Raw genomic sequence first — 99,778 nt, 5'->3', positions numbered from 1 at the left:
GGCGGAAGCCGTGACCAAGGCCAAACTCTGCGGCAAGGTCGCGGTCGTCGGCCTCGCCACGCCCAACGCGATGAAGCCGTATGTCAACGCGGACTGCGTCAAGTCGGTCGTGCTGTGGAATCCGGTCGATCTCGGCTATGCCGCGACCTATGTGATGCGTGCCGTGGTTGACGGCAGCCTGAAGCCGGGCGCGACCTCGGTCGAGGCGGGCAAGCTCGGCAAGCTGAACGTGGTCAATGGCAGCGAGATCCTGCTTGGTTCGCCCTTCATCTTCACCAAGCAGAACATCAAGGACTTCGATTTCTGATCCAGGTGCGCGCCCGGCCGTGCAACGTGGCCGGGCGACACCATCAGTCCTTTTGCCGTGAGCTTGACGATGAGCCAGACGGTCGCAGTCCTCGACATCGGCAAGACCAATGTAAAGCTTGCCCTGTTCGACCACGGCCGGCTCCTCTGGGAAAAGTCGGCGCCCAATCTCGTCTTGTCCGGACCGCCATATCCGCACGAAGACGTCGAGAGCGCGTGGACCTTTTTCCTCGATGCGCTTCGCGAGGCTGCACGCACACATCGGATCAGTGCTATCGTTCCGACCGCGCATGGCGCAGCCGGAGCCTTGATCGGCGAGAGCGACCTCGCAGCTCCAGTCATGGATTACGAATTCACCGGAATAGACGCGATCGAGCCCGACTATGCCGGTTTGCGGCCGTCTTTTTCGGAAACCCTGTCGCCGAAATTGCCAGGCGGCCTCAATCTCGGTCGGCAGCTTGCCTATCAGAAGTGGCGTTGTCCGGACCTCTATGCCAACGCGAAGCATTTCGTTGGCTATCCACAATATTGGACCTGGCGCCTGAGCGGCATCGCCGTCTCTGAAGTCACCAGCATTGGCGCGCACACGGATCTCTGGGCGCCGCGGCAGGGACAGGTCTCGGGCCTTGTCAAAGCTCTCGGCGTCGACCACTTGCTGCCGCCGCTACGCCGCGCCTTCGACCCGCTCGGTCCGGTCAAGCCTGACATCGCCGCTGGATGCGGGCTCGCACCCGAAACGCCGGTCTATTGCGGCATCCACGATTCCAACGCTTCCCTTCTGCCCTACCTCGTCTCGCGCCAGGCGCCGTTCACCGTGCTGTCGACCGGCACATGGGTGATCCTGATGAGCGTGGGCCTCTCGCTCGACAAGCTCGATCCTCGCGACGACACGCTCGCCAATGTCGACGTCCTGGGCCGCCCGATCGCCTGCGGACGCTTCATGGGTGGACGCGAATACGCTACAATCGCGGGCGGCGGCGGCAACGCGGACATCGACGCGCTCGAGCGCGTCATCGCCTCGGGCGCGATGGCTCTGCCCTGTTTCTCCGGTCAGGGGGGACCTTATGCGACGACCGAGGGCGTGGTCCGCGGCGAAGTCGCCGCGCGAGATCGGGCCGCACTTGCGACGCTCTATTGCGCGCTGGTCAGCGATCTGATGCTCACGCGCATGGGAGCAACCATCGGTGATCTCATCGTCGAAGGAACCTTCGCGCGCAATCTATCCTTCTGCAGGACGCTGGGCGCGTTACGACCCACGCAGCGCGTCTTTGCAGCGGAAGACGCCGCAGGCACGGCACGCGGCGCCGCAATGCTCGCGCAATGGCCCCCTTCTTACCGTATCGCGGAGCCGGGCCTCGTCGACTCGATCCCGATCGTCGGCCTTGACGCTTATCGCAAGAGCTGGACGGCAGCAGTCGAGAGGATTCCTGGTCACGCATGACCAAACGGCCACGTGCGGTTCCTCGGCGAGGCGCATGGATGGGTGTTTTGCCCGCCGACCGACACAAGGTCTTAGGGCCCATCAATCGAACCAAAACCGCCTAACGGCGTTATCCTCGGCACCGCCGGGTGACAACCGGACGCAACAGGGAACGATGGACGTGGTGCTCATTTTTCCGGTTTCTGCCCACGACATCAACGTATCGGTACGCGCTGACATCTAACCTGTTCCCGGCGCGTGCAGCCTTTCGCCGCGCGCCAGCTCGATTGCTACTGTTTCCCGTGCCTGGTTCGGCCATCTTGCGCCGCGCCACTCACAGCTCTTCGAGGCGACGCCAGCCATGCAGCACGCGGCGCTCGTGCGAGGTGAACGCGAAGAAGCAACCGCCGCCGGCGAGTTGGTCGTGGACGCGATCAATCGCCAAACCGGAGCAGTAGCAGTACAAGAGAGTACCAACGCCACCGTGGCCCACGAGAAGCACGTCGCCCGGCGTGTTGCGGGCCAGCACATGCTCGACCTCGCCGACGATGCGCCGCTGGGCGTCAAGCGCTCGTTCCCAGCCGCGAATGCTGATGTGGGGTTGCCCGAAGAACTGATTGGCCACTATCTCGAACTCGTCGGGGACGAGGAAGCCTGTGGCCGACCGGTCGTTCTCGTGCATCGCCTCGCGCACCTCGACGTCGATCCCCAACTTTGCCGCAATGATCTCAGCGGTCTCGATCGCCTTCCGCTCTCCACTAGAGATGATTTGCGTGGTACCCGACAGCAGCCCCGTGGCCGGCACGGCTTCCGTGCGCGCTCTGCCAATTTCACTTAGGCCCCAACGGGGCACCGGAATTGCCGGATCGATAGTCACCTGAGGATGGGTCAGGTAGCGTACGACATCAGTCATGGCTGAGCCGTCGCACCCTTGCAGCTGCTTGCAGTCGGCATCCCATCGCCTCCCTCAACGCGTTCCTGTGGCAACACGCAGGCCGGAGGCGTCGAAGATGTGGACATCGGGGCTCGCGGCAACGAGTGTCACCGTCTCGCCCGGCGCCGGTGTCTGCCGGCCACGGACCTCCGCAACGAACATCCTGCCGTCGACGCGACGCAGATAGGCGAACGACGCCTCGCCAAGCCGCTCGACCAGTTCGACGATGCCTTCGGCGGCGAAGGCACCGGCCTCGCCTCGGACAAGATGCTCAGGACGGACACCGACGGTCAGCGTGTCGCCGACGCTCAGCGATGCCGCCGCTACGTCGAGGCCACGAAACGCGGCGCCGGTCACGCGCGCACGTCCACCCTCGATGCTTTCGACCTTGGCTTCGAAGAAGTTCATCGCAGGCGAGCCGATGAAGCCGGCAACGAACAGGTTGGCCGGCTCATAATAGAGGTCGAGTGGTTTGCCGACCTGCTCGATGCGGCCTTTGTTCATCACCACGATGCGATCAGCAAGCGTCATCGCCTCGACCTGATCGTGTGTGACATAGACGATCGTCGATTTCAGCAACCGGTGCAGATTCGCGATCTCAACGCGGGTCGAGACACGCAGCGCTGCGTCGAGATTGGAGAGCGGCTCGTCGAACAGGAACACTTCGGGTTCGCGCACGATCGCGCGACCGATCGCGACACGCTGACGCTGGCCGCCGGAGAGATCGCGCGGATAGCGCTCGAGCAGCTCCTCGAGCCGCAGCATGCGAGCCGCTTCCGCGACGCGCCGCTCGCGCTCGGTCGGCGGCACGCCGGTGAACTTCAATCCGAACGTCATGTTCTTGCGCACGTTCATGTGCGGATAGAGTGCGTAGGACTGGAACACCATGGCGATACCGCGCTCGGCAGGCGCGAGCGTATTGACGAGCTTGCCGGCGATATGGATGTCCCCACCCGACGCGCCATCGAGCCCTGCGATCATCCGCAGCAATGTCGACTTCCCGCAGCCTGAAGGACCAACGAGCACGACGAATTCGCCGTCCTCGATGCTCAGATTGACGTCGTTGAGCACCGTGGTCGCGCCATAGCGCTTGTTGAGTTGCTCGATGCGCAGATTGGCCATTCTGACAACCTATTTGACAGCGCCGGAGGTGAGGCCTGCGATGAGCTGGCGCGAGAGGATGACGTAGATCACGACGACCGGCAGGATCGCCATCGACAGTGCGGCGAGCACGGAATTCCAGTCGGTAATGTACTGGCCGAGAAACTGCTGCACGCCGAGCGTCACGGTATGGGTCGAATCGCTCGAGGTCAGGATCAATGGGAACCAGAGGTCGTTCCAGATCGGCACGATGGTGAAGACGGCGACCGTCGCAATCGCCGGGCGCAGCAGCGGGGCGACCACCTCGAAGAAGATGCGGATTTCCGGCACGCCGTCGCAGCGCGCGGCATCGCGCAAATCCTTGGGGATCTGCTGGATGAACTCGCTCAAGATGAAGATCGACATCGGCAGGCCCTGCGCGACATAGACCAGGACCAGGGCCGTCAGCGTATCGTTGAGGCCCGCGGACCGCATCATGTTCAGGATTGCGACCGAGCCGAGCCGGATCGGCACCATGATGCCAATCGACAGGAACAGCGCCAAGACCGTCGAACCGCGGAAGCGATACTCGGTCAGCGCCCAGGCCGCCATCGCCCCGAACAGCAGGACCAGCGCCATGCTGACGAGAGTGACGATCAGCGAATTGGAATAGTATAAAAGGATATGTGACGACCGGAACACCTTCTCATAGCCGATCAGGCTGAAGGTTGAGGTATCGGGCGGCGCCAGCGGGCTGCCGAAGATGGCGCTGCGCACCTTGAACGAATTCATCACGACGAGCAGGATCGGACCTACCGCCAGAAGGCTGTAGGCGATCAGGACGAGATGGACGCTGATGCTCCTTGCGCGCTGCTCCGTCGTCATGCCTCCCCCCTCAGAAAGCGTAACGGCGAATGCGCCGCTGCACGAGGAAGAGATAGAGGCAGAGACCGAGAAGGATGATGAAGAACATCACGGTTGCGACTGCGGCGCCCATTGTCGGATTGCCGAGCTGCAGCTGATTGCCGAAGAAAGTGCGGTAGAAAAACGTACCGAGGATGTCGGTGGCGAAATTCGGCCCCGCAAGCGCGCCCTTGACCGAGTAGATCAGATCGAAGGCGTTGAAGTTGGCGACAAAGGTCAGGACCGAGACCAGGCTGATCGTCGGCAGCACGAGCGGCAGCTTGATGTGGAAGAAGATGCGCAACTGCCCCAGCCCGTCGACGCGTGCCGCGTCGATCAGCTCTTCGGGGATGTTGAGCAACGCGGCATAGATCAACATCATCGGGATGCCGACGAATTGCCAGACCGAAATGAGGGACAGCGTGACGAGCGCGCTCGATTCGAGGCCAAGCCAGGGAGCAAACAGCGAGCCCAACCCAACGGCCTTTAGGGCGCCGGAGGCGACGCCCCAGAGGGGCGAAAGAATCAGGTTCCAGGAGAAGCCGACGATGACAACGGACAGCATCGTCGGAAGAAACATCACGGTCCGATAAAAACCCTTGAGCCTCACGCGCGGCAGGCTGAGCAATCCCGCGAGTGCAATACCGACGGGATTCTGCACGCACATGTGCACGGTGAAGAAGATCAGATTGTTTCCGAGCGCATTCCAGAACGGCTTCGACCAGAGCGCATCGCCGAGCAGCGTTTGGAAATTGGCGAGGCCTACGAAAGACCGGGCCCCGGACGGATCGCTCGTATAGGTCGAGAGCGCCATCGTCGCGACGAGCGGGTAGATCGAAAACAGGGAGTAGATCACGACCGCAGGCCCGAGAAAGAACAGCAGAAGGCCCGCGAGCTTTGCGCGAGGCATCTGAGCGGTGACGGGCGAGAGTGATTCAGGCATGACCGGAGAGAGCAAACCTACCGTGCGTTATCGTCGCTGTCCGCTTGCGGCTCATGCCATCTCTTGGCGGAGCGTGCAGCAACTGTGGACCAGGAAAAGTCCCTCTCCCCGCGAAAGCGGAGAGAGGGAGACAGATATCACTTGGCAGGCTTGTACCACTTGTCGAGACCGTCCTGGAGCTGCTTGCCGGCGGCTTCCGGCGTCAGCTTGCCGTTGACCACCTGCGCAGACACGTTCCAGAGCTCGTTTTCGAGATTCGGCGTACCGCGTGACAAGATCTGATACGAATTGCGGATCGTCGACTTGCAGCTCTGTCGCCATCCGACCATCGTCGCAGCAACGTCGTCTTCGACCTTCACCGGCGTCTTGCCCAGCGGGAAGAAGCCGGGAAGCGCGTTGGCATAGATCGTTGCGAATTCCGGCGTCGTCAGCCATTCCAGGAATTTCTTGGCATCCTCCTTGTTCTTCGAGGCTGCATTGATGCCCATCGCGATGTCGGTGTGATCGGAGATATAGCAATCCGTCGTGCCGGCCGGCTGCGGCGGCGGGAATGCACCCATGGCGAATTTGGCCTGGCCGCGGAACGTCGAGATATCCCACGAGCCGGCCGCATAGATCGCGCCCTTGCCGAGCGAGAACAGGTTCTGACTGTCGGCGTAGGTCTGTGCCTGGAAGCCCGATCCGAGATACGGTGCCCAGGCTGCGATCTCCTTGAAGGCCGCAACGTATTGCGGATCAGTGAGCTTCTCCTTGCCGGAGATCAAATTGGCCCGGCCGACTTCGCCCTTCCAATAGTCCGGCCCGACGTTCTGGAAGCCCATGGTTGCGGCTTCCCACTGGTCGGCCGTACCCATCACCAGCGGGACATAGGTTCCGTCCTTCTTGAATTTCTCGAGCACAGCGTGGAATTCGTCCAGCGTCTTCGGCTCGGTCACGCCGAGTTTGGCGAACGCTTCCTTGTTGTAGATGAATCCTGCGATGACGGAGGCGATCGGAACACAGAAGGTGGTCTTGCCGTCGTCGGTTTGCCACGCGGCCTTCGCGACATCGGAGAAATTCTCCATGCCCTTGATGCCGTCGACCGCGTCGAGCTGATGCTTCTGATAGAGCGCGAGCGAGGCGTCGAACGGACGGCAGGTGATGAGGTCGCCGGCGGTCCCGCCATCGAGCCGCGCGTTGAGGGCGGCGTTGTATTCCTTGGGCGCCGAGGGCGCGAATTCGATCTTGATGTCGGGATAGTGCTTGTTGAAAGCGGGAATGATCTTGGAGTTCCAGATGTCGGCGTCGTCGTTGCGCCAGCTCTCGATCTTCAATGAGCCTGCCTGGGCCGACGCCAGCCCCGCGAGCAACGCCAACGCGGCAGCCTCAGCTCCCAATGCGGCCTTGATTGTCCGTCTCATGCTACGCTCCCTTGTTCGGGCCTTCGCCCTTGATTCCGTTGATCCTCGCGCGGCGCAGCGCTTCGTCGATGCGACCTTGCGCAGCTGCGAGCCAGTTGACGGCGTCCTTCATGCTGGAGACACCGCAGGCAATCAGCACCGCTGGCTTCACATCGCCGCCAGCCTCACGCAACGCCGATGCCGCCTTGGCATCGCTGACACCAGCAATCGTTGCCACGATCCCTTGCGCCCGCTCGCGCAACTTCGCGTTATCCGCCTTCAGATTGACCATCAGCCCTTGGTGGATGTGGCCGAGTTCGAGGCCCATCAATGATGAGAGCATGCCCAGCGCGGCCTTTTGCGCGGCTCCGGCGGCGAGCCGCGTCGAGCCGCGCAGGGCCTCCTCCCCGCTTTCGAGCAGGATCGAGGCGTCGGCGCCAATGAGCAACGGCGAGGCCGGACGGTGCGCGATGCCGATCACGAAGGCGCCGCGACGACGCGCCTCTGCAACTGCGGCGACTGTGAACGGCGTCGAGCCGCTCGCCGATACAGCGATCATGGCGTCGCCGGAAAGATCACCAAGCCCGGCTATTGAACGCTCACCGGCTGCAGCATCGTCCTCCGCCGCGCTATCAATGCGAAATGGCTCGACGGCTCCGCCGGGCAAGACAATCGCGATGCGGCCCTGGTCAAGGCCGAACGTACCGGGAAGCTCGGCAGCATCTTCGGCGGCCGCAAGACCCGAAGACCCCGCACCGACATAGACCAGACGTCCGCCGGATCGCCAAATGGTGGCGAGCCGAAGTGCAGCCGTACGGATATCAGTCGAGACAGCTGCGACCGATGCAATGGCGCGTCGATAGGAGACGAGCATCGCGTCCGCAAACATCGCCTCATCGGTTGTCACGATGCCGACGGTGTCGCTGCACCTCTCTCCCGTGTTCAAGCTCGGCAGTACCGACATCGTGAATACCAATGGTAGATACCTCTTGTATTTGTTTTAGCCACGTGACATACCACTTGTCTAGAGGCGTTAAGAATTTTTTTAGGAGGCCCCTTGGCGACAGCCAGGTTCTTTCTGGGAGTAGACGGCGGCGCCACCCGTTGCCGCGCGAGACTGCGGGATGCGTCCGGCCGCGAGCTCGGGCGCGCCCTGGGGCCGGCTTCGAACATCTATCTCGATTTCGACGAAGCGATGCGGGTCGTGCGCGAAACCATCGAATCCGCAATCACTGCCGGCGCGCCACGGCAGGAGATCGCCCTCGGCCTCAGCCTTGCCGGTCTTTCGGACGACAATGAAGCGGAGCGTGTCTCTGCCGCCCTGCCCGGCTTCGCGCAAATCGTCGCCGTCAATGATGCGGTGGCTGCCTGCGTGGGAGCCAACGGCGTCGGCGACGGCGGCCTGATCATCGCGGGCACGGGCTCGGCGGGAATCGCTCGCGTCGGAGGGCGAACGACCATCATTGGCGGACGCGGCTTCTGGCTGGGCGACGACGGATCCGCCGCACGCGTTGGCGAATCGGCACTGCGCGCGACGCTGCGTGCGATCGACGGCCTCGAACCGATGAGCGGGTTAGCCCAGGCGCTCGGTCGACATTTCGATGACGATCCGTTGCGGATGAGCCGCTGGGCAGCGGAGGCCAGACCCAGAGACTATGGCTCCTTCGCGCCCCAGATCCTCGACGTCGCAAGGTCCGGAGATATGCGCGCGCGCGAAATCGTCGGGGAAGCAGCCTGTGCGATAGCGGCGCTCGCGAACGCGCTGAACGCGCTCGGCGCCGAGCGCATCGCGCTGGCGGGCGGCTTCGGCGAGCCTTTGCGCCCATTCTTGCCGCCCGACGTGGCCAAGCGCCTCGCCCAACCGCGGCGCGACGCTGTCGACGGCGCGATCCTTCTCGCCGGCGGAACGCTCGCGGAGGACGCGGCATGACCATGACGGTCGAAACGGCGCCGGGCCAAAAGCTCTATCGTGCCGTGGTCGATGCGCTCAGGCGCGAAATCGAAACCGGACGCTTCGCGGAAACGCAGCTGCTTCCGGCCGAGCGCGTGTTGTGCGAGCTACTCGAAGTGTCGCGCACCACGCTGCGAAAGGCGATCGCTGACCTGATCGCCGAGGGCGTGCTGTTTCACCGCCACGGCGCAGGCACCTTCATCCATCGCGCGACGCCGCGCGTCGAGCAGCCCTCCTCGCGCCTGACGAGTTTCACCGAGGACATGCGGCTGCGCGGATTGGAGGCGAGCTCGCGCGAGCTCGAACGCGGCGTATTCCTGCCGACGCCCGAAGAGGCGATGATGCTTGGCGTACGACCGAACGACCGCGTGTTCCGGCTCGGACGCCTTCGCCTGGCCGATGGTTCGCCCATGGCAATCGAACGCGCTGCCGTGCCGATACGCTTTCTTCCCGAGCAGGATTCGGTCGGCGACTCGCTCTACGAGGCGCTCTCCGCAAGGGGCTTCAGGCCGACCCGGGGCCTGCAGCGTTTGCGTGCGACCCTTCTCGATCATGTCGATGCCGAGCTGCTTGGCGTCGCGCCTGATAGCCCGGCGCTCTACATCCAGCGCATCGCCTACCTCGCCGACGGAGCCTGCGTCGAGTTCACGAAATCCTGGTACCGCGCCGACGCCTATGATTTCGTCTCCGAGCTCACGCTGTCGCCCCCGGCCCGAAAGCCGCACCGATGACGACACAGATGTTTCAGGAGATCGGCGAGGCAGGCGAAGCGGCTGCGCGCCAGCTTGGTCGGAATGCTGATCGGCTTGTCGAACTCGGAGCGCGCCTGCGTGCCCTCGATCCGCCGCTCGTCGCGACGATCGGCCGAGGCTCGTCGGATTGCTGCGCGCTCTATCTGAAGTATCTCGTCGAGATTCTTTCGGGAGTGCCTTGCGCCTCGATCGGCCCCTCGATTGCGACGCTTTATCGGACGCCGATGCGGCTCGCAGGCAGCGTTTCCGTCGCGATCTCGCAATCGGGGCGCAGCCCGGACATCGTGGAAATGCAGCGTGCCGCACGAAACGGCGGTGCGCTCGCCCTCGCATTGGTCAACGACGTAACCTCGCCACTGGCGCAGGAAGCCGAAATCCTGCTGCCGCTCTGCGCCGGCACCGAACGTTCCGTCGCCGCGACTAAATCGATGGTGGCCGGCCTCGTCGCAGGCGCAAGCCTCGTCGCGGCCTGGCGCGAGGATCGGCAGCTCGCAGACGCCCTCGCCAGCCTCCCGGACGTCCTGCGCGCCCAGACCGCGCCGCCGCCTGCGACGATGCTGGAGAGACTGGTCAATGCCCGTAGCGCTTTCGTGCTCGGCCGCGGGGCGACGCTGGCGATCGCCGCGGAAGCTGCACTCAAGCTCAAGGAAACCTGCGCGATTCATGCCGAAGCCTATTCCGCGGCAGAGGTGCTGCACGGCCCTGCCGAGCTTGTCGTCCCGGGCTTTCCCGTCATCGCCTTCCTGCCCTCCGACCCGGCGCGCGAGGGCATGCTGCCGACGCTCACGGCGCTGGCCGACGCCGGCGCAACGGTGATCGCAATCGAAGCAGGCGGCGACGATGCGGCGGATCGTCTCGCGACGGCGCGAGTCGAGGCGCCCCTGTTGGAGCCCGTCGTCATGATCCTCCGCTTCTACCGGCTCGCCGAGGCGCTCGCGCTCCGGCTTGGGCGCGATCCCGACCGCCCGCGCAATCTGCGCAAGGTAACGGAGACCGTCTGATGATCGTTCTGACCGGCGCGCGGATCTTCGACGGAGAACGTTTTCTCGATGACCACGCGGTTGTCGTCGAATGCGCGCGCATTGCCGCAATCGTTCCTCACTCAGAGAGGCCTGACGGCGAAGTGCGGGATCTCGGCGGCGGCCTGCTTGCGCCCGGCTACGTCGACGTTCAGGTCAATGGCGGCGGCGGCGTCCTGTTCAACGAGGACCCGACGCCCGAAGGCATCGCCCGCATTGCGGCCGCGCACCGGAACCACGGGACCACAGGGCTGCTGCCGACCCTGGTGACCGACGCGCCGCAGGCGATGACCGCTGCGATCGCGGCGACGCGCGAGGCGCGGCGCCGGACCCCTGCCACACTCGGCATTCACCTGGAAGGACCCTTCCTGGATCCGCGCCGCAAGGGTGCGCACGAACTCAGCTACATCCGCGACCTTGGACGCGACGACGTCGCGACGATTGCAAAAGCGGATTGTGGCGCGATGATGTTGACGCTCGCGCCTAACAGGGTGGCGACCGAGAGCATCGCCGAGCTCGCGCAGCATGGCGTGCTCGTCTCGCTGGGTCACTCCGATGCGAGCTACGAGGAAGCGCGCAGGGCCGTGGAAGCTGGCGCGCGCGCGTTCACCCATTTGTTCAACGCGATGAGCGCGCCGACGGGGCGCGAGCCAGGAATGGTCGGTGCCGCGCTCGATCTCGACGAGGCGTTCGTCGGCCTCATCGCTGACGGCCATCACGTCCACCCGGCGAACTTGCGCGTCGCGCTGGCCGCCAAGCGGCGCGATCGTTTCATGCTGATTACGGACGCGATGCCGCCAGCAGCCGGTGGCCCCGATCATTTCGATCTTCAAGGCCGCCGCGTGACGTCAATCGACGGCTGCCTGCGGCTCGACGACGGGACCCTCGCCGGCTCGGTCCTGACCATGGATGAGGCGGTGCGCTACGCCGTCAACGTCGTCAGGCTTCCGCTCGCCGATGCCCTCTCAATGGCATCACACGTTCCGGCGACGTTTCTCCGGCGCGACCGTGAACTCGGCCGGATCGCGCCGGGCTATCTCGCCAGCCTCGTGCATCTCGACGACGAGCTGCGCGTGCTGGAAACCTGGATCGAGGGCCAGTCAGCCCCCCACTCCTGACGAGGGACACGATCGAGCCATGTCCTCCCATTCCATGTCGCCTCAACGGAATGTTCGTGTTCTCGTGGTCGGCCTCGGCACCATGGGGACCAGCCATGCCCGTGCCTACAAATCGGTCGAGGGATATGAGCTCGTCGGTCTTTGTACCTCACGCGCCGCCGAGCGTGACGATCTCGAACGCGAGTTTCCCGCAACTCCGCGCTTCGAAAGCTTCGAGGAGGCGCTCACGCGTTTGCGTCCCGATGCCGTCGCGATCTCCACCTATACCGAGCATCACGCCGCCATGGCGCTACAGGCATTCGCGGCTGGCGCGCATGTCTTCTGCGAAAAACCGCTGGCCGATACGCTCGATGCCGCACAGCAGGTCGTTAGCGCTGCCCGCGCGGCCGGAAAGGCGCTGCTGGTCGGCTATATCCTACGCGTGCATCCCGCATGGTCGCGGTTCGTCGAAATCGGGCGAACGCTCGGGAAACCGCTCGTGATGCGCATGAACCTCAACCAACAGTCTGCGGGCTCCTTCTGGGAGGTGCACAAGAGACTGATGCGGTCGACTTCGCCGATCGTCGATTGCGGCGTCCACTACGTCGACATCATGTGCCAGGTGACGCGAGCGCGTCCCGTCGCGGTCCATGCGGTCGGGGCACGACTGACGAGCGAGATCGCGCCGGCCATGTACAACTACGGCCATCTTCACATCATGTTCGACGACGGCTCGGTCGGTTGGTACGAGGTCGGCTGGGGTCCGATGATGAGTGAGACCGCTCATTTCGTAAAGGACATGATCGGCCGAACGGCAGCGTGTCGATCGTCGCGAAAGAGAGTAGCGATGCGGACGCGCGTTCGGCGGACCATGACACTCACACGCGGACCAACGCGCTTCGCATCCATCACGCGGCACGCGACACCGAAGGCCGGTTTTCTCAGCCTGACGAGCTGGTCTCGACGGCAGACGAACCCGACCATCAAGAGCTCTGCGAGCGCGAGCAGCGGCTGTTCTTGAGCGCGGTCCGTGGCGAGATCGATCTGTCCGAGCATCACGAGGACGCGATCAACTCACTCCGCATCGTCTTTGCCGCCGACGTGAGCGTTCGAACGGGTGAAGTCGTACGCCTGTAGATCCCTTCAGCCGTCAATGATGGCAACCGCCCGCGTCCAGCCAGCGGATGCTCGCTCGATCTTCACCGGAAAGCATGACACCATGAAGCCGGTCGAGGGCAGAAGCTCGAGATTGTGCAGCTTTTCGAGGTGGCAATAGCCGATGTGGCGTCCGGCCTTGTGGCCCTCCCAGATCAAGCTGGCATCCCTGGTCTCGGCATATTTCTTCGCGGTGTAGACGAAGGGCGCGTCCCAGCTCCAGCCGTCGATCCCGGTCAGCTGCACGCCGCGTTCCAGCAGATACATGGTCGCCTCATAGCCCATGCCGCAGCCTGAGGTCACGTAGTCCTGCCGACCATATTTGGCACCGGCGCTGGTATTGACGACGACGATCTCGAGCGGCGACAGCGTATGCCCGATCCGCTTCAATTCGGCTTCGACATCGCCGGCAGTCGCCACATATCCATCCGGCAAATGGCGGAAGTCGAGCTTCACGCCGGGCTGGAAGCACCATTCCAGCGGCACCTCGTCGATCGTCCACGCACGCTCACCGCGGTTCATCGTGGGATGGAAGTGCCAGGGCGCATCGAGATGGGTGCCGTTATGGGTGGAAAGGTTGACCATTTCCACCGCCCAGCCCTGACCGTCGGGCAGGTCTTCCGCCTTCAGCCCATCGAAGAACTGCAGCATGCGCGGCAGGCCTTGTTGATGATCGATGTACTGGATGGTCGGATGGTTGCCCGGAGGATCGGCAGGCACGTCGTTTTGCAGCGGCACCGAAATATCGATCAGCCTGCGCGCCATGGTGTTTCCTCATTTTTCTGTCCGTTGCGAGCTCAAGCGTCCCGCCGCTCGACCCTGCATCAGCGCGGGACGACGGCCGTCGCTTCGATCTCGACGCGCGCGGACCGCTCGACGAGACGCACGACTTGCACCAGCGCCATGCTGGGGTAATGGGTGCCGATGACCTCGCGGTAGACTTTGCCGAGTGCTTTCAGGTTCGACACATATTCGTCCATGTCCACGACGTACCAGGTCAGGCGTACGAGATGGTCCGGCCGACCATTCCCCTCTGCAAGGATCGCGACGATGTTTTCGAGCGTCTGGCGGACCTGCGCAACGAGCCCTTCGGCGAACCGCCCGGCGACGTCCCAGCCAACCACGCCACCCGTCACGATCAGTCGGCCTTCGGCCATGACGCCGTTCGCATAGCCCTTCGGCTGCGGCCAGCCACTTGGCTGAAGCACTTGCAGACCACTCGCTGCGGGGACTTCCTGCTTTCTGATCGCACTCATGCGGAGCTCTCTATCCTCTCAGCGCGGCTTCAACAGCTCGCGGGCCACAATCAGTTTCTGGACTTCGGTCGCGCCCTCGTAGATGCGCAGCGCACGGATTTCGCGGTACAGACCTTCGACGACCTCTCCTTTGCGCACGCCGCGGCCGCCGAACATCTGCACGGCGCGGTCGATGACGCGCTGCGCCGTCTCGGTGGCGGTCAGCTTCGCCATCGCCGCTTCGCGCGTCGTCGGAAGCTTCTGGACGTCGCGGCGCCAGGCCGCACGGTAGGTCAGCAGCGCGGCGGCATCGGTGTCGGTCGCCATGTCGCCGAGCGCGGCCTGGGTCAGCTGGAGATCTCCCAAGGTCGCGCCGAACATATGTCGGCTGCGCGCATGAAACAGCGCCTCGTCGAGCGCCCGCCGTGCGAAGCCGAGTGCCGCGGCCGCGACCGAAGCGCGGAAGATATCCAGCGTCTGCATCGCGAGCTTGAACCCGCCGCCCGGCGCGCCGAGGCGACGGTTCGCCGGGATCCGGCAATTGGAAAAGCGCAACGTCGCCAAAGGATGCGGCGCGATGACGTCGATGCGCTCGGCGATGCCGAAGCCGGGATCATCGGGATAAACGACGAAGGCCGAGATGCCGCGAGCACCCGGCGCCTCGCCGGTCCGCACAAACAGCGTGTAGACGTCGGCAATGCCGCCGTTGGAGATCCAGGTCTTCTCGCCGTCGATGACGTAGTCGTCGCCATCGGCGCGCGCAGTGCAGGACATCGCTGCGACGTCCGATCCCGCCTCCTTCTCGGATAGCGCGAAGGCCGCGAGCCATTCGCCGGAGCGAACTTTTGGCAGCACGGCCTTGCGCAGCTCCGCTGAGCCGCCGAGCGCAATCGCGCCGGAGCCGAGCCCTTGCATCGCGAAGGCGAAATCGGCAAGGCCGTCGGCATAGGCGAGCGACTCGCGTGAGAGGCAGATCGAACGGGAATCGATCGAAGTCGCATCGCCGTCGGGCGCGGCAACCGCGCAATCGAGCAATCCCGCCTTGCCCATCGCACGCACGAGCATGCGGCAGGCCCCATCGACATCGTCGTGGTCGACCTTGTCGAGGGCGCCCGACTGCACGAAGCTGTCAAGCTTCTCGCCGATCGTGTGGTGGCGCTGGTCGAAGAACGGCCAGTCCAGCCAGTCGCGCCTGATGACCTTCGCAACGGAGCTCATCTGTCATCTCCTCCGTTCACTGGGCGGCCACTGCTGCGGCGCGCGCCAGATTGGTTTCGTACTGTCCCTTGGCGGACAGATATTGCTTCGGCCAGCTGACCGCCGTGATGCCGATACGCGCGGCTTCGTGCAGCGTCCAGGCCGGGTCGGCCAGATGCGGCCGCGCAATGGCGCAGAGATCGGCGCGGCCGGCCGCGAGGATCGAATTGGCATGATCGGCCTCGGAGATCGCGCCAACGGCGATCGTCTCGATGCCGACTTCGTTGCGGATCAGGTCGGCGAAGGGCGTCTGGAACAGGCGTCCATAGATCGGCCGCTCTTCCTTCCAGACCTGCCCGGACGAGCAATCGATCACGTCCGCCCCTGCCTCCTTGAACATCGCGGCGAAGATCGCCGCGTCGGCCGGCGTGTTGCCGCCGTCGGCCCAGTCATGACAGGACAGGCGCACCGACATCGGCAGATCGGACGGCCATACCGCGCGCATGGCCGTGAATATCTCCAGCGGAAAACGCGCGCGGTTCTCGTGGCTGCCGCCATATTCGTCCGTGCGCCGGTTGGTCAGCGGCGACAGAAAGCTCGACAGCAGGTAGCCGTGGGCGCAATGCAGTTCGAGCCACTCGACACCGGCTGCCGCCGCACGGCGGGTTGCCGCAATAAAGTCGTCGCGCACGCGATCCATGTCGCGGCGGTCCATCGCCCGCGGCAACTGGCTGTGGGGCAGATACGGCAAGGCCGACGCGGAGATCAGCTGCCAGTCCCCGGATTCGAGCGGTTGATCGATTCCCTCCCAGGGCACCCTGGTCGCGCCCTTGCGTCCGGCATGGCCAAGCTGAATCCCGACCTTGGCATGTCCGACGCTATGGACCAGTCCGACCAGGCGGCGCCATTGTTCGGTCTGCGCATCGTTCCAGAGCCCGAGGCAGCCGGGCGTGATCCGCGCATCCGGCGAGACGCAGGTCATCTCGGCAAAGATCAGCCCGGCACCGCCCATGGCGCGCGCGCCGAGATGAGCGATATGGAAATCGTTGATGAGCCCGTCCTGCGCCGAATACATCGCCATCGGCGAGACCATGATACGGTTCGCGAGCGAAAGGCCGCGGACGCGGTGCGGCGTCAGCATTGGCGGCGGCGCCCGTTCGCCGCTCTTGACCGGAATCCCCGAACGTTCGGCGAACCAGCGCTCAAAGCCTTCCAGCCAGGTGCGATCACGCAGGCGAAGGTTTTCGTGGCTGATGCGCTGCGAGCGCGTCAGCATCGAATAGAAGAATTGCGGCGGCTCGAGCGTATCGGCATAGCGCCGGCCGACGACCTCGAACCACTCCATGGCGTTGCGCGCGGCGTTCTGGATGCGTGCAACATCGACACGGCGCACCTCCTCATAGGCCTCCAGCACGGTCGGGATACCGTCGCGGCCGTGACCATGGCGGTCGAACTGATTGGCGAGCTCGATGGCGTCGTCGAGCGCAAGCTTGGTGCCCGAGCCGATGGCGAAATGCGCGGTGTGCGCAGCATCCCCCATCAGCACGACATGCGAATTGCCGTTGAAGACGCTCCATTTGCCGCAGATCAGGCGGCTGAAATTCAGCCAGGCCGAGCCGCGCAGATGGCGGGCGTTGGTCAAAAGCTTCGCGCCGTCGAGCGTCTCGGCGAAGATCTTCTCGCAAAAATCAATCGACGCCTGCTGATCGAGTTCGCCAAGCCCGTGGGCGTTGTAGGCTTCTTCCGTCGTCTCGACGATGAATGTCGAGGTTTCCGCGTCGAACTTGTAGATGTGCGCCTGGAACCAGCCGTGCTCGGTCCGCTGGAAATCGAACGTGAAAGCGTCGAACGCCTTCTTGGTGCCGAGCCAGATGAAGCGGTTCGGCCGGATCACCATGTCGGGCTGGAATTGCTCGGCATAGCGAGCACGAATTCTGGAATTGACGCCGTCGCAGGCGACGATCAGATCGGCATCGGGAAACTCGAGATCGGATTCGACCTCGCGCTCGAAGACGAGCTCGACACCCAGCGCCTCGCAACGCCTCTGCAGAATGTTGAGCAGGTGCTTGCGGCCGATGCCAATGAAGCCATGGCCACTCGTGCGCTGGCGCGTCCCCTTGAAGACGAGCTCGATGTCGTCCCAATGGTTGAAGGCATCCTCGATCTCGGCGGCGCTCTCGGGGTCGGCCACCCGCATCGCCGACATCATGGCATCGGAGAACACCACCCCCCAGCCGAACGTATCGTAGGGTTTGTTGCGTTCGACGACCGTGATGACATGCTCAGGATGTCGACGCTTCATCAGCAGGCCCAGATAGAGGCCGGCCGGGCCGCCGCCGATACAGACTATGCGCATGATCCCTCGCTTTCGCGCGTCGCGCCGTGTTCGAGCTCTCGCTCAAATTATTTTAAGCCTAAAGTATTTCGTCGGCTCGTACATTGTCAAGGCGGTTCTGCAAGGGCCCTGGGCGACGGCTCGAGGCTGCGGCACGGATCCTGAGTCCGGTGCAAATTGGCGCCATGGCGCCGCCGATTCCGGGTCGCCCGGGCTAAGCCTTGAATTTACTTTTGGCACGAACTATCTTGCCCTTGTCCATGAGAGCTGCGTCAGCTTTCAAAAGGCCACGAAGCCCGGGAGACCAGATTGGCACTCGCGAAGGAGCCTACGCCTGTTTCGGCCAAGAACGGGACGGATCAGGAAGCCGAGTACAGGGCTCAAACGCGAGTTTGGCTCCGGCTGCTCGCCTGCACGACCCTGATCGAGGGCGAACTGCGGCGCCGGTTTCGCGAAGAGTTCGATTTCACGATGCCGCGCTTCGATGTTCTCGCTCAGCTCGACCGCGAGCCGAGCGGGCTTGTGCTGGGAGAGCTGCCCAAGCGCCTGATGGTCTCGGCCGGGAACCTGACTCCGATCGTGGACCGGCTGGTCGCGGATGGATACATCACGCGCACGCCGTCGAACCTCGACCGCCGCGTGCAGATTGTCTGCATGACGGTCGAAGGCCGCAAGACCTTCAGGCGAATGGCCAAGAGCCACGGCGCCTGGCTTGCCGAGTTGCTGGCCGATTTCCCGGCGGACCGGTTCGACGGATTGATCGGCGAGCTCGACGAACTCAAGGGCGCCGTCAAGGACGCGCTGCAGAAGGCTTGAATACGGGCCTCGGGCGGTAACGCTCTATCCTCGGATCTAGACTAGCGTCGCACCTTTACGCCTGCTGCCTCGCGATCCCATGTATCCGTGGTGACGCCCGCCTCACGCAGCACGCCCTTCTTGATCTTGCCATTTTCCGTCAGCGGCATCTGGCTCAGAATGCGCACATAGCGTGGGATGGCGAAGTAGGCGATGCGGCCTTCGCAGTGCCTGACAATGTCGATGGGCTGCAGCGATTGGCCAGCTTCCAGCAGGATCGCGGCCGCGACCTCGTCCTCGCCCAATTCCGACGGAAGCGGGTAGATCGCACAAGCCGCGACCGCGGGATGGGATTGGATGGTCTGCTCGACCTCCCACGAGGATACGTTCTCACCACGCCTGCGGATCGAATCCTTCATGCGATCGATGAAGCGATAGTGCCCGTCGGAATCACGAACGACCCGATCGCCCGAGTGGAACCACAGATTGCGCCAGGTCTCGACGGTCTTCTCCGGCATGCCGAAATAGCCCGTGGCGAAGGCAAAGGGCTCTCTTGCCCGAAGCACGAGCTCGCCGGCCTCTCCATCGGGAAGCGCTGAATCGTCCTCGTCAACGATCCGCGCCTCGATCCCGTCGGCCAGATAGCCCATCGTCCCCGGACGATCCGACGGGATCGTGCCAGCGAACGCGAAGTTGGTCTCGGTCGATCCGTAGCCGTCGAGCAGCGGTACCCCAAACCGCTGCAGGAACGGATCGTGGATTTGCGGCGGCACGCCCCCGCCGAGCGCAACGCGGAGGCGATGCGTCTTGTCGTTCGGCGCCTTCGGCTGCGCCAGAAGCATCGATGCCATCGCGCCAAGCAGATAGCCGACGGTCGCATTGTGTCGCTGCGCGGCGGCCCAGAAGCCTGAGGCGGAGAATTTCGGCTCCAGCACGTAGGTGCAGCCGTTCAGCAGCGCCTGATAGAACGCGTTCAGCGCGTTGGTGTGGAACAGGGGCAGTGTCGTGAACAGCACATCGCCTTCGCGGATGCCAAGCGCCCGCGCCGAATAGATGCCCCACCAGAACAGTTGCGCCTGCGGACAGCACACCCCCTTCGCGGGCCCCGTGGTGCCTGACGTGTAGAGGATCGCAACGGTGTCGCCAGGACGCACCGCGCCCGGCTCGGCCGAAGCCCTGAGCGCCGGCAACGGCACCGCGGATAGCCTGGCATCAAATGCCTCGCCGGCAGCTCTGATGGTCCAGATTCGCGGCGGCAGCTCGACACCGGCCTCCACACTCTCGATCGCGTCAGCGAACTGGGCCTCAACGACAAGAAGCGCCGAACGCGAGTTGCGGAAGATGTGGGAGAGCTGGAAACCGCGCAGCGCGGTGTTGATCGGGACCGCGATGGCGCCAAGCCAGGCACAACCCAGATAGACCTGCAAGAACTCCGGACGGTTCGAGCACATCAGCGCGACCCGATCGCCCGGCTTGATGCCGGCATCGACGAGCTTCCGCGCCGACGCGGCGGCGATGTCAGCGGTTTGCGCAAAGGTCCAGCGCGTCTCGCCCGCGACCAGCAGGACCTTGTCGCCATAGCGCTCGGCCTGCCGCATCAGGGTGGTGGACAGGATCCGGTCGGTCGGTGGAAACAGCTCGACCGCGCGCGCCCACGCCGGCGGCACGTGCTCCCGACCGACCGCCTCGCTGATCTTCGCCGGCGCGTCGTTCTCCGTCACGATCATGCTCCTGCCTCAGGGCAACAGCTTGTATTTACCGTCCTCGATCTGGACCATGATGCGCGAGCGGTCGTCGACGCCATGCCGATCCGCCGGCGTATAGGTGTAAACGCCCTGGGTCCCGACAACGTCCTTGGTGGTAAACAGCGCCTGGCGAAAGGCGATACGAAATTCCGGCGATCCGGGCTTGGCACCCGATGCCATCGCGCGCTTGGCGGCGTCGGCGAGCACCAACCAGCCATCGAAGGAATAGGACGAGAATGAATCCGTCGGCGCTTCGCCGTTCGCCTTCTCGAAGGCCGCACGGAAATCCAGCGCTACCTTCTGGATCGGATTGCTGGCCGGAAGCTGCTCCGCGGCGGTCACAGGTCCGGTCGGGCAGATGATGCCGTTGGCCGCCTTGCCGGCGAGACGGAGGAAGTCGGCGCTGATCATGCCGTGATTGCCGTAGAGCGGCCCTTTGTAGCCGCGTTCGGACAACGCGATCACCGGCAACGCACCGGGCGTTCCCGTTCCTCCCAGCATGATCGCATCGGGATGCGCGGCGACGACGCGCAGCACCTGCGCCGTGACCGACGAATCCGAACGCGCGTAGCGCTCATTGGCAATGATCTTGATGTCGGCAGTCTTCGCACTTTGCTCGAGCGAGTTGTACATGAGGTCGCCGAACGCATCGGAGAACCCGATGAAGGCAACGGTCTTCAGACCTTTCGCTTTCATGTTGTCAACGATCCCCTGCACCAGCAGCGGCGTCGGTTGGGGCGTCTGGACGACCCATGGGCCGCCATCACCAGGCGGCACCGGCGCGATCGGTGACACCGCGATCATCGGGACCTTCATCTCAATCGCCGCCGTCGCCATCGCGAGCGTCTGGGGGGCGCCGGACGTACCGATCAGGACATCGACTTTCTCCTGCTCGACGAGCTTGCGCGCATTACGGGCCGATGCGGTCGGATCAGAGCCATCATCCAGCTGGATGACCCGAACCTTCTCTCCACCGATCTCACCGAGATAGGCCTGGCCCGCCGCAATCCCCTTCGCATTTGGAATCCCAATCGAGGACACCGGCCCGCTGAGGCCGGTGACGAATCCGACGAGGATCTCGGCCCGCGCAATCTGCGGGGCGGCAAGCAGCAATGCGGCGGAGACCAGCAGGCTCTTAGTTGCGTTCATGGCACCTGTCTTTCGTGGGAATTTCTTGTTCTGATTGGCAAGTGCCGCGATGGGCTCAAGTCGATCCAACCAGCGCGATGACGCGAAGCGGACTTCCGGAGCCGTTCTTGATCTTCAGCGGCGAAGCCACGATGACGGCGCCGGTGGCTGGCAACTGATCCAGGTTGCACAGGCATTGCAGGCCATAGCGGCCCGCGCCGTGCAGGAAGTGATGCGCCGGATAAGGCGGATCGAAATGCCCGGCCTGCCCGGCATCGGTTCCGATGGTCTCGGTGCCAAACCCGATGACGCCGCGCTCCTCCACCAGCCATTTCATCACAGCCGGATTCGGACCCGGCGTATGTGCGCCATCATCCCTCAGGTTCGCGTAGTCGCGCCAACCCTTCTTCGACCAATCGGTGCGCAACAGAACCCAGTGACGATCGGGGATCCGTCCATGCTTCGTCTCCCACGCTTCGACGTCAGGCACGGTCAGGACGAAGTCCGGATCCTGCGCGGCCTGAGCGGAGCAGTCGATGACGCAGGCCGGAGCGATCATGTCCTTCGACGGCATCGTGTCGACGGCGTTGTTTGGCAGATCCTTGCCGGTGAACCAGTGGATCGGCGCGTCGAAATGCGTGCCGGTGTGCTCGCCGAAGGTGACATTGTTCCAGTACCAGGCCGGGCCGCGACCATCATATCGCGAGATTTCCTGGATACGGACCGGCGCGGCCTGGCCGAACTCGGGCGGCAGCACAATGACCGGAAAATCCGGACTGAGCGTAAAGGTCAGGTCGACGACGCGCACCGCGCCGGAAGAAATCGCACTCGCCAGCTCCAGCAGATTCTTGCTTTGCATCGTCACGTCCTCCAGCTTGGTTGAATTCCTGATCTCACCTGTCGAGCTCGCGCTCCAGGGCTTTCGGATTGGCCGCGAGACGCTGCCGGATCTCTTCGGCGACATCTCCGACATACATCTCTTCCAGCCCACCCTTGAGCCCCGACACGATCGCCTGCGCGATCGCGCGCGGCGCGACCTTCGGCGGCGGCACGGTCTGGAACCATTCGGTGTCGACGGGCCCGGTGAACAGGTTCATGACCCTGACGCCACCGGGCCGCAGCTCCGCGCGAAGGGAGTGCGAGAGCGAGAGGCAGGCTGCCTGCGAAGCCGAATAGGCGCCAAAGGCAGGCCAGTTCGCCAGCGCATAGACCGAAAGGATATTGACCCACGCGGCACTGCTATTGATGCCGTCGGCACCCCGCATTCGCATGGCAGGGCCAAAAGCCTGCGCGAGGTTAATGAAGCCGAGATAAGCCTGGTCGATCTCATCGCGCGCGATGCTGGTCCCCCTGCGGTCGAGCAGGCCACCCGGCCGGACATATTCCGTGGTGTTGACCAGGATATCGACCTTGCCGCCGATGTCGGCGGCAAGATCAGCCACCACTTTTTCGTCTGCCGCATCGAGGGTCACGATCTCGATTCCATCCTGACCGCGCAGCAGATTTTCGCCGGCGAACGGCCGCCATGGTTCGGCGACGCCGACAAACACCGTCTTGGCGCCTGCGGCTCTCAGGGCAACGGCGGCCTCCTGGCCGATCACGCTACGACCATTGGTCACGAGTACGCGCCGGAATTTCGGATCGGCCGTCATCTCCCGCCACTGCTTGTCGTCCGCCATGTTCGCAGTCTCCCCCTCGGGATGGGCAAAGGCCACCGCCTGGCCGCTCTTGTCGAGTTGCAACGACATGCGGACGGCCGCGCCCTCCACACAGTCGGCATGAAGATGTGCGACAATGGTCGGACCGCAATCCATCTTGACAAGGCCAATCCGCCACGGCGCGCGTTCGCGAAAATAGACATCGCTCGGCACGCGTGCCGTCGTCTCGGCGAGCAGCATGCCCCGGCGCGGCGCCTCGACGAAGGTCAGGCCGTCAAAAAGACAGGACGGACACGCCTCCCGTGCCGGATAGGCAAAACAGCCGCAGGCCTCGCAGCGTTGCAGCACGAAGCGGCCTTCGGCGGCTGCCCGCGTGAACCCGTGCGACGTCCTGCTTCGCGGTCGCGGCGGCAAAGCAGGCAGCCGCGTTCGCAGCAGCGGGTTCTTTCGTCGGGGTGGCTTGATCGGATCAATCATCGCGAAGGCCCTGCGAAAATCGCTGCGCCCGAGGCGAGACCGCGGTCATAGTTGATCATACCGAATCCCGAGGCCAGAGCGAGGCTCGCATTCCCGACCTGTGTGGGGCCTGCCGTGCCCAGAACCTGCCGCAGCCCTTCGACGAGACCGAGATAGGCGCCGGCCGCACCGGCCTGCCCCACCGAGAGCTGCCCACCCGAGGTGTTGTGCGGGAAGTCGCCGTCGATTGTGAGATCGTGTTGGCGCACGAACGCGGCCCCCTCGCCTTTCCTGCAGAAGCCGAGATCTTCGAACTGCATCATGGTGATGACCGGATAATCGTCATAGGTCTGCACGACATCGAGATCGTCAGGCTTCACGCCGGCCATCGCGTAAAGTTCACCCACGTCCATCGCCCAGCCGCCGCGCACCTGCATCGGATCGTCGGCGAAGGCATTGTGTCGCTCGATCGTCGACAGCAGCCGCACCGCGGGCAACGCCAGCGATGTCGCAGTCTCCTCGCGCATCACGAGGAACGCTTCAGCGCCGGCACATGGCATCACGCAATCGAACAGATGAATGGGATCTGAGATCGGCCGGGCCGCCAGATACTGCTCCATCGTCAGCGGTGTCTTCATCAAGGCATGCGGATTGCACAAGGCATTGGTCCGCTGGGCGACAGCGATTCTGCCGACATCCTCACGCGTGACTCCAAACGTCCGCATGTAGTTGCGAGCTATCAGCGCAAAACTCGAATTCGCCCCACCCGCACCGTAAGGATAGACGGCATCCTGGTTGAAGCGTGAGAAGTTCTCGAGGGTCAGCCTGAACGAATCGACGTGATTGGTGTCGCCGGCGATGCACGCCACGATGTCGGCGTCGCGCGCCTGAACCGCGCGTGCCGCCTTGCGCAGGCCTGCGATGGCGCTGGCGCCGCCGAGCGGGATCGTGTCGAGCCAGCGGACGCACAGGCCGAAATGCTGCGTCAATCCGACGCCGCTGTCGGTCCCCATGGTGAAGCTGGAGACGCACATGCCGTCGATGTCGGACGCCTTGATGCCGGCCTGCGCAACGAGTGCGCTCAAGGCGCGGCCGATCCACCACTGCGCGCTCTCGATGGAGTAGCGCACATAGGGAATCGTGACGGGTGCCGCGATTACCACCCCGTCATAAGGTGCGCGCAGGGAATTGGTCACCGACCGCCCTCGTTCATCCGCGTCAGACCACCGTCAGCTTTACGGCAATATTGCCGCGGGTTGCGTTCGAATAGGGGCAGCGCTCATGCGCGCCGGCAACGACCTCTTCCGCCACCGCTTTCTCGACGCCGGGCAGATCGACCTTCAGCTCGACAGCGAGCGCATATCCGACCGACACCGGTCCCATCGCAACCTTCGCAGTCACAGATGGCTCGGCCGAGGGCACCACCTTCCGCGTGCGCGCGACGAGCTTGACTGCACCGAGAAAGCAGGCGGCATAGCCGGCAGCAAAAAGCTGCTCGGGATTGGTGCCTTCACCACCGGGGCCACCGAGCGATTTCGGCACCGACAGCGATACCGACAGCAGACCGTCGGCGCTGGCGGCCTTGCCATCCCGCCCCCCGGTCGCCGTCACCTCGGTCTCGTACAGGATCTTTTCGGGAGTCATCATGATGCGCTCTCCAGGATTAACGGTTGTTACGGGCCAGCAGTGCGCGGAAATCGCTGCGCGCTTGGGCGCTGGCACGCTTGAAGCTCGGCCCACGGCTCGGCTCGGTGCCATTGAGCCTGCGAAGCTGCACCCACATCTCGGCACTCTTCAGCGCGACGGCCGCGCAGTTGACCACGGGCGCGTGGCCAACCTTCAAGCCATGTTCCTTCCCGATCAGAAGCCCAGGCAGCACGCCGGCCGGGATCACGACATCGGCGCCGCGCTCGACCAGCGGAAGGGCGCAGGCGACAAAATCGCTGATCATGCGCGCTTGCGCTTCAGCATCTCCGGCGAACGCATCAGCGAAATCTGCCGGCTTGCAGCCGAGTCCGGTGACATGGACGACGCGATCGCCGAGGCCGTAACGCTCGGCCTGCTCATAGTGCCAGATCTCGAAGACGGGATCGAGCGTCACAAGGCCGAGACGCCGGCCGAGCTGTGAGGCCGCCAGCAACGTTGCCTCGCCGGTCCCGATCACGGGAATGTCGAGCGCCGAACGCAGCTCGTAGAGGCCGGGATCCTGGAAATGCCCCATGACGAAGGCATCGAAGCCGTCCTCCTCGGCCACGATGCCGTTGTCGATCGCCTGGACTGCGCAGCGCAGTTCCGCAAGCCGGCCGAACTCGCGATCCGGCGGACTGATCCCCTCGACGTGAACCGTGGTGCCAGGTGCAGCGATGCTGTTGAGGTATTCCGACAGCCGCGCCATGTAGGGCGCGTTCACGCTCGCATCAACGAAGCTCTGCCAAAAGATGCGCATCGTCCTTCTCCTCAAGCGTTGATCGGAGGATCGGTCGTCGGCTGCCGATGAATATATTTCAATCATAAACTAATTCAGGCGTCAAATGCCGGCAGGGGCGACCGAGAAGCTCGCCGCCAGGACATGGCGCGCACCGTTTTTTTGCTCGGCCGGCCAGCCAAGAAACGCCGCACACTGAGGAAATTGTATGCAACAACATTTTTTCTGACACCCCCGTGACACGTGTTGACGGCGCCACCGGCAATACTTTAGGCTTTAAGTAATTCCTCGCCGGCCAGGGACCGGCGGCCATGACAATGATGTTGCAGGGCACCGATTTTGAGAGACTCGATCGTGTGGACAGTCGCCGGGCTCCAACAGCCGGCCATGGCAGCAGCATCGCCGGCGGCGTATCGCGGCCGCACCGACGAGCTTTGTTCGCTCCGCAAAAGGCCCATTTGCATTCGCCGGTGGGTTCGACGTTCGCGCGGCAAGCAACATCATGACTGCTGAGCGCCCAGCCAGCAAACTCTCTTCGGTCGCGCCCGGCTTTTGGCGCCGCAGCAATGCTTTCAATCGGTTGGTTCGTCGTTCGGGGTCCCCGCGCGGCGGCATCACGGCATTCCTATCCAGCATCAACGGAGGAGAACGCATATGCGCAAGACTCTGACCTTCCTTGCACTCGCGGTCGGCGTCGTTGCCGCCCCGGCTGCGCGGGCCGACATCGTGATCGGCTTCGTCACCTCGCTCAGCGGAAACGGCTCGTCGATCGGCATCCCCTACGGGCGCGGCATCAACGCCGCGTATGAATACAAGAAGACCATCAATGGCGAGACCATCCGCCTGATCCAGCTCGACGACGGCTCCGATCCGTCGGCCGCGACGCGCAATGCGCGCAAGCTGGTGGAAGAAGAGAAGGTCGATCTCCTGATCGGCACGGCGACGGCACCCTCGACCATCGCGATGGCGGCGGTCGCGAGCGAATTGAAGGTGCCGATGATCGCGGTCTCCCCGATCGGCAAGCTGCCTGATGCACCCGAGCAGTGGGTGGTGTCGGTGCCGCAGCCGGCCTCCCTCCTCGTCAAGATCGTCGCCGATCGCATGAAGCGCGATGGCATGAAGAACATCGGCTATATCGGCTTCTCCGACGCATGGGGCGACCTTGTCTACAACGGCGCCAAGGCCGCCGAAGCCGCCGGCGAGATTAAGATCCAGAGCAACGAGCGCTATGCCCGCACCGACACCTCGGTCACCGCGCAGATCCTCAAGGTCCTGGCCGCGCGGCCGGACGCCGTACTGGACGGCGGCTCGGGAACCCAAGGCGCGCTGCCTCTCCTCAGCCTCGCCGACCGCGGCTTCAAGGGAAACACCTACGGCACAGTGGCGTTGGTCAATCCTGATTTCGTCAATGTCGGCGGCAAGGCGGCCGACGGCATCCAGGTTTCCGCAGGTCCTGTGATCGTCGCCGAGCAGCTGCCCGACGAGCACTTCGCCAAGAAGATCGCGCTGGATTTCCGCACCGTCTACCAGAAGGTCCATAACGTCCCGACCACCGATGGCTTCTCCGCCTACTCCTTCGACGCCTGGCTGATCTTCGCCAACGCTGCGGAGCGCGCGCTGAAGACCGCGAAGCCCGGAACGGTGGAGTTCCGCGCGGCACTGCGAGACGCGATCCTCAGCACCAAGGAGCTACCGGGCGTGCACGCCGTCTATAATTTCAAGCCGGGTTCCGTGACCGGCGTCGACGAGCGTTCGCTCGTCGTGGTGCGCCTGACCGGCGGCGCCTGGAAGTACGCGCCTTAAGTCCGAAGCGGCAGGCCACCAGAACAAGGGGACGGCGTTCTCAATGACGAGCGACATCGCAGCTATCCTTGCGATCGACGGGATCGCCACCGGCGCAGTCTATGCGCTGGTGGCGATCGGGACCGTCCTCATCTTCACGGTGACACGGGTCATCTTCATTCCCTTTGGCGACATCGCCGCTTTCACGGCGCTGACGCTGGCCGCACTCGACGCCAAGCGCTTTCCAGGCACGGGCGCGCTGGTCGTCATCCTCGCGGGCCTCGCAACCCTGATCGAAATCGTCTCGCTGGTGCGCGCCCGCGAGTTCCGGCTGCTTCCGCGCGCACTCTTCTTCTATCTCGCGCTGCCGCTCGCCGTGGTCGGCCTCGCCTGGCTGACGATGCGGGCCGAGCCGCCGCTCGCTGTCAGGCTGGTGCTCGCCTTGATGCTGATCACGCCGATCGCCCCGCTGCTCGACCGGATCGTCTTCCGGCCCATCGCGGACGGAACGGTGCTGTTGCTGCTGACCGTCTCCGTCGCGCTGCATTTCGCGCTGGTCGGCCTCGGCCTGCTTTTCTTCGGCCCCGAAGGTGTCCGAACCGAACCGCTGACCTCGTTCTCGACCGAGTTCGCCGGCGTGCTGATCTCGGGCCAGACCATGCTGATCGTGATCGCAGCGCTCGTCTTCTCCGGCCTGCTCTATCTCTTCTTCGACTTCACGCTGGTCGGCAAATCGCTGCGCGCGACCGCCGTCAACCGGACCGGCTCGCGCCTGATGGGTATCCGCCCCGCCCGCGCCGGCACCATCGCTTATCTGCTGGGCTCGCTGATGGCCGGCGTCTCCGGCATCCTGATCGCGCCCGTCAACACCGTGTTCTATGATTCCGGCTTCCTGATCGGCCTCAAGGCTTTTGTCGGCGCGATCGTCGGCGGCATGACCAGCTATCCAGGCGCTGCGATCGGCGCCGTCGGTGTCGGCATCCTCGAAAGCTTCGCCTCCTTCCAGAGCAGCGCGTTGAAGGATGTCATCGTGTTCTCGCTGCTGATCCCGATCCTGATCTGGCGATCGCTCGCCTCGCTGCATTCCGAGGAGGAGATCGAGGAATGAGGCGCCTTCACGTTCAGCTCGTGGCAGTGGCAGCGGTGGTGTGCCTGGCGCTCGCGCCGCTCGTCCTCAGCCCGTTCAGCATCACGCTGATGAACTATATCGGCATCTATTCGCTGGTCGCGATCGGCCTTGCTCTGCTCACCGGCGTCGGCGGCATCGTGTCGTTTGGACAGGCGGCGTTCGTCGGCATCGCGGCCTATGCCACCGCCTGGGTCTCCGCGCTGAACGGATATTCGCCGTGGCTCGGCCTCGTGTTCGGCGTGGTGCTGACCTGCTGCGTCGCCGCCATCCTCGGCGTCGTCACTTTGCGGCTGCAGGGCCATTTCCTGTCGCTCTCGACCGTCGCCTGGGGTCTCGCGATCGGCTTCCTGTTCGGCAATGTCGACGGGCTCGGCCGCTTCAACGGCATCTCCTCGATCCCGCCGATCAGCATCGGATCGCTTGCGCTCGCGACCAGCTCTCAGATCTACTTCCTGATCTGGGGCATCGTCGCCATGGTGCTCTTCCTCGGCTACAATCTGCTGGACTCCCGGCTCGGCCGCGCCATGCGCGCGCTGCGCGGCGGCAACATCCTGGTCGAGAGCCTCGGCATCAACGCCTTCAAGATCAAGCTCGTCACCTTCGTGATCGCGGCGTTCCTCGCCTCGCTCTCGGGCTGGCTTTACGCCCATATGAGCCGCTTCATCAGCCCGGGCCCGTTCGATGCCGGCATGGGCATCGAATATCTGATGATGTCGATGGTCGGCGGCGCCGGCAGCCTGCTTGGCGGCGTCGTGGGCGCCGCCATCGTCACGCTGCTCAAGAACAGCGTGCAGGACTATCTGCCGCTGATCGCCAAGGGCGCCTCCGGCCAGCTCGAGATCGTCGCCTTCTCCGCCCTGTTCATCCTGTTCCTGCAATGGGCCCGCCAGGGCATCGTGCCGTTCGTTGCGCGCTATTTGCCGAAGATCAAACGCGAGCGGCCGCCACCTGCGCCGCCGCTGCCCCGCCGCCCGCAGCCGACGCCGGGCGAGCTGCTTCTGAAGGTCGACGGCGCAGAGCGCCGGTTCGGCGGTCTCGTCGCCGTCAACAATGTCAGCTTCGAAGTCCGCTCCGGCGAGATCCTGGCCGTGATCGGCCCGAACGGCGCCGGCAAGAGCACGATGTTCAACTGCCTGACCGGCGCGCTTCGCGTCAACAAGGGCGAGATCGTCTTTGCCGGACGCCCCATCACGCGCGAGCCGCAATCCCGCATCGCCAGAGGCGGAATCGCCAGGACGTTCCAGCATGTGAAGCTGCGGCCGCGCATGAGCCTGCTGGAAAACGTGATGCTCGGCACCTACGCCCGCACCAGCACTGGCCTGTTCGCCGGAGCCTTCCGCCTCAACCGGCGTGAGGAGGCCAGCACGCGGCACGAAGCCCTGATGCAGCTCGAACGCGTCGGGCTCGGCGACAAGCCGTTCGAGCTCGCCGGCAATCTGCCGCTCGGCAACCAGCGCATCCTGGAGATCGCGCGCGCGCTCGCCGCAGATCCGGCGCTGCTGGTGCTGGACGAGCCGGCGGCCGGTCTTCGCCGCCAGGAGAAGCTGCGGCTTGCGGAGCTGCTCCGCTCGCTGCGGTCGGACCACCTGACCATCCTGATCGTCGAGCACGACATGGAGTTCGTGATGTCGCTGGTCGACCGCATCGTGGTGCTCGATTTCGGCTCCAAGCTCTGCGAAGGCGCGCCCGCCGCGATCCGCAGCGACGAGCGGGTTCAAGAGGCCTATCTCGGAGGCGTCGCGTGAGCGAGATGTTTTCGATGCGAGACGTGACAATCTGCTACGACAATGTCGAAGCGGTCCGCAACGTCTCGCTGTCGGTGCAGGAAGGGCAGATCGTCACCGTGATCGGCCCGAACGGCGCCGGCAAGACCACGCTCTTGATGGCCGCCATCGGCCTGCTCGCCGCCCGCGGCCGGCTCGTCTTTCAGGGCAACGACATCGGCAGGATGTCGGTCGAGGATCGGGTCGAGCGCAGGCTGTGCCTCGTGCCGGAGAAGCGCGAGCTGTTCTCCGACATGTCGGTCGCCGACAATCTCCTGCTCGGCTCCTACAGCCTGCGCGATCGCTCGGGCGTGCAGAAGACGCTGGACGAGGTCTATAGCCGCTTCCCTCGCCTGAAGGAGCGGCAGCGCCAGGCCGCCGGCACCCTCTCCGGCGGCGAGCGCCAGATGCTCGCGCTCGGCCGCGCGCTGATGGCGAAGCCAAAACTGCTGATGCTGGACGAGCCGAGCCTCGGCCTTGCGCCGCTGATCGTGCGCGAGATCTTCCGCACCATCGCCTCGCTGCGCGATCTCGGCGTGTCGATCCTGCTGGTTGAGCAGAACGCCCGCGCCGCGCTGGAGACGGCCGATTACGGCTATGTGCTGGAGACCGGCGAGATCGTGCAGTCCGGCCCCGCCAAGGATCTCATCCACGACAAAAGGCTGATCACGGCCTATCTCGGCGGACACTGAGGGCCGCTGACCAAAAGTCAAAAACAACCCCATGCACAGTAGCCGGCGACAACGATGTCAATGGCTTGGTCGCCGATCTTGCTGATTTTCAGAAATTAGCTTGATGCGTCGGGCAAAACAGTGGCATAGTGCCATCATCGTCGTCCCTGGATGCCCATGGCTTCAACCCTCCCCGGACGTCCGACATCTCCGATATGAACCGCCAAACGCAGGCCACACCCTGACGCGGCTTCGACTTTGCACGACAGCCCGCGGAGCTGACGGCGGGTTCCTCGACGTTTGGCCGTTGAACCGAGCGCCCCATTCGGCTGCCGGTCGCAAACAATGTTCGTATCATTCAGGAATTCCGTCTGCCCAGAGACGGCTTTGGCTTGTACGGCAGCCCGCGGTTCAGCCTGAACGTCGACGGCAATGCCTTGCCGCTGGATGAAGATGAGGCCTTGCGTTGGCAGATCTTTCTGCACAAGGGGATCAGCAAGCTGAAGACCGCCCACGACAATTGGGAACGCTGGAGCATCCCAGCCGGTGAAACGGCGTCGCTTGCGCCAGGTTGACGCCAACCCTCGGATATTGCGCATCGCAACAAAGTTCGGCCGGCGTCGCTCAGGCCGCTGTGCGGGATGAGCTGCCCCTGACTTGAGCGCATCGTTGTGGCTTGCTATCGTGCAGCTGGAGGTCGGCAAAATTATTTCGGTCGTCCTCCGTTGGTAACTTAAGCCCTTTGCGGCCCCGCCTTCGGGCGCCTTTAGTACGCTGGGTGCGGTAACGTTCCCTCCGTTCTTCCCATTGACTCCGGAGGCGGGTCCTTTTTCCTGCCGGCTTGCAAGAGCTGATATCCATCTTCAGAACGAAGCCCGTCGGGCAAGACACTCGCAGTACCGCGCTATCGAAGAGTTTGGTTCAGCCCGCACGGACCGGCCGAACCCACGCGTTGAACCCAATTTCTTCAACGATCCGTCGACTCGAGACCTCCAAGAATTTCACGGGCACGCTTGATCGAAAACTCATGTGCCGCCCGGTTGAAGGACGGGCTTGCTCGCATCATGTAGCCGTGCAGGACGCCGGGAAAGACGTGCACTTCAACGTTGGCCGCGCACGCCGCCAGATCACGATACGCGTCCAGCACCTCGGCCGGCGCCCGGTTGTCCTTGTCGCCCCAGATGAGGCAGACCGGCTCGCGAATCCCGACAAGCTCGTGACGAAAGTCCAGCATCTCGGATCCGTGACAGCAGATGCCGGCAGCATAACCAAGCCGCTTTGGGCCAAGAATTGCGTACGGACCACCATAGCAAAACCCCATAACCGCCGCCCGGCCATTGAATTGCGGGATAGTGCCGAGGTGAATCAAGGTGTCGATCATATCGTCTTCGCCGGCCTTGATTTGCTCGAGGCGCGGCTGCGCGCGCTGGGCCGCGCGTGGGTCGTTACGCGAAAGCGGGCCGGCGATCGAGCGCCAGAACAGATCCGGCACCGCCACAACGAAGCCGTATGCGGCAAGTTCGTCGGCGATCGCGAGTATGTCCGCATCCACGCCATGAATAGCGGAAGCGAGCACAATTCCAGCACGCGGCTTGTGCAGCGCGGGCACGACCAGATAGCAATCGAACGCGCCGCCGTCTTTTGCGCAGATCTTGCTGAATGTCCCGAGCATGACGAATGCAACATGTCGTTCGAGGGATGGAGGCCAATGTCTGCTCTGGCCGCGAATCCACCGTACGGTGGCTGCGGCCATCTGAGACGACCGCGCTATTCCGGGTGGATGTTCGCCAGCCGCATCACCTTGGCCCACTTCTCGGTTTCAGCGGCCATGACAATGCCAAAATCCGAGGGCGAACCGCCCAGTCCCGCCGCATCGAGGCTGCGGAGGCGCATCTTGAAGCCGGAATCGGCCAGTGCAGCGTTGGCCTCGCTGTTGAGCTTCTGGATAATCTCGGTCGGCGTATTCCTTGGCGCGCCGATGCCGAACACCGAACTCGCCTCGTAACCGGGCACGAACTCACCGATGGCTGGCACATTCGGTAACGCATCGGATCGCGTCGCCGTCGTGATCCCGAGCGCGCGCAGCCTGCCGCTGCCGATATAGGCGATCGATGGCGCCAAATTCACGAAAACGACCTGCACCTGGCCGCCGAGCAGATCCGTGATCGCCGGCGCCACGCCTCGATAGGGCACATGCTGAAGATCGAGCCCGCCGGCTTCCTGCTTGAACAGCTCCGCGGCGATATGGGTGATCCCGCCCACGCCGCCCGAACCATAGGAGAGTCTCCCGGGATTGGCTTTGGCATAGGCGATGAACTCTGGAATTGTGCTGGCTGGAACCGATGGGTGCACCACCATCACCAAGGCGCCGCGGCTCACCCCCACGACTGGTGCGATATCGTGCAGGAAATTGAAATCGAGATTCCGATAGAGCGTGGCATTGATCGCATTGGGCGAACCGACAAGCAGGAGAGTGTAGCCATCCGGAGACGCGCGCACGACCGCCTCGGTGGCGATGTTGCTCCCTGCGCCGGGACGGTTCTCGACGATGAATTGCTGGCCAAGCCGCTCCGAACACCATTGCCCGACCAGACGCGCAAGGATGTCGTTCGGGCCGCCCGCGGCAAAGCCGACCATGATCCGGACTGGCCGCGACGGGTAAGCATCCGCTCGGGCAAGGCCCAGCAGCAAAGCTGGCGCAGCCACGCCAGCTGCAACGCGCAGGAAGTGACGTCGGGAAGGCGTCATCGGCTTTGCTCCATCGAACCCGCACTCTCGCGGGGACCTCCTCAACGGTTCGACGATAGTTGATGCTGCCATAAGCGCATAAGGCTAAAGTCTGATGGTGTCATCTCAGAACGGAAATGGGTGATTTCATGCAGATGAGCGATCGCATCGGAAAACGAATGAAGCTGCAGGACCTGCATGTGCTCATGGCGGTGGTGCAGGCCGGCAGTATGGGCAAGGCGGCGCTCATGCTCGATACGACCCAGCCAAATATCTCCAGATCGATCGCGGAGCTTGAACATGCGCTCGGCGTCCGCCTGCTGGATCGCCACCGGCGCGGAATCGAGCCGACCGAGTGCGGCCGCGCCCTGCTCGATTGTGGCGCTGCCGTTTTCGACGAACTACGCCGCGGCGTGAAGAGCATCGAATTCCTGGCCGATCCCACCGCGGGCGAGGTGCGGATTGGAAGCACGGCCTTTCTGGCGGCGAGTTTCGTTTCCGCTCTCATCGATCAGCTCTCCCGGCGGCATCCTCGGATCAGATTTGAGCTCATAACCGGCTACCCCGAAACACTGCACCGCGACCTGAACGAGCGCAAAGTCGATCTGCTGATCGTGCGGAGCAGCGGCCCGCTCACCAACGAGCGGCTGCATTTCGAACCTCTTTTTGAAGATAGCTATGTTGTCGCGGCGGGTGCCAAAAATCCCTGGGCGCGGCGGCGCAATATCCGGCTCTCCGATCTCGCGGCGGAGCGATGGGTCCTGCCACCCCGGGAGAGCGTGATCGGATCGATTCTTACGCAAGCTTTTCGCAACGGCGGGTTTGATTATCCACGCGCGACGGTGGTCACTGATTCCCCCCATATGCGGGTCAGCCTGCTGGAGACGGGGCGGTTCATCACGGTCTTCCCGGCTTCCGCACTCACATTCCTCACCAAGGGGTCGGCGCTCAAGGTCCTATCCGTCGCGCTGCCGCCGGCACGTCGACCAAACGGGATGGTCACCGTCAAGGATCGCGCCGTCACTCCAGTTGCGCAACTCGTCATCGACGGCGCCCGTGAGATCGCAAAGCAAATGGCCAAACGATGAAACGGTGAAACGCCTGATGTCTGCGGTGGACTGTAGTGGGCTTCAGCGGGGCTTCGAAGCCCCTGCCCTTCGTTGTGGCTTGCTATCGTGCGGTGGAGGTCGACAAACCTATGTTCAGCCTGCACGATACACTTCGCGCGGCTTTTTCTTTCCAAAGTCGGTACATGGGTCTATTGCGCCATCCGCAGACATTGTGCTTTCCGGGCTTAAGGAGGGCTTGTGGACCCGATGCGGACATTCGTCTGCGCCTGCCGGCCGCACTCAAGATTCAACGTGTTGCGCCTGCTTGATCGCTGTCTCGAGATTTTCGATTGTGAACGGCTTTTGAAGCACAAGTGCCTGTCGCTGCTGACCGAAGTCCCTGGTTGAGCCGTAGCCCGATGCGAAGATGAAAGGAATCTCCCGTGATGCGATCGCGTCGGCGATCGGAAAGCTCATAATACCATTCAAGTTCATGTCGATGATTGCAAAATCAAAGCTCGCAGACTGTGCCAGCTCCATCGCTTGGTCGATGTTTCCTGCCTCAGCCGCGATTTGGTGGCCCAGCGTCTCTACCATATCAGCGACCATCATCCGGATCATGACTTCGTCTTCAACCAGAAGGATCGAAAGGGTCATCTTACGGATCCTTCCGAAGTCACAGCCTCAGGCCCGCCTTTATCTAGGGCGGTCCTGACCGCTTGAGCCAGCTCGGCTGGCCGGAAGGGCTTACGCAGGAAGGGAGCAGACCCCATCGCAGACTCCAGTGCGGCCGAATCGGCGTAGCCGCTGACGAACAGCACGGGCAGCGAGGGTTGTACAACCCGGGCTGCCTTGACCACCTCGGCGCCGTTCGTGCCCGGCATCGAAAAATCGATGATCATCAACTGCGGATTCACCGACTTCTGAATTGCAAGCGCTGCCGCGCCATGATCTGCCTCGTGCACCGAGTATCCGATCTCGGACAGGAAGCTCGTCATGAGACCTCGGACGTCGTGATCGTCATCGACCACCAGGATTCGTTCGGCGTGGCCGCTCTCGGCCGCTCCAGACGACTCCGTATCGAAGCCCATGGCAGCGGCCGCCCGGCGAAGCAGCAGCCGAACTGAGGTGCCCTTGCCGACCTCGCTATTGATCTCGACGTCGCCGCCCATTTGCCGCACGAGCCCGTAAACCTGCGACAACCCAAGTCCCGTCCCCTTGCCCGGAGGCTTGGTCGTAAAAAACGGATCGAAGGCGCGCGCGATCACCTCCGGTGGCATGCCGGTCCCCGTGTCGGTTACTGACAACATCACCCTGCGTTCGTCGGCATCGTCGCAGGCGGTCGTAATCGTCAACGTTCCGCCGTCCGGCATCGCGTCGCGCGCGTTGATCGCCAGGTTGAGAATGCCAACCTCGAGCTGGTTACCGTCGGCGATCACGGACGGCGCAATTGGATCGAGATTGGTCTTGATGGTGACGTTGGCACCGAGCGACTGATTGAGCAGCTCAAATGACCCCTCGATCAGGCGATTGATGTCGACCGATTCCGTCGCCAGCTTCTGTGTCCGCGAGAATGCAAGGAGCTGCGCGGTCAGTTTCGAACCGCGTTCGGCCGCCTTGAAGGCGTTGTCCGCGAGCCGCGTGATACGTGGCTCCGTCGACCGCGACCGGATCATGTCAAGGTTGCCAACCACCGCGGTGAGTAGATTGTTGAAGTCGTGGGCCAAGCCACCCGTCAGCTGCCCGACCGCCTCCATCTTCTGGGCTTGCAGCAGTGCGGACTCGGCTTTTTTGCGTTGCGCGACTTCTTGGCGCAATTGTTGGTTGGCCTGCTCCAGTTCTTCGGTACGTGCCTGAACTTGCTTGTCCAGCGTGGCGTTGAGCGCGCGCAGGGCGTCCTCCGAGCGGCGGACACGCAGCAGCGCGTTGATCGCGGCGGCCAGCTCAAGCGGTTCGGCTGGTTGCACCAGGTAGGAATCGGCGCCGGCGTTGAGTCCGACGACGCGGTCGTCGGCCGTCGTAAACGTCGCCGACGTCTGAAGCACCATCACTTCCGGCCACTTTTTCTTGATGAAGGCACAGACCTCGAATCCGCTGATGTCAGGCAGCTGGACGTCAAGCAGGACAAGCGGGGGCCTGTGCTGCTCGACGAGGCGGAGCGCTTCCGCGCCGGACTTTGCTTCGATGACTGCAAAACCCGCGGCGTGGAGGTCGCGGGTTTTCACGTAGCGCTGCGATTCGAGGTCATCGACGTTCAGGACGATGATCTTTTCGTGCGCGCTCATGAGACCTCCTGAACGGCGTCGCGCAGGAACGACGAGACGCTTTCGCGGGAGATTGCGTTCTTGGAGATCAGCCGCACGCGCTCCGGTAAGCGAGACCTCAGCGAGTCGTCGATCGTCATGGACGTTGACACCACGACGGGGATAATGCTGGTGCGCTCGTCGCCGGCCAGCTGCTGAAGTACCGTGAAGCCGTCCACGGCCGGCATCTGGAGGTCGAGGATAATGACGTCGGGTTGCTTTTCGCGGGCGAGCCTCAGACCTTCTTCGCCGCCGTCCGCCTCCATGAATTCATAACGCGACTCGTTGCCGACAATTTGGCGCATCACATAGCGGAACGTCTCATCGTCGTCGATCAACAGCACGGATTTGCTGCCATCACCGGGAGCGCCAAGCATTTCACGATCAGGACTGCCGAGAAAGGCTGGGATGGTCAGCGAGAAAACCGAACCTTGTCCGAGACTACTTGCGACGGTGAGATCGCCGCCGAGCAGCCGCGCCAGCGACCGTGACAAGGGCAGGCCGAGGCCGGTGCCCTTGACCCTTCTCTGCAATTTGGTATCGACCTGCGAGAATTCCTCGAAGATGCGCTCGTGATGCTCGGGCGCAATCCCGATGCCGGTGTCGCGCACGGCGAAGATGATGCTTGCGCCATCTTCGCTCCGTCTTGCCGTGACTTGGACTTCGCCTTCCTCGGTGAACTTCAGCGCATTCGAGATCAGATTACGCAAGATCTGTGCGACTTTGGCTTCGTCGGTGTAGAGCGCCGGCAGGTCCTGCGACGGCTCGAACAGCAATTCCACGGACGCGCTGGTCAATAGCGGTTTCAACGCGCCCCGCAAGGCTCCGAACAGGCTGGTCACGGCGAAACGCACTGGCTTGACCTCGGCCTTGCCGGCCTCGACCTTGGCGAGGTCGAGCATGTCGTTGACGAGTTCAAGCAGGCTCTCCGCCGATCGCCTGATATAACCGACCTGGCGTTCCTGTTCGGCGGTGAGATCGCCGTCGATACGGTCGAGCAGGAGACGGGATAGCGCCAGCACGGAATTCAGCGGGGTCCTGAATTCGTGGCTCATGTTCGAGAGAAAGCGTGTCTTGAGCTCGCTCGCCTGCCGCAGCTGCTCGGCGCGGCCGTCGAGCTCGGCATACAGTGCCACAACGCCGCGATTGGTGTCACCGAGCTCTTGATTGAGCTCCTTGCTCTCTTCTTCGCGCCGCCGCAATTCCTCCAGACTCTGCATCAGCTCCCGATTTTGCTCCCGCAAGGCGCTCAAGGGATTGGACGAGGTTTCCTTCTTCAGGCTGGATGCGATCTCGGTCAGTTTGGCGCGCGGCCATGGTTCGAGCCGCGACGGCAGCCTGTGGCCCACTTCGACTGTGGTGCCCTTGCCCGGCTTCGAATCGATGCTGAACGTATCCATCAGCCGGCGTGCGCCGACCAAGCCGAGGCCCATGCCGCTTTGCGAGCGGTACTGCCCATCGAGTATGACCTGGAGATTTTCGATGCCGGGACCCTTGTCGCAGATGCGGACGACAAATCGTTGTGGTGCTGAACCCGCATCAAGAACGAATTCAGCGCGGCCGCCGCCGGCGTAACCATAGGCGTTGCGGGCGAGCTCGGAGACCGCGGTGGCAATCCGGGTCTGGTCCTGTCGATCGAATCCCAGGAGATCCGCGAGACGGTGGGCCCGCTGGCGCACCGCGACGACGTCGCTTTCATTCTCGATCGGCACCGTCACGATCGGCCACAGCTTGGAAGATACCGTCATGGTACAGTTACCACTTTGCCACGAGCACGGTCGCATCGTCACGATGCCGGGTGAAATCACGATAGAGGATTGCTGCTATCAGGGAAGGATGAAGCGCCGCAAGGTCGGGATACCGATCGGTGGTCCAGCTCGAGGCCAGCCCGTCCGAATAGAGAATGACGAGACCGCGCTCGAACGGATAGTCGAAGGCCTGGATCTTGCGGGCGTTGAAGCCGGCCGTACCGGGCATCGAGACCATTCGTTTGGTCTGTCCCCCGACAATACTCATGCCCGCGATGTTGCCGACTCCCGAGAAAGCGATCTTCTTGGTCGCGGGATCGAAGCGCGCGATCGAGACAGCAGCTCCACGCGTCGAGCGAAGCCCACTGTGGATATAATCCATCAGGTCGGGCACCGAGTGACCGCCGTACCGATGGAACAACCGCACGGCCTCTACCGAAGCTTCCGCGGCTTCGGGTCCGTGGCCCAGCCCGTCGGCCACGAGCAGCGTCCTGACGGTCCCATTGTCGGACACGGTCCACGCGTCTCCGCAAACATCTTCGCCGGCTTTGGGAAGGGACACGCCGCCCCAAGTCGAGATCGATGGCGGCTTCTCTGCCGCCAGCTTTCCAGGCGCGACGCGGGCAAGCACAGCGGTACCAAGCCCCGGCCACGAGCCGATGTCGACGAAGTGCGACTGCCTGACCACGGCGCCGAGCCCCCGGCCCGCAGTGCCGGCGGTCGAATACCCGTCCTCAAGACATGCCGCGACGTTGCTCATGCCGGCGCCCTTGTCCAGCGCGATGATTTCGATGCCCTGGCTTTCGTTGTCCTCATAGGTGCCAACGAGAATTTCCCCGCCGGAGCCGTGCTTGACGAGGTTGGTCGCAAGTTCGGTCGCGATCAGCGCGAGCTTGCCCTTGTCCGTGTCCGCGAAGCCTGCTTTTTGTGCCAGATCGGTTGCTGCTCGCCTTGCCTCCGCGACGCCGCTCTGATCGTTGACGCCGACGGATTTCATGATCATTTCCAACGCGCGATCATGACTTTGGTGCCTTCTCCGGGTTTCGATGCAATCGAAAAATCGTTGCAGAGCCGCTTCGCGCCGCCGAGGCCGAGGCCCATGCCCTTGCCCGATGTGAAGCCGTCCTTGAGGGCCTGCTCGATATCGACAATTCCGGGACCCTTGTCGTCGAAGGTGAGCCGCACGCCGCGGCGCCCCCCCTGTTCGACAAGCTCGACCGTGACCTCGCCGCCGCCGCCATAGTCCAGCGTGTTGCGCGCCAACTCGCTCGACGCCGTGATCACCTTGGTCTGGTCGACCAGGCTCAGTCCAACTTCGAGGGCATAGGCCCGCGTCAGTTGCCTGACCCGAACTACGTCATCGGAGGCCTTGATGTCGAGACGTTCAGTCTTCGTCGTCGGCATCGTCTGCTTCCGACTCCGCGAGGCGGCTGTGAATCAGGGCCATTCCGCGTTCGACATTGAGCGCGGTCTTGACCCCCGTCAGCGACAGGCCAAGCTCGACCAGTGTGATTGCGACCGCGGGTCGCATGCCCACGACGACCGTATCGGCATCCAGGATACGCGATACCGCGGCGATGTTGTCCAGCATGCGGCCCATGAAGCTGTCGACGATCTCCAGCGCCGAAATGTCGATCAGCACGCCGCGGGCAGTGTGCGCGACAATCTTCGCCGTCAGGTCTTCTTCCAGCGCGGTCGCGAGGCGATCGTGCATGTCGACTTGGATCGTGACGAGAAGCGTGTTCCCGAATTTAAGGATAGGAATGCGGTCCATCGTCACGCTTCCTGCCGGCCGATCTTCTTGTCGGGGACCGCGGCGCCGTCGATCCTCTTCGTCTTGACGACGGCTCGTCCGGTCTGCCGCAACGCGACCGCGAACGCGTCGGCCAACGATGATTTCGAGATGACGTTCAACTCGACGCCGAGATGCACCATGGTCTGGGCGATCTGCGGCCTAATTCCACTAATCAGGCAGTCGGCGCCCATCAGACGTGCGGCTGCGACCGTCTTCAGGAGATGCTGGGCCGTGAGCGTATCGACCATGGGGACGCCGGTGATGTCGATGATAGCGATCTCGGCTTCGACATCCACGATCGTTTGCAGTAGGTTTTCCATCACAACCTGCGTTCGCTGGCTGTCGAGAGTCCCGATCAGCGGCAGGGCGAGAATTCCGTCCCACAATTTGACAACCGGTGTGGACAGCTCGGCGATCTCGCGCTGCTGTCGGATGATGACCTCTTCGCGGCTTTTCTGAAAAATTTCGAGCGTGAACAGGCCGAGTTCGTCGAGCAGTACGGTTGTCGTCCAGATCGTCGACGCTATCTGCTCGCCGGACAGCGACTTGTCGCGGTTTAGCGCGTTGAACAGCGGCTGCTTCAGCGAAAAAACGAATGAAGCGGTCTCGCTTGGAGAAAAGCCCTGCGAGGCGCGTGAGCGCGACAGCTCGGCCAGCATAGCCTTAGCGGGCTCATAAGCTCCATTGCTGACGTCGCTGCCTCCCTGGGCCAGGGCATCGCGAAGCAGATGAAGGAAGTTTTTCGACTGCGACTGCAGCTCGCCTTCGGAAATGCGCCCAGTGTGAAGAGTGCCGGCCTTCTTCTGCAGTTCCAGCCATTCGGGCAGAATTGTAGCCTCGTTACGCGACACCAACGATGCGATGTCGCTTCCTGCCTGCCCAGCCATTGCCGTCTCCTTATGTTGCGCGCGGGTACGCCCACGCACCTAGCGCAGGCGGCTTTCGATGGCACATGCAGATGACTCTATCTCGCTGATATAGCTACCTTATTCGGTGATGCAGCGATCTGGAAAGATTTGCGAATGCCCCAATTCGATAGACCTTAATGCGCGAGGGAACCGAAGGTTCCAATTTGATCTCGCGGGTCTAGACAGCCGACCGCTGGTGAGGCCCCCGGGGGCCCAAGGTCTTGTTGGCGCTGGCTTGGCGGGGATGCGGGCGACAGCTTGAGTCTTCGCGCCCTTGCTTACGGGCAGGTTCCGTTGCCGAAGTAGGTCGCCTGCCGATACGTGTACTGCATGACTTGCATGGTCAGCTGAAAGCGTGGGTCGTCGCCATTCGTAATCGGGCATCGTCCGCCAGAGACGGCGGCCATTTCGTCATCGCGCAGCGGCGTGAAGTCAGTCTTGTCGTTCGTCGACATCGTGAGCCTCCTGTTGAGATGTGCGGCATCCTTATCGCGGATTCTATTGGTTCTACTGTGAGTAGCCTCACGCACGCTACTGCATCTCCGATAGCCCGTCGTCTCGTGATACATCCACCCGCCTTCGACGGTGCAAATCGGTCGATGGCCGTGCCGAGAGGTCCAGTCGCGCGCTGCAAGGGGAGCTCGACGAGCTACGGGTGTGGCCGCTGCCAACTCAGGTCGAGCCGGATCCTTCGGCTAGCCCTAGGCCTTCACGACCCACGTCAGCATCGGTGAATGCCTTGCTCCACTTCTCCACGACTTGGTAGGCATCTTCCTTTGGTCCCGCATGCGCCAGTGAGAGCGACGCGACTATGGCAATGGGAAGAAGGACGTCTACAGCCAATCGAGGTCAACTAGTCACCTAAAACAATTCCGGGCCCCGCTTTCCAAGCTTAGCCTCCCATGTAAGCAGGTTGGAAATCGCTACCAACAAAGCGATACCGAGCGCGCTGACCACGGCTTGCATCGGTAGCCGATCTGATACCTCGTTCAAAACAACAAACCCCACAAAAGAAGCGAGTACACTGAGGCAAAAGACCGGTAGGGAGTTCTCGCCGCAGCGGATGAGCGCCTTCTCCCAAGCCCCGGGTGGACGGTGCCCGTCCGGCGGCACGAAGCGCGTCAACAAAACGACAATCGCCAAAAAGTGGATGAGCCGCACTGGATCCAAATGACTCTTGTAGATCGGATAGAGCCAGTCTTCGACCATTCGCGGGATCAGCCACTTGAAAGCATCCAGACGCCAACTCAAGGCGACAATGAGGCCGAATAGAACATAAGCCGCGGCGAGTGGTATCGTGGCCCGGTGTCGCATCAAGCCGGCAAAACGCGTCGCACACGGGCCGGCGGAGCAAGCGCCGATGACAAACAAGATCTGCCATGCGAATGGATTGAAATAGAGTTCGCCGGTCGGCCAGGCAGGCATTTGCCAGCTATATAGCTGCACCATCAAGTAGAGCATGAATGATGCGGCGAGTGCGATGACTGCATTGCGGGCAATGAGCCACAGCACGATCGGAAATGCGAGATGCAGTATGACGAAAGTTGGCAAGATATCAGTGTTGACGGGAGCGTATTGAAGAGCCAGGAGGCGGATGAGAGCTGTCCCAGGGTCGTCGAAAAAGCGCCTTGTGTTGGTTTCGTCGAGATAGGACCCGCTCAGCCAAGCCAGCGCGAGATAGATGATGACCAGCAGCAGAAATGCAACGTAGATTTCGAAGCTACGTCGTAGACTGCGTGCGACAACGGTTGGCCAACCTCGACTTCGCAGCGTGCCGCCATATGAGACCATGCAGGTATAGCCCGACACGAACACGAATACTTCGGAGGCGTCGCTAAATCCGTAATTGCGAATGGTCAACCAGTCGAGAGCGTTGCCAGGGATGTGGTCGATGAAAACAAACCAGAGTGCCAGCCCGCGACAAGCGTCGAGCCGCAAGTCACGATCATCGCCGGATATCCGTGATCTCCCTGAAGCTTTTGTCAAAGCAATCTGCAACTTCGAATCTGCCACGCCGCGTGATTTCGCTGTCGAGGGAGCCGGTCCGCGCGCGTACGGAACAGAGCTATCGTTACATAGCGGCGATCTGGTAGGTCGAGTCTTGATCTAGAGCAAAGAGGCAGTCGCTCTAAGTCGTGCAGTATCTCAAGTACCGGGTTTTGCATTGTCCTCCCGGGGCTGAAGAGCCACCGCCTGCGGTCATTTAAGCAGGCGGTGTTTTTTATGGCCGGTAAGGCCGAACAGCCTCCGCTCGACCTGCTTGATTCATCTCAACAAATTGGACTGCGTTTAGGCATATTGTGTTCAAGAGGTTCCGACATGCAGCTACTCAATTCAGACAAGGACTATGGCGCTATTGCGCAGACCCTGCACTGGCTGACGGTCCTTCTTGTCATTCTTGTTTGGACGCTGGGCATTTTTGGCGATGTCTTGCCGAAGGGTGAATCCCGTCAGATCGGCCTTGCCGTCCATGTTGCGGCCGGACTTGCAATTCTCTTCCTGCTTGTGGCTCGTCTGATCTCGCGATCGGTCAATCCACCTCCTGTATCGGAAGCGACCGAATTTGGTAATTGGCTCGGGAAGTGGGGCGATCCTGCCGCCGTGATCGCGCACTACGCGCTTTACGCGCTGCTCGTCGCAGTGCCGGTCGCCGGGGTCGTCCTTCAGTTCGCGCGTGGTGATGCATTGCCATTGTTCGGTCTTGCCATCATTCCCTCACCGTGGCTCAAGGATGCGGCTTTTGCCCACAATGTGAAAGAAGTGCACGAAGTGCTCGCGCATGCGCTGGTGGTCATCGCAGCGTCCCACGCGATCGCCGCGCTCATTCATCATTGGGTATTCCGGGACCGCACCCTCATCCGGATGCTGCCGCACACCAAGGATTGAGACGGCCTAAGGAGGCCGCGGAGCGGTCGTCTCGAAGGACGAGGCGTGCGCGCCGGTCGCTCGAGAACCTCACATGCGATAGCCTTGCGGTCATGAGGGCGTTGCGAACAGGCGGAACGGCTGCTCGCAAGCTGCGAATGCCGTACCCTCGCCTCTCTAGCCCCCCGCCTTCACCACCCGTGTCAGCATCGGAAAATGCTTGTTGCCGCCCGCGAATGGCGGAAACTTCACGAAATCCGCGCGCATGCGTTTGATCACGTCGGAGGCAAGTGCGTGCGCGAGGGCTTGCGCGCTGTCGAACATCAGCTTGTTGCGCTGCATGTGCTCGACGCGGCGCGAGGGGAGCCGATCGACCCAGTCGATGCGGGTGTAGATCTCGATCTGGCGGACATCGGGGAAGGTCCGCATGATCGAGGGATGGTGCTCCAGATAGTGCAAATTCCAGGCGTTCATGTCCTCGGCCGGGCCGGGATAGTGGACGAGGTAGCTGCAGGTAACCGTCGTTCCCGCCGGATGCTCGGCGACATCGACGGGAAACGCGCGTGTCAGCATCGCCTGGTGCGTGACGTCGAGCCCGCTGAGGCCGGCGAGGCCAGCACCCGTCGCAAGGCTAGCCAGGATGCTGCCGCGGTCCATCGCCGCCTCACAGGCGAACAGGTCGGGAAAGCGCAGTTGAAGCGCAAAGGCGGGACCGGAGCCGTCGGCCTTGTAGGGATGATCGACCGACTGTTCGAGCGGCGTGAACAGCAAGGCCTCAATCAACCCCGGGATCGGTCCGACCAATTCCGCGACGGCAGCCACTTCATCAGGCCGAACGCGCCGTTCGCCTGTGGGATCGTAGAACGTCATGAACAGCGAGATCATGCCGGCGTTGCCCCCTCACCCGCGCTCACATGGGCCATGAGGGCACCTCTGATGTCGTCGGGCCATGGGATCGCATGATGATCGACCAGCGAGGTCGCGGCAAGGATCTGGCGCGCGCGCCACCGCATGCCGTTCGCGCCTGATATGGCATGGTCGAGATGGAGCGATGATCCGCCGACCTTGACGATGCGCAGATTGAACCTCAGGAGATCGCCGAACATGGATGGCCGCGAGAAGTCGCAGGCAAGATGAACCGTGGGCGTTCCGATCTTCCTGACGGTGATCAGCTCCGGCCATGGGAAACCGATGCCGGCCCAGAAATCCTCGACCACGCCATTGAGAATGTTCAGATAGGACGGGAAATAGGCGATCCCCGAGGGGTCGCAGTCTCCGAACCTGAGCTCGCGATCGAACGAGAAATCGGTCATCAGATCGCAACGACGGGGTGCCTGATGACACCGACGCCGTCGACCCCCGCCTCGACCACGTCGCCCGGCCACAACCATTCCTGCGGGCTCATGCCGGCGCCGACGCCTTCAGGCGTTCCTGTTGCGATGATGTCGCCCGGCTCGAGCGTCATGCCCGACGAAATGTCCGAGATCAGAACCGGAATGTCGAAGATCATGTATTTGGTGTTGGAGTCCTGCTTCATGACGCCGTTCTTGGTCAGCCAGAGCCGCAAGTTTTGCGGATCGGCAATCTCGTCCGCGGTGACGATGCAGGGGCCGAACGGCGCATAGGTGTCCATGCCCTTGGAGAAGATCCACTGCCCGGCGCGGCGATTGTCGCGCGCGGAGATGTCGATCATCACCGAATAGCCGAACACGTGGTCCATCGCCTTGTCAGTCGCGACGCGCGTCGCGGTCTTGCCGATGATGACGGCGAGTTCGACCTCCCAGTCGAGTTGCTGCGTCATCTTGGCATTGTGCTGGATCGCACCGCCCGGACCGATCACCGAGGTCGGCGGCTTGGAGAACACGACCGGCTGCTTCGGCAGGTCCTTATCTGTGTCGAGACTCTTGGCCGATTCCGCGACATGGGCGCGGTAGTTCAGCCCGATCCCGAAGATGTTTTTTCGGGGTCGCGGGATCGGGGCTTGCAGCTTCACGTCCTCGACCGCAACCGCGGAGCCGGCGGGAAAGCGACCGTTGGCCTCCTCCAGCGCATCCCTGAGCGCCGGCAGCAGCGTCACGCTGTTGTCGATGAACGACAGCATGTCGCTTGGCCATGTCACGCCGCTGGATGCACCGAGATGCTCGACATCGACGACCAGCCCGCCAGCGAGAGCTCCAAGACGGGCACCACTGTTGCCCAAGGTGTAGGTCACGAGACGCATGAAAGATTCTATCCGGCTGTTCGGGTTGAATTTGGCGAGGAGCCGTCAGGCCGCGACCGATTGGTAACCACCATTGTCGCCATAGGCCTCCTCGCGATAGAGCCCGAGACCTTCGATAACAGGGAGATCGTTGAAGCAGAACAGGCAGGCATCCTCGTTCGCCGAGGCATTGCCGTGCTCGTGCCAGGCCCAGGAGGGAACGCAGAAGATGTCGCGCTCCTCCCAGTCGAGCCGCTTGCCGCCGACGATCGAATAGCCGCGTCCTTTGGCGACCTGGTAGAGGAAGCTGCCGGTGTGGCGGTGCGATTTTGTTTTTTCGCCGGGCCGCAGCAATTGCATGCTGGCGCCGATGGTCTGCATCACGTGTCCGCCGGTGATCGGATTGACATAGTTCATGAGGGTGCCGTCGTAGGGGGAGCCTTCGGTCGCGGCTGCGTATTTCAGCAAGGACTCGTAGGTCGGCTCCCACTCATATTTGAACATGGGGGAATAGCCCTTCGCCCATTTCGAGCCGGCCGGACGCAGACCGGGATTGCCCCAGGTCTTGGTCATGTCGTCCACGGGATAGCTTGATGGCTCCTGCTGGATCTTTGGATGCACGACGAAGAAATTGGCCTCCAGCGCGTTGACCAGCGGAATGTCGAGGCCATCCTGCCAGATGCAGACCGAGCCGCTGGCTTCAACGCCGTGCTCGTGCCAGGTGCCGTTCGGCGTCAGCACGAAATCCCGCGCGCCAAGCGTCATCTTGTGACCATCGACGACGGTGTAGGCGCCTGATCCTTCCATGATGAAGCGCAGGGCTGAAGCCGAGTGGGCGTGCGCCGTTGCGACCTCGCCGGGGTGCATCACCTGCAATCCCGAATAGAGCCAGCCCACCGCGGCCGACACGTCGCGGCGGCCTGGATTGTTGAGGTAGATCACCCGCCGGCCTGCCTTCTCCGGCGAGACCAGCTCGACCGAGCGCAGCACGTGCTCGCGCAAATCCTTGTAGCGCCAGAGCACGGGGACGGAGGCAGATTGCGGCGCCCACGGCTCGATCTTGTTGGCCACCGTCCAGAGCGCACCGGCCTCGTATTTTTCGAGATCCTTGTAATAAGCCTTGAGCTCGGGGGTATCCTCGACATTGGCCCGGCCGATCACGTTCTCGCGCATGCTGTCCTCCAAGTCGTGTGTCGTCGTTTGCTCAGGCCATGATGAAATGCGGCCGCTTTCTCACCGTCATGGCCGGGCTAGTCCCGGCCATCCACGATCTTTCCCGCAGCACGAAGAACGTGGATGCCCGGGCCTTCGCCTCGCCGAAGCGGCTTCGGCCCCGCAGGCGGGACAAGCCCGGGCATGACGAGTTTGTGGTGAGACCATTCCCAATAACCATTTCCATCATTCCGATCTCAACGGGATCGGCACAAAACCCTGCTCCACCGCATCGCCCTCCCCATCCGCCAAACCCAACGGCGCCTGCGGCCGGCGATTGACCCTCAAATCAAAGACGTCGAACCTGTTGTAGTGCCCGACAATGTCATGCATCTGCTTCGGCTGGATGCAGCGCTCGAGGTCGATGTCGGCGTAGACGATGCCCTCCTCGTCGATCAGGGGCGCGCCGACCACGCGGCCATCGGGGCCGATGATGCCGGAGAAGGCGCTCGACTTGCGCTGCAGGCGCGCCCGTGCATCGGGGACGATGGTCTCCATCGCCGCGATGATCTCCTCCGACACGGTCGAGCAGGACACGATGGTGAAGATCTTGCCTTCGAAGGAATGGGCAATGGCGCGCAGCTTGATCGCTTCCGCCATGTCGTAATCAGGCGGCGCGACGGGAAGCGAGATGTAGCTGGCGACGTGCACGAGCTCACCCTGGCCGAGCAGCGCAAAGCGCGCGAGCGTGTTGGTGTTCTCGCCGCAGGCAAGACCGCCGAGACGCCCGATCTCGGTATCATAGACGCGCAGGCTCGATCCGTCACCGCCGGTCCAGGTCAGCTTCTCTGCCCAGGTCGGCACCAGCTTGCGGTGCTTGCCGAGCAGCGCACCGTCAGGACCGATGAACACCAGCGTATTGTAGATCGCCCCGAGCGAGACCGGGCTGCGCTCGTTGACGCCGAGGACGACGTAGCATCCCGCATCGCGCGCAGCCTTCCTGACGACGTCGACCTCGGGATCCGGCACCAGCACCGAGGCCTTGGCGAGCTTTTCGAACCATGCACTGCCGGTGACGGGATCGGTGATCCAGTTCCAATAGGGATAGCCGGGCACGAAAACTTCGGGGAACGCGACCAGCTTGGCGCCGTTTGCCGCCGCCTCACGCACCAGTGAGGTTGCCTTGTCGGCGGTCGCGCTCGCATTGAGATAGACTGGTGAAGCCTGGACGGCGGCGGCTCTAAAGCGAGGCAGCTTCAGCATCGGCCCTACCCTGTCGCTGGCTCATGACCGCCCTCTCCGAAGGAAGAGATCCGCAGGCGTGATAACATGGCGCGCGTTGACTTACTTCACATGTAAACGTATGCTAACGCATATTTCTGGAGGGTGCAATGGCTGAACGGTCTTTTGCTCGCGAAGTCGAGGATCTCCGGCTCGGCGACGGCGATATTTTCCGCGGCGAAGGCATCCTCGCCATCACCAAGGCGCTGCTGCAATCCGGCGTCGCCTATGTCGGCGGCTATCAGGGCTCGCCGATCTCGCATCTGATGGACGTGCTCGCCGACGCCAAGGACGTGCTCGACGATCTCGGCGTCGTGTTCCAGAGCTCGGCCAACGAAGCCGCCGCCGCGGCGATGCTGTCGGCTTCGGTGATGTATCCGCTGCGCGGCGCCGTGGCGTGGAAGTCCACCGTCGGCACCAATGTCGCCTCGGACGCGCTCGCCAATCTCGCCTCGGGCGGCGTCACCGGCGGCACCATGATCATCGTCGGCGAGGATTATGGCGAAGGCTCCTCCATCATGCAGGAGCGCACGCATGCGTTTGCGATGAAGTCGCAGATCTGGCTGCTCGATCCCCGCCCCGACCACGAGTGCATCGTCAACCTGATCGAAAAGGGCTTTGAGCTCTCGGAAGTTTCCAATACGCCCGTGATGCTGGAGGTGCGCGTCCGCGCCTGCCACATGCACGGCAGCTTTGCCTGCAAGGACAACGTCAGGCCCGCGCACACCATCAAGGATGCACTCAACAATCCGAAACGCGACGTGAACCGCATCGTGCTGCCGCCGGCGGCCTATGAGCACGAGCAGGAGAAGATCAGGACGCGGCTGCCCGCGGCCATCGGGTTCGTCCGCGACAACAAGCTGAACGAATGGATGGGGCCAGCGCAGGGCAAGGTCGGCATCATCATGCAGGGCGGCATGTACAACAATGTGGTCCGCGCGCTGCAATATCTCGGGCTGTCGGACGCTTACGGCAATACGCAAGTGGCGCTCTATGTCATGAACGTCACCTACCCCGTGATCGACACGGAGATTGCCGAGTTCTGCGCCGGCAAGGACGCGGTGCTTGTTGTCGAAGAGGGCCAGCCGGAATATCTGGAACAGGCGATCAACACGGTGCTGCGCCGCAAGGATATCCAGGCGCGCGTCCATGGCAAGGACGTGCTGCCGATGGGCGGTGACTACACCGCGCAGATCCTGCTCGGCGGCGTCAGGGAGTTCCTCGAGAAGACCGAGCCGCGGCTGCTCGGCAACCGGCCGCCGGCGCCGGACGCCGCGCCCGTGCTCAATCATCCCGCGGTCGAGAAGCTCAAGCAGGTGGTGCCGGCGCGTCCGCCCGGGCTTTGCACCGGCTGCCCGGAGCGGCCGATCTTCGCCGCGATGAAGCTGGTCGAGGAGGAGCTCGGCCAGCACCACGTTTCGGCGGATATCGGCTGCCATCTGTTCTCGATCTTGCCGCCGTTCAATATCGGCGCGACCACCATGGGCTTCGGCCTGGGCCCCGCCTCGACCTCGGCCTTCAACGTCAAGGCCGACAAGCGCTCGATCGCGGTCATGGGCGACGGCGGCTTCTGGCACAACGGCCTGACCAGCGGCATCGGCAATGCCGTGTTCAACAAGCATGACGGCGTCTTCGTCATCGTCGACAACTACTACACGTCGGCGACCGGAGGTCAGGACATCCTGTCCTCGCGCGCGAACAACAACCGGCGCAAGACCAACAATTCGATCGTGCAGGCCGTGAAGGGCATCGGCGGCCAATGGGTCCGCCAGCTCGACCGCACCTATGACGTCGGCAAGATGCGCGACACGCTGAAGGAGGCGCTGACGACCAAGGAGGAAGGCCCGAAGGTCATCGTCGCCTCCTCCGAATGCATGCTGAACAAGCAGCGCCGCGTGAAGCCGCAAGTCAGCAAGGCGATCAAGGACGGGGTGCGCATCGTCAAGGAGCGCTTCGGCGTCGACGAAGACGTGTGCACCGGCGATCACGCCTGCATCCGCCTCTCCGGCTGCCCGTCGTTGTCGGTGAAGCAGCTCGACGATCCCTTGCGCGACGATCCGGTTGCGGCCATCGACAATTCCTGCGTGGGATGCGGCAATTGCGGCGAAGTCTCCGAGGCCGCCGTGCTCTGCCCGTCGTTCTACCGCGCCGACGTCATTCACAATCCGAGCCGCTGGGACACGTTCAAATCGAACATCGCCATGAGCGTCATCGGCTGGCTGCAGCGGCGGCGTGACCGCCGCCGGCCGGCCCTCGAGGCCTTAATATGAGAATCTGGGCATGAGGGACGAGACGGTCCGACTGGCACTGCCTGCGAGCGGCGAAGCAACCGAGCGGCCGATCTCGATCGCGATCGTTGCGATGGGCGGCCAGGGCGGTGGTGTCCTGACCGACTGGATCGTGCAGCTCGCCGAGAACCATGGCTGGGTCGCGCAATCGACCTCGGTGCCGGGCGTGGCCCAGCGCACCGGCGCGACGATCTACTACATCGAGGCGATGCCGCCGGCGGGTGGCCGCAAGCCAATCCTGTCGTTGATGCCGACGCCCGGCGACGTCGATGTGGTGATGGCGGCCGAGTTCATGGAGGCCGGCCGTTCGATCCTGCGCGGCCTCGTGACGCCTGAACGAACCACGCTAATCGCGTCCAACCACCGCTCGTTCGCGGTTGGCGAGAAGATCGCCCCCGGCAACGGCATCGCCGACAGCGGCGCCGTCACCGGCGCGATCGGCATCGCCGCGAAGACCGAGATTATCTTCGACCTCAACGCGCTGGCGATTGCGCATGGCAGCGTCATTTCGGCCGCGATGTTCGGCGCGCTCGCCGCGGCCGACGTGCTGCCGTTCAGCCGCGACAGCTATCTCGACGTGATCCGCGCCGGCGGCAAGGGCGCCAAGGCCAGCGTCGAGACGTTCGATGCCGCCTTCGAGCGAGTCAGAAACGGCCCTGCCGAGGTCGCAGCGCCCGCGCGAGCCAAGCCGGCCGGCAAGATGCCCTCCTCCGCCATATCGGATCCGCAGCTCGCGGCGCTGGTCGCGAGGTTGAATCAGGAATTGCCCGAGCCTGCGCTCGCCATGGCGCGCGCGGGCTTGCGGAAGGTCGTTGACTTCCAGGACATCGCCTATGGCGGCGAATATCTCGACATCCTCAAGACCCTGCACGCGGCCGACAGAAATGCTGGCGGCAGCGCGCACGCCTTTGCGTTCACGGAGGCCGCGGCGAAGCACCTCGCCAACGCCATGAGCTATGACGACGTCATCCGCGTCGCCGACCTCAAGACGCGCGCCGGCCGCCGCGCGCGCATCGAGAGCGAGCTCGAGATGTCGGACGGACAGGTGCTCCAGACCACCGAATTCATGCATCCCCGCATGGAGGAAGTGATGGGCATGCTGCCCGCGGGCTTTGGCCACTGGCTCGGCGCGCGGCCCCGCCTCGTGGCCTGGCTCGATCGCCGCGTCAACAAGGGACGGCGAGTGAAAACCTATTCGCTCCCGTGGTTCATGGTGCTCTATGTCGTCGGCGGCATGCGCGGCCTGCGCCGCCGCTCGCTGCGTCACGCCAACGAGACTGATCACCGCGATTCGTGGCTCAAGGCCGCGCGCGAGGCGGTCGGCAGCAATTACCAGCTCGGCGTCGAGATCCTGCAATGCCGCCGCCTCGTCAAAGGCTATTCCGACACCCACAGCCGGGGCCTGTCGAAATTCGACAGGACGCTGGCGGCGATCAAGCTGGTCGAACGCCGCGAGGATGCCGCCGACTGGGCGCGCCGACTGCGCGAGGCCGCGTTGAAGGACAGCGCCGGCACGGCGCTCGACGGCGTGATCCAGACCATCAAGACATTCGCATGAGTCAACAACGCGGGATGCAGGATTGGATTGCCGTGCGCCCCGCAGGAGGTCAGGATCGGGCGGCTTGACTACGATTCTCAAGTCGTTCATCGGAGCGACCAAACTGCAATAATCCTTCAACTCGACGAGACATTCTGTCCTCGGTGGTCATGCGATGCCGGCAGCACTCAAAGAGAACATGGTTCCCGTCCCCGGGCAGATCGAAACGCGGCTCTGGCTGCAATTGCTCTCGCTGCACAGCGAGCTGTTCGCCTCGTTGAATTCGATGCTGAACTCGGAGTTCGGCCTGTCGCTGGCAAAGTTCGACGTGCTGGCCCAGCTCGATCGCTATCGGGAGGGTCTCGCGCTCGGGCAATTGTCGCAGAATCTGAAAGTGAGCGGCGGCAATGTCTCCGGCCTGGTGCAGCGTCTTCTCGCCGACGATCTGATCAGCCGGGAGATGTCGAGCGAGGATCGGCGGTCCTTCATCGTGCGCCTGACGCCGAAGGGCGAAGCGCTGTTCAGGAAGGCGGCCGAGATCCACAAGAAGCACCTCGCCAAACGATTCGAGAGTGTCCCGGTCCGGGAGCTGGATGGCGCGCTGTCCGCGCTGAAATCGCTATCCTCGAAACTGAATACCGACAGCAAGAAGCAAAGTCGCAAGAGATAATGGCCAGAGAATCCAAGAGCAGATGGAAGTCGGGTCCGCCGCGGACGCGGAACCAGTTGCAAACCTATATCCCCTACCTTTTCAACCGGCTCGCCAATCGCTGGAACCTCGATCAGAACCGCGACCTCAGCGAGCACGGCATCAACAATGTCGTGTTCCGGACGCTGTCGGTGCTGTTCATCTACAAGACGCTCACGGTCAACGAGGTCGCCGTTCTTGCGGTGACCGAGCAGTCGACGGCGAGCCGCATGGTCGAATCCATGGTCTCGTCGGGCCTCGTCAAGCGCGAGATCGCGGAGGAGGACCAGCGTCGCCGTGTCGTCGGACTGACGGCGGACGGCGAGGCGCTGCTGCGCAAGATCTGGCCGATCATGGCGAACAATTACGACAAGCTGATCGAGGGCATCGAACCCGACGACATCGAGGTCTGCGCGCGCGTACTCGCCAAGATGGTGGAGAACATCAGGCAGAACCAGATCTAGGGCGCGCGCCTCAAGGACTGAGGCCGACGAGGCTGGCGCCGCCGCAGACATAGAGCACCTGGCCGGTGACGAAGTCCGAGCGCTCGTCGAGGAAGAACGAGATCGCGTGCGCGACATCCTCGCGCGAGCCGAGCCGCCCGACCGGGATGTTGCGCGCCATCCGCTCCTGTTGCTCGGAGCCCTTCGGGACGATGCCCCAGAAATTGTCGGTCAGGATCGGCCCGGGCGCGACGACATTCACGGTGATGCCGCTCGCGGCGAGCTCCAGCGCCCAGGTCCGCGCCATGCCATGTACGCCGGCCTTGGTCGCCGAATAGGCCGAACGCGTCGCTGCGCCCATCGCAGCGCGCGAAGACACGAACACGATGCGCCCGAAGCGGCGCGCGAGCATCCCCTCCAGCGCGGCCTGGGTCAGCAGCATCGGCGCGCCCAGATGGAGCTGCGCCAGCATCAGAATGTCCTCCGGCCTGACATCGGGCAGCAGGTTCGGTATGATGATTCCGGCATTGTGCACGAGACGATCAATGGCATGATCGCGGCAAATCTGCTGCGCGATCGCGCGCGTCTCATCGATGCTGGTCAGATCGGCGCAATACGCCGCGAGCAGTTCGTGCGTCCAGCTCGGCTTGTCCAGCCCGACCGAGACGACGCGCTGCCCGCTTTCGACAAGCTTTTTCGCCAGCGCCTCGCCGATGCCCGAATTGCCGCCGGTGATGAGTGTGGTGCGGAGCTCGCCCATCGGACCTGTCATGATCAGACCTGCCGTTTCTTGAGATCGCGAAGGTCGAAGAACGCGCCCTCGCGCATCAGCCTTGCGACAAAATCCTTCAGGCTGCCGCGCTGGATCTTCTCGGTTGCGGTGAGCGGCAGGCTGTCGACAAAGGCGATCCAGCCGGGCGCCTTGTAGTAGGCCATCTGCTCCAGGCTCCAGCGCACGATGTCTTCGGCGAGCGCGCGGTCGGCACCGGCCGCTTCGGCGACGATGACCGCCGCCACCTCGTCGCCGCGCACCTGATCAGGCGTCGCCGCGACCGCGGCCTGACGGATCGCGCCATGGCGGTTGAGGACGGACTCGACCTCGACCGCGGCGATGTTCTCGCCGGAGCGGCGAATCACGTTCTTCTTGCGATCGACGAAATGCAGATCGCCGTCCGCATCGCGCGAGACGATATCGCCTGTGTGCAGCCAGCCGCCGGCCCATGCCTCGGCGGTGGCCTCCGGGTTCTTCAAATACTCGCGGAAGAAGCCGTAACGCGGATCAGTGCCGGCCCGCCGCACGAGCAGCTCGCCGGGCGCATCGCCTGGCGCATCATTGCCGCTGTCGTCGACGATGCGTATCTCGACCTCGGCCGCGGGGCGTCCAAAGCAGCTGGTGCCGACCTTGCGCGGCTCGACATTGGCGGCGATGACGCCGCCGCTGCCCGTCTCGGTCATGGCCCAGGCTTCCAGCAGCGGAAAGCCGAAGCGCGCCTCGAACGGCGCATGCAGCAGCTTGTCGACGCCGGCACCGAAGCCGAAGCGCACGGTGTGCGTCCGATCCTGGTCCGTTTCAGGCGCGCTCATCAGCATCGAGGGCATCACGCCGAGATAGTGCAGGCAGGTGGCGCGGCTATCGCGGACCGAGGCCCACCAGCTGCGCGGATGGAAGCGATCGAGCATGGTCAGGCAGCCGCCGACCGACAGCATCGCCATCAGCGAAACCGCCATCGCGTTCATGTGGAACAGCGGCAGCGGCGTGATCATGCGCTCACCGTCCATCTTGAGATCGATCAGGCCACCGACGTCGCGATACCAATTGCCGGAATGCAGGAAATAGGTGTTGGTAAGCACGCAGCCCTTGGGCTGGCCCGTCGTCCCCGACGTGTAGAGCAGCGCGCACTCGGTCGCGCCATCGCCCGTGCTCGCGGGCCGCGCCCCACCAAGGGGTACAGGCACGCTGCCCTCACCGGTCACGACCGGGATTGGCCGGCCGGCCTGACGCGCCGCTGTCTCCACCTCGTCGCGTCGGTCGGCGAGGACGAACGCCGCGTTCATCTCGGAATGCGCGATGATGTATTCGATCTCGCTGAGGCGCAGATCCGGATTGATCGGCACCACGGAGACGCCGAGCGCGTTGAGCGCGAACCACAGCTCGATGAACACAGGCCTGTTCTGCAGCAGCAGCCCGACGCGATGGCCTTCGCCATAGCCGCCGCTCGCAAAGGCCTCGCGCCAGCGCTCGACCCGCTCAAGCATGGTGCGATAGGTGATCTCGCCGGCGGCGATGCCGTAGATCCCTGATGTCTCCGGCAGCACGTTGAGGAAACCGGCCTCGCCCCGGCGGAGCGCGGTCTCGCGAAATCGGGCATAGACTGTGGTCGCAGCGGTCAAGGCAGTCTCACATGAAAAGCTGGATGTTGCCGAACGGCGCGTCGAAATTGACGAGATCGACGCGCTTGAGCTTGATCTTGATGGCGCCGCCGACCTCTAGCAGATCGTGCGAGGCCCATCCCGAATAACGCTCCAAATTGTCGCCCCGGGTCTCGGTGTAGATATAGGACGTCCGCGTCTTGACCACGCCGGCCTCCGGATCGCACGCGACGATCCTGGGCGCCTGGAGCAGATGATGGCAGCGACTTTTGGGCTTCTGGCTGAAGGTACGCTCGCCTGCGAGACGCTCGACCCGCACCTTGAGAAGCAAGAGATCCTCGTACATCAATGACGGCTGCAGCACAGGGTCCTGCTGCTGCCATTCCAGCGGCATCCAGTAACGCCCCTCGGGATGAAACAGATCGAGCCAGTCCTGCCACTGCATGGTGTCGAGCAGCTCGGCTTCCCGGTAGATGAACTCGGTGATGGCCTTCTCGTCGATCATTCCGCGGCCTCGACGCGCTTGTCCATATCCATGGTCATGAATTTCGCCCAGGCGTGGAACTGGTTTCGCATCTGTCGCTCGGACGTGCCGTTGATGACGGCCGTCACGTCCTGCTCTTCATGGCCGTCATAGAGACGGCGCAGATTGACCCATTGATTGCCGTTGGACTTCAACCCTTCCTGCGCTCGCTCGTACATTTCGAGGTCGTCGTGACCGACGATCGAGGTCGGCGCGTTGATGAAACGGTTGTACATCAGCGCCCGCTCGTAGAGCTTGTCGGGCGCGGCGACCAGGCGATAGACCCAGCTCTCGACCAGGGTCTTGTCGACCGCAACGGGAATGAAATTGCGCAGGATCTGGACTGCGCCCTTCACCATGATGTTCGGGAAGTACACGGTGTTGTGCCTGACCTCGCCGAGGATCTCGTGCGCCCGCTGCTCGCCATAGGCCGCGACCATCTGGTCGAGATAGCCGGGGACGTCCTGATAGTTCGAATGGATGGAGTTGGCGACGCCGGTGTGGCCATGGCCGTTCGGCCAGATCCGGATGCCGCTCTGCTCATAGAACTCGTAGGGGCTCATGAAGGGGCCGTAGAGCTGCACCGCCATCGGCGTCTCCGTGGAATCGCCCTGCTCGCGCTTCCACACCTTCACGGCGGTGCCGGCCGAGCTCTCATGCGCGACCATCGGATGGCAGGTGTCGGTCTGGTTCTCGACCAGCATCTTCCAATTGCAGGTGTGCATGTAGCGGATCGGCGTCGCCATGACGGCAAGCTTCCCCTCCGGCGAGCGGTCGACCATGTTGTCGATGGTCGAGAGGCTCTCGCCGAAATAATCCTCGAAGGAGACACCTGAAGCGCTGAGGCGGGCGAAGATGAAATCGCGGTAGATGACGACGTTCCTGACCTTCGACAGCCCCTCATTCGCCTGGGTGTCGCCGAAGCCTGCCCCCTCGTAGCCCTTCTTCAGGGGGATCGCGAGCAGCGAGCCGTCGGTCTTGAAGGACCAGGCGTGATAGGGGCAGCGGAAGAACTTCCCTGTGTTGCCGCAGGGCTCGGAGGCGATCTTCACGCCCTTGTGCGGGCAGCGATTGTAGAACACATGGATGGAGCCATCGGTGTGGCGGCTGGCCATGACCGGCTGCCGGCCGATCGTGGCGGTGATAAAATCGCCCGGCTTCGCCAGCTGGCTCGCATGGCCGACATAGATCCAGCCGTTCGGAAACAGGTGCTCCATCTCGAGCTCGAAGACCTCGGGGTCGACATAGACGTCGCGGTGCACCTCGGCCTCGCGCACCAGCGCCGCGATCGCCTCGGCATTGCCTCCGTATTTGTTCATGGCGTTCCTCGTCTCCCCCTTAGAGATCCAGCACCAGACGTTCCGACCTGGCGCGCGACACGCAGATCTGCATGACCTTGTTGGAGGCCTTCTCATCGTCGCTGAGGATCACATCGCGATGGTCGGGCACCCCTTCGATCACGCCGCACTGGCAGATGCCGCAATCGCCGCGCTGGCAGTCGTAGAGAACGTCGAGCCCAGCCGCTTCCAGCGCCTGGATGATGGTCTGCCCCGCCGCGACTCCGACGACCTGCCCGGTCGACTTGATCTCGACCTCGAACGGCCGGTCGGGCGAGGACGGCGTCTCGGATTTGAACAGCTCGTAATGGATGCGGTCAGCGGACACGCAAGCGGCGAGCGCGCCGGCCTTCACGGCCTCGATCATGCCTGAGGGGCCGCAGACATAAACATGGGCGTTCGCGGCATCGCCGAGCGCCGCTGCAATGTCGAGGCGAGACTCGTCGCTGTCGTAGTGGACGGACAGGTTCTTGGCGCAGATGTCCCGCAATTGCGGCAGGAACGGCAGCAGTCCCTGCATGCGCCCCGCATAGTGCAGGCGATACGAGATTCCCCGCGCCGTAAGCTCCGTCGCCATCGACAGAACCGGCGTGATGCCGATACCGCCGGCGAACAGCAGCGCCGGCGCGCTGCCCTCGTGCAGGCGAAAATTGTTGACCGGCACGGAGGCCTTCACGACATCGCCGACCTTCAGCGCGTGCATAAATTGCGAGCCGCCGGTCGATGCCTCCTCGCGCAGGACACCCAGCGCCAGCGCATCGTCGGGCAGGCCCGGCAACGCCATCAGCGAGTACGGCCGATCGCCTCCGTCAGGGAGTGCGACGCGCAGATGCGCGCCCGCCTGCCAGCGCGGCACCACGCCGTCCTCCACGCCAAACACAAGGCTCCGTATGAACGGCGTCTCCGCAACATACGACCTGACCTTGAGCTTGAGCGGATGCGCGTCCATTCAGGCGTCTCGTAAATTATATGAATTTGCATATTTTTAGACATGTAATAATTGCCTGTCAATCGCCGGCACGAGGGCACGCCCGGCGGCTGCCCAAAAGCGTGCCCGTATCGTCCTCTAACTACTTGGGAAGATAGAACTCTCGGCGCCTTGCGCCGGTGCCGCTCCGAATGGCCGCCGAGCGGTCTTCAAGGTATGGACCGGGGGGCTACGGAAGATTGTCGCGCAGGAAAATATCGATCCGGATGCGCTCCTGATCGGGGCTGATCGGCTCTTCCATGCAATGCGCCAGCAGCACCCGTGCGGCGGAGCGCGCCTCGTGACCTGGGTCCTGGTTGATGATGGCATCGAGCGTGCCGCGCACCAGGAAGCGCCGCGTATGCTGGGTCAGCTCGTGGGTGATCCAGACTACGTCGCGCGCGCGGCCGGAGGCCTCGAGCACCTCGGCAATGCCGCGATTGCCGGCGCCGCAGCAATAGATGCCGCGCAGGTCCGTATGGCGCTTGAGCAGCGTGGTGGTCAGCTCCCGCGTGCGCTCGCTGTCGTCGCGGCCCTCCATCACTGGCAGCATCGTGAGGTTCGGATACTCGCTGGACAAGATCTGATGGAAGCCGAACTGCCGCTCGGTATGGTCGCGCAGCGACAGCGATCCCGCGATGACGGCAACCTTGCCCTCGCGGGCCGCGAGAAAGCGCCCCATCAGCGTTGCCGCGGTTCTGCCCGCGGCCGGATTGTCGATGCCGACATAGTGCAGACGGCGCGAGCTGGGCGCGTCCGACACCAGGGTCACCACGGCGACCCCGCGCGCGGTCAGCTCGTCGATCGCGTCGCGGACCTTGGGATGGTCGAGCGCGACCACGGCGACGCCCTGATAGACCGGCGACAGGTCTTCCAGCGCGCCGGCGAGGACTTCCGGATCGAACACGTCGACGTGGAGGACATCGATGAAGCCGCGCTGACCGGCAAGCCAGTCGGCGGTGCGCTGAACCTGCTCGGACAGATTGGTCATGAAGCTGTTGCTGCCGGTCGGCAGCACGAAGGCGAAACGAAACGACTGTCCGCGGGCAAGACGCGCGGCAGCGACGTCGGCACGATAGCCGAGTTTTGCCACCGCGGCCTCGACGCGCGCGACCGTCTTGGCGCGCACGCCCTCGCGCCGGTTGACGACGCGATCGACGGTGGCGAGCGAAACCCCCGCGGCGCGCGCGACGTCCTCGAGCGTGGCGCGAACCATGGGCTGGATCGCGCCCTCTGTCATTCGCGTGCCGCCCACAGCATGCCGCGGGTCATCAGCGTCCGGATCTCCGGCACGTCGAGCTCGTAGGCGCGATGACCGAGCGAGGAGTAGAACACCCTGCCCGCGCCATATTGCTTCTTCCAGACCACGGGCATCACCACGCCATCGATCCAGGGCGCGTGGTCGCCGGTAAATGTCGTCGTCGCCAGCACCTCGATGGCGGGGTCGATATGCATGTAATACTGCTCCGAACGATGCTCGAAGCTCTTCAGACCCTTCATGATGGGGTCATCAGGCTTCGTCACATCGACCTTGTAATCGATGATGTTGCCGGGATGTGCAACCCATTGCCCGCCGCACATGAACTGGTAGTCCACAGAATCGCGGAACGCATCGCACATGCCGCCATGATGACCGGCGAGCCCGACGCCGCTGCGCACCGCGGCGCAGAGATTCAGCGCATCCGCCTTCTCGATCTTCGACATCGTGTAGATCGGGATGATCAGCGACAGATCGTGGATCTTGGGATCGCCGAACGCCTCGGTCGTCGTCTCGATCCGCACATCAAAGCCTTCCGCCTTCAGCCAGCCGCGGATCATCGAGGCACAGAGATCGGGATCGTGTCCCGGCCAGCCGCCCCATACAATTAATGCCTTGCGCATGGTCATTCCCTCAGTCGATCTGTCCGGTTTCATTTCCAGCCGGCAGCATCGCCGGCCGCTCGACGCGGTTCTCGATCTTGACGCGACGCCCCTCGTCGGCCGAGGTCTGGAATGCCTCCATTACCTCGAGCACGTGGAAGGCCAGCGCCCCGCTGGCGCGGTGCGGCCGGTTGTTCAGGATCGCGGAAGCCATGTCGGCGACGCCGATCGAGCGGAACTCGCCTTCGACATGACCGTGTGTCAACGGCACCGTCTCGAATTCGCCACCCGTCTTGGCGACCTGCACTTCGCCGCCGAAGCGGTTCGGGTCGGGCACCAGCATGCTGCCCTTGTCGCCATAGATTTCGATCGGTGCATGACGGTGCTTCGGCACATCGAAGCTCATCGTGATCGAGACGACCGCTCCGCTCTCGAATTCGAGCGTTCCCGCGACGTGGGTCGACACCTCGACCGGGATCAAGGTGCCGTTCATCGGCTGACTGGTGACCAGACGCTCGGATTTCGGGCGCGCGGTCGAGCCCATCACGCTGGCGACCGGGCCCAGCAGCTGCACAAGATCGGTGATGTAGTACGGCCCCATGTCCAGCATCGGCCCGCCACCCCGCAAATAGTAGAAGCCAGGCGCCGGATGCCAGCGCTCGTGGCCGGGGCACCCGAAGAAGGCGCTGCCCGCCACGGGCGTGCCGATCGCGCCGTCGTCGATCAGCTTGCGCGCGGTCTGGTGCCCGCCGCCGAGGAACGTGTCGGGCGCGCAGCCGACCCGAAGATTCTTCTGCGCGGCGAGATCCATCACCTTGCGGGCTTCGGCGACATTGATGCCGAGCGGCTTCTCGGAATGGACGTGCTTGCCGGCATTCAGCACCGCAAGGCTGACGTCGGTGTGGGCGAGCGGGACGGTGAGATTGATGACGATTTCGACATCATCGCGCTTGAGCAGCTGGTCGACCCGCATCGCCGGCAGCCCGAAGGCGGCGCCCTGGCGCTCCGCAATATCGCTGCGCATGTCGGCAAGCGCCCTCACCTCCATGACCGGAAAGCGCTGCGCTGCCTTGAGGTAAGCGGTGCTGATGACACCGCAACCGATGATTCCGACGCCGACTTTTCTCATTTTTGTCTCCGTGAAGTCTTAGCTATCCCTTCACCGCGCCCGCGGTGAGGCCGGCAACGATGTGCTTCTGCGCCAGCAGGAACAGGATGATCGTGGGCAGGATCGTCAGTGTGATGAAGGCGAGGATCAGGTGCCATTCGGACGAATACTCGCCCTGATAAACCATGATGCCGAGCGGCCAGGGATAGAGCGCATCGGTGTTGAGCATCACCAGCGGCAACAGATAGGCGTTCCAGCTATTGACGAAGGTGATGGTGCCGACGGTCGCCAGGATCGGCCGCGACAACGGCAGCGTCACATAGCGAAAGAACTTGATGTAGCTGCAGCCGTCGACCAGCGCGGCCTCCAGCAGTTCATAGGGAATGTCCTTGAAGAAGCGGCGCAGCAGCAGCACGCTCATGGCGAGGCTAAAGGCCACTTGAGGCAGCGCAACGCCGAAATAGGTATCGAGCAGGCCGAGATCGCGCACCTTGATGAACAGCGGCAGCACGGCGGTCGCCGCCGGAAACAGCAGGCCGAGCGTCAAATAGCTCAGCAGCATCGACGAGCCGAAGAACCTGACGTGAGCGAAAGTGAACGCAGCCATCGAGGCGACAATCAGGGTCAACGTCACCGTGAGGGTGGAGATGATCAGCGAGTTGCGCAATAGCTGCCAGTAGCGCCCCGAGAACAGGATATCCGCATAGTTCTGCCACTCCCAATGACTGGGCAGGCCGAATGGATTGACGCGCAATTCGCCGAGCGATTTGAAGCCGCCGAGCAAGGTCGCAAGCAGCGGCACCAGCACGAAGATCGCGACGATGCCGAGGAACGCCGCCTTGAACAGCACGGCGGGGTCGAACGGCGCACGGGACGTCTCGGCACTATTCATCGCGCATGAACCAACGCTTGTAGGTGAAGGCAAAGGTCACGCAGATCGCGAACAGGATGACGCCGATGGCGCTGCCATAGCCGACCCGCATCCGCGAGATGCCGTTGTTGTAGAGAAAGCTCACCATCGTGTTCGAGGAATCCGCCGGTCCCCCGCGTGTCAGCGGCATGACGAGATCGAACAGCTGCAGCGAGCCGACGATGGCGAAGAACACCGAGAGGCGGATGGTCGGATAGAGCAAGGGAATCACGACATGGCGCAAGATTTGCGAACGGGTCGCGCCGTCGATCCGTGCCGCCTCGACCAGGCTCTTGTCCAGGCTCTGCAGCGCCGCGATGAACAGCATCATATGGAAGCCAAAATACTTCCACACGATCACGATCAGAACCGCCAGCATCGCCGTGTCGGTCGAGGCCAGCAGATACGGCGGCTCGGCGCCGAAAAACCGCCAGATCGAAGCAACAAGGCCATAGTCACCGTCATAGATGAAGGAGAAGATCAACCCGGTCGCGATCTCCGCCAGGATATAGGGCATGAAGAACAGCATGCGCAACGCCACAGCGCCACGAAACTTCTCGGCCAGCATCAGGGCCAATGTCAGGGCAAGCGGCAGCTGGACCGCGAGCGAGACCGCGATGATCAGCCCGTTGTTGCGAAGCGCGAGCCAGAACGCGCGCGTTTCGAGCACGAAACGATAATTGTCGAAGCCGATCCAGTGGGTCGGCCTGCCGAAACCGTTCCAGTTGAAGCCGGAGTACCACGCCGCCTCGCCGATCGGCAGCACCACGAACAGCGTGAACAGCAGCAGCGCCGGCGGCAGGAACAGGATCAGGACGGTGAAGCGGCCGTCCCAGCCTGGGCCACGCAGCGCCCGCGGAACCGCCTCGCCGGCAACGTTGACCGGCGCGGCGATCGCGATCCGACGCGCCACCGTCAGTTACCCTGCTTGTACGCCGCTTCGATCGCTTTCGCGGCGTCCTGCGGGCTCATGCTGCCGCCGGCGATCTCCGCGCTGACGTCGTTGACGACGCGGCCGACCGACGGGCCGAGGCTCTGGTCATAGAAGTTCTGATGATAGTTGGACTTCGCCAGATTGGCCGCGATCTGCTTCATGAAGGCGGTGTTGAGGCCGGCCTCGCCGCCTTTGACGACGGGAATGACGAAGTTGCCGGCGGCAAGCCGCGCCTGCACGTCCTTGGAGATGAAGTACTTCAGGAAGTCGACCGCCTCCTTCGGCGAGTCTTTCGTGACCAGCCAGCCGGTGATGCCGCCGAGCGTATCTGACGGCTCGCCCTTGCCGCCGGGGACGACAGGAAAATCGAACCAGCCAAGCTTGTCGTCGCTGAGACCGACCTTGTCGGCGGCGAGCGCGCGCTGGGTGTGATAGAAGGACGAGATGGCCAGGATCATCGCGGCCTTTCCGTCGCCGAAATAGCCGACGGCCTGCGGGTTCTTGAAGCCGAGGAAGCCGTTCTGGAACGGCTGCAGATCAACGAGCTGCTTGAACAACTCGCCGGATTTCTGGAAAGTTTCGCCGGCAAAGCCGCCGTTTTCACCCTTCAGCGCAGCATCGAAGGCCGGCTTGCCGCCGATGCGCACGGCGAGATGCGTCCAGTAGAAATGCAACGGCCATTTATCGGCGCCGCCAACCACGATCGGCGTAACGCCCGCAGCCTTCAGCGTTTTCACCGCGCCGAGCAGATCGTCCCATGTCTTGATCTTGCTTGGATCGACATTGCCCTTGGCCATCAAATCCTTGTTGTAGAGGAAACCGACCTGCGACAGCGAGATCGGAAGTCCAAAGACGTGGCCGTTCTGGCTGAAGGCGGCGAGCGCCGCCGGTGCGATCGTGTCGCCATAGCCGCCGCTTTTCACGGAATCGGTGATGTCTTCCAGCACGCCGGCTTCGATCTGCGTCTTCAACACGCCGCCGGCCCAGCTGTAGATGATGTTCGGCCGATCCTTGGATTGCAGGATGGTCGGCAGCTTGGCCTTGTAGGCCTCGTTTTCGAGGAACTGCATCTCAACCTTCACGCCGGGATGCGAGGCCTCATAGCTGCGTGCGACCTCCTCCCAGACCTTCACCTGGGCCGGATTGACCTCGATGTGGAGCCATTTCACGACGGTGTCGGCGGCCGCGACATTGGCGCCAAGCAGGCACGCGGCAACGGCTAGTCCCAGCTTCCCGAGCAATCTCATCACAACCTCCCAACGCTCTTATTCTTTGGGCGCAATCCTGCCTTCAGTTTTTGAGGTACGCAACTAAAATTCTGACATATGTACCTCACGAGCGAAAAGGCTAAGTTCCTGCGAAAGAATCGGGGCGGCCTCGCCGCCCGCAACAAACTGGAAGGTTCCCATGGCCGCCATCTATTCCGACCTCGCCGGCAAGGTCGTGCTCGTCACCGGAGGTGCAGCGGGAATTGGCGCTGCGATCGTGCGGCGCTTCGCCGAGCAGAAGTCCAAGGTCGTGTTCTTCGACATCAAGGTCGACGAGGGCCAGCGTCTGGCGCGCGAGCTGTCGGATCGAGGACTTGCCGCGCATTTCCAGCGCGTGGACCTGACCGACATCCCGGCCCTGCGGGCTGGCGTCGAGCAGGCGCGCAAGGCGCACGGCGCGATCAACATCCTGGTCAACAACGCCGCCCATGACGAGCGGCACGCGACCGAGGAGATGACGCCCGAATATTGGGACGACCGCATCGCGGTGAACCTGAAGCACCAGTTCTTTGCCTCGCAGGCCGTGTTGCCTGACATGAAGGCGGCCAAGGCCGGTGCCATCATCAATTTCGGCTCGGTGTCGTGGATCGCCGGGCAAGGCGGCATGGCCGCCTACACCGCCAGCAAATCAGGCGTGATCGGCCTGACGCGCTCGCTGGCACGCGACTACGGTCCCTACAACATCCGCGTGAACGCGATCGCGCCGGGATGGATCATGACCGAGCGCCAGCTCGAGAAATGGATGACGCCGGCCGGTGAGGCCGAACTGCAGCAGCGTCAGTGCCTGAAGCGCCGGCTCGTGCCGGACGAGGTCGCGAAGTTCACCCTCTTCCTCGCCTCCGACGAGGCCTCCGCCTGCACCGCCCAGCACTACATCGTCGACGGCGGCTGGGTCTGAGACGCGCTAGGAGCGTGGCAGCGTGACACCAGTCAGTTCGCGCAGCCTGTCGATCAGCGTGTGCTCCTCCAGGCCTTTAGCTCTGTGTGCTTTGGGTCACAGCAGAATCAGGTTCAATTGCCTAGAAGAGCCGGGCATGGCCGCAAACAAGGTAACGGCGGTACGCACGAGGCTGGGAAGGCAATCAACAGCTACGGACTTTTCGACGCCGCCAGGGTGAAAACCCGGCGGCTTTTTTCTGATCGGATGCAGGCGAGATCTACGATCAGCTAAGCCCGGCCGCCTTCAGGCTCTGCTTCAGATGGGCAACGCCCTTTTTTGCATAGGTCAGCGGGTGCGCTTTCTTTGGATCCTGCTCCGCCTCGACCACGACCCAGCCGGAATAGCCATTGAGCTCTCGGAAGACGGCGGGGTAATCGACCATGCCGTCGCCGGGCACGGTGTAGACACCGAGCTCGCTGCCCTGCCCCAACACCGCATCGAGGAAGCTCCAATCCTCGCGTCGCGCTTGCTCCATCACCGCGCGGCGCACGTCCTTGGCGTGGACATGGCTGATGCGGGCGCGATATTTTCGCGCAAGCGCAGCCGGATCGGCACCGCCCCAGGTGGCGTGGCCGGTGTCGAGCAGCAGATGAGCGGCTTCGCCCGTCGCCGCCATGAAGGCATCGATGTCGTCAGCGCTTTCCACGACGGTGCCGATGTGATGATGGTAGACCAGCCTGACACCCTCGGCGAGCGTGCGCTCGGCAACTTCAGTGATACGGCGGCCGAACTCGGCCCAGTCGCCTGATTTCATGACCGGCCGCTGCGACAGCGGCTTGCTGCGATCGCCATGGATCGCATTCGAGGTCTCGGCGAAAACCAGCACTGATGATCCCATCGCCTTCAACAGATCGAGATGCGGCCGCAGATGCCGCATCTCCGCATCGGCATCGCGCTTCAAGAGCTCCGCCGAATACCAGCCGGAGATGCAGGCCATTCCGAACGGCGCGAGCGCAGCCTTCAGCGCTTGCGGCTCCCGTGGAAATTTGTGGCCGAGCTCCATACCCTCGAAGCCGGCCTCGCGCGCTTCGGCCAAGCACGTCTGAAGCGGTGTGTCGCCGCCAATCTCCTGGAGATCGTCGTTCGACCAGCCGATGGGGTTGGCGCCGATACGGATAGGCATGTCGTCCTCGATTCAATCAATCATTGCGACGCGCGAGCGCCTCGACATAGCCGCGCCTTGCAGCTTCGACCTCGGTGCGCTCGGAGACTTCAGGCACCGCCACCTCCCACCAATGGCCGCCGGCATCGGTCGAGCGCAGCGGGTCGGTGTCGATCACGACGACGCTGGTCCGGTCGTGACCTCGCGCCTCGTCGAGCGCCGCTTCCAGTTCGGTGATGCCAGCGACCTTGCGCGCCATCGCTCCCATCGCGGCGGCGTGGGCCGCGAAGTCGATCTCAGGCAGCGTCTCGTGCCTGCTGTCGCGCAACAAGTTGTTGAAAGGCGCGCCACCGGTCGCATTCTGCAGCCGGTTGATGCAGCCGAAGCCTTTGTTGTCGAGCACAACGATGATGAGTTTTGCACCAAGCATCACTGACGTCGCGATCTCGGAATTCATCATCAGGTACGACCCGTCGCCGACCATCACGATGACGTCGCGCTTGGGATCGGCGAGCTTGACGCCGAGGCCGCCGGCGATCTCGTAGCCCATGCAGGAATAGCCGTATTCCATGTGGTAGCCGCCGGGCGCGCCCGACTGCCAGAGCTTGTGCAACTCGCCAGGCAAGCCGCCGGCTGCGCAGAGCACGACGTCGCTTGGCTGGCTGCGGCGTTGCACGGCGCCGATGACCTCTGCATCGCTCGGCAGGGTTTCGTTGCCGGCAGCTGTGTAGCGCGCGGCCGTTTCCAGCCACGCCGTGCGGCCGCTCCTCGCCTGCCCGGTCCAGGCAGAGGGTGCCGTCCAGCCCTGAAGCGCGGCGCCGAGCTCCACCAGTCCGACCTTGGCATCGGCGACGAGCGGCTGCGCACGGTGCTTGCCGGCATCGAAGCTCTGCGTATTGAGGCCGATGATCCGGCAGGCGGGATCGGCGAACAGCGAGCGTGAGCCTGTGGTGAAATCCTGCAATCGGGTACCGATCGCCAGCACGACATCGGCCTGCCGCGCCGCATCGTTGGCAGCACCCGTGCCGGTGACGCCGATAGCACCGAGATTGAGCTGGAGATCGTGAGGCAGCGCGCTCTTGCCGGCCTGCGTTTCCGCTGCAGGGATGCCGTGCGCCATGCAGAAGGCGGCAAGATCAGCTTCCGCCTCGCTATAGAGCACGCCGCCGCCGGCGACGACGAGCGGACGTTTCGCGGCCTTGAGCAGCGCTGCGGCCTGCGCCAGCTGCGTCTCGTCGGCACGCGGGCGGCGCGGTTGCCAGAGCCGCTCCGCGAAGAACCAGTCGGGATAATCGTAGGCTTCCGTCTGCACATCCTGGCAGAGCGCGAGCGTCACGGGTCCGCATTCGGCCCCGTCAGTCAGAACCTGCATCGCCCGCTCGAAAGCGGGCATGATCTGCTCGGGCCTGGTGATGCGGTCGAAATAGCGCGAGACCGGCCGAAAGCAATCATTGGCGGAGACCGTGCCGTCGCCGAAATCCTCGATCTGCTGCAGCACCGGATCGGGGCGGCGTCCGGCGAAGACATCGCCGGGCAGCAGCAACACCGGCAGGCGATTGACGTGAGCGACCGCTGCGGCCGTCACCATATTGGTTGCACCCGGGCCGATCGAGCTCGTCACCGCCATCATGCGCCGGCGGCGCGAGGCTTTCGCGAAGGCGATCGCGGCATGGGCCATCGCCTGTTCATTATGCGCGCGCAAGGTCGGCAGACGGTCGCGCGCGGCATACAGCGCCTCGCCGAGCCCAGCGACATTGCCATGGCCGAAGATCGCCCAGACACCGGCGAACAGCGGCTGCGCGTGCCCGTCGATCACTGTCCTTTGCGCGGCCATCGCGGCGACGAGCGCCTGCGCCATGGTGAGCCTGATCGTTGCCATCACGCGCCCCCAGCCAACCGCAACTGTGTCGCGAATGTGTCGTCGCTCGATCTGATACGATGGTGTGAGACGGTTGATGACATCGCGAAGTGCGCGCTCCGAACTTGACTGGGCGGCGCAGAGAATGGAATGGTTATTCGAATAGTCAAGCAGTGATGATGACAATGCGGTTTGGACTTCTTGGCGCCGGCAGGATCGGGCGCATTCACGGCCTCAATGTCGCGGCGCGCGGCGATGCGCGGCTCGTCGCGGTGGCCGACGCCTCGAACGAGGCCGCGTCCTCGCTGGCGCAGGCGACCGGCGCGAAGGTGGCCGATGCGGATGCGATCATCGGCGATTCCGGCATCGACGCCATCCTGATCTGCACGCCGACCGACACCCATGCCGACCTGATCGAAGCAGCTAGCTCGGCCGGCAAGGCGGTGTTCTGCGAGAAGCCGGTCGATCTCGACTCGGATCGCATCCGCCGCTGCCTCGCCACGGTCGAGAAGTCGGGCAAGCCTCTGATGATCGGCTTCAACCGCCGCTTCGATCCGAACTTCGCTGCGCTCGAGAAGCGGCTGCGCAGCGGCGAGGCCGGCGAGATCGAGATCGTCAGCGTCATCTCGCGCGATCCCGGACCGCCGCCGGTCGATTATGTGAAGCGCTCGGGCGGGCTGTTCCGCGACATGATGATCCATGATTTCGACATGGCGCGTTTCCTGCTGGCGGAGGAGCCGGTCGAGGTGTTCGCGCTCGGCTCGGCGCTGGTGGACAAGGCCATCGGCGAAGCCGGGGACGTCGACACCGCCGCCGTGGTCATGAAGACGGCGAGCGGGCGCATCGCGCAGATCTCGAATTCGCGTCGCGCCACTTACGGCTACGACCAGCGCATCGAGGTGCATGGCTCGAAGGGCATGCTGAGGGCCGGCAACATCCACGAGACCACCGTCGAGATCGCGACCGGCCAAGGTTTTCGCGCCGATCCGGTGCAGAACTTCTTCCTCGAACGCTATGCCGCCGCCTATCGCGCCGAGCTCGCGGCCTTCATGGATGCCTGCACCGGCAAGGCCGCGCCCTCCCCGACCGGTCTCGACGGGCTGCGCGCCCAGATGCTCGCCGATGCAGCGACCGAGTCGGCCCGCAGCGGCCGCCCCGTCGCTATCAAGGCCGCCTGAGCATGACGCCGGCCGAACTCCTGCTGCGCCGCTACGCAGTCCAGGGCCTCGTCGCCGAGGCCGGCCGCATGGCGCTCGACTATTTCGGCCGCAAGGAAAGCCTCGGCGTTAGCATGAAGGGAACGCAGGACTGGCTCACCGTCGCCGACGGCGCGGTCGAGGATTTTTTGCGCGCGCGGCTGGCACAGCTCTTTCCCGGCGATACTATCATCGGCGAGGAAGGCGGCGGCGAAGCCAGCGATGCGGTCTGGATCATCGATCCGATCGACGGCACCGCGAACTTCGCCCATGGCGATCGCAACTGGTGCGTCTCCATCGGCTTCCTGCTCAACCGTGAGCCGACGATCGGCATCGTCGCCGCACCGGCGCTGGACGAGCTCTATGTGGCGCAGCGCGGCCAGGGCGCGACATTGAACGGACAGACAATCGCTGTCTCCGGCGCCGATGACATCAGGCGCGCCTGCATCGAACTGGGCTGGTCGCCCCGAATGCCGGCGCAGCGCTATCTCGACATGATGAGCCGCGGCTATGCCGCCGGCTGCTCGATCAAGCGCGCGGGCTCCGGCACTCTGGGCCTCTGCAATGTCGCGAACGGGCGCACCGAGGGCTACGCCGAGCTGCACATCAACGCCTGGGACGTTGCCGCCGGCATCGTGATCGTCGGCGAGGCCGGCGGCTGGGTGAGCGACTTCTTCGCCGGAGACGGCATCAGCCATGGCAACCCGATCCTGTGTTGCACGCCGGCGCTGGCATCGCAGCTCCGCGACATCACCGGGATCAGCTAGGCCTTGTACTCATACACTCCTTGCATTTGCTTTGGGGTGCAAACCGGAAATCGTTTCTCAAACTGAAGCTTCCGGCTTTTGCCGCGTTGCGAACTTCCCTTCAACAACCTTGCCTGTATCTTTCGGATCATGTGGGCGCTCTTGACCGGCGCATGCGTCTTCATTGTTCTCGCCGGGACGGCGTTTTGCCTCGGGCGAATTGCCAAGCGACGCTTCCCAAAATCCTATGCAATCGTTGACAAGTTTCTGTACAGCATCGACCTGATTTTGATCGCCGGTTTTTTTGTACTGCTCTACTTCACGCGCTAACGGACGCGGCAGTCGCGTTGCTCGCTTCCTATTTGGTGATGTCTGCTCCGGCCCAGAGGCGACCTTGAGCGCTTGCTCTGACGAAGTCCGCAAGTGACCCGGAGCGGTCCTCCGTATCGTCCAGAGCAAACTAACCGTGGGGATGCTCGCCTCTTGCAATCATCAAGTGATGCTCTTGGTGATGCATCCCCCGGGTCATAACCCCGATGAAACCGAGAGCCTTGAGCTTAGCGGCATCACTCTCCGGGACTCGGACTTCGAGTACCGCGCCTCCCTCAACGTTGGTGGATTTGAATTGCCATCCTGTGTATCCGTTCATCGTGGCAGCATGGGCCGTGATCATTCGCTGAACTGAGCCAACAACGGGGCCCGCTCCTGTAACGATGTATCGGATACCCCCTTCGAGAGGTTCGGTCTTAACTTGCGCGGCCAACGTGACATAGCTCATGTCGACCAGATGCTCGTGTAGAGCATCAATATTCACTTTGGACCAATCCGTGCGCGGGTCCGCTTCCAGTATCTGTACAATCTCCTGAATGGCAGCAAACGCATCTTGTCCCGGCTGCGTCGGTTCTTGGGCCATCTCGTGCTGAGACGGATGGCCGCTTCGCTGCATCGTCATGTGGTGCTGATGATCCATTGGCATTGACCCGTGCTGCGGGTGTTGCCCGCCAGATTGGCCATTGGCGCTGATTGGAATAAGCAGCATTAGTGGGAGAAGGAATTTGCGCATGACGGTCTCCTTTAGAGTTTGTCTTGCCACAGGAGATCAACTTGGGACATGATCGCTATCATGTCCGACGAACTTTACCTCACATTCCGTGACCTCTCCCGACGTGAGGATGACCTTGAGCCCGGTGAGGCCCTTTTCCATCGCGGCGACACGGTTCGCCGCGTCTACTTTGTGACCAGGGGAGCAATCCATCTCGTTCGGCACCAAGCATCTGGAACCTCTTTGGTCATTCAGCGAGCGCGCGCTGGTCAGATCGTTGCTGAGGCATCGCTTTTCGCGACCACGTACCACTGTCATGCGGTGGCCATGCTCCCTACCGCTGTTTGGAGCGTCGCGAAGCCCGAACTGCTTAGGCGTATCTCAGCGGACCCGAGCGTTGGACTGATATTCATGAAAACCCTTTCTCACGAACTGCAGCACTCGCGTTTCCAAGTAGAAGTCCTGTCCATGAAAACAGTCGCGGCCCGCCTCGAGGCATGGATCGAATGGAACGGGGAACTGCCGCCAAAAGGAGAGTGGGTCAACCTAGCCGCCGAGTTGGCTGTCAGCCCCGAGGCGCTTTATCGCGAATTTGGTCGCCGACGAGCTTAACGGGCTGTTAAGAGTCTGGTTGTGGCCCATCGATGCCGCATCGCACGGCTGAAGATATGTCGGCTGTCGGGGGTAGACCTGACCCAACTGAAACCGGGCTAAACCGTCGCGATTGACTCCAAGCGGTCGCGGCTCAAACGGGACCTGCTAGGATTGCCGCCTTCTACGGGATGCCCAGATCCCATCTTTCAAACCAGGCTGAGAAAGAGGCTCTCCGAAGAGAATTATCTCTTTCCCAAATCCTGCGCGAAGCGCAGCAGGTACCCGTCCGGATCTTGAACCAGAAATTGCCTGTTGCCGCGCTGCTCTCCTGCAACACGGTACCACGCGTCGTGACACTCCCCGAAAAGAGGCCAATTGGCGCTCTTGAGTGCGCCGAGCAAAGGCTCAACTGAATCAACGAACATCTGGAAGTTAATCCCGCGCCCTAGTGGGCGCTGCAGGTCTCCAGTTTCCCAGTTGCCATTTCGCTGATTGAGCATGACCTGAGATCCTTGCAGCTCGATATACATGAAGCCGCTCTCAGGTCGTTGATATGCAATCTGGAAACCGAGGACATCGCACCAGAAAGTCTTGCTCTTTCCTAAGTCGAACACGTCTAGCTCGGGAACGAGCCGCGCAAAGCCGCCAATCGGTAGTCTATCTGCTGAACTTTCCATCGTGCGCCTAGCCTTCCGAAGTCCGTATGCGATGTATAGCGAAGCCCGGCTCCGAAGTCTTCCCGACTTTGAAGACCGCTTCCGGCCCAACAGCGAAGTTCGGCTGGGCTCAGATGTGGTCTGCTGATCGAGGGAGACCGGAAGTGATCTGGCGCCAATCAAACGGGCGCTGTTGACCCAAAGCGGCCTTTCGCCGGCACGACTTGCTTCCCTTTGCTTACTGGAGCTCAAGGTTGTAGCCCTAAGTGGAGCGTACAGAAACAGCGAGACGTCACATGACAGAATTAGAGCAAGAGGCCGAGAAGCTAACTGAGCTCTTGAAGGGGAAAATCGTCCGAGTTGTTTGGCGCCATCGTCCTGATGAGATTGCAATCGAGTTCGAGGGTGACGATAGGACTCGTCTGTTTGTCAACCGCGATCCTGCCGGACTAGACATTTCTGTTACGTGACCAAAGGTCTGGTATTGGGCCCTTCGCGGACATTCATCCAAATGTCGTCGATGTCCGCTTGTGAGGGCAATTCGGACCTAGCCACCAATACACGCCTAGTAGACAGAATATCTATTGCCTTGGAGCAATAGAGACGCCACCGTCACGGCCAATTGCGAAGAACATCAAGTTCTCGTTCCGGGGAGGTGGGCCATGTTTTCGAGATTTTTCACTTTCAGAGCACTGTTCAGTGCCGGGATCCTGGCAGCGGGCGCGGCCGTTGGGCCCGCGTCGGCCGAGGGCTCGCTCGTCATGTATTGCGGCGTGCAGGAAGAATGGTGCCGCGCAATGGCCACCACTTTTGAGAAGGAGACCGGCATCAAGGTTTCGATGACACGGAAATCCGCCGGCGAAACCTATGCGCAGCTCAGAGCGGAGGCCTCCAACCCGCGCGGCGACATCTGGTGGGGCGGCACCGGCGACCCGCATCTGCAGGCCGCCGAAGAAGGGCTGACGCTCGAATACGAATCCCCCGTCAACAAGGATCTGCACGACTGGGCGCTGAACCAGTGGAAAGCGGCGAAGCAGCGCTCGATCGGCATCTATGCCGGCGCGCTCGGCTTCGGCTACAACACCGAACAGATCAAGGCCAAGGGCATCCCGGAGCCGAAATGCTGGGCCGACCTGCTCAATCCCAAGCTCAGGGATGACGTGCAGGTCGCCGACCCGAATTCGTCCGGCACCGCCTACACCCTGCTCGCCACGGTCGTGCAGCTGATGGGCGAGGACAAGGGCTTCGATTATCTCAAGGCCCTGCACAAGAACGTCAGCCAGTACACCAAATCCGGCGCCGCGCCGGCCAAGGCCGCGAGCCTCGGCGAGACCGCCGTCGGCATCGTCTTCATCCATGATGCCGTGGTCTTCGCGGTGCAGGGCGACCCGATCAAGCCGGTCGCGCCCTGCGAAGGCACCGGCTACGAGATCGGCTCGATGTCGATCATCAAGGGCGCACGCAATCTCGAGAATGCCAAGAAGTTCTACGATTGGGCGCTGAGCCCCGCCGCGCAGGCGCTCGCCGCTCCCGCGAAATCGTATCAGGTGCCATCCAACAAGAACGCGACGGTGCCGCCGCAGGCGCCGAAGATGAGCGAGATGAAGCTGATCAACTACGACTTCGTCAAATACGGCTCATCGGCCGAGCGAACGCGGCTGCTGACGAAGTGGGACAAGGAGGTCAAGGCGCTACCGAAATAGCCGCCGGCTGCGGAGATATCGGATGCGCCCTTCGACACGGCTTGCCCTGCTGCTCGGCTGGTTGGGCTATATGCTCGTGCCCTGGTACCTGCCAGAAGGCTTTGACCTTGCAGGCTATCCGTTCGGGCGCGCGGGTACCGCGCTGGCGCTTGCGATCTCGGGCGCAGCGCCCTGGCTCTGGCCGATCGGCATCGTGCTGCTCGCGGCGACGCCCCTCGCCCTCCGTGCCGAATCCTCTCGGAGCGGCCCAGCGCTGATCGCCGCCGGGCTGTTCGGCCTGCTCGCGTTCTTCGCACAGGGCTTTGCGGTGACGCTGCCTGGGCAAGGCATTCCCTGGCTCGCTGCGCTGCTTGGCGGCGCAGGTGCCGCGCAGCCGGGCATGGGCTTCGGCGCGCTGCTGACGCTAGTCTCGCTTCTCCTGCTGCTCTGCCACGGCCTCGCCTATCGCGGCCTTTGTCGCGGCGATCTCTTCACCACATCGACGATCGGCATCGTGGTGATGCTGATCGGCCTTTTCATCCTCCTGCCGGTCGCGACGATCCTGCGCAGCGCGCTGGTCGACGCCGCTGGCGGCTGGGCGCTGGGCGAATTCGCGGACCGCCTGCTCTCCCCGACGATCTGGGGACTGGGCTGCGTCGGCGGCGGTATCGCCTGCGGCGTTGCCTGGAATACGCTGGTCCTCGGCGTGCTGACCGGCGTCCTCACCACGCTCCTGGGGCTCGCCTGCGCGCTGCTCGTGTTGCGCACGGCGATGCCCGGCAAGCGGCTGATGCGCGCGATGACGGTGCTACCGATCATCACGCCGCCCTTCGTCATCGGCCTTGCACTGATCCTGCTGTTCGGCCGCTCCGGCGTCGTCACCGGCTTGATGTCCGAATGGTTCGGCATCCCACGCTCGCGCTGGATCTACGGTCTGCCGGGCGTGCTGCTGGCGCAAGTGCTTGCCTTCGCGCCGATCGCCTTCCTGGTGCTGATGGGTGTGGTCCAGGGCATCGCACCGAGCCTCGAAGAGGCGTCCCAGACGCTTGGCGCCAGGCATTGGCAGACGTTCCGCTCGGTGACCTGGCCGCTGCTGCGACCGGGACTCGCCAACGCCTTCCTGCTCGGCTTTGTCGAGAGCCTGGCCGATTTCGGCAATCCGCTCGTGCTCGGCGGCAATTTCGAAGTGCTCTCCACCAAGATCTTCTTTGCAGTGGTCGGTGCCGCGCACAATCAGGGCATGGCGGCCGTGCTGTCGATCGTGCTGCTCGTCTTCACGCTCGGGGCCTTCTGGCTGCAACAGCGCTGGCTGGGCAGCAAGAGCTACACCACCGTCTCCGGCAAAGGCGATGCCGGGATTCCGGCGAAGCTGCCGACCGTCGTCACCGTGCTCTCCGCCATGGTGATCATACCGTGGGTCGTGCTGACGGCGGTGATCTACGCGGTCATCCTGATCGGCGGCTTCGTCAAGACGATGGGCCGCGATCACACGCCGACACTGGAGCATTACCGCACCGGCTTCGCGGTCGATTTCAGCCACGGTCTGTTCTTCGAGGGCGCAGCCTGGCCCTCCCTGTTCACGACGCTGAAGGTCGCCGCGATCTCGGCACCCCTGACGGCGCTGATCGGCCTGCTCACTGCGTATCTGCTCACGCGGCAACGCTTCGTCGGCCGGCAGCTGCTCGAATTCGCGACCATGCTGAGCTTCGCCATTCCCGGCACCGTGCTCGGGGTCGCCTATATCCTTGCCTTCAACGTGCCGCCGATCGAAATCACCGGAACGGGCCTCATCCTCGTGCTCGCCTTCGTCTTCCGCAACATGCCCGTCGGCATACGCTCGGGCATTGCGGGGCTCGCCCAGATCGACAAGAGTCTCGACGAGGCCTCGACCACCCTGCGGGCACGTAGCTTCACGACGCTGCGTCGTGTGGTGCTGCCGTTGCTCAAGCCTGCACTCGTCGCGGCCCTGATCTACAGCTTCGTGCGCAGCATCACCTCGGTCAGCGCCGTGATCTTTCTCGTCTCGGCCGAATACAACCTCTCCACCGCCTACATCGTTGGGCGGGTCGAGGCCGGCGAGTTCGGCCTTGCCATCGCCTATTCCTCGGTGCTGATCGTCGTCATGGCGGCGGGCATCGCCCTCATCCAGCTCAGTGTCGGCGAGCGCAAGCTCGGGCGCAGGCCCGTCGCGCTCGCGACCTCGGCCGCCGAGCCCGCCAGTTAGGATCTGCCATGCCCAAGTCTGCCATGCCCAAGTCCGGACCAGCCTCCGTCGAGTTCAGCCATGTCAGCATGCGCTACGGCCCGGTGACCGCGGTGGACGATGTCAGTTTCACGATTCATGCGGGCGAGCTCGTGACGCTGCTCGGCCCCTCGGGCTGCGGCAAGACCACGACCTTGCGCATGATCGCCGGGCTCGAGATCGCGAGCGAAGGGCAGATCCTGATCGGCGGCAAGGACGTGACGCGGCTGTCGGCCGCGGACCGCGACGTCAGCATGGTGTTCCAGTCCTATGCGCTGTTCCCGCATATGACCGTGCTGGAGAACGCCGCCTATGGGCCGACGGTGAAGGGCCTGGGCAAGGCGCAAGCCGAGGCCATGGCGCTGGAGAAGCTCGCTTTGGTCGGCCTCAAGGGCTTCGAGAAGCGCTACCCGTCCGAGCTCTCCGGCGGCCAGCAGCAGCGCGTCGCCGTGGCGCGCGCCCTCGTGCTGGAGCCGCAGGTGCTGCTGTTCGACGAGCCGCTGTCCAATCTCGATGCCAAGCTCAGGCGCCGGGTGCGGCAGGAAATCCGCGAGCTCCAGCAGTCGCTGAAGCTCACCGTCGCCTATGTCACGCATGACCAGGAGGAGGCGCTCGCGGTCTCCGACCGCATCATCGTGATGTCGAATGCGAAGATCGCGCAGCAGGGCTCGCCCCGCGAGCTTTATGAGGCCCCGGCGAACAGCTTCGTCGCTGATTTCATCGGCGACGCCAATCTCGTGGAAGTCACGATCGAGGCGGTCCATGAGGGGCAGGCGCAGGTCTCGTTGGGCCCTCTCCGCCTGACGCTTCCGGCGCGCGGCCTCCCGCCAGGGCCGGCGAAAGCCGCCATCCGGCCCCATGGCATCATGCTCGGCGATGGCCTTGCCGGAACGGTGAGGAAATCCTCGTACCTCGGTGATCACGTCGAGATGATCGTCGCAACGCCGATCGGCGAGCTTTTCGTCATCAGCCGGCAGACCGATGAGATTCCGGCTGAAGGTGCGGCGATCAAGCTCTCGTTCGCCCAGCAAAATATCGCTCTCGTTCGCTGACGCGCGAACCCCGTGCTGCCGCACGCGCACCTCGCGATTCCGCCGGCACGATTGTATCATCCGCGCATGAGCGACTCCGAGGCCATGGAAGACGACGCGACACGCGTTCGCAAGATCATCCATATCGACATGGATGCCTTTTACGCATCCGTGGAACAGCGCGACAATCCCGAGCTGCGCGGCAAGCCCGTCGCTGTCGGTGGTTCGGCCGAGCGCGGCGTGGTTGCTGCCGCGAGCTATGAGGCGCGCAAATTCGGCGTTCGGTCCGCGATGCCGTCGGTCACCGCGAAGCGGCAATGTCCCGACCTTATTTTCGTGAAACCCCGCTTTGAGGTCTACAAGGCGATCAGCCGCCAGATCCGCGAGATCTTTGCCGAGCATACCGACATCATCGAGCCGCTGTCCCTCGACGAGGCCTATCTCGACGTGACGGAAAACCTGCAAGGCATCCCGCTTGCCCGTGACGTCGCGCTGCGGATCCGCGAGAAGATCAAGGCCGAGACCGGCCTCAACGCTTCGGCGGGCATCTCCTACAACAAGTTCCTGGCCAAACTCGCCTCCGATCACCGCAAGCCCAACGGCCAGTTCGTGATTTCGCCCGAGATGGGGGCCGCTTTCGTGGAGACGCTGCCCGTCGGAAAGTTCCACGGCATCGGACCTGCAACGAGTGCAAAGATGAACGCGCTCGGCCTGTTCACCGGTCTCGACATCCGCAACCAGACGCTCGAATTCATGAACGCGAATTTCGGCAAGTCGGGCGCCTATTACTACTGGATCTCGCGCGGCGTCGACGAACGGCCGGTGCGGGCCAACCGGATTCGCAAGTCGATCGGGGCCGAGACCACGTTCTCGGCTGATCTTTCCGATTTCAACGCGCTGGCCAGCGAGCTTCGCCCCCTCGTTGACAAGGTCTGGCGCCACTGCGAGACGTCAGGCAGCCGGGGCCGCACCGTGACCTTGAAGATCAAGTTTGCCGACTTCGAGATCATCACGCGCAGCAGGTCCGTGGCTGCGCCGGTCGCAGGCCGGGGCGAACTCGAGCGCCTCGCCTGCGGCCTGCTCGAGCTCGAGATGCCTCTGCCCAAACGGGTCAGGCTCCTGGGCGTCTCGCTGTCGTCGCTACAGGACGGAGACGATGCGGAGCCGCAACTGACCTTCGGCATCTGATCCGGAGCGACCGCGATCAGGCTGCAATCTCTTCTGCCCTTGCGTTGCCCTCGTCGCGCTTTGCATTGATCAGGTTGAGCAGATGCGCAGCCGCGCGGGCGTCGCATAGCGCGCGGTGGTGGTCCTTCAGTTCGATATTGTAGGCTCGGGTGAGCTTGCCGAGCCCGTAGGACTTGTGGCCGGGGTAGTGCCTGCGCATGCTCGCGCAGGTGCAGAGCTTTGGAAATCGGAAACGGCGGTCGAGGCGCTCGTATTCCGCGGCGATGAAGCCGTAGTCGAAATTGACGTTGTGAGCGACGAAAACACCGTCGCCCATGAACTGCATGAAGCTATCAGCGACTTCCGCGAACAACGGCGCGTTGCGCACCATCTCGTTGGTGATGCCGGTCAACGCGACAATCTTGGCCGGGATCGAGCGCTGCGGATTGATCAGCGAATGCCACTCCGCCACGACCTCGTGGTTGCGGATCCTGACGGCGCCGATCTCGGTGATGCGATCCCCGCCGGTCCAGCCGCCTGATGTCCCGATGTCCACGACGACATAGTCCTGGTCCGGATCGAAACGGAAATCGGCGCGGCCGATCTCCGCAGGGATGCCGGCGTTGCCGAGCTGGCGAAGCCGCGTCAGCTGGTTGCGCCTGATGACGTCGCCCTCGGCCTTCACTTCCATGAACGAGACGACGCCGTTCGTCACGAGCATGAGATCGGGGAAGCCATCGCGCATTGCGCGATAGTCCTCGCACATCAGGCGAAGGATCGTGGCAAGTCCATCGGCGCTTGCGCCCGCAAGCAGGGCGCGGAGCGCATCCATATCGACATGGTCCCAGGCGAACACACCGTTCGGCCTCCCCCATTTCGCGGCAACGATCCGCAGGATCTGGGGAAGCGCGGCGCCCGAGGCGACGGCCGCCAGCTTCATTTGGATCTGGGACGAGAACATCTGCGCAAAGGTTCTGTCCTTCAGGGCGTGCGGCATCCAATCGAAGCCGCTGTGCAGCTGTCCGGATTCGAACAGCTCGTCCCAGAACAGCAGCCCGAACAGGCAGTGCCAGAGCGTGTTTTCGGCGTAGAAGACTTCAAGGCCCTGTCGGCGCAGCACGCCCGCGATCCCGGCCTCCGGGTTGCCGCGCCAGGTATCGTCGACCCGGAGCGTTCGTCCTGCCCGCAGCAGCTCGGTGCACAATCCGGTCCGTCGTCCATCGAACTTGCGCGCATAGAAGTCGCTGGCGAAGACGAACTCGTCGTCGCTGGCGGGATCATCGATCATCCGCCGCAGCAATTCTTCCGCGGCCTCCCTGTCGCCTTCCGCATAATGCAGCCGGGCGAGACGCTCGTTGCATTCGGCCGAGGCGCCGGCGCGATAGAGCTGGACCGCGAGCGCGGCCTCACCCTTCTTCTCGAAGTGCAGACCCGCTTTGTGGGCCGCGCGGCTGCGCAGATCGATGGCGTAATCCGTCGGGCAGACAGGACCGCCGAGAATGTCGGCAACGGAGTTGCGATAGACCTCGTCGGATTTGGCCTCGAGCCGGCGCAGCAGCCGCGCGTAATGGAAGCAAGCCCTCGCCTCATCCGCGTCGGCAAACCGGGCGCTGAAATCCGCCTGATCGTTGGTGCGCAGGATGCCGAGATCGCGCAGCGCAAAATTCTTGAGGTTGTCCTCTGTCTTGCCGAAATAGAGATAAAGCAGAAATTCCAGCGGCTCAGTGTCGCCGAGCGCGATGAAGGCCCCGCCACCGCAGTGCTGGAACGCCGTACCGAACGACAGATTGGCCAGACAATATTCCGACAATTTGGCCTTGGGCCACGAGGCCCTGACGTCGCTCATGCCGGCCGCCCTGGCGCCGTCGAACAGAACAGGCTTTGCAAGGCACGCCAGGAACGCGGCGTAGTCCTGTTCAGTCAGGCCTCGAACATGTCCGGCAATGCCAAGCTCGCCCAGCGCGCCGACGGGGTCCGCGATCTCGGCATATTTGAAGGTGGATGGGTTGAAGACCGTGCCGTTCCGGTTGACCATCCTGATGAACAGGCACTGGGCGTCCTTGGACAGCGACGCGAAGCGAGCGACGAACGCGCGGTGCTTTTCGGTCAGCACCGGAGCATAGGTCTCGCAAACGAAGCTCAGCATCTCTGTGAAGTGGTCGTGATAATAGTAGACCGGCAGGACAGGCAGCGTCATCCGCGCGTCGCCCTCGGCGCGGCGTAGCGCGATCCCGCTCTGGTCGAAGTTCCGCGTGATTCCCTGATGTCCACGTTCGACTTCTGTTCTTTTCGCCTGACAGTGTCAAGCGCAGAACACCGCGATCCCACGCGTCCCACAACCGCTCCGTTTCTTGAGGTACACCTCAGAACGATTTGCGACGCACCATTCAAAATGAGACTGCCTGTTAAGCGGCACAGGGCTTCGCCGCGTGCGCTTGATCCGAGTTCGGTTAGCCTCCGTTCCAACAAACCGTCGACCATCCGCTCGCCTTGCCAACACACCGCGCTGCGCGGTGGACGCCAGGACGCGGTGGAAAAAACAGCGACAAGAACACCACAGGGAGGAGAGCAATGTTGAAAGGCAGTCTAGGACTGATTGCGTTGAGCAGCCTGCTATTGTCGGGCACCGCTTTCGCACAGGAGAAGATCAAGGTCGGTGTCACCGCGACCCTCGAAGGCACCTACACCGTGCTCGGCGAGGACGGCATTCGCGGCTTCCAGACCGCACTGAACGTGCTCGGCAAGAAGGTCGGTGACAAGGAGCTCGAATTCGTCATCGCTTCGACCGACGCGACACCGGACTCGGCTGTGCGCGCCGTGCGCAAGCTGATCGAGCAGGACAAGGTGCAGATCCTGTTGTCCCCGCTCTCGGGCGACGAGGGTATTGCAGTCAAGAACTTCGCAAAGACCCATCCGGAGCTGACCTTCATCAACGCAGCCTCCGGCGCGCAGGAGACGACCTATGTCGATCCGGCCCCGAACTTCTTCCGCTACAATATGGACGGCGCGCAGTGGCAGGTCGGCCTCGGCAAATATGCCTATGAGACTAAGGGCTATCGCAAGATTGCGACCGTCGGCGAGGACTACTCGTTCATCTACACCCAGGTGTTCGGCCTCGTGCTCGAATTCTGCGGCGCAGGCGGACAGGTCACCAACCGGCAATGGGTGCCGCTCGGCACCAAGGACTTTGCCTCGGTCATCGCCGCCCTGCCCGACGACGTCGATGCCATCTATCTCGGCCTCGGCGGCGCCGACGCCGTCAACTTCCTCAACCAGTACCAGCAGGCCGGCGGCAAGGCGCATCTGATGGGCGGCTCGATCATGATCGACCAGACCATCCTGTCGTCCAAGGGCAATGCCAAGCAGGCGCTGGTCGGCACGCTGGCTGCCAGCGGCCAAGCCGACACCTGGGAGGATCCGGGTTGGCAGAAGTTCGTGAAGGATTATCAGGACGCCTTCCCGCCGAACAAGCGCTTCCCGAGCCCGTCGCTGCTCGCCACCAACTATTACGGCTCGACCATGGCGCTGATTTTGGCGCTGCGTCAGGTCAATGGCGATCTCAGCGACAACCAGTCCAAGTACAAGGCGGCGCTGGCCAAGATCGAACTCGATGCGCCCAACGGCAAGATCAAGCTCGACGCCAACCGCCAGGCGATCGGCACCAACTTCGTCACCGAAGTGGTCGATGACGGCAAGGGAGCGCTGTTCTCGAAGGTCGTGAAGGTGATCCCGAACGTGAACCAGACGCTGGGCTACGACCCCGCGGTGTTCGCCAAGATCGGTTTGCCCAGTCGTACAGTACCGGAATGTAAGAAGTACTGACGTAGTCGCATCAGCGACGCGATGACTGGCCGGGGAGAGATTTGCAGAGGCGCGACACGCGTACTCTTGCATTCTCTCCCCGGTTGTTGAACGCTACAAAAAACAAAAGCTTCTGGGAGGGAAGGCATGAGCCGGGCGCTCGCCGTCTTCCACGGCCGTTTCGGCCGGGCGACGGTCTATCAGTTGAACCGCCCCTTCAATATCCACGCGCATCGCGAAGGTCATTTGATCTTCCATGTCGGCGGGCGTTCCGCATGCATCGACGTCAACGACGGACGCTACGATCTCAGCGAAAGCTCTGTCGTCGCGGTCAATCCGTGGGAACCGCATAATTTCCTGCCGTCGGACCTCGACGGCGGCGCGGTCTTCTTCGTGCTCTATGTCAATGCGGAATGGTTCGCACCCGATGCGCCCGGCGCCGACCGCTTCCGCTTCGGCCGCACCCGGTTCGCGCGATCGCCCGCGCTCGACAAGCACATCAGGCACGCGGCCGCCCTTGTGTGCGGCGCACCTTCACTCAACAGCCTCGATGGCGAGCTCCGGCGGCTCATCGATATCTGCTACGACGAAAGCTGGCAGCAGGCCGAGACCGCGCCCGATCTGCGCGCAAACGGCTCCATCACCGATTTTCGCGTCCGCAAATGCATCAAGATGATGTCGGAGAGCCCCGGCGCGGAAATCGAGCTCGACACCATCGCACGCGAATCCGGCCTGTCGCGGCCGCATTTCTATCGGCTGTTCCGTACCCAGACCGGTGTCACGCCACACCTCTATCTCAACACGCTGATGATGGAGCAGGCGCTGGAGGCGCTGGTGGCGAGCGAGGCGCCGATCGCCGACATCGGGTTCGACCTCGGCTTCTCCTCTCAGAGCGGCTTCACCCGCTTCTTTGCCGCCAATGTCGGGATGGCACCGACCGATTATCGCCGCGCCGCCAAGGTTTTGCGCGGCTGACGGACGCGCGAAAAGATACTCACGATCAAGTGCCTCTCGCGCCGCCCCACTAGGATGGGCGTAACGCGATCCCGGCAAGAGGATCGCTTAAGTCCGGGGAGGACGCACGTCCATGGCGAGGTACGCAGCCTGCACAGGGCTGTCTGACCTGTATCCGAGGTGTGATGGCGACCATCGCAAGCGGAGCGAGGTGACGCCATGACCCGCTTTATCGAGCGCCATCCGGCCTGGGCACTGATCATCATCATCGCAGTCGCCGTGTCGTTGTGGCTGATTTTCGCGGTCTGGCCGCCCGGGCTTGAGGACGCGATCGGCCGCAAGCGGGTGTTCCTCAACGCGTTGTTCAATGGCATCACGCTCGGCGGCCTCTATTTCCTGGTCGCCAGCGGCTTCACGCTGATCTTCGGCCTGATGCGCAACGTCAACCTCGCGCACGGCTCGCTCTATCTGTTCGGCGGCTATGTCGGCTACGCCATCAGCGCCTCGACCGGATCGTGGATCCTCGCCTTCATCGTCGCTTTCATCCTGACGGCGCTGGTCGGCGTGCTGCTTCAGGTGCTCGTGTTCCGCCGCATGGAGGGCCAGGATCTCAGGCAAACCATGGTGACCATCGGCCTCTCGATCGTGTTCGCCGATTTGATGCTGTGGGCCTGCGGCGGCGACTTCTACCAGATCCAGACCCCGAACTGGCTGATCGGCCCGATCGAGTTGCCGCTGATCACCGCGGTGAAGTCCTCCGGCGAGCCGGTTTACTTGCGCTATCCGCTGGTGCGGCTGGTGATCTTCCTGGCCTCCGTGATCATCGGCATCGCGATGTGGCTCGCGCTCAACCGCACCCGGATCGGCATGATCATTCGCGCCGGCGTCGACGACCGCGACATTCTCGCCGCGACCGGCGTGCGCATCCAGATCGTGTTCGTGCTGGTGTTCGCGCTCGGCGCCGGCCTTGCCGGTATCGCGGGCGTGGTCGGCGGCACCTTCCAGTCCCTGTCGCCCGGCGAGGACATCCGCTTCCTGCTCGCGTCCCTCGTGGTCGTGATCGTCGGCGGCATGGGCTCGATCCCCGGTGCCGCACTCGGCGCACTCATCATCGGGCTCGCCGAGCAGCTCGGCTCGGTCTACATCCCGACCTACGCCATCGTCGTGACCTTCCTGATCATGGTGCTGGTGCTGGCGCTTCGGCCGCAGGGCCTGCTGGCGAGGCGCTGACATGTCCGTCACCCACGATGCGCGCATTCAGGTTCGCAGCCCCGCCTCATCAGCGCAGCGGCGGGTTGCACGTGGCTGGCCCGATCTGAATAATCCCGCAGCCTGGATCGTCGCCGTGATCCTCCTGATCATGCCGCTGATCGCCAACGGCTTCTTCCTGATCGAGATTTTCGCGACCACGCTGATGCTCGGCACCATCGCGCTGAGCCTGATGTTCCTGGCCGGCTATGGCGGCATGGTCAGCTTGATGCAGCTCACCATCGCGGGCTTCTGTGCCTACATGGTCGCGGTGTTCGGCGTCAGCGGCAATGCCAATATCAGCCTGGGCTGGCCGTGGTGGCTCGCAGTGCCGATGGCGCTGACGCTTGCGACCATCTTCGGCACGCTCGGCGGCGCGCTCGCGGTGCGGACTGAAGGCATTTACACCATCATGATCACGCTCGCCATCGGAGCGGCGTTCTATTACTTCACCAACCAGAACTGGGCGATCTTCAACGGCCACACCGGCATCAACAACGTCGCGACGCCGCATTTCTGGGGCGTCGACTGGCGATCCGATATCCCCTTCTACTACGTCGTGCTCGCAGTCGCCGCACTGTGCTATTTCGCCGTCGACTACATCTCCTGCGCGCCGTTCGGCCTTGCGCTGCAGGGTGTGCGCGACAACCCTCGCCGCATGGCGGCGCTCGGCTTCAACGTCAACGCCCACCGCGTCGCCGCCTATGCGGTCGCGTCTTTCATCGCGGGCCTCGCCGGTGTGCTGCAGGTCTGGAACTATCGCCAGATCTCGCCGGGTTCGGTCAGCGTTGGCGCCTGCATCGACATCCTCATCATCGCTATCGTTGGCGGCATCACCCGGCCGATCGGTCCCTATATCGGCGCGCTGGTGTTCGTGCTCCTGCGCACCTTCGCGCTCGACTTCCTGGTCAAGATCGGGCTCGACGGCAACCGTTTCCGGCTGCTGATCGGCCTCGGCTTCCTCGCCATCGTGTTCTGGTCGTCGGATGGCGTGATCGGCCTGTGGCAGCGCTGGCGGCAGAGCCATCGGCCGCAGTCGGATCGCCCGGGCGGAGGGCGCGGCCATGGATAGCGTCGCCCAGCGCCTCTCCGCGGTCGGTGCCGGCGCAGCGCTCGAGCTGCGCGGCGTGACGCGATTGTTCGGCGCGCTGGCGGCGCTGACCGACGTCACCATCACCGTGCGCCCCGGCGAACGGCGCGCCGTGCTCGGCTCCAACGGCGCCGGCAAGACCACGCTGTTCAACTGCATCACCGGCGACTTCCCACCGACATCAGGCACGATCCGCTTCTTCGGCGAGGACGTCACCCACTTCCCGCCCTATGAGCGCATTCGCCGCGGCCTCAGGCGGACCTACCAGATCTCCGCGCTGTTCCCCGGCCTTACCGTGCAGGACAACGTCTACCTTGCCTGTCGCGGCGTCTCGCGCGGACGTTTCTCCTTCCTGCGGCCCACCCAGAACGATGCGCTGATGCATGCGGCCGATGGCCTAGTGCAAGCCGTGCATCTGACCGCCGTGAAAGACCAGCGCGTCGCCGAGCTCGCGCACGGCCAGCAGCGCCAGCTCGAGATCGCGCTGGCGCTCGCAGGTGCCCCCCGCTTCGTGCTGTTCGACGAACCGGCCGCCGGCCTGTCGCCGACCGAACGCGCCGAGCTGGTCGAGATCCTGACCTCTCTGCCGGCGCATATCGGCTACATCATCATCGAGCACGACATGGATGTCGCGTTGCGCGTCGTCGAGAGCGTGACGATGATGCACAACGGCCGCATCTTCAAGGAAGGCCTGCCGGAGGAGATCCAGTCCGACCCCGAGGTTCAGGAGCTTTACCTAGGAGGCGGCCATGAATGATGTCCGCCGCTCCCCCGTCGCACTCGAGGTCCGTGGCCTCGACGTCTATTACGGCCATTCGCACGCGCTGCAGGGTGTGGACCTCACCCTCGATGCCGGCGTGTTCTCGGTGGTCGGTCGCAACGGCATGGGCAAGACCACGCTGTGCAAGGCGATCATGGGTCTGGTGCCGGTCAGCGGCGGCTCGATCCGGGTTCGCGGCGAGGACATCACGCGCCGACCGCCGGCGCAGATCGCGCGGCTCGGCGTCGGCTACGTGCCGCAAGGCCGTCGTCTCTGGCGCTCGCTGAGCGTCGACGAACATCTGCGACTCGCCGGCGGAATGCGCTCGGGCGCCTGGACAGTCGAGCGCATCTACGACACCTTTCCGCGGCTCGCCGAGCGCAAGGACCACGGCGGCGGCCAGCTCTCGGGCGGCGAGCAGCAGATGCTCGCGATCTCGCGCGCATTGCTGACCAATCCGCAACTCCTCATCATGGACGAGCCGACCGAAGGGCTTGCGCCCGTCATCGTCGCCCAGGTCGAGGAAATGCTGCTCCAGCTCGGCGAGGACGGCGACATGTCCGTGCTCGTGATCGAGCAGAATATCGGCGTCGCCACCGCGATCTCGCGCAATGTCGCGATCATGGTCAACGGCCGCATCAACCGCATCATCGATTCCGCGCGGTTGTCCGCCGACCGCGAGCTGCAGCAGCGCCTGCTCGGCGTCGGACTTCATGCCGAGCTGGAGCCTGAGATCGACGTGCCGAATGCCGGCGGCGAAACAAAGCCCGCCGGTCAGCCCGCGCGGGCCGGCGGCCCGGTCCGGATCTATATCTCCAACCCCACCCCGCCGACGCGCTGGTCACAGCCGGTGCCGATCGGACGCATCGAAGCGGCGGCGCGCACGCTGTCGACACAGGTTTCGCGCCTCGACGAGACCGCACGCCGCAAGCGTGAGCCGGCGACGGCGGCGCAGACCTCGGGCCCGCCGGCGGTTCTGGTGGTCGGAACGCTCGACACCAAGGGCACGGAGCTGCGCTTCATCCGCGACATCACCGCCGAGGCTGGGCTGCGCACGCGGCTGGTCGACGTCTCCACCAGCGGCAAGCACGCGACTTGCGACGTCTCCGCGCAGGAGATCGCGCTGAACCATGGCCGCGGCGGTTCCGCCGTGTTTGGCCCGGACCGCGGCGCCGCCGTGACGGCGATGGCGGAGGCGTTTGCCAACTGGATCAAGCGCCAAGGCAACGTCGCCGGCGTGATTTCTGCCGGCGGCTCGGGCGCGGCATCGCTGGTCGCCCCCGCCATGCGTACCCTCCCCGTTGGGGTGCCCAAATTGATCATCTCTTCAGTCGCCTCGGGCGACGTCGCGCCCTATGTCGGTCCTGCCGACATCACCATGATGTACTCGGTCACCGACGTGCAGGGCCTCAATTCGATCTCGCGCGCGGTGCTGTCGAATGGCGCCAACGCCATCGTCGGCATGGTCAAGGCGCGGCTCGACCAGCGCGACGACAGGGAGCGCGCGGCAAGCGCGGGGCTGCCGTCGATCGGCATCACCATGTTCGGCGTCACCACGCCGGCAGTGCAAAAGATCGCAGCCGACCTGCGCGACGATTTCGAGTGCCTGGTCTTCCACGCCACCGGCGTCGGTGGCCGCTCGATGGAGAAGCTCGTCGATTCAGGCCAACTTGCCGGCGTGATCGATCTCACCACCACCGAGATCTGCGACCTCCTGATGGGCGGCGTGTTTCCGGCGACGGAGGATCGCTTCGGCGCTGTGATCCGCACCCGCCTGCCCTATGTCGGCTCGGTCGGCGCGCTCGACATGGTCAATTTCGGCTCGCCCGACACCATCCCCGAGCGCTATCGCGGCCGCAAATTCCACGTCCACAATCCGCAGGTGACGCTGATGCGCACGACCGCGGAAGAGAACGAGCGCATGGGCCGCTGGATCGGCGAACGGCTGAACCAGATGGACGGGCCGGTGCGCTTCTTCCTGCCAGAGGGTGGCGTTTCCGCGCTCGATGCCCGCGGCCAACCATTCTGGGACCCCGAGGCGGACGCGGCCCTGTTCCGGACGCTGGAGCGCACGGTGCGTGCGACCGGCAACCGGCAACTCATTCGCGTCAAGCAGAACATCAACGATCCCGAGTTCGCCTCGATCATCGTGAGCGCCTTCCGAACCCTGTTCGGACGCGCCGGGGCACGCCGGAGAGTAGCGAGGTGACCGATGGCCCGGTTTGAACGCGCAGCACTCCTGAAGCGGTTTCGCGAGATGGCGAAGCGCGGCGAGCCGATCGTCGGCGGCGGCGCCGGCACCGGCCTGTCGGCCAAATGCGAAGAGGCCGGCGGCGTCGACCTCATCGTGATCTACAATTCCGGCCGCTATCGCATGGCCGGCCGCGGCTCGCTTGCCGGGCTGATGCCGTATGGCGATGCCAACGCCATCGTGGTGGAAATGGCCGGCGAAGTGCTGCCCGTCGTGAGCAGGACGCCAGTGCTCGCCGGCGTGAACGGCACCGATCCGTTCCGCGACATGGATGTGTTCCTCGACCAGCTCAAGGCCCTCGGCTTTGCCGGCGTGCAGAACTTCCCGACCGTCGGCCTGATCGACGGCATCTTCCGGGCCAATCTCGAAGAGACCGGCATGTCCTACGCGCTCGAGATCGACATGATTGCGAAGGCGCGCGAGAAGGATCTGCTGACGACGCCCTATGTGTTCAGCGAGAAGGAAGCGGCGGCGATGGCGATCGCCGGTGCCGACATCATCGTCTGCCATCTCGGCCTCACCACCGGCGGTACGATCGGCGCGCAGACCGCGCCCAAGCTGAAGGACTGCCCTGCGCGCATCGACACCTGGGCCGCGGCCGCGCTCAGCGTCAACCCTGACATCCTGGTGCTCGCCCATGGCGGCCCGATCGCGGATCCCGCCGACGCAGATTTCATCATGAAGAACACGCGTTACTGCCACGGCTTCTACGGCGCCTCCTCGATGGAGCGGTTGCCGGTGGAGCGGGCGTTGACGGAGCAGGTCCGCAAATTCAAGGCCATCGGCGCGCCGTAACGCCTTTTAGGATTGAGGGAGGGAAACATGTCAGGGATCCTGGTCGGCGAGCTCATCCTCTGGCTGATCGTCGCCATCATCGTGATCGTGGTTGGCGTCTACATCGTCAACTGGCTCTACCACCGCTCCTCCAAGGAGGTGTCGTTTGTCCGGACCGGCTTCCTCGGCGAACGTGTGGTGATCAACGGCGGCGCCTTCGTGCTGCCCTTCATTCACGATTACACGCCTGTGAACATGAATGTGTTGCCGATGGGCATCGTGCGTTCGCGGCAGGACGCGGTGATCACCCGCGACCGCATGCGCGTCGACATCGAGGCTGACTTTTATGTCCGGGTCCAGGCCACCCGCGAAGCCGTCTCGATCGCAGCAGCAACGCTCGGTCGCCGCACCATGGAGCCGGAACAGCTCCATGCGCTACTGGCCGGCAAATTCATTTCCGCGATCCGCTCGGTCGCATCCGAAATGACCCTCGAAGAGATGCATGAACGTCGCGGCGACTACGTCGCGCGCGTCAAGACCAATGCGGCGGAAGCCCTCGCCCAGAACGGGCTCGAACTCGAATCCGTGGCGATCACCGATCTCGACCAGACTGATCTCGAATTCTTCAATCCATCGAACCGGTTCGACGCCGAGGGCCTGACCAAACTGATGGAAGACATCGAGGCGAGGCGCAAGCTGCGCAACGACATCGAGCAGGACTCGATGATCAAGATCCGCACGCGCAACCTGGAGGCCGAGCGACAGGCGCTCGAAATCGAGCGCGAGAGCGAGACCGCACGGCTGGAGCAGGAACGCGACATCGAAATGCGCCGCGCGCTTCAGCGCACCGAAGTTGCCCGCGAGCGCGCGCTGCGCGAGACCGAGGCCGAACAGGCGCAGATCTCGGCGAGCGAAGCCATCGAGCGATCCCGGATCGCCAACGAGCAGGCGATTGCGGAAGCCCGCATCGCCTCCGAGCGCGAGACCCGTCAGAAGGAGATCGAGCGCACACGCACCATCGAGGAGAAGGAACTGCTGGCGCGCGAGGAGATCGAGAAGACCCGCATCGCCAACCAGCGCTCGATCGACACGACGCGGATCGCCAGCGAACGCGAGGTCCGCCAGCGCGAGATCGAGCGGATGCGCACCGTCGAGGAAGCCGAGATCGCCGCCCGCGAGGCGATCGAGAAGGCCCGGATCCAGCAGGATCGCGTCGTCACCGACGCCCGCATCGCCAATGAGGAGGAAACGCGGCGGCGCGAGATCGAGCGCACCCGCGCCGTCGACGAGGCCGAAATCGCCGCCCGCGAAGCCACGGAAAAGGCCCGCATCGCCCAGACCTTGATCGTCAATGTCGAGCGCATCTCCTCGGACGAGCGCACCCGCGCTCTGGAGATCCAACAGGTGCGCACGATCCAGGAGGCCGAGATCGAGGCGCAGCGTGCGGTCGAAGCTGCCCGGATCGCTCGTGAGCGGACGCTCGCCGCCGAACGCATTGCCGCCGAACAGAGCACGCGGCAGCTTGAGATCGAGCGCAACCAGAGCCTCGAAGTCGCCGGCATCGCGGCACGGGAGACCACCGAGGCCTCGCGCATCGCCCAGGAAGAGCGCGTCCGCTCGCTGGAGATCGCGCGCAACCGCGCCGTCGAGGAAGCCGATATCGCCTCCCGCGAAGCGATCGAGGCGGCCCGTATCGCCCAGGAGAAGGCGGTCGCGGCCGAACGCATCCAGGCCGAACGCGACACGCGTTCCCTGGAGATCGAGCGGACCGGCGTGCTGGAAGCGGCCGAGCTGAAGCGACGCGATGCCATCGAGCGCCAGCGCATCACGGTCGATCTCGCACTGGAGGCCGAGCGGATCACCTCGTCCAAGAAGCGCGAGGTGCTCAATATCGAGCAGAAGAAGGCGATCGAGCTCGCGGACGAGGACCGCGTGATCGCCCTCTCCGCCAAGAAGTCCGAACGGATCGATGCCGACCGCCAGGTTCGCCAGGCCGAGATCGTCGCCCGCAAGGAGGTGGAGACCACCGACGTCTCGCGCGAGCAGGCGCTCGAAGCCGCCCGCCTCGAGCGCCGCCGCGCGATCGAGCAGCTCGAGGTCGCCCGGGTGCAATCGCTCCAGGAGGCCGAGATTGTCTCCCGCGAGGAAGTTGAGCGCGCCCGCATCGCCTCCGACCGTGGCCTCGACGAGGCCCGCATCGGCCGCGAGCGCGAGCTGCGCAAGCTTGAAGTGAACCGCGAGAAGGAGGTCGAGACAGTGCTGATGGAAAAGGCGATCGCGATCCATCAGAAGTCGCTCGAAGAATCGGCCGCACGCGCTGCCGCTGAAGAGGCCCGTATACGCGCGACGGAAGCCGCCGAGCGCGTCATCACCGCGCGCGAAAGCGAGATCGCAAAACGCCGCAAGACGGTCGAGGTGCTGCTCGCCGAAAAACAGGCCGAGGAAACGCGGATCGCCGCCGAAGCGGAACGCGTCCGCGCTGCCGTCGAGGCAGAAGCGCAGCGGATGCTGAACGAGGCCGAGAACGTGCTCACCGATCAGGCGCGCTATTCGCTGTTCCGGCGAAAGCTGCTCGACCGTATCGAGGGCATCGTGCGCGAGAGCGTCAAGCCGATGGAGAAGATCGAGGGTATCCGCATCCTCCAGGTCGACGGCCTCAACGGCAATGGCGGCGGTGGCAATGGTGGCCGCAGCGCGACCGACGAGGTGATCGACTCGGCCCTGCGTTACCGCGTGCAGGCTCCGCTGATCGACTCCCTCCTCGCCGACATTGGCGTCGAGGGCGGAAATCTCTCAAAAATGCCGGGCCTGATCCGGGAAGCCCGCGACATGCAGGGCATTAAGGAATCTGCGCGCAAGGGCGGTGGTGGCGGCGACAAGCCGGCGGCCTCCCCGCCCGCGGCCGAGGGCGGCGGCGAACCACCGGCCGACCGCAGTCCGCGGAAGAAGAGCTGAGGTCTAAGCCATGCCCCGCGTCTACGTTTCCACCGTCGTCAATGCGCGCAACGACCGCGTCTGGGCGCGCGTACGGGACTTCAACGGCTTGCCGAACTGGCACCCCGCGATTGCCGAAAGCCGCATCGAGGGTGGCGAGCCCTCGGACAAGATCGGATGCGTGCGCGACTTTCGCCTGCGCAATGGCGACCGCATCCGCGAGAAGCTCTTGGGCCTCTCCGACTACGATATGTTCTGCACCTATTCGATCCTGGAATCCCCGATGGGCGTCGAGAACTACGTCGCGACCTTGCGCCTGACGCCGGTCACCGACGGCGACCAGACCTTCGTGGAATGGACCGCCGAGTTCGACTGCGCACCGGAGCGGGAGACCGAGCTGGTCGGCAATATCGGCGGCGGCGTGTTCCAGGGCGGGTTCGATGCCCTCAAGCGCGTGTTCGGAGGTTGAGATCCGTGCCGCATATCGTCAAAAGCACGATCCTGGACGCGCCGACCGATGCGGCGTGGGCGATGCTGCGCGACTTCAACGGGCACGACCGCTGGCATCCGGCGGTCGCGACCTCCTCGATCGAGCGCGCGCATTCCTCCGACAAGATCGGCTGCATCAGGCGGTTCAAGCTCAAGGACGGAGCCGAGCTGCGCGAGCAATTGCTGGCACTGTCCGACCTCGAACAGAGCTTCAGCTATTGCCTGCTGGATACCCCGATCCCGATGTTCAACTACGTCGCCCATGTCCGCCTGCTGCCGGTCACCGATGGCGATCGCACCTTCTGGCATTGGGAGTCGCGCTTCACGACCAGGCCGGAAGACCGCGATCGCATCACCCACATGGTCGCAGAAGACATTTATCAGGCCGGGTTCGAAGCAATCCGCCGGCATCTCAAGGAGGCCGCCTAGATGGCCGTAACAGTGAAGACTTTTGCCAGCGCCAGCGAGGCGGCCGGGGCGCTGTCATCCGATCGCACCGCCCGCTACCTCGGCGGGGGCACGCTGGTGATGCGGGCGCTGAACGAGGGCGACGTCTCGATCTCGACGGTGGTGCGCGCCGAGGATCAGGCACTGGCGCGCATCGACGCATCGGGCCCACGCGTGACGATCGGAGCCGGCGTCACCTTCGCGCGTGTCTTGGCCGAGCGTGACCTTGGCTTCCTGCATGCCCCTGCCCGCTCGATCGGCGGCCCTGCCGTGCGCAACATGGGGACCGTCGGCGGCAATCTCTTTGCACCAAATCCATACGGTGATTTCACCGTCGCGCTGCTAGCGCTCGACGCCACTGTCGCCGTCGCAGGCGGCTTTGGTGCGCGCGACATCCCGATCGAGGAATTTCTGCAGGCGCGTGAGCGACAAGCCGGAACCTTGGTCTTGTCGATCTCCTGTACCCGGCCTGTAAGCACCGAGGCGTTCCGCTATCGCAAGATCGCCCGTATCAAGCCGAAGGGCGGCTCGGTCATCACGCTGGCCGCGCATCTGCCGATCTCGGGCGGCCGGATCGCAGGCGCGCGGATCGCGTTGGGCTCGATGGCACCGACGCAAATTCGTGCTCGCGCCGCCGAACGGGCACTGGAGGGGCGTTCGCTGGATGCGGCGACCATCGCGGCCGCCGCATCGGCCGCCACCGAGGGAACATCCCCATCCGACAACGCGCTCGGCAGCGCCTGGTATCGCCGCGAGATCGTCGGCGTGCATCTGCGCCGCCTGCTGTCAGGACAGGAATAGACTGCATGTCCAAGATCCCCCTGCAATTTCGTCACAACGGCCGCGACGTCGCGATCTTCGTCGATGGCGGCACCAATCTCCTGGTCGCGCTGCGCGAGCTGATCGGCGACATGACGCCGAAATTCGGCTGCGGCCAGGGCGGCTGCGGCACATGCAGCGTGTTGATCGACGGCGAGCTTCACCTCTCCTGCCTGACGCTGGCCGAAACAGTGGCAGGTCGTTCCATCGAGACGCTGGACGGCATGAAGCAGGGCCCGAACCTGCATCCGCTGCAGCGTGCCTTCGCCGACAATTTTGCCGCCCAGTGCGGATATTGCACCCCAGGCATGCTGATGGCTGCAAAGGCCCTGCTCGACCGCAATCCGTCGCCGAGCCGTGACGAGGTCATCGAGGCCATCTCGGGCAACATCTGCCGCTGCACCGGCTATGAGCCGATCATCAATGCCATCCTCGCCGCCGCCGGCGGCCGGGTCAGCGCTTAAGGACGTCGCCATGCTGGAACTGCGCAAGGACATCTTCGCCGACGAGCGCGACGACAATCTGAAGGAAATCGGCAAGGGCACGCAGCGGCAGGACATGCTCGGCCACGTCACGGGCACGTCGAGCTATTTCAACGACCACAAGCTGCAGGGCATGCTGCATCTGAAAGTCGTGCGCTCGACGCAGTCCCACGCACGCATTCGTCGCATCGACACGTCGGAGGCCGAGCGCTCGGCCGGCGTGCGCCGGATCATCAGGGGCGCTGATGTACCGGTCAATCTCAACACGCTGCTCAGCCTGATCAATTTCGGCAAGGACGACGAGCCGTCGCTGGCCGTCGACAAGGTCCGTTACAAGGGCGAGCCTGTTGTCGCGATCGTCGCCGACAGTGAGCGCGAGGCCTTTGAGGCAATCGCCAAGGTCAGGATCGACTACGAGCCGTTGCCGGCCGTGTTCGACGTCGAGGATGCACTGAAGCCCGGTGCGCCTGTTGTCAACGAGACCTACCCGAAGAACACGTTCACCTATCATGAGACCTACGATCGCCAACAATTACGCTTCGGCGACGCCGATGCAGCACTGGCCACCGCGGACCACGTGCTGGAGCAGCGCTATCAGATGTCGCCGATCGAGCATGCGCCGACCGAGACCAATGGCGCCATCGCAGCGCCAGACACCAATGGCCGCTACGTCGTCTACACTTCGACTCAGGCGCTGTTCTTCTCGGTCGACACCTGCGCCAAGATCCTGGACGTCCCCTCCAACACTTTCCATTTCATCGGCGGCACGGTCGGCGGCGGCTTCGGCGGCAAGGTGGATACGCTGACCGAGCCGCTCGCCATTCTCGGCGCGATGCTGACCGGAAAGCCCGTGCGCTACGTGTTCGGCCGCGAGGAAGAGATGCAATACGGCCCGCCGCGCGGCGCCGAGCGCATCTACATCAAGGACGGCGTGATGCGTGACGGCCGCGTCGTCGCGCGCAAGATCCTCGCCTATTTCGACAGCGGTGCCTATACGCGCCTGTCGAGCTACGCCGCCGTGAAATGCGCCGCGCATCTGCCGGGGCCCTACACAATCCCGAACGTCTATGGCGACGTCTATTGCGTCTTCACCAACCGCACGCCGGCGACCGCGATGCGCGGTTTCGGCGTCACCGCGATGGACTTTGCCATCGAGTGCCAGATGGACAAGCTGGCGCATCTCATCAACATGGACCCGATGGAGTTCCGGATCCTCAACGCCTATCGCGACGGGGACATGAAGGCGCACCGGCGCGAGGCCAAGAATACGGCGCTGATCGAATGCGTGCAGGTCGCGGCCGAAAAGGCGAAATGGCCGCTTCGTGAGGAGTTCAAGCGGGCGTCCTCGCGCAAGGACGGCGGCGGCAACCGCGCCGTGATCCCGCCGACGCCAACGGATTCGTCGCGCGTAAGACCCACATCTCCGGTGCAACAGCGCACCAGCTATGATCGCCTGCCGCCGACCGTTACCCGCGAACCGCCGCGCGAGCCGCCACCACCGGCTCCGCCACCGCCCTCGCCGCGACCGGCGGCGCCATCGCATGGCGCGACCCGTTTCTCCTCCGTCTTCGGCACCAGGAGGCGCTAGATGACCCGGCATCGCGGACGCGGCATCGCGTCGATCAACTATCCCATCGGCATGAATCTCGGCGGCGATCCCAGCCAGGCGCTGGTGCATTCCAACCCGAGCGGCAAATTCACCGTGGCGCTGTCGTCGATCGACCTGGGACAGGGCATGAAGTCGGTGACGCGGCAGATCTGCGCCGAAACGCTGGGCGTGCCGGTCGAGGACGTCTATGTCGACACGGCCGATTCCGATACCGGCCCGCATTGCATGGGCTCGTTCGCCTCGCGCGGCACCCACCGCGTCGGCAACGCCGTGATGGCCGCGGCGCGCGAGGCGCGTGGCGTCATGATGGAAGCGGCCGCCGAGGAGCTGGAAGTCAACGCCGCCGACCTCGAAACGGATGGGCGGGGCAACATCCACGTCAAGGGCGCGCCGCACCGCTCGATCTCGACCAAGGACGTCGCGATCGCCGCCCAGTTCAAGCAGGGCAAGACCATCTCCGGCCGCGGCATCTTCCTGGTGCCGCTCTCCGAGGTGAATCCGGAGACCGGCGAGATGTCGCCGGCGACCTGCTACGCCCACGCGTGTCTCGTCGCCGAGGTCGATGTCGACGACGAGACCGGCGAAGTCGCGATGGTGCGGATGGATTCTGCCTACGAGCTCGGCCGCGCGCTCAACCCACGCCTGGTCGAGCAGCAGCTCGTCGGCGGCGCCTGGATGGGCGTCAGCCACGCGCTGTATGAGACGCCAGAGCCGTACTATCCCGAACCCGTGCATGGCCCGCGCGATTTCGTCGAATATCTGATGCCGGGCCCCGGCGACATCTGCCCGCACGATATTGCGGTGCTGGAGCGCCCTGCTCCGGACGGTCCGTTCGGTGCCAAGGGTCCGGGCGAGATGTGCGCCAATCCGGTGCTCCCGGCGGTGGCGAATGCGATCTTCAACGCCGTCGGAGTCCGCATCGACGATCTGCCGATCACCCCGGAAAAGGTGCTGCGCGCGATCAAGGCCCAGGGCGGCGCGCGGCCGCAGGCGCGGCGCTAGAGGTACTGGTTCATGGCGGTCCGCAGCAACATCGTCGGCATCGACAGCCCTGAGGCGCTGGAGAAAGCGCTGCGCGCGGCCTATTACCTCGCCGACGAGGGCCTTGCGACCGCGGCCTATCTGGGCCTTGCGCTTGGCAAGCCGTTGCTGCTGGAGGGCGCGCCGGGCGTCGGCAAGACGGAAGCGGCAAAGGCGATCGCCGCCGTGCTCGGCCGCAGGCTGATCCGCCTGCAATGCTATGAGGGCATCGACGCCTCTGCCGCCCTCTACGAGTGGAACTACCCGCGCCAGATGCTGGCGATCCGCCAGGCCGGCGACGAGAGCATCGACATCTATGGCGAGACGTTCCTGATCGAGCGGCCGATGCTGGCCACGTTGCGTGCGCCTGATTCCACCGTGCTCCTGATCGACGAAATCGACCGCGCCGACCAGGAGTTCGAGGCCTTCCTGCTGGAATTCCTGTCCGACTTCCAGATCTCGATTCCCGAGCGCGGCACGGTGCGCGCCGCCGAGCGGCCCGTGGTCGTGCTGACGTCGAACCGGACGCGCGATTTGCACGAAGCGTTACGCCGCCGCTGCGTCTATCACTGGATCGACTATCCCACGGAAGAGCGCGAGGCGCGGATTGTGATGCTGCGGGCCTCCAGCGTCGCCGAAGCCACTGCGCGCGCTGTGGTCGCGGCGGTCGGCAAGCTCAGGCGCGAGCCGCTGAGCAAGGCGCCTGGAATAGCCGAGGCGGTCGATTGGGCCGAGGCCGCGACGTTGCTCAACAAAGGTGGTGCACGCTGGCCCGACGCGTTCAAGCGCTCGATCGGCGTCGCGCTGAAGGACGAGGAGGATTTGCACTTCATCTCCCCCCGGCTCGACGCGATGCTCGCTGAGGCCATCGCATGAGCACCGAGCTTCAACTGCCGCAGGCGGCGCGGATCTTCGTCTCCTTCGTCGCCCTGCTGCGCGCCAACGCCTTTGCCGTCGCGCCGGAGCAGACCACCGCGTTCCTCACTGCGATCGAGCTGCTCGGCCCGCGCGGCCTTGCAGACATCAGGCAGGCAGCACTGGCCACCTTGGCCCCGCCGCCCGAACGCCGCGTCACCTTTGATCGCCTGTTCGACCTTCACTTCCGCGGCAGCGAGGCGATCGAGCATGCCGATGACGGCGAGGATGACGAGACCGTGCGGCTCCAGGAGGAAGGCCGCGGCGACGAGGAGCCGCTTTTCTCCGACGAGGCGAACGAATCCGGCCTGACCGCGACCCGCACCGAGGCCCTGGTCGAGCGGCACTTCGCGCAAGCTTCCACCAATAATGCGCTGCGCCGCCTGGCGCGCGAGGCCCCGCGGCGCCTG

90 protein-coding genes and 3 pseudogenes are annotated in these 99,778 nt (G+C 63.8%); 43 read left to right on the top strand and 50 right to left on the bottom strand.

Translation table 11 applies throughout. The annotated features are described in order from the left end of the window. Positions 1 to 307: pseudogene (locus Q0687_RS07330) on the top strand (autoinducer 2 ABC transporter substrate-binding protein); the annotation flags it as partial. Between the two features lie 69 nt (positions 308 to 376). Further along, positions 377 to 1,747, top strand: a complete 1,371-nt coding sequence (locus Q0687_RS07325; protein ID WP_298873928.1) for an FGGY family carbohydrate kinase — start codon at positions 377 to 379, stop codon at positions 1,745 to 1,747. Between the two features lie 313 nt (positions 1,748 to 2,060). Here Q0687_RS07325 and Q0687_RS07320 read toward each other — a convergent pair whose 3' ends face one another. From Q0687_RS07320 to Q0687_RS07295, 6 genes are all read right to left on the bottom strand, one after another. Further along, on the bottom strand, positions 2,061 to 2,639 hold the full coding sequence (locus Q0687_RS07320; RefSeq protein ID WP_298873926.1) for a histidine phosphatase family protein: 579 nt from the start codon (positions 2,637 to 2,639) through the stop codon (positions 2,061 to 2,063). 54 nt (positions 2,640 to 2,693) lie between these two features. Further along, positions 2,694 to 3,782: a sn-glycerol-3-phosphate ABC transporter ATP-binding protein UgpC gene (gene ugpC, locus Q0687_RS07315; protein ID WP_298873924.1), complete on the bottom strand. Its 1,089-nt coding sequence runs from the start codon at positions 3,780 to 3,782 to the stop codon at positions 2,694 to 2,696. Positions 3,783 to 3,791: 9 nt separating this feature from the next. Beyond that, positions 3,792 to 4,625: a carbohydrate ABC transporter permease gene (locus tag Q0687_RS07310; RefSeq protein WP_298873922.1), complete on the bottom strand. Its 834-nt coding sequence runs from the start codon at positions 4,623 to 4,625 to the stop codon at positions 3,792 to 3,794. Between the two features lie 10 nt (positions 4,626 to 4,635). Then, positions 4,636 to 5,553 carry a sugar ABC transporter permease gene (locus Q0687_RS07305; protein WP_298873940.1) on the bottom strand — a complete coding sequence of 306 codons (918 nt, stop codon included), beginning with the start codon at positions 5,551 to 5,553 and terminating at the stop codon, positions 4,636 to 4,638. Between the two features lie 170 nt (positions 5,554 to 5,723). Beyond that, on the bottom strand, positions 5,724 to 6,986 hold the full coding sequence (locus Q0687_RS07300) for an ABC transporter substrate-binding protein (RefSeq protein ID WP_298873920.1): 1,263 nt from the start codon (positions 6,984 to 6,986) through the stop codon (positions 5,724 to 5,726). 1 nt (position 6,987) lies between these two features. Next, positions 6,988 to 7,929: an N-acetylmuramic acid 6-phosphate etherase gene (locus Q0687_RS07295; protein ID WP_298873918.1), complete on the bottom strand. Its 942-nt coding sequence runs from the start codon at positions 7,927 to 7,929 to the stop codon at positions 6,988 to 6,990. Positions 7,930 to 8,022: 93 nt separating this feature from the next. On the opposite strand from Q0687_RS07295, the gene Q0687_RS07290 reads away from it, so the two are divergent. From Q0687_RS07290 to Q0687_RS07270, 5 genes and pseudogenes are all read left to right on the top strand, one after another. Continuing rightward, on the top strand, positions 8,023 to 8,895 hold the full coding sequence (locus Q0687_RS07290; RefSeq protein ID WP_298873916.1) for a BadF/BadG/BcrA/BcrD ATPase family protein: 873 nt from the start codon (positions 8,023 to 8,025) through the stop codon (positions 8,893 to 8,895). Continuing rightward, a complete protein-coding gene (locus Q0687_RS07285) occupies positions 8,892 to 9,647 on the top strand; it encodes a GntR family transcriptional regulator (RefSeq protein WP_298873914.1) in 756 nt (251 codons plus the stop codon). The genes Q0687_RS07290 and Q0687_RS07285 overlap by 4 nt, the downstream gene beginning before the upstream one ends. Next, positions 9,644 to 10,669: an SIS domain-containing protein gene (locus Q0687_RS07280; protein ID WP_298873912.1), complete on the top strand. Its 1,026-nt coding sequence runs from the start codon at positions 9,644 to 9,646 to the stop codon at positions 10,667 to 10,669. Before Q0687_RS07285 ends, Q0687_RS07280 begins: the two co-directional genes overlap by 4 nt. After that, positions 10,669 to 11,805, top strand: coding sequence for an N-acetylglucosamine-6-phosphate deacetylase (gene nagA, locus Q0687_RS07275; protein WP_298873910.1), 1,137 nt, complete (start codon positions 10,669 to 10,671; stop codon positions 11,803 to 11,805). Before Q0687_RS07280 ends, nagA begins: the two co-directional genes overlap by 1 nt. A gap of 19 nt (positions 11,806 to 11,824) precedes the next feature. Further along, a pseudogene (locus Q0687_RS07270) lies at positions 11,825 to 12,921 on the top strand (Gfo/Idh/MocA family oxidoreductase). Between the two features lie 6 nt (positions 12,922 to 12,927). Here the strand turns inward: Q0687_RS07270 and Q0687_RS07265 are convergent. The 4 genes from Q0687_RS07265 to Q0687_RS07250 are packed head-to-tail and all read right to left on the bottom strand — an operon-like array spanning position 12,928 to position 17,727. Beyond that, positions 12,928 to 13,704, bottom strand: coding sequence for a cyclase family protein (locus tag Q0687_RS07265; protein ID WP_298873908.1), 777 nt, complete (start codon positions 13,702 to 13,704; stop codon positions 12,928 to 12,930). A 59-nt stretch (positions 13,705 to 13,763) separates the two neighbouring features. Then, positions 13,764 to 14,195: a RidA family protein gene (locus Q0687_RS07260; RefSeq protein ID WP_298873906.1), complete on the bottom strand. Its 432-nt coding sequence runs from the start codon at positions 14,193 to 14,195 to the stop codon at positions 13,764 to 13,766. A gap of 18 nt (positions 14,196 to 14,213) precedes the next feature. Beyond that, complete coding sequence (locus tag Q0687_RS07255) at positions 14,214 to 15,392, bottom strand: acyl-CoA dehydrogenase family protein (RefSeq protein ID WP_298873904.1); 1,179 nt, start codon at positions 15,390 to 15,392, stop codon at positions 14,214 to 14,216. Positions 15,393 to 15,408: 16 nt separating this feature from the next. Continuing rightward, complete coding sequence (locus tag Q0687_RS07250) at positions 15,409 to 17,727, bottom strand: bifunctional salicylyl-CoA 5-hydroxylase/oxidoreductase (RefSeq protein ID WP_298873902.1); 2,319 nt, start codon at positions 17,725 to 17,727, stop codon at positions 15,409 to 15,411. A gap of 288 nt (positions 17,728 to 18,015) precedes the next feature. Here Q0687_RS07250 and Q0687_RS07245 point away from each other — a divergent pair, with 288 nt between their 5' ends. Next, positions 18,016 to 18,522: a MarR family transcriptional regulator gene (locus Q0687_RS07245; RefSeq protein ID WP_298873900.1), complete on the top strand. Its 507-nt coding sequence runs from the start codon at positions 18,016 to 18,018 to the stop codon at positions 18,520 to 18,522. Between the two features lie 41 nt (positions 18,523 to 18,563). On the opposite strand, the gene Q0687_RS07240 is transcribed toward Q0687_RS07245, so the two are convergent. The 7 genes from Q0687_RS07240 to Q0687_RS07210 are packed head-to-tail and all read right to left on the bottom strand — an operon-like array spanning position 18,564 to position 25,934. After that, complete coding sequence (locus tag Q0687_RS07240; protein ID WP_298873899.1) at positions 18,564 to 20,228, bottom strand: ATP-dependent acyl-CoA ligase; 1,665 nt, start codon at positions 20,226 to 20,228, stop codon at positions 18,564 to 18,566. Positions 20,229 to 20,237: 9 nt separating this feature from the next. Next, on the bottom strand, positions 20,238 to 21,395 hold the full coding sequence (locus Q0687_RS07235) for an ABC transporter substrate-binding protein (RefSeq protein ID WP_298873898.1): 1,158 nt from the start codon (positions 21,393 to 21,395) through the stop codon (positions 20,238 to 20,240). Positions 21,396 to 21,450: 55 nt separating this feature from the next. Then, a complete protein-coding gene (locus tag Q0687_RS07230) occupies positions 21,451 to 22,233 on the bottom strand; it encodes a cyclase family protein (protein ID WP_298873897.1) in 783 nt (260 codons plus the stop codon). 34 nt (positions 22,234 to 22,267) lie between these two features. Continuing rightward, the gene (locus Q0687_RS07225; RefSeq protein WP_298873896.1) at positions 22,268 to 23,509 is read right to left on the bottom strand and encodes an SDR family NAD(P)-dependent oxidoreductase; all 1,242 of its coding nucleotides are present in this window, start codon (positions 23,507 to 23,509) and stop codon (positions 22,268 to 22,270) included. Further along, a complete protein-coding gene (locus Q0687_RS07220) occupies positions 23,506 to 24,684 on the bottom strand; it encodes a thiolase family protein (protein ID WP_298873895.1) in 1,179 nt (392 codons plus the stop codon). Before Q0687_RS07220 ends, Q0687_RS07225 begins: the two co-directional genes overlap by 4 nt. Positions 24,685 to 24,706: 22 nt before the next feature. Further along, positions 24,707 to 25,135, bottom strand: coding sequence for an organic hydroperoxide resistance protein (locus Q0687_RS07215; protein ID WP_363323931.1), 429 nt, complete (start codon positions 25,133 to 25,135; stop codon positions 24,707 to 24,709). Between the two features lie 16 nt (positions 25,136 to 25,151). Continuing rightward, on the bottom strand, positions 25,152 to 25,934 hold the full coding sequence (locus Q0687_RS07210) for an aspartate/glutamate racemase family protein (RefSeq protein WP_298873894.1): 783 nt from the start codon (positions 25,932 to 25,934) through the stop codon (positions 25,152 to 25,154). Positions 25,935 to 26,567: 633 nt separating this feature from the next. On the opposite strand from Q0687_RS07210, the gene Q0687_RS07205 reads away from it, so the two are divergent. The 5 genes from Q0687_RS07205 to Q0687_RS07185 all read left to right on the top strand — a co-directional run bounded on the left by Q0687_RS07205 (position 26,568) and on the right by Q0687_RS07185 (position 31,833). After that, positions 26,568 to 27,716: an ABC transporter substrate-binding protein gene (locus Q0687_RS07205; protein ID WP_298873892.1), complete on the top strand. Its 1,149-nt coding sequence runs from the start codon at positions 26,568 to 26,570 to the stop codon at positions 27,714 to 27,716. 43 nt (positions 27,717 to 27,759) lie between these two features. After that, positions 27,760 to 28,803 carry a branched-chain amino acid ABC transporter permease gene (locus Q0687_RS07200; protein WP_298873891.1) on the top strand — a complete coding sequence of 348 codons (1,044 nt, stop codon included), beginning with the start codon at positions 27,760 to 27,762 and terminating at the stop codon, positions 28,801 to 28,803. Further along, complete coding sequence (locus Q0687_RS07195) at positions 28,800 to 30,569, top strand: branched-chain amino acid ABC transporter ATP-binding protein/permease (protein WP_298873889.1); 1,770 nt, start codon at positions 28,800 to 28,802, stop codon at positions 30,567 to 30,569. The genes Q0687_RS07200 and Q0687_RS07195 overlap by 4 nt, the downstream gene beginning before the upstream one ends. Continuing rightward, on the top strand, positions 30,566 to 31,279 hold the full coding sequence (locus Q0687_RS07190) for an ABC transporter ATP-binding protein (protein WP_298873887.1): 714 nt from the start codon (positions 30,566 to 30,568) through the stop codon (positions 31,277 to 31,279). The genes Q0687_RS07195 and Q0687_RS07190 overlap by 4 nt, the downstream gene beginning before the upstream one ends. Positions 31,280 to 31,650: 371 nt before the next feature. Then, on the top strand, positions 31,651 to 31,833 hold the full coding sequence (locus tag Q0687_RS07185) for a hypothetical protein (protein ID WP_298873885.1): 183 nt from the start codon (positions 31,651 to 31,653) through the stop codon (positions 31,831 to 31,833). 392 nt (positions 31,834 to 32,225) lie between these two features. On the opposite strand, the gene Q0687_RS07180 is transcribed toward Q0687_RS07185, so the two are convergent. Then, complete coding sequence (locus Q0687_RS07180) at positions 32,226 to 32,930, bottom strand: dienelactone hydrolase family protein (RefSeq protein WP_298873883.1); 705 nt, start codon at positions 32,928 to 32,930, stop codon at positions 32,226 to 32,228. 95 nt (positions 32,931 to 33,025) lie between these two features. Beyond that, positions 33,026 to 34,006 carry a tripartite tricarboxylate transporter substrate binding protein gene (locus Q0687_RS07175; RefSeq protein WP_298873881.1) on the bottom strand — a complete coding sequence of 327 codons (981 nt, stop codon included), beginning with the start codon at positions 34,004 to 34,006 and terminating at the stop codon, positions 33,026 to 33,028. A 116-nt stretch (positions 34,007 to 34,122) separates the two neighbouring features. On the opposite strand from Q0687_RS07175, the gene Q0687_RS07170 reads away from it, so the two are divergent. Then, complete coding sequence (locus Q0687_RS07170; protein ID WP_298873879.1) at positions 34,123 to 35,073, top strand: LysR family transcriptional regulator; 951 nt, start codon at positions 34,123 to 34,125, stop codon at positions 35,071 to 35,073. A 261-nt stretch (positions 35,074 to 35,334) separates the two neighbouring features. Here the strand turns inward: Q0687_RS07170 and Q0687_RS07165 are convergent, their stop codons facing one another. The 9 genes from Q0687_RS07165 to Q0687_RS07125 all read right to left on the bottom strand — a co-directional run bounded on the left by Q0687_RS07165 (position 35,335) and on the right by Q0687_RS07125 (position 43,801). Further along, a complete protein-coding gene (locus tag Q0687_RS07165; RefSeq protein WP_298873877.1) occupies positions 35,335 to 35,691 on the bottom strand; it encodes a response regulator in 357 nt (118 codons plus the stop codon). Continuing rightward, the gene (locus tag Q0687_RS07160; RefSeq protein WP_298873875.1) at positions 35,688 to 37,319 is read right to left on the bottom strand and encodes a response regulator; all 1,632 of its coding nucleotides are present in this window, start codon (positions 37,317 to 37,319) and stop codon (positions 35,688 to 35,690) included. Before Q0687_RS07160 ends, Q0687_RS07165 begins: the two co-directional genes overlap by 4 nt. Then, a complete protein-coding gene (locus tag Q0687_RS07155) occupies positions 37,316 to 39,085 on the bottom strand; it encodes an ATP-binding protein (RefSeq protein WP_298873873.1) in 1,770 nt (589 codons plus the stop codon). Before Q0687_RS07155 ends, Q0687_RS07160 begins: the two co-directional genes overlap by 4 nt. Before the next feature lie 7 nt (positions 39,086 to 39,092). Further along, positions 39,093 to 40,082, bottom strand: coding sequence for an ATP-binding SpoIIE family protein phosphatase (locus tag Q0687_RS07150; protein WP_298873871.1), 990 nt, complete (start codon positions 40,080 to 40,082; stop codon positions 39,093 to 39,095). Between the two features lie 2 nt (positions 40,083 to 40,084). Further along, entirely contained in the window at positions 40,085 to 40,489 is a 405-nt protein-coding gene (locus Q0687_RS07145; protein WP_298873868.1) for an anti-sigma regulatory factor, read from the bottom strand. After that, on the bottom strand, positions 40,470 to 40,859 hold the full coding sequence (locus Q0687_RS07140; RefSeq protein WP_298873936.1) for an STAS domain-containing protein: 390 nt from the start codon (positions 40,857 to 40,859) through the stop codon (positions 40,470 to 40,472). The genes Q0687_RS07145 and Q0687_RS07140 overlap by 20 nt, the downstream gene beginning before the upstream one ends. A 2-nt stretch (positions 40,860 to 40,861) precedes the next feature. Next, positions 40,862 to 41,767, bottom strand: coding sequence for an STAS domain-containing protein (locus Q0687_RS07135; protein ID WP_298873866.1), 906 nt, complete (start codon positions 41,765 to 41,767; stop codon positions 40,862 to 40,864). Positions 41,768 to 42,066: 299 nt separating this feature from the next. Then, a complete protein-coding gene (locus Q0687_RS07130; protein WP_298873864.1) occupies positions 42,067 to 42,243 on the bottom strand; it encodes a hypothetical protein in 177 nt (58 codons plus the stop codon). A 406-nt stretch (positions 42,244 to 42,649) separates the two neighbouring features. Continuing rightward, complete coding sequence (locus Q0687_RS07125) at positions 42,650 to 43,801, bottom strand: OpgC domain-containing protein (protein ID WP_298873862.1); 1,152 nt, start codon at positions 43,799 to 43,801, stop codon at positions 42,650 to 42,652. Between the two features lie 306 nt (positions 43,802 to 44,107). Between Q0687_RS07125 and Q0687_RS07120 the strand changes: the two genes are divergently transcribed. Continuing rightward, on the top strand, positions 44,108 to 44,674 hold the full coding sequence (locus Q0687_RS07120) for a cytochrome b (protein ID WP_298873934.1): 567 nt from the start codon (positions 44,108 to 44,110) through the stop codon (positions 44,672 to 44,674). A 156-nt stretch (positions 44,675 to 44,830) separates the two neighbouring features. On the opposite strand, the gene Q0687_RS07115 is transcribed toward Q0687_RS07120, so the two are convergent. From Q0687_RS07115 to Q0687_RS07095, 5 genes are all read right to left on the bottom strand, one after another. Then, positions 44,831 to 45,538, bottom strand: a complete 708-nt coding sequence (locus Q0687_RS07115) for a hypothetical protein (protein ID WP_298873860.1) — start codon at positions 45,536 to 45,538, stop codon at positions 44,831 to 44,833. Further along, entirely contained in the window at positions 45,535 to 45,966 is a 432-nt protein-coding gene (locus Q0687_RS07110; protein WP_298873858.1) for a thioesterase family protein, read from the bottom strand. Before Q0687_RS07110 ends, Q0687_RS07115 begins: the two co-directional genes overlap by 4 nt. After that, positions 45,966 to 46,874: a fumarylacetoacetate hydrolase family protein gene (locus tag Q0687_RS07105; RefSeq protein WP_298873856.1), complete on the bottom strand. Its 909-nt coding sequence runs from the start codon at positions 46,872 to 46,874 to the stop codon at positions 45,966 to 45,968. The genes Q0687_RS07110 and Q0687_RS07105 overlap by 1 nt, the downstream gene beginning before the upstream one ends. Positions 46,875 to 46,919: 45 nt before the next feature. Further along, the gene (locus Q0687_RS07100) at positions 46,920 to 48,026 is read right to left on the bottom strand and encodes a cupin domain-containing protein (protein WP_298873854.1); all 1,107 of its coding nucleotides are present in this window, start codon (positions 48,024 to 48,026) and stop codon (positions 46,920 to 46,922) included. A 225-nt stretch (positions 48,027 to 48,251) separates the two neighbouring features. Further along, positions 48,252 to 49,268 (bottom strand): carbon-nitrogen hydrolase family protein, encoded by a 1,017-nt coding sequence (locus Q0687_RS07095; protein WP_298873849.1) that lies wholly within the window; start codon positions 49,266 to 49,268, stop codon positions 48,252 to 48,254. A 128-nt stretch (positions 49,269 to 49,396) separates the two neighbouring features. Between Q0687_RS07095 and Q0687_RS07090 the strand changes: the two genes are divergently transcribed. The 4 genes from Q0687_RS07090 to Q0687_RS07075 all read left to right on the top strand — a co-directional run bounded on the left by Q0687_RS07090 (position 49,397) and on the right by Q0687_RS07075 (position 54,263). After that, positions 49,397 to 51,556 (top strand): indolepyruvate ferredoxin oxidoreductase subunit alpha, encoded by a 2,160-nt coding sequence (locus tag Q0687_RS07090; protein WP_298873847.1) that lies wholly within the window; start codon positions 49,397 to 49,399, stop codon positions 51,554 to 51,556. A 10-nt stretch (positions 51,557 to 51,566) separates the two neighbouring features. Beyond that, positions 51,567 to 53,132, top strand: a complete 1,566-nt coding sequence (locus Q0687_RS07085) for an indolepyruvate oxidoreductase subunit beta family protein (protein WP_298873845.1) — start codon at positions 51,567 to 51,569, stop codon at positions 53,130 to 53,132. A 154-nt stretch (positions 53,133 to 53,286) separates the two neighbouring features. Beyond that, the gene (locus Q0687_RS07080) at positions 53,287 to 53,781 is read left to right on the top strand and encodes a MarR family transcriptional regulator (RefSeq protein ID WP_298873843.1); all 495 of its coding nucleotides are present in this window, start codon (positions 53,287 to 53,289) and stop codon (positions 53,779 to 53,781) included. Between the two features lie 56 nt (positions 53,782 to 53,837). Continuing rightward, the gene (locus Q0687_RS07075; RefSeq protein ID WP_298873841.1) at positions 53,838 to 54,263 is read left to right on the top strand and encodes a MarR family winged helix-turn-helix transcriptional regulator; all 426 of its coding nucleotides are present in this window, start codon (positions 53,838 to 53,840) and stop codon (positions 54,261 to 54,263) included. 10 nt (positions 54,264 to 54,273) lie between these two features. Here the strand turns inward: Q0687_RS07075 and Q0687_RS07070 are convergent, their stop codons facing one another. From Q0687_RS07070 to Q0687_RS07020, 11 genes are all read right to left on the bottom strand, one after another. Further along, positions 54,274 to 55,002 carry an SDR family oxidoreductase gene (locus tag Q0687_RS07070; RefSeq protein ID WP_298873932.1) on the bottom strand — a complete coding sequence of 243 codons (729 nt, stop codon included), beginning with the start codon at positions 55,000 to 55,002 and terminating at the stop codon, positions 54,274 to 54,276. A gap of 14 nt (positions 55,003 to 55,016) precedes the next feature. Beyond that, positions 55,017 to 56,633, bottom strand: coding sequence for an ATP-dependent acyl-CoA ligase (locus Q0687_RS07065; protein WP_298873839.1), 1,617 nt, complete (start codon positions 56,631 to 56,633; stop codon positions 55,017 to 55,019). 7 nt (positions 56,634 to 56,640) lie between these two features. Further along, positions 56,641 to 57,117: an aromatic-ring-hydroxylating dioxygenase subunit beta gene (locus tag Q0687_RS07060; RefSeq protein WP_298873837.1), complete on the bottom strand. Its 477-nt coding sequence runs from the start codon at positions 57,115 to 57,117 to the stop codon at positions 56,641 to 56,643. Next, entirely contained in the window at positions 57,114 to 58,454 is a 1,341-nt protein-coding gene (locus Q0687_RS07055) for a Rieske 2Fe-2S domain-containing protein (RefSeq protein WP_298873835.1), read from the bottom strand. The genes Q0687_RS07060 and Q0687_RS07055 overlap by 4 nt, the downstream gene beginning before the upstream one ends. Positions 58,455 to 58,473: 19 nt before the next feature. Then, positions 58,474 to 59,421, bottom strand: a complete 948-nt coding sequence (locus tag Q0687_RS07050; protein WP_298873833.1) for a PDR/VanB family oxidoreductase — start codon at positions 59,419 to 59,421, stop codon at positions 58,474 to 58,476. A 208-nt stretch (positions 59,422 to 59,629) separates the two neighbouring features. Further along, positions 59,630 to 60,679: a LacI family DNA-binding transcriptional regulator gene (locus Q0687_RS07045; protein WP_298873832.1), complete on the bottom strand. Its 1,050-nt coding sequence runs from the start codon at positions 60,677 to 60,679 to the stop codon at positions 59,630 to 59,632. Next, positions 60,676 to 61,320: a ThuA domain-containing protein gene (locus Q0687_RS07040; RefSeq protein ID WP_298873830.1), complete on the bottom strand. Its 645-nt coding sequence runs from the start codon at positions 61,318 to 61,320 to the stop codon at positions 60,676 to 60,678. The genes Q0687_RS07045 and Q0687_RS07040 overlap by 4 nt, the downstream gene beginning before the upstream one ends. A gap of 10 nt (positions 61,321 to 61,330) precedes the next feature. Then, positions 61,331 to 62,428, bottom strand: coding sequence for a Gfo/Idh/MocA family oxidoreductase (locus Q0687_RS07035; RefSeq protein WP_298873828.1), 1,098 nt, complete (start codon positions 62,426 to 62,428; stop codon positions 61,331 to 61,333). A gap of 22 nt (positions 62,429 to 62,450) precedes the next feature. Beyond that, positions 62,451 to 63,299 carry a carbohydrate ABC transporter permease gene (locus Q0687_RS07030; protein ID WP_298873825.1) on the bottom strand — a complete coding sequence of 283 codons (849 nt, stop codon included), beginning with the start codon at positions 63,297 to 63,299 and terminating at the stop codon, positions 62,451 to 62,453. After that, positions 63,292 to 64,230, bottom strand: a complete 939-nt coding sequence (locus Q0687_RS07025) for a sugar ABC transporter permease (protein ID WP_298873823.1) — start codon at positions 64,228 to 64,230, stop codon at positions 63,292 to 63,294. Before Q0687_RS07025 ends, Q0687_RS07030 begins: the two co-directional genes overlap by 8 nt. A gap of 2 nt (positions 64,231 to 64,232) precedes the next feature. Then, positions 64,233 to 65,498: an extracellular solute-binding protein gene (locus tag Q0687_RS07020; protein WP_298873820.1), complete on the bottom strand. Its 1,266-nt coding sequence runs from the start codon at positions 65,496 to 65,498 to the stop codon at positions 64,233 to 64,235. 160 nt (positions 65,499 to 65,658) lie between these two features. Here Q0687_RS07020 and Q0687_RS07015 point away from each other — a divergent pair, with 160 nt between their 5' ends. Then, a complete protein-coding gene (locus Q0687_RS07015; protein ID WP_298873818.1) occupies positions 65,659 to 66,417 on the top strand; it encodes an SDR family NAD(P)-dependent oxidoreductase in 759 nt (252 codons plus the stop codon). A 265-nt stretch (positions 66,418 to 66,682) separates the two neighbouring features. Here the strand turns inward: Q0687_RS07015 and iolE are convergent, their stop codons facing one another. Beyond that, positions 66,683 to 67,582, bottom strand: coding sequence for a myo-inosose-2 dehydratase (gene iolE / locus Q0687_RS07010; RefSeq protein ID WP_298873816.1), 900 nt, complete (start codon positions 67,580 to 67,582; stop codon positions 66,683 to 66,685). Positions 67,583 to 67,598: 16 nt separating this feature from the next. Further along, a complete protein-coding gene (iolD, locus tag Q0687_RS07005; protein ID WP_298873815.1) occupies positions 67,599 to 69,440 on the bottom strand; it encodes a 3D-(3,5/4)-trihydroxycyclohexane-1,2-dione acylhydrolase (decyclizing) in 1,842 nt (613 codons plus the stop codon). A gap of 164 nt (positions 69,441 to 69,604) precedes the next feature. On the opposite strand from iolD, the gene iolG reads away from it, so the two are divergent. Together iolG and Q0687_RS06995 are read left to right on the top strand one after the other, a co-directional pair. Beyond that, positions 69,605 to 70,597, top strand: coding sequence for an inositol 2-dehydrogenase (gene iolG / locus Q0687_RS07000; protein WP_298873813.1), 993 nt, complete (start codon positions 69,605 to 69,607; stop codon positions 70,595 to 70,597). A 2-nt stretch (positions 70,598 to 70,599) separates the two neighbouring features. Beyond that, a complete protein-coding gene (locus Q0687_RS06995; RefSeq protein WP_298873809.1) occupies positions 70,600 to 71,382 on the top strand; it encodes an inositol monophosphatase family protein in 783 nt (260 codons plus the stop codon). Positions 71,383 to 71,439: 57 nt separating this feature from the next. Here Q0687_RS06995 and Q0687_RS06990 read toward each other — a convergent pair whose 3' ends face one another. Then, positions 71,440 to 71,784, bottom strand: coding sequence for a hypothetical protein (locus Q0687_RS06990; protein ID WP_298873807.1), 345 nt, complete (start codon positions 71,782 to 71,784; stop codon positions 71,440 to 71,442). A gap of 37 nt (positions 71,785 to 71,821) precedes the next feature. Then, complete coding sequence (locus tag Q0687_RS06985; RefSeq protein ID WP_298873805.1) at positions 71,822 to 72,424, bottom strand: hypothetical protein; 603 nt, start codon at positions 72,422 to 72,424, stop codon at positions 71,822 to 71,824. 60 nt (positions 72,425 to 72,484) lie between these two features. On the opposite strand from Q0687_RS06985, the gene Q0687_RS06980 reads away from it, so the two are divergent. Beyond that, complete coding sequence (locus Q0687_RS06980; RefSeq protein WP_298873803.1) at positions 72,485 to 73,015, top strand: Crp/Fnr family transcriptional regulator; 531 nt, start codon at positions 72,485 to 72,487, stop codon at positions 73,013 to 73,015. A 224-nt stretch (positions 73,016 to 73,239) separates the two neighbouring features. On the opposite strand, the gene Q0687_RS06975 is transcribed toward Q0687_RS06980, so the two are convergent. Beyond that, entirely contained in the window at positions 73,240 to 73,674 is a 435-nt protein-coding gene (locus tag Q0687_RS06975) for a VOC family protein (RefSeq protein WP_298873801.1), read from the bottom strand. Between the two features lie 740 nt (positions 73,675 to 74,414). Between Q0687_RS06975 and Q0687_RS06970 the strand changes: the two genes are divergently transcribed. From Q0687_RS06970 to dinB, 4 genes are all read left to right on the top strand, one after another. Next, on the top strand, positions 74,415 to 75,356 hold the full coding sequence (locus tag Q0687_RS06970; RefSeq protein ID WP_298873930.1) for an ABC transporter substrate-binding protein: 942 nt from the start codon (positions 74,415 to 74,417) through the stop codon (positions 75,354 to 75,356). A gap of 22 nt (positions 75,357 to 75,378) precedes the next feature. Beyond that, complete coding sequence (locus Q0687_RS06965; RefSeq protein ID WP_298873799.1) at positions 75,379 to 77,559, top strand: iron ABC transporter permease; 2,181 nt, start codon at positions 75,379 to 75,381, stop codon at positions 77,557 to 77,559. An 8-nt stretch (positions 77,560 to 77,567) separates the two neighbouring features. Further along, positions 77,568 to 78,629, top strand: coding sequence for an ABC transporter ATP-binding protein (locus Q0687_RS06960; RefSeq protein ID WP_298873797.1), 1,062 nt, complete (start codon positions 77,568 to 77,570; stop codon positions 78,627 to 78,629). 66 nt (positions 78,630 to 78,695) lie between these two features. Further along, positions 78,696 to 79,796 carry a DNA polymerase IV gene (dinB, locus tag Q0687_RS06955; protein WP_298873795.1) on the top strand — a complete coding sequence of 367 codons (1,101 nt, stop codon included), beginning with the start codon at positions 78,696 to 78,698 and terminating at the stop codon, positions 79,794 to 79,796. A 16-nt stretch (positions 79,797 to 79,812) separates the two neighbouring features. Here the strand turns inward: dinB and Q0687_RS06950 are convergent, their stop codons facing one another. After that, the gene (locus tag Q0687_RS06950; RefSeq protein ID WP_298873793.1) at positions 79,813 to 81,972 is read right to left on the bottom strand and encodes an exonuclease domain-containing protein; all 2,160 of its coding nucleotides are present in this window, start codon (positions 81,970 to 81,972) and stop codon (positions 79,813 to 79,815) included. 374 nt (positions 81,973 to 82,346) lie between these two features. Between Q0687_RS06950 and Q0687_RS06945 the strand changes: the two genes are divergently transcribed. The 16 genes and pseudogenes from Q0687_RS06945 to Q0687_RS06870 all read left to right on the top strand — a co-directional run. Beyond that, complete coding sequence (locus Q0687_RS06945) at positions 82,347 to 83,597, top strand: ABC transporter substrate-binding protein (RefSeq protein ID WP_298873791.1); 1,251 nt, start codon at positions 82,347 to 82,349, stop codon at positions 83,595 to 83,597. Between the two features lie 126 nt (positions 83,598 to 83,723). Then, on the top strand, positions 83,724 to 84,551 hold the full coding sequence (locus Q0687_RS06940) for an AraC family transcriptional regulator (RefSeq protein WP_298873789.1): 828 nt from the start codon (positions 83,724 to 83,726) through the stop codon (positions 84,549 to 84,551). Between the two features lie 198 nt (positions 84,552 to 84,749). After that, positions 84,750 to 85,760: a branched-chain amino acid ABC transporter permease gene (locus Q0687_RS06935; protein ID WP_298873787.1), complete on the top strand. Its 1,011-nt coding sequence runs from the start codon at positions 84,750 to 84,752 to the stop codon at positions 85,758 to 85,760. Between the two features lies 1 nt (position 85,761). Beyond that, positions 85,762 to 86,850: a branched-chain amino acid ABC transporter permease gene (locus Q0687_RS06930; protein WP_298873785.1), complete on the top strand. Its 1,089-nt coding sequence runs from the start codon at positions 85,762 to 85,764 to the stop codon at positions 86,848 to 86,850. Continuing rightward, on the top strand, positions 86,843 to 87,625 hold the full coding sequence (locus Q0687_RS06925; RefSeq protein ID WP_298873783.1) for an ABC transporter ATP-binding protein: 783 nt from the start codon (positions 86,843 to 86,845) through the stop codon (positions 87,623 to 87,625). Before Q0687_RS06930 ends, Q0687_RS06925 begins: the two co-directional genes overlap by 8 nt. Continuing rightward, entirely contained in the window at positions 87,618 to 89,837 is a 2,220-nt protein-coding gene (locus Q0687_RS06920) for an ABC transporter permease (protein WP_298873781.1), read from the top strand. The genes Q0687_RS06925 and Q0687_RS06920 overlap by 8 nt, the downstream gene beginning before the upstream one ends. Before the next feature lie 3 nt (positions 89,838 to 89,840). Further along, positions 89,841 to 90,674 (top strand): phosphoenolpyruvate hydrolase family protein, encoded by an 834-nt coding sequence (locus tag Q0687_RS06915; RefSeq protein ID WP_298873779.1) that lies wholly within the window; start codon positions 89,841 to 89,843, stop codon positions 90,672 to 90,674. Between the two features lie 27 nt (positions 90,675 to 90,701). Then, positions 90,702 to 93,608, top strand: a complete 2,907-nt coding sequence (locus Q0687_RS06910; protein WP_298873778.1) for a flotillin family protein — start codon at positions 90,702 to 90,704, stop codon at positions 93,606 to 93,608. Positions 93,609 to 93,618: 10 nt separating this feature from the next. Beyond that, the gene (locus Q0687_RS06905; RefSeq protein WP_015686997.1) at positions 93,619 to 94,056 is read left to right on the top strand and encodes an SRPBCC family protein; all 438 of its coding nucleotides are present in this window, start codon (positions 93,619 to 93,621) and stop codon (positions 94,054 to 94,056) included. A 5-nt stretch (positions 94,057 to 94,061) separates the two neighbouring features. Further along, positions 94,062 to 94,505, top strand: a complete 444-nt coding sequence (locus Q0687_RS06900) for an SRPBCC family protein (RefSeq protein ID WP_041748964.1) — start codon at positions 94,062 to 94,064, stop codon at positions 94,503 to 94,505. Further along, positions 94,506 to 95,324, top strand: a complete 819-nt coding sequence (locus Q0687_RS06895) for an FAD binding domain-containing protein (RefSeq protein WP_298873766.1) — start codon at positions 94,506 to 94,508, stop codon at positions 95,322 to 95,324. 5 nt (positions 95,325 to 95,329) lie between these two features. After that, complete coding sequence (locus tag Q0687_RS06890) at positions 95,330 to 95,806, top strand: (2Fe-2S)-binding protein (protein WP_209958648.1); 477 nt, start codon at positions 95,330 to 95,332, stop codon at positions 95,804 to 95,806. Positions 95,807 to 95,816: 10 nt separating this feature from the next. Continuing rightward, complete coding sequence (locus Q0687_RS06885; protein ID WP_298873764.1) at positions 95,817 to 97,412, top strand: molybdopterin cofactor-binding domain-containing protein; 1,596 nt, start codon at positions 95,817 to 95,819, stop codon at positions 97,410 to 97,412. Then, a complete protein-coding gene (locus Q0687_RS06880; protein WP_128952609.1) occupies positions 97,413 to 98,435 on the top strand; it encodes a molybdopterin cofactor-binding domain-containing protein in 1,023 nt (340 codons plus the stop codon). Between the two features lie 12 nt (positions 98,436 to 98,447). Next, positions 98,448 to 99,329 carry a MoxR family ATPase gene (locus tag Q0687_RS06875; RefSeq protein ID WP_298873763.1) on the top strand — a complete coding sequence of 294 codons (882 nt, stop codon included), beginning with the start codon at positions 98,448 to 98,450 and terminating at the stop codon, positions 99,327 to 99,329. After that, positions 99,326 to 99,778: pseudogene (locus Q0687_RS06870) on the top strand (hypothetical protein); the annotation flags it as partial. The gene Q0687_RS06875 and the pseudogene Q0687_RS06870, both read left to right, overlap by 4 nt.

Origin of the sequence: uncultured Bradyrhizobium sp., from assembly GCF_936928535.1 — a bacterium.
Taxonomy (GTDB): Bacteria; Pseudomonadota; Alphaproteobacteria; order Rhizobiales; family Xanthobacteraceae; genus Bradyrhizobium.
Note: the sequence above shows the minus strand (reverse complement) of the source record. Positions and strands in the feature narration are given on the sequence as shown.

Coding starts and splice junctions, on each gene's coding strand:
- Q0687_RS07105 (WP_298873856.1), bottom strand. CDS start 46,874: ATGCGTCTCGTGACCTACACCTTGGGCAACAGTGGTGCCCGTCTTGGA.
- Q0687_RS07260 (WP_298873906.1), bottom strand. CDS start 14,195: ATGAGTGCGATCAGAAAGCAGGAAGTCCCCGCAGCGAGTGGTCTGCAA.
- Q0687_RS07200 (WP_298873891.1), top strand. CDS start 27,760: ATGACGAGCGACATCGCAGCTATCCTTGCGATCGACGGGATCGCCACC.
- Q0687_RS07250 (WP_298873902.1), bottom strand. CDS start 17,727: ATGCGCATAGTCTGTATCGGCGGCGGCCCGGCCGGCCTCTATCTGGGC.
- Q0687_RS07205 (WP_298873892.1), top strand. CDS start 26,568: ATGCGCAAGACTCTGACCTTCCTTGCACTCGCGGTCGGCGTCGTTGCC.
- Q0687_RS07240 (WP_298873899.1), bottom strand. CDS start 20,228: ATGATCGTGACGGAGAACGACGCGCCGGCGAAGATCAGCGAGGCGGTC.
- Q0687_RS06915 (WP_298873779.1), top strand. CDS start 89,841: ATGGCCCGGTTTGAACGCGCAGCACTCCTGAAGCGGTTTCGCGAGATG.
- Q0687_RS07160 (WP_298873875.1), bottom strand. CDS start 37,319: ATGAGCGCGCACGAAAAGATCATCGTCCTGAACGTCGATGACCTCGAA.
- Q0687_RS07170 (WP_298873879.1), top strand. CDS start 34,123: ATGGGTGATTTCATGCAGATGAGCGATCGCATCGGAAAACGAATGAAG.
- Q0687_RS07115 (WP_298873860.1), bottom strand. CDS start 45,538: ATGATCTCGCTGTTCATGACGTTCTACGATCCCACAGGCGAACGGCGC.
- Q0687_RS06940 (WP_298873789.1), top strand. CDS start 83,724: ATGAGCCGGGCGCTCGCCGTCTTCCACGGCCGTTTCGGCCGGGCGACG.
- Q0687_RS07145 (WP_298873868.1), bottom strand. CDS start 40,489: ATGCCGACGACGAAGACTGAACGTCTCGACATCAAGGCCTCCGATGAC.
- ugpC (WP_298873924.1), bottom strand. CDS start 3,782: ATGGCCAATCTGCGCATCGAGCAACTCAACAAGCGCTATGGCGCGACC.
- Q0687_RS07130 (WP_298873864.1), bottom strand. CDS start 42,243: ATGTCGACGAACGACAAGACTGACTTCACGCCGCTGCGCGATGACGAA.
- Q0687_RS07015 (WP_298873818.1), top strand. CDS start 65,659: ATGGCCGCCATCTATTCCGACCTCGCCGGCAAGGTCGTGCTCGTCACC.
- Q0687_RS07120 (WP_298873934.1), top strand. CDS start 44,108: ATGCAGCTACTCAATTCAGACAAGGACTATGGCGCTATTGCGCAGACC.
- Q0687_RS07080 (WP_298873843.1), top strand. CDS start 53,287: ATGCCGGCAGCACTCAAAGAGAACATGGTTCCCGTCCCCGGGCAGATC.
- Q0687_RS06975 (WP_298873801.1), bottom strand. CDS start 73,674: ATGGAAAGTTCAGCAGATAGACTACCGATTGGCGGCTTTGCGCGGCTC.
- Q0687_RS06910 (WP_298873778.1), top strand. CDS start 90,702: ATGTCAGGGATCCTGGTCGGCGAGCTCATCCTCTGGCTGATCGTCGCC.
- Q0687_RS07085 (WP_298873845.1), top strand. CDS start 51,567: ATGAGGGACGAGACGGTCCGACTGGCACTGCCTGCGAGCGGCGAAGCA.
- Q0687_RS07320 (WP_298873926.1), bottom strand. CDS start 2,639: ATGACTGATGTCGTACGCTACCTGACCCATCCTCAGGTGACTATCGAT.
- Q0687_RS07300 (WP_298873920.1), bottom strand. CDS start 6,986: ATGAGACGGACAATCAAGGCCGCATTGGGAGCTGAGGCTGCCGCGTTG.
- Q0687_RS07035 (WP_298873828.1), bottom strand. CDS start 62,428: ATGAGAAAAGTCGGCGTCGGAATCATCGGTTGCGGTGTCATCAGCACC.
- Q0687_RS06925 (WP_298873783.1), top strand. CDS start 86,843: ATGGATAGCGTCGCCCAGCGCCTCTCCGCGGTCGGTGCCGGCGCAGCG.
- Q0687_RS07155 (WP_298873873.1), bottom strand. CDS start 39,085: ATGACGGTATCTTCCAAGCTGTGGCCGATCGTGACGGTGCCGATCGAG.
- Q0687_RS07045 (WP_298873832.1), bottom strand. CDS start 60,679: ATGACAGAGGGCGCGATCCAGCCCATGGTTCGCGCCACGCTCGAGGAC.
- Q0687_RS07180 (WP_298873883.1), bottom strand. CDS start 32,930: ATGCTCGGGACATTCAGCAAGATCTGCGCAAAAGACGGCGGCGCGTTC.
- Q0687_RS06920 (WP_298873781.1), top strand. CDS start 87,618: ATGAATGATGTCCGCCGCTCCCCCGTCGCACTCGAGGTCCGTGGCCTC.
- Q0687_RS07305 (WP_298873940.1), bottom strand. CDS start 5,553: ATGCCTCGCGCAAAGCTCGCGGGCCTTCTGCTGTTCTTTCTCGGGCCT.
- Q0687_RS07325 (WP_298873928.1), top strand. CDS start 377: ATGAGCCAGACGGTCGCAGTCCTCGACATCGGCAAGACCAATGTAAAG.
- Q0687_RS07060 (WP_298873837.1), bottom strand. CDS start 57,117: ATGATCGACGAGAAGGCCATCACCGAGTTCATCTACCGGGAAGCCGAG.
- iolE (WP_298873816.1), bottom strand. CDS start 67,582: ATGCCTATCCGTATCGGCGCCAACCCCATCGGCTGGTCGAACGACGAT.
- Q0687_RS07175 (WP_298873881.1), bottom strand. CDS start 34,006: ATGACGCCTTCCCGACGTCACTTCCTGCGCGTTGCAGCTGGCGTGGCT.
- Q0687_RS07110 (WP_298873858.1), bottom strand. CDS start 45,966: ATGACCGATTTCTCGTTCGATCGCGAGCTCAGGTTCGGAGACTGCGAC.
- Q0687_RS07055 (WP_298873835.1), bottom strand. CDS start 58,454: ATGAACAAATACGGAGGCAATGCCGAGGCGATCGCGGCGCTGGTGCGC.
- Q0687_RS07140 (WP_298873936.1), bottom strand. CDS start 40,859: ATGGACCGCATTCCTATCCTTAAATTCGGGAACACGCTTCTCGTCACG.
- nagA (WP_298873910.1), top strand. CDS start 10,669: ATGATCGTTCTGACCGGCGCGCGGATCTTCGACGGAGAACGTTTTCTC.
- Q0687_RS06965 (WP_298873799.1), top strand. CDS start 75,379: ATGCGCCCTTCGACACGGCTTGCCCTGCTGCTCGGCTGGTTGGGCTAT.
- Q0687_RS06880 (WP_128952609.1), top strand. CDS start 97,413: ATGACCCGGCATCGCGGACGCGGCATCGCGTCGATCAACTATCCCATC.
- Q0687_RS07285 (WP_298873914.1), top strand. CDS start 8,892: ATGACCATGACGGTCGAAACGGCGCCGGGCCAAAAGCTCTATCGTGCC.
- Q0687_RS07165 (WP_298873877.1), bottom strand. CDS start 35,691: ATGACCCTTTCGATCCTTCTGGTTGAAGACGAAGTCATGATCCGGATG.
- Q0687_RS07225 (WP_298873896.1), bottom strand. CDS start 23,509: ATGATTGATCCGATCAAGCCACCCCGACGAAAGAACCCGCTGCTGCGA.
- Q0687_RS07255 (WP_298873904.1), bottom strand. CDS start 15,392: ATGAGCTCCGTTGCGAAGGTCATCAGGCGCGACTGGCTGGACTGGCCG.
- Q0687_RS07050 (WP_298873833.1), bottom strand. CDS start 59,421: ATGGACGCGCATCCGCTCAAGCTCAAGGTCAGGTCGTATGTTGCGGAG.
- iolG (WP_298873813.1), top strand. CDS start 69,605: ATGCGGTTTGGACTTCTTGGCGCCGGCAGGATCGGGCGCATTCACGGC.
- Q0687_RS07020 (WP_298873820.1), bottom strand. CDS start 65,498: ATGAGATTGCTCGGGAAGCTGGGACTAGCCGTTGCCGCGTGCCTGCTT.
- Q0687_RS06960 (WP_298873797.1), top strand. CDS start 77,568: ATGCCCAAGTCTGCCATGCCCAAGTCCGGACCAGCCTCCGTCGAGTTC.
- Q0687_RS07195 (WP_298873889.1), top strand. CDS start 28,800: ATGAGGCGCCTTCACGTTCAGCTCGTGGCAGTGGCAGCGGTGGTGTGC.
- Q0687_RS07030 (WP_298873825.1), bottom strand. CDS start 63,299: ATGAATAGTGCCGAGACGTCCCGTGCGCCGTTCGACCCCGCCGTGCTG.
- Q0687_RS07095 (WP_298873849.1), bottom strand. CDS start 49,268: ATGCTGAAGCTGCCTCGCTTTAGAGCCGCCGCCGTCCAGGCTTCACCA.
- Q0687_RS07295 (WP_298873918.1), bottom strand. CDS start 7,929: ATGTCGGTACTGCCGAGCTTGAACACGGGAGAGAGGTGCAGCGACACC.
- Q0687_RS07100 (WP_298873854.1), bottom strand. CDS start 48,026: ATGCGCGAGAACGTGATCGGCCGGGCCAATGTCGAGGATACCCCCGAG.
- Q0687_RS06885 (WP_298873764.1), top strand. CDS start 95,817: ATGCTGGAACTGCGCAAGGACATCTTCGCCGACGAGCGCGACGACAAT.
- Q0687_RS07070 (WP_298873932.1), bottom strand. CDS start 55,002: ATGGGCGAGCTCCGCACCACACTCATCACCGGCGGCAATTCGGGCATC.
- Q0687_RS06935 (WP_298873787.1), top strand. CDS start 84,750: ATGACCCGCTTTATCGAGCGCCATCCGGCCTGGGCACTGATCATCATC.
- Q0687_RS06930 (WP_298873785.1), top strand. CDS start 85,762: ATGTCCGTCACCCACGATGCGCGCATTCAGGTTCGCAGCCCCGCCTCA.
- Q0687_RS07235 (WP_298873898.1), bottom strand. CDS start 21,395: ATGAACGCAACTAAGAGCCTGCTGGTCTCCGCCGCATTGCTGCTTGCC.
- Q0687_RS07310 (WP_298873922.1), bottom strand. CDS start 4,625: ATGACGACGGAGCAGCGCGCAAGGAGCATCAGCGTCCATCTCGTCCTG.
- Q0687_RS07040 (WP_298873830.1), bottom strand. CDS start 61,320: ATGCGCAAGGCATTAATTGTATGGGGCGGCTGGCCGGGACACGATCCC.
- Q0687_RS07210 (WP_298873894.1), bottom strand. CDS start 25,934: ATGCGCATCTTTTGGCAGAGCTTCGTTGATGCGAGCGTGAACGCGCCC.
- Q0687_RS06970 (WP_298873930.1), top strand. CDS start 74,415: ATGTATTGCGGCGTGCAGGAAGAATGGTGCCGCGCAATGGCCACCACT.
- Q0687_RS06945 (WP_298873791.1), top strand. CDS start 82,347: ATGTTGAAAGGCAGTCTAGGACTGATTGCGTTGAGCAGCCTGCTATTG.
- Q0687_RS07090 (WP_298873847.1), top strand. CDS start 49,397: ATGGCTGAACGGTCTTTTGCTCGCGAAGTCGAGGATCTCCGGCTCGGC.
- Q0687_RS07215 (WP_363323931.1), bottom strand. CDS start 25,135: ATGATGACTCCCGAAAAGATCCTGTACGAGACCGAGGTGACGGCGACC.
- iolD (WP_298873815.1), bottom strand. CDS start 69,440: ATGGCAACGATCAGGCTCACCATGGCGCAGGCGCTCGTCGCCGCGATG.
- Q0687_RS06980 (WP_298873803.1), top strand. CDS start 72,485: ATGTCCGACGAACTTTACCTCACATTCCGTGACCTCTCCCGACGTGAG.
- Q0687_RS06895 (WP_298873766.1), top strand. CDS start 94,506: ATGGCCGTAACAGTGAAGACTTTTGCCAGCGCCAGCGAGGCGGCCGGG.
- Q0687_RS06875 (WP_298873763.1), top strand. CDS start 98,448: ATGGCGGTCCGCAGCAACATCGTCGGCATCGACAGCCCTGAGGCGCTG.
- Q0687_RS06905 (WP_015686997.1), top strand. CDS start 93,619: ATGCCCCGCGTCTACGTTTCCACCGTCGTCAATGCGCGCAACGACCGC.
- Q0687_RS06985 (WP_298873805.1), bottom strand. CDS start 72,424: ATGCGCAAATTCCTTCTCCCACTAATGCTGCTTATTCCAATCAGCGCC.
- Q0687_RS07230 (WP_298873897.1), bottom strand. CDS start 22,233: ATGCAAAGCAAGAATCTGCTGGAGCTGGCGAGTGCGATTTCTTCCGGC.
- Q0687_RS07265 (WP_298873908.1), bottom strand. CDS start 13,704: ATGGCGCGCAGGCTGATCGATATTTCGGTGCCGCTGCAAAACGACGTG.
- Q0687_RS06950 (WP_298873793.1), bottom strand. CDS start 81,972: ATGACGCTGCCTGTCCTGCCGGTCTACTATTATCACGACCACTTCACA.
- Q0687_RS07280 (WP_298873912.1), top strand. CDS start 9,644: ATGACGACACAGATGTTTCAGGAGATCGGCGAGGCAGGCGAAGCGGCT.
- Q0687_RS06995 (WP_298873809.1), top strand. CDS start 70,600: ATGACGCCGGCCGAACTCCTGCTGCGCCGCTACGCAGTCCAGGGCCTC.
- Q0687_RS07150 (WP_298873871.1), bottom strand. CDS start 40,082: ATGAAATCCGTCGGCGTCAACGATCAGAGCGGCGTCGCGGAGGCAAGG.
- Q0687_RS07135 (WP_298873866.1), bottom strand. CDS start 41,767: ATGGCTGGGCAGGCAGGAAGCGACATCGCATCGTTGGTGTCGCGTAAC.
- dinB (WP_298873795.1), top strand. CDS start 78,696: ATGAGCGACTCCGAGGCCATGGAAGACGACGCGACACGCGTTCGCAAG.
- Q0687_RS06890 (WP_209958648.1), top strand. CDS start 95,330: ATGTCCAAGATCCCCCTGCAATTTCGTCACAACGGCCGCGACGTCGCG.